At 51.1% G+C, this 115,343-nt stretch carries 88 protein-coding genes (2 of these 88 cut by a window edge); 66 read left to right on the forward strand and 22 right to left on the reverse strand.

Going from position 1 to position 115,343, the window contains the following annotated elements; all coding sequences use genetic code 11:
* From B7988_RS00215 to B7988_RS00240, 6 genes are all read right to left on the reverse strand, one after another.
* A protein-coding gene (locus B7988_RS00215) for a hypothetical protein (RefSeq protein WP_088656405.1) crosses the window boundary here: on the reverse strand, positions 1-1,057 show its 5' portion. 614 nt of this gene lie to the left of the window's left edge; the window shows 1,057 of its 1,671 coding nt (coding positions 1-1,057); it begins with the start codon at positions 1,055-1,057; its stop codon lies off the left edge, out of view.
* 82 nt (positions 1,058-1,139) lie between these two features.
* Positions 1,140-2,747, reverse strand: coding sequence for a hypothetical protein (locus tag B7988_RS00220; protein WP_141225501.1), 1,608 nt, complete (start codon positions 2,745-2,747; stop codon positions 1,140-1,142).
* 6 nt (positions 2,748-2,753) lie between these two features.
* Entirely contained in the window at positions 2,754-3,371 is a 618-nt protein-coding gene (locus tag B7988_RS00225; protein WP_088656407.1) for a hypothetical protein, read from the reverse strand.
* A complete protein-coding gene (locus tag B7988_RS00230; RefSeq protein WP_088656408.1) occupies positions 3,372-4,742 on the reverse strand; it encodes a hypothetical protein in 1,371 nt (456 codons plus the stop codon). It abuts the gene before it with no gap.
* On the reverse strand, positions 4,735-6,012 hold the full coding sequence (locus tag B7988_RS00235) for a hypothetical protein (protein ID WP_088656409.1): 1,278 nt from the start codon (positions 6,010-6,012) through the stop codon (positions 4,735-4,737). Before B7988_RS00235 ends, B7988_RS00230 begins: the two co-directional genes overlap by 8 nt.
* The gene (locus tag B7988_RS00240; RefSeq protein WP_141225502.1) at positions 6,009-6,713 is read right to left on the reverse strand and encodes a hypothetical protein; all 705 of its coding nucleotides are present in this window, start codon (positions 6,711-6,713) and stop codon (positions 6,009-6,011) included. Before B7988_RS00240 ends, B7988_RS00235 begins: the two co-directional genes overlap by 4 nt.
* A 37-nt stretch (positions 6,714-6,750) precedes the next feature.
* Between B7988_RS00240 and xseB the strand changes: the two genes are divergently transcribed.
* The 22 genes from xseB to B7988_RS00350 all read left to right on the forward strand — a co-directional run bounded on the left by xseB (position 6,751) and on the right by B7988_RS00350 (position 29,978).
* Positions 6,751-6,969 carry an exodeoxyribonuclease VII small subunit gene (xseB, locus tag B7988_RS00245; protein WP_073318946.1) on the forward strand — a complete coding sequence of 73 codons (219 nt, stop codon included), beginning with the start codon at positions 6,751-6,753 and terminating at the stop codon, positions 6,967-6,969.
* Between the two features lie 2 nt (positions 6,970-6,971).
* A complete protein-coding gene (locus tag B7988_RS00250) occupies positions 6,972-7,772 on the forward strand; it encodes an ATP-binding cassette domain-containing protein (protein WP_088656411.1) in 801 nt (266 codons plus the stop codon).
* Positions 7,773-7,803: 31 nt separating this feature from the next.
* A complete protein-coding gene (hisH, locus tag B7988_RS00255; protein ID WP_088656412.1) occupies positions 7,804-8,427 on the forward strand; it encodes an imidazole glycerol phosphate synthase subunit HisH in 624 nt (207 codons plus the stop codon).
* 34 nt (positions 8,428-8,461) lie between these two features.
* The gene (locus tag B7988_RS00260; RefSeq protein WP_088656413.1) at positions 8,462-9,598 is read left to right on the forward strand and encodes a dTDP-glucose 4,6-dehydratase; all 1,137 of its coding nucleotides are present in this window, start codon (positions 8,462-8,464) and stop codon (positions 9,596-9,598) included.
* Positions 9,599-9,683: 85 nt separating this feature from the next.
* Entirely contained in the window at positions 9,684-10,247 is a 564-nt protein-coding gene (rfbC, locus tag B7988_RS00265) for a dTDP-4-dehydrorhamnose 3,5-epimerase (protein WP_088656414.1), read from the forward strand.
* Positions 10,248-10,346: 99 nt separating this feature from the next.
* Entirely contained in the window at positions 10,347-10,796 is a 450-nt protein-coding gene (locus tag B7988_RS00270) for a low molecular weight protein-tyrosine-phosphatase (RefSeq protein WP_249268773.1), read from the forward strand.
* Between the two features lie 21 nt (positions 10,797-10,817).
* Complete coding sequence (locus B7988_RS00275) at positions 10,818-11,972, forward strand: polysaccharide biosynthesis/export family protein (protein ID WP_073318679.1); 1,155 nt, start codon at positions 10,818-10,820, stop codon at positions 11,970-11,972.
* Positions 11,973-11,985: 13 nt separating this feature from the next.
* Positions 11,986-13,362: a mannose-1-phosphate guanylyltransferase/mannose-6-phosphate isomerase gene (locus B7988_RS00280; RefSeq protein ID WP_088656415.1), complete on the forward strand. Its 1,377-nt coding sequence runs from the start codon at positions 11,986-11,988 to the stop codon at positions 13,360-13,362.
* Between the two features lie 240 nt (positions 13,363-13,602).
* Entirely contained in the window at positions 13,603-14,415 is an 813-nt protein-coding gene (locus tag B7988_RS00285) for an alpha/beta hydrolase (protein ID WP_088656416.1), read from the forward strand.
* Positions 14,416-14,423: 8 nt separating this feature from the next.
* A complete protein-coding gene (locus B7988_RS00290; protein ID WP_088656417.1) occupies positions 14,424-15,476 on the forward strand; it encodes an acyltransferase in 1,053 nt (350 codons plus the stop codon).
* Positions 15,477-15,633: 157 nt separating this feature from the next.
* Positions 15,634-16,737, forward strand: coding sequence for a VWA domain-containing protein (locus tag B7988_RS00295; protein ID WP_088656418.1), 1,104 nt, complete (start codon positions 15,634-15,636; stop codon positions 16,735-16,737).
* A gap of 12 nt (positions 16,738-16,749) precedes the next feature.
* Positions 16,750-17,778 (forward strand): VWA domain-containing protein, encoded by a 1,029-nt coding sequence (locus tag B7988_RS00300; RefSeq protein WP_088656419.1) that lies wholly within the window; start codon positions 16,750-16,752, stop codon positions 17,776-17,778.
* 262 nt (positions 17,779-18,040) lie between these two features.
* Positions 18,041-18,724 carry a DUF4956 domain-containing protein gene (locus B7988_RS00305; protein ID WP_073318661.1) on the forward strand — a complete coding sequence of 228 codons (684 nt, stop codon included), beginning with the start codon at positions 18,041-18,043 and terminating at the stop codon, positions 18,722-18,724.
* 10 nt (positions 18,725-18,734) lie between these two features.
* Complete coding sequence (locus B7988_RS00310) at positions 18,735-19,799, forward strand: HlyD family efflux transporter periplasmic adaptor subunit (protein ID WP_088656420.1); 1,065 nt, start codon at positions 18,735-18,737, stop codon at positions 19,797-19,799.
* An 8-nt stretch (positions 19,800-19,807) separates the two neighbouring features.
* Positions 19,808-21,199, forward strand: coding sequence for a hypothetical protein (locus B7988_RS00315; protein ID WP_088656421.1), 1,392 nt, complete (start codon positions 19,808-19,810; stop codon positions 21,197-21,199).
* A 1-nt stretch (position 21,200) separates the two neighbouring features.
* Positions 21,201-22,031, forward strand: coding sequence for a polyphosphate polymerase domain-containing protein (locus B7988_RS00320; protein ID WP_073318652.1), 831 nt, complete (start codon positions 21,201-21,203; stop codon positions 22,029-22,031).
* A 31-nt stretch (positions 22,032-22,062) separates the two neighbouring features.
* Complete coding sequence (locus B7988_RS00325) at positions 22,063-23,772, forward strand: lamin tail domain-containing protein (RefSeq protein WP_073318649.1); 1,710 nt, start codon at positions 22,063-22,065, stop codon at positions 23,770-23,772.
* An 80-nt stretch (positions 23,773-23,852) separates the two neighbouring features.
* Positions 23,853-25,664, forward strand: coding sequence for a TolC family protein (locus B7988_RS00330; protein ID WP_088656422.1), 1,812 nt, complete (start codon positions 23,853-23,855; stop codon positions 25,662-25,664).
* Positions 25,665-25,685: 21 nt separating this feature from the next.
* Positions 25,686-26,684: an HlyD family secretion protein gene (locus tag B7988_RS00335; protein WP_088656423.1), complete on the forward strand. Its 999-nt coding sequence runs from the start codon at positions 25,686-25,688 to the stop codon at positions 26,682-26,684.
* 11 nt (positions 26,685-26,695) lie between these two features.
* A complete protein-coding gene (locus B7988_RS00340; RefSeq protein ID WP_249268774.1) occupies positions 26,696-27,961 on the forward strand; it encodes an ABC transporter permease in 1,266 nt (421 codons plus the stop codon).
* Complete coding sequence (locus B7988_RS00345; RefSeq protein ID WP_088656424.1) at positions 27,954-29,144, forward strand: ABC transporter permease; 1,191 nt, start codon at positions 27,954-27,956, stop codon at positions 29,142-29,144. Before B7988_RS00340 ends, B7988_RS00345 begins: the two co-directional genes overlap by 8 nt.
* A gap of 120 nt (positions 29,145-29,264) precedes the next feature.
* Positions 29,265-29,978 (forward strand): zinc metallopeptidase, encoded by a 714-nt coding sequence (locus B7988_RS00350; protein WP_083532327.1) that lies wholly within the window; start codon positions 29,265-29,267, stop codon positions 29,976-29,978.
* Between the two features lie 36 nt (positions 29,979-30,014).
* On the opposite strand, the gene B7988_RS00355 is transcribed toward B7988_RS00350, so the two are convergent.
* The 4 genes from B7988_RS00355 to B7988_RS00370 form a co-directional block, all read right to left on the reverse strand.
* Positions 30,015-31,433 carry a segregation/condensation protein A gene (locus tag B7988_RS00355; RefSeq protein ID WP_088656425.1) on the reverse strand — a complete coding sequence of 473 codons (1,419 nt, stop codon included), beginning with the start codon at positions 31,431-31,433 and terminating at the stop codon, positions 30,015-30,017.
* Between the two features lie 74 nt (positions 31,434-31,507).
* On the reverse strand, positions 31,508-31,909 hold the full coding sequence (locus B7988_RS00360; RefSeq protein WP_073056783.1) for an HI0074 family nucleotidyltransferase substrate-binding subunit: 402 nt from the start codon (positions 31,907-31,909) through the stop codon (positions 31,508-31,510).
* Positions 31,896-32,180, reverse strand: a complete 285-nt coding sequence (locus tag B7988_RS00365; protein WP_073056781.1) for a nucleotidyltransferase domain-containing protein — start codon at positions 32,178-32,180, stop codon at positions 31,896-31,898. The genes B7988_RS00360 and B7988_RS00365 overlap by 14 nt, the downstream gene beginning before the upstream one ends.
* A 744-nt stretch (positions 32,181-32,924) precedes the next feature.
* Positions 32,925-34,133, reverse strand: a complete 1,209-nt coding sequence (locus B7988_RS00370) for an FISUMP domain-containing protein (protein ID WP_141225504.1) — start codon at positions 34,131-34,133, stop codon at positions 32,925-32,927.
* 206 nt (positions 34,134-34,339) lie between these two features.
* Between B7988_RS00370 and B7988_RS00375 the strand changes: the two genes are divergently transcribed.
* Both B7988_RS00375 and B7988_RS00380 read left to right on the forward strand, forming a co-directional pair.
* A complete protein-coding gene (locus tag B7988_RS00375) occupies positions 34,340-34,897 on the forward strand; it encodes a hypothetical protein (protein WP_073056774.1) in 558 nt (185 codons plus the stop codon).
* Complete coding sequence (locus tag B7988_RS00380) at positions 34,884-35,072, forward strand: hypothetical protein (protein ID WP_073318626.1); 189 nt, start codon at positions 34,884-34,886, stop codon at positions 35,070-35,072. Before B7988_RS00375 ends, B7988_RS00380 begins: the two co-directional genes overlap by 14 nt.
* A gap of 76 nt (positions 35,073-35,148) precedes the next feature.
* Here the strand turns inward: B7988_RS00380 and glmS are convergent, their stop codons facing one another.
* Complete coding sequence (glmS, locus tag B7988_RS00385) at positions 35,149-36,975, reverse strand: glutamine--fructose-6-phosphate transaminase (isomerizing) (RefSeq protein ID WP_088656428.1); 1,827 nt, start codon at positions 36,973-36,975, stop codon at positions 35,149-35,151.
* A 128-nt stretch (positions 36,976-37,103) separates the two neighbouring features.
* Between glmS and B7988_RS00390 the strand changes: the two genes are divergently transcribed.
* Positions 37,104-38,177, forward strand: a complete 1,074-nt coding sequence (locus B7988_RS00390; protein WP_088656429.1) for an FKBP-type peptidyl-prolyl cis-trans isomerase — start codon at positions 37,104-37,106, stop codon at positions 38,175-38,177.
* Between the two features lie 365 nt (positions 38,178-38,542).
* Complete coding sequence (locus tag B7988_RS00395) at positions 38,543-39,856, forward strand: M23 family metallopeptidase (RefSeq protein WP_249268775.1); 1,314 nt, start codon at positions 38,543-38,545, stop codon at positions 39,854-39,856.
* Here B7988_RS00395 and B7988_RS00400 read toward each other — a convergent pair whose 3' ends face one another.
* The 3 genes from B7988_RS00400 to B7988_RS00410 are packed head-to-tail and all read right to left on the reverse strand — an operon-like array spanning position 39,857 to position 43,405.
* Positions 39,857-41,281: a S41 family peptidase gene (locus B7988_RS00400; protein WP_088656431.1), complete on the reverse strand. Its 1,425-nt coding sequence runs from the start codon at positions 41,279-41,281 to the stop codon at positions 39,857-39,859.
* Positions 41,281-42,603, reverse strand: a complete 1,323-nt coding sequence (locus tag B7988_RS00405) for a S41 family peptidase (protein ID WP_088656432.1) — start codon at positions 42,601-42,603, stop codon at positions 41,281-41,283. The genes B7988_RS00400 and B7988_RS00405 overlap by 1 nt, the downstream gene beginning before the upstream one ends.
* A gap of 49 nt (positions 42,604-42,652) precedes the next feature.
* Positions 42,653-43,405 carry a leucine-rich repeat domain-containing protein gene (locus B7988_RS00410; RefSeq protein ID WP_088656433.1) on the reverse strand — a complete coding sequence of 251 codons (753 nt, stop codon included), beginning with the start codon at positions 43,403-43,405 and terminating at the stop codon, positions 42,653-42,655.
* Between the two features lie 265 nt (positions 43,406-43,670).
* On the opposite strand from B7988_RS00410, the gene B7988_RS00415 reads away from it, so the two are divergent.
* The 8 genes from B7988_RS00415 (at position 43,671) to B7988_RS00450 (ending at position 66,882) form a co-directional block, all read left to right on the forward strand.
* Positions 43,671-45,563 carry an AIPR family protein gene (locus tag B7988_RS00415; RefSeq protein ID WP_073318608.1) on the forward strand — a complete coding sequence of 631 codons (1,893 nt, stop codon included), beginning with the start codon at positions 43,671-43,673 and terminating at the stop codon, positions 45,561-45,563.
* A 321-nt stretch (positions 45,564-45,884) separates the two neighbouring features.
* The gene (locus B7988_RS00420; protein ID WP_141225505.1) at positions 45,885-47,696 is read left to right on the forward strand and encodes a hypothetical protein; all 1,812 of its coding nucleotides are present in this window, start codon (positions 45,885-45,887) and stop codon (positions 47,694-47,696) included.
* A 110-nt stretch (positions 47,697-47,806) separates the two neighbouring features.
* Positions 47,807-49,663 (forward strand): hypothetical protein, encoded by a 1,857-nt coding sequence (locus B7988_RS00425; protein WP_088656435.1) that lies wholly within the window; start codon positions 47,807-47,809, stop codon positions 49,661-49,663.
* Positions 49,664-49,797: 134 nt separating this feature from the next.
* Positions 49,798-51,417, forward strand: coding sequence for an acyl-CoA carboxylase subunit beta (locus B7988_RS00430; protein WP_088656436.1), 1,620 nt, complete (start codon positions 49,798-49,800; stop codon positions 51,415-51,417).
* A gap of 315 nt (positions 51,418-51,732) precedes the next feature.
* Positions 51,733-58,593 (forward strand): cell surface protein SprA, encoded by a 6,861-nt coding sequence (sprA, locus tag B7988_RS00435; protein WP_249268776.1) that lies wholly within the window; start codon positions 51,733-51,735, stop codon positions 58,591-58,593.
* Between the two features lie 98 nt (positions 58,594-58,691).
* Positions 58,692-59,789 (forward strand): tRNA 2-thiouridine(34) synthase MnmA, encoded by a 1,098-nt coding sequence (mnmA, locus tag B7988_RS00440; RefSeq protein WP_088656438.1) that lies wholly within the window; start codon positions 58,692-58,694, stop codon positions 59,787-59,789.
* Positions 59,790-59,915: 126 nt separating this feature from the next.
* Positions 59,916-61,784, forward strand: a complete 1,869-nt coding sequence (locus B7988_RS00445) for a T9SS type A sorting domain-containing protein (RefSeq protein WP_088656439.1) — start codon at positions 59,916-59,918, stop codon at positions 61,782-61,784.
* Positions 61,785-61,875: 91 nt separating this feature from the next.
* Complete coding sequence (locus B7988_RS00450) at positions 61,876-66,882, forward strand: hypothetical protein (protein WP_141225506.1); 5,007 nt, start codon at positions 61,876-61,878, stop codon at positions 66,880-66,882.
* Positions 66,883-66,887: 5 nt separating this feature from the next.
* On the opposite strand, the gene B7988_RS00455 is transcribed toward B7988_RS00450, so the two are convergent.
* Positions 66,888-67,940, reverse strand: a complete 1,053-nt coding sequence (locus B7988_RS00455; RefSeq protein ID WP_170930498.1) for a glycoside hydrolase family 16 protein — start codon at positions 67,938-67,940, stop codon at positions 66,888-66,890.
* A gap of 135 nt (positions 67,941-68,075) precedes the next feature.
* Here B7988_RS00455 and B7988_RS15145 point away from each other — a divergent pair, with 135 nt between their 5' ends.
* The 7 genes from B7988_RS15145 to B7988_RS00485 all read left to right on the forward strand — a co-directional run bounded on the left by B7988_RS15145 (position 68,076) and on the right by B7988_RS00485 (position 77,160).
* Entirely contained in the window at positions 68,076-68,396 is a 321-nt protein-coding gene (locus B7988_RS15145; RefSeq protein ID WP_283160523.1) for a response regulator, read from the forward strand.
* A 9-nt stretch (positions 68,397-68,405) separates the two neighbouring features.
* Positions 68,406-69,119 (forward strand): HD-GYP domain-containing protein, encoded by a 714-nt coding sequence (locus B7988_RS00460; protein ID WP_212668284.1) that lies wholly within the window; start codon positions 68,406-68,408, stop codon positions 69,117-69,119.
* A gap of 16 nt (positions 69,120-69,135) precedes the next feature.
* Positions 69,136-71,361 carry an ATP-binding protein gene (locus B7988_RS00465; protein WP_088656441.1) on the forward strand — a complete coding sequence of 742 codons (2,226 nt, stop codon included), beginning with the start codon at positions 69,136-69,138 and terminating at the stop codon, positions 71,359-71,361.
* 1 nt (position 71,362) lies between these two features.
* A complete protein-coding gene (locus B7988_RS00470; protein ID WP_088656442.1) occupies positions 71,363-72,463 on the forward strand; it encodes a BMP family ABC transporter substrate-binding protein in 1,101 nt (366 codons plus the stop codon).
* Entirely contained in the window at positions 72,453-73,559 is a 1,107-nt protein-coding gene (locus tag B7988_RS00475) for a BMP family ABC transporter substrate-binding protein (protein WP_088656443.1), read from the forward strand. Before B7988_RS00470 ends, B7988_RS00475 begins: the two co-directional genes overlap by 11 nt.
* 71 nt (positions 73,560-73,630) lie before the next feature.
* Positions 73,631-76,087: an ATP-binding protein gene (locus B7988_RS00480; protein ID WP_170930499.1), complete on the forward strand. Its 2,457-nt coding sequence runs from the start codon at positions 73,631-73,633 to the stop codon at positions 76,085-76,087.
* A 71-nt stretch (positions 76,088-76,158) separates the two neighbouring features.
* Positions 76,159-77,160 (forward strand): glycoside hydrolase family 11 protein, encoded by a 1,002-nt coding sequence (locus B7988_RS00485; protein ID WP_088656445.1) that lies wholly within the window; start codon positions 76,159-76,161, stop codon positions 77,158-77,160.
* A gap of 66 nt (positions 77,161-77,226) precedes the next feature.
* On the opposite strand, the gene ybaK is transcribed toward B7988_RS00485, so the two are convergent.
* On the reverse strand, positions 77,227-77,727 hold the full coding sequence (gene ybaK / locus B7988_RS00490) for a Cys-tRNA(Pro) deacylase (RefSeq protein ID WP_073318580.1): 501 nt from the start codon (positions 77,725-77,727) through the stop codon (positions 77,227-77,229).
* Between the two features lie 157 nt (positions 77,728-77,884).
* The gene (locus B7988_RS00495) at positions 77,885-80,359 is read right to left on the reverse strand and encodes a glycogen/starch/alpha-glucan phosphorylase (protein ID WP_088656446.1); all 2,475 of its coding nucleotides are present in this window, start codon (positions 80,357-80,359) and stop codon (positions 77,885-77,887) included.
* Positions 80,360-80,478: 119 nt separating this feature from the next.
* Between B7988_RS00495 and B7988_RS00500 the strand changes: the two genes are divergently transcribed.
* Positions 80,479-81,597: a histidine phosphatase family protein gene (locus tag B7988_RS00500; protein ID WP_141225507.1), complete on the forward strand. Its 1,119-nt coding sequence runs from the start codon at positions 80,479-80,481 to the stop codon at positions 81,595-81,597.
* 7 nt (positions 81,598-81,604) lie between these two features.
* Complete coding sequence (locus B7988_RS00505; protein ID WP_088656448.1) at positions 81,605-82,330, forward strand: NAD(P)H-binding protein; 726 nt, start codon at positions 81,605-81,607, stop codon at positions 82,328-82,330.
* Positions 82,331-82,383: 53 nt separating this feature from the next.
* Here B7988_RS00505 and B7988_RS00510 read toward each other — a convergent pair whose 3' ends face one another.
* From B7988_RS00510 to B7988_RS00520, 3 genes are read right to left on the reverse strand one after another with little or no spacing between them, the layout of a single operon-like run.
* On the reverse strand, positions 82,384-83,586 hold the full coding sequence (locus tag B7988_RS00510; RefSeq protein ID WP_073318571.1) for an NAD(P)/FAD-dependent oxidoreductase: 1,203 nt from the start codon (positions 83,584-83,586) through the stop codon (positions 82,384-82,386).
* Entirely contained in the window at positions 83,579-83,770 is a 192-nt protein-coding gene (locus tag B7988_RS00515) for a 4Fe-4S binding protein (RefSeq protein ID WP_073318568.1), read from the reverse strand. Before B7988_RS00515 ends, B7988_RS00510 begins: the two co-directional genes overlap by 8 nt.
* 36 nt (positions 83,771-83,806) lie before the next feature.
* Positions 83,807-85,495, reverse strand: a complete 1,689-nt coding sequence (locus tag B7988_RS00520) for a bifunctional diguanylate cyclase/phosphodiesterase (RefSeq protein ID WP_088656449.1) — start codon at positions 85,493-85,495, stop codon at positions 83,807-83,809.
* Positions 85,496-85,783: 288 nt separating this feature from the next.
* On the opposite strand from B7988_RS00520, the gene nuoB reads away from it, so the two are divergent.
* The 20 genes from nuoB to B7988_RS00620 all read left to right on the forward strand — a co-directional run bounded on the left by nuoB (position 85,784) and on the right by B7988_RS00620 (position 111,638).
* Complete coding sequence (gene nuoB, locus B7988_RS00525; protein ID WP_072800425.1) at positions 85,784-86,419, forward strand: NADH-quinone oxidoreductase subunit NuoB; 636 nt, start codon at positions 85,784-85,786, stop codon at positions 86,417-86,419.
* Positions 86,419-87,018, forward strand: coding sequence for an NADH-quinone oxidoreductase subunit C (locus tag B7988_RS00530; protein WP_088656450.1), 600 nt, complete (start codon positions 86,419-86,421; stop codon positions 87,016-87,018). The genes nuoB and B7988_RS00530 overlap by 1 nt, the downstream gene beginning before the upstream one ends.
* Positions 87,015-88,208: an NADH-quinone oxidoreductase subunit D gene (locus B7988_RS00535; RefSeq protein WP_073318559.1), complete on the forward strand. Its 1,194-nt coding sequence runs from the start codon at positions 87,015-87,017 to the stop codon at positions 88,206-88,208. The genes B7988_RS00530 and B7988_RS00535 overlap by 4 nt, the downstream gene beginning before the upstream one ends.
* A complete protein-coding gene (locus B7988_RS00540; RefSeq protein ID WP_073318556.1) occupies positions 88,205-89,266 on the forward strand; it encodes an NAD(P)H-dependent oxidoreductase subunit E in 1,062 nt (353 codons plus the stop codon). Before B7988_RS00535 ends, B7988_RS00540 begins: the two co-directional genes overlap by 4 nt.
* 2 nt (positions 89,267-89,268) lie before the next feature.
* A complete protein-coding gene (nuoF, locus tag B7988_RS00545; RefSeq protein ID WP_088656451.1) occupies positions 89,269-90,576 on the forward strand; it encodes an NADH-quinone oxidoreductase subunit NuoF in 1,308 nt (435 codons plus the stop codon).
* Between the two features lie 4 nt (positions 90,577-90,580).
* Positions 90,581-92,200 (forward strand): 2Fe-2S iron-sulfur cluster-binding protein, encoded by a 1,620-nt coding sequence (locus tag B7988_RS00550; RefSeq protein WP_088656452.1) that lies wholly within the window; start codon positions 90,581-90,583, stop codon positions 92,198-92,200.
* Positions 92,200-93,555 carry a complex I subunit 1 family protein gene (locus B7988_RS00555; RefSeq protein ID WP_073318547.1) on the forward strand — a complete coding sequence of 452 codons (1,356 nt, stop codon included), beginning with the start codon at positions 92,200-92,202 and terminating at the stop codon, positions 93,553-93,555. Before B7988_RS00550 ends, B7988_RS00555 begins: the two co-directional genes overlap by 1 nt.
* The gene (locus tag B7988_RS00560; RefSeq protein ID WP_249268777.1) at positions 93,555-94,127 is read left to right on the forward strand and encodes an NADH-quinone oxidoreductase subunit I; all 573 of its coding nucleotides are present in this window, start codon (positions 93,555-93,557) and stop codon (positions 94,125-94,127) included. Before B7988_RS00555 ends, B7988_RS00560 begins: the two co-directional genes overlap by 1 nt.
* Positions 94,127-94,672, forward strand: coding sequence for an NADH-quinone oxidoreductase subunit J (locus B7988_RS00565; RefSeq protein ID WP_088656453.1), 546 nt, complete (start codon positions 94,127-94,129; stop codon positions 94,670-94,672). The genes B7988_RS00560 and B7988_RS00565 overlap by 1 nt, the downstream gene beginning before the upstream one ends.
* Positions 94,672-94,986: an NADH-quinone oxidoreductase subunit NuoK gene (nuoK, locus tag B7988_RS00570; protein WP_088656454.1), complete on the forward strand. Its 315-nt coding sequence runs from the start codon at positions 94,672-94,674 to the stop codon at positions 94,984-94,986. Before B7988_RS00565 ends, nuoK begins: the two co-directional genes overlap by 1 nt.
* A 3-nt stretch (positions 94,987-94,989) precedes the next feature.
* Positions 94,990-96,945 carry an NADH-quinone oxidoreductase subunit L gene (gene nuoL, locus B7988_RS00575; protein WP_088656455.1) on the forward strand — a complete coding sequence of 652 codons (1,956 nt, stop codon included), beginning with the start codon at positions 94,990-94,992 and terminating at the stop codon, positions 96,943-96,945.
* Complete coding sequence (locus B7988_RS00580) at positions 96,945-98,678, forward strand: NADH-quinone oxidoreductase subunit M (RefSeq protein ID WP_088656456.1); 1,734 nt, start codon at positions 96,945-96,947, stop codon at positions 98,676-98,678. Before nuoL ends, B7988_RS00580 begins: the two co-directional genes overlap by 1 nt.
* Positions 98,671-100,143, forward strand: a complete 1,473-nt coding sequence (locus tag B7988_RS00585) for an NADH-quinone oxidoreductase subunit N (protein WP_088656457.1) — start codon at positions 98,671-98,673, stop codon at positions 100,141-100,143. Before B7988_RS00580 ends, B7988_RS00585 begins: the two co-directional genes overlap by 8 nt.
* Positions 100,144-100,235: 92 nt before the next feature.
* Positions 100,236-100,721 (forward strand): 2-C-methyl-D-erythritol 2,4-cyclodiphosphate synthase, encoded by a 486-nt coding sequence (ispF, locus tag B7988_RS00590; protein WP_088656458.1) that lies wholly within the window; start codon positions 100,236-100,238, stop codon positions 100,719-100,721.
* A gap of 36 nt (positions 100,722-100,757) precedes the next feature.
* On the forward strand, positions 100,758-104,471 hold the full coding sequence (locus tag B7988_RS00595; protein ID WP_088656459.1) for a peptidase A26: 3,714 nt from the start codon (positions 100,758-100,760) through the stop codon (positions 104,469-104,471).
* A 206-nt stretch (positions 104,472-104,677) separates the two neighbouring features.
* Positions 104,678-106,384 carry a Na/Pi cotransporter family protein gene (locus B7988_RS00600; protein WP_088656460.1) on the forward strand — a complete coding sequence of 569 codons (1,707 nt, stop codon included), beginning with the start codon at positions 104,678-104,680 and terminating at the stop codon, positions 106,382-106,384.
* 219 nt (positions 106,385-106,603) lie between these two features.
* Complete coding sequence (locus B7988_RS00605; protein ID WP_088656461.1) at positions 106,604-108,817, forward strand: FISUMP domain-containing protein; 2,214 nt, start codon at positions 106,604-106,606, stop codon at positions 108,815-108,817.
* A gap of 8 nt (positions 108,818-108,825) precedes the next feature.
* Positions 108,826-109,875 carry a fibrobacter succinogenes major paralogous domain-containing protein gene (locus B7988_RS00610; protein WP_088656462.1) on the forward strand — a complete coding sequence of 350 codons (1,050 nt, stop codon included), beginning with the start codon at positions 108,826-108,828 and terminating at the stop codon, positions 109,873-109,875.
* A gap of 88 nt (positions 109,876-109,963) precedes the next feature.
* A complete protein-coding gene (locus B7988_RS00615) occupies positions 109,964-110,521 on the forward strand; it encodes a ribonuclease domain-containing protein (protein WP_088656463.1) in 558 nt (185 codons plus the stop codon).
* Between the two features lie 4 nt (positions 110,522-110,525).
* Positions 110,526-111,638 carry an iron-containing alcohol dehydrogenase family protein gene (locus tag B7988_RS00620; RefSeq protein WP_088656464.1) on the forward strand — a complete coding sequence of 371 codons (1,113 nt, stop codon included), beginning with the start codon at positions 110,526-110,528 and terminating at the stop codon, positions 111,636-111,638.
* Positions 111,639-111,692: 54 nt separating this feature from the next.
* Here the strand turns inward: B7988_RS00620 and B7988_RS00625 are convergent, their stop codons facing one another.
* On the reverse strand, positions 111,693-112,040 hold the full coding sequence (locus tag B7988_RS00625; RefSeq protein WP_088656465.1) for a hypothetical protein: 348 nt from the start codon (positions 112,038-112,040) through the stop codon (positions 111,693-111,695).
* A gap of 84 nt (positions 112,041-112,124) precedes the next feature.
* Between B7988_RS00625 and B7988_RS15355 the strand changes: the two genes are divergently transcribed.
* On the forward strand, positions 112,125-112,430 hold the full coding sequence (locus B7988_RS15355; RefSeq protein ID WP_088656466.1) for a tyrosine-type recombinase/integrase: 306 nt from the start codon (positions 112,125-112,127) through the stop codon (positions 112,428-112,430).
* 955 nt (positions 112,431-113,385) lie between these two features.
* A complete protein-coding gene (locus B7988_RS00640; RefSeq protein ID WP_088656468.1) occupies positions 113,386-113,619 on the forward strand; it encodes a hypothetical protein in 234 nt (77 codons plus the stop codon).
* A gap of 158 nt (positions 113,620-113,777) precedes the next feature.
* On the opposite strand, the gene pgk is transcribed toward B7988_RS00640, so the two are convergent.
* Positions 113,778-115,034: a phosphoglycerate kinase gene (pgk, locus tag B7988_RS00645; protein WP_072808597.1), complete on the reverse strand. Its 1,257-nt coding sequence runs from the start codon at positions 115,032-115,034 to the stop codon at positions 113,778-113,780.
* A gap of 228 nt (positions 115,035-115,262) precedes the next feature.
* Here pgk and B7988_RS00650 point away from each other — a divergent pair, with 228 nt between their 5' ends.
* Positions 115,263-115,343, forward strand: the beginning of a protein-coding gene (locus tag B7988_RS00650; protein ID WP_141225508.1) for a hypothetical protein. 957 nt of this gene lie beyond the right edge of the window; the window shows 81 of its 1,038 coding nt (coding positions 1-81); it begins with the start codon at positions 115,263-115,265; the stop codon falls past the right edge of the window.

A 115,343-nucleotide genomic window follows, 5' to 3' on the forward strand; every position in this document is an offset into this window, starting at 1 on the left:
ATTCCTTGATCTGCACCTTGCCGCTGTCGAGCGTGGAGTAGAGTTTTTCCTTGGTGGCGAGGTCTGCCGGGTGGCAGAAGGCGAGGAAGCTTTCAAGCACGTCGGCGAACTGCGTACGGGTGTAGGCTTCGCTCATGTCGGGGAGTTCACCGTTTTCGTCGAGGTAGAAGCGGTAGTCGCGTTCAATGGCCATGCAGTCCCAATCGCTAAGCGTGTCCTTGACTTCGCTGTACTTGCGCAGCACGTCGTCGCGGTCATGCAGGTTGTAGCGCATACGGCGGTCACGGCGGCTTTCACGACCGAAGTCAAGTGAAATTTCCAAGCCTACGCGAACGGGCCACTTGTATTCGATCTTGTCGAACTTGAGGTCGGAGTACGGCGAGGGGCTCGGGTTGTTGTCCTTGTCGCGAGCCTTGACATTTTCGTACGGGAGGAATTCCTTGCGGACATTGATGCCGATCTTGAAGTCGACATCCTGGAAGAGTTCGCCAATGCGGTATTCCAAGGCGCTGGACACAAAGCCCGTCTTGAGCATTTCGGTATGGGACTTGGTGTTGCCGGCATAGTCGTCGTAGAAAGAGAAGAACTGGAAGCCGAAGCCGCCGAGCACGCGCAGGTCGAAGTCGCCACCCAGGTTAAAGGTGAAACCGGCAAGCACGGACGGAGCGTAAGCGAGGAACCAGAGTTCTTCGTCGTTGTGCGGGCTCTTCTTGTTTACTTTACCGGTTTCTTCGTCCTTGAAGGTGTACTTCGGGCTGTCTTCAATCGTTCCAAGCTGAATGGAATTGACTTCGGCACCGAGCCAAAGGGTGAACGGAATGTCCGCTTTCCAAAACGGAGTAATCAGCGGCGACCACAGGAAACCGACCGAGGCCGGAATCGTGAGAAGCTTGGTGTCGATACCATCGTCGAGCAAGGTCTTGTTTTTGTCGGCCTTGAAGTTCAGGAATGCAGGTTCACCCTGCAGGTACAGCTGGTGACGCCAGTTGATTCTTTCAAAATCGGCGGCCTGAGAAGCCGCAGCTAATAAAGTCAGTGCAAGTAACAGTTTACGCATCAGTCTAAATTTAATTTTTACTTTGGGATTGAGTGACAGAAAAAATAAATATTAAGCTTTTTTTAATGATTTTTCGCTCTTTTTAGAAGGTTAAAACGAATCCGACGCCCAATAGGACGATTCCGGTACCTAGCAAGGCGCCTCCGACAGTCATTTTCTTGTCGCCCTTGTCGACCAAATCCCTGTTCTCGGCGGCCCTGGCCTGGAAGTTTTCGCCACCGGCGGCGGGGCGGTCCAGTTCCTGCTTTATCTTGTCAGCATCTTCGTAATCGATGTTTGCAAGGTAAATAAAGAGCGTGCCCAAAAGGATCGGGGCAACGGACGAACCCATCAGCGTGCGTCCGATAAAGTCCTTCTTGCGTTCATGCTGCCATTCCTGCTGCGCCACGAGTTCCTGCTTGTCAGAAATCGGTGTGAGGTTGATTTCGACATTGGTCAGTTCGGTGGGCGGGGTGAACACGGTCAGTACGGTATCGCGGTAGCCGATTTTGCGGATCTGGAAGGTCGAAAGTCCGGGTTCGTAAATGGAGTACTTGTTCGGCGTAGAACCGATAGGTTTCGTTTTCTTGGTTACAGGTGTTGTGCCGCCAAAGATCGATGCGCCTTCGGGAATGGTGTGAATCAGAAGCTCGGGTTTTACGCGCTTGAGCTTCAGCGAAATCTTTGCGGTGTCGCCCGGAATCGGCTTGATGGCGGCCTTTGCGCCCCACATCTGGCGGTCTACACTCCAGTAGGCGTAGACTTCGGTTTTGCTGGAATCGTCAATAATGAATGTGCAGGGGCTCTTGCAAATGTCGTCGTTCCCGCGAGTCATGATGTTTGCACCTTCGGGGTTGGTTTCGACATGCAGGTAGCTCTTGTTGTTTGCCGCATGCTGCACGGGGACGTTTTGAATAGGGACCTTTTCGCCTTGGAGCTGGAGCACGAATCCGCGGAGCTTGTCTTTAGAAAGGGCATCGCTCAGGGACTTGATTGCAGACAAGCTTGTTTGGGCGACGTAGTCGGTCTTGGCTGAATCGCTAAACTGGAAATGCGACATCTGGACCATGACCGAGTCCGGGGTTCTCGCCGAGGTAATCCGTCCGATATAGGCTGACGCCGCTCCGTGCTTTTTCAAGAAATCCTTGATGCAGACAGCGTCATTGCAGAAGTCGAATTCCTGGCGGTTGACAAAGATGGCTGGCGTTCCGGATTCCTTGAGCAAGCGGATGATCAAGTTCTCCAGTTGTTCGGCAAGTGCCGATTCGGAATTGCGGCGTTCGAACGAAACAAAGATATGCTGGCCTTCGACCGGAGTCTCGATAGAATGCTCGACAGTGAGAGAATCTGCTTGCGTGGAATCTTGAAGGGTTGAATCCAGGGCGACCGTATCTTGAATGGTGGAATCCTGGATGGCGGGCTCCTGTGCGGCGGAATCTGGGGCGCTTGCCTCCGCGGGGGCGGCCTGGGGCTGATTCAAGAGGTCGTTGCCTTGGTCGTCGACAATGCTCTTGAAGCGGTCCTTGTGAATGCGGATGACAGTGAACTTGCCCTGGATGGTTCCGCCGAGGCTCACGGTGTCGTTCTTGACACCCAGGAATTGGGCGTCCTGCTTGGCGCCGGTCACGAGTTCTACGTGGCTTGGGATTCCTTCTTCGGCCCAAATGACGCTCACCCAAAAGAGTGCAAATGTCAGTAGAATCTTTTTCATAAAGCCCTAGAATGAAAAAATGAATCCAATAGAAAGTAATGAGACACCTGTGATAAACGAGGCGTAGGTAAAGCCCTTCGCGGTCCTTGCCTTGCGCTGGTAACTCCTGAATTCGTCGCGGGCGTCTTGGTTGCGGTCTGATTCGATAGAAGAGTTCTTGATAGCCTTTTTGCTGTCGTCGGCCTTGCTGATTTCGTAATAGGTAATGGCTCCAGACAAAAGGCCCAAGGCAAAGGGAACGAGCGAAAGCTTCATGAGGTCCTTGCCTAGCACTCTGCGCTTGCGCTTGGATATGTCGGACTGCTGGGCTTGCAGAAATCCTTCGTCGAGAATCGGCTGCTGCGAAACGATAATGAACGAGGTGTCCTTGGCAGAAAGTCTCACTCGAATCGTGGTGTCCGTAAATCCCGGGTTGAACAAGGATATCAGAACGTCGGAGGCGAGCGAATCGTTTACGTCGATGAATGCCGGCGACACGTAAGCCGGCTCCCTGGAATGGTCGGGGCTCACTTCGTCGATGTAAATGTCGGCGTTGCTCGGAATGGTCGAAACATGCAGGACCTTGGATTCTGCAAAGGCGTAGCCCATCAAGGAACAGAGGAGTATCATGAGTATCTTGTTCATTTAGTACTCCCTGTTCGGGAACGGTCCCGTAATCACGCGGTAGCTGGACATGTTCTCGATGTACCAGTGGACATCGGAGACCTTGTTGCGGGCGTTGTCTTCGCCCAGGAATTCAATTTTGCACCTGCCGAAACAGCGGGTGTGGAACGACAGCACCGGATTGGAATAGGTGGGCTGAATCGTGTCGAAATCCACAATGACCGAAAGCCTAGATTCGTTGATGCCGGAGCCGTCGTCAAAAAGCAGGAATTCGACATCTTCGGCGGCGCCGATGGTGTCGTGGTAAGAGGAAATTTGCGGCGCGACGTTGTCCTTGAGTACAATGGTGTCAGTCGTGAGTACGGTGTAGGCGGGCACGTCTACGATAAGGCTTTCGCTCGCGTATTCCCTGCGGTAAGTTTCTTTCACTAGAACCTTGAGCCCAAGCTGCGGCTTGACCTTGGCGACCAGCGTGTTCGAAATCCGGTCGCCCGTGAGTGTTTCGAGCGTGTCGCCGTTGTTGGCGATCAAGTAGGCGACCGTCTGCAAAATGGAATTGTCGCGGTAGCGGTCGTAAACCAGCGGAATCTTGATGGTCGAAGTCTCGTTCAGAATCTTTGTCGAGAAATGGAAAATCTCGGTGGAGTCGCGGTACTGGCGTCCGCTTACGCTGGTAACCAGCATCTTGGTGCCCCAATACAGCGTGAAGGAACTGTCGTTCAGGTCAATAGCTTTCTGGGCGACGGAGTCGAAATCTTCGACGAGAGAACCCATCAAGGTCCCTTCGGAATAGCAGTCGATGGCTCCGAGTGGAGAAATCCAAACGGAATCCGGATCATAAGACAGGTAAACTTCGCAGCGGGAAGTTTCCCACGGGTCGATTCCCGAAACCGTCCAGCGGAGCGGTAAGGACTGGTCGTCGGTAGGTTCGGCCTGGTTGTAGCCATTGTACGGGAAATCCAGGGAAATGGAGTTGGGCGTGTTCACGTAAATCTTGAAGGTGGAACGCAAGGTGTCGCCGTAGGTGTCGGTGGTTTCGAGTGAACCGTCCATGACTCCGGGCTCATTGAAGGTGTAACGGAAGGAATTCAGGTTGAAGGTGCTTTCGCCGATTTTCCAGAGGATCCCGTTGTAATAGGGTTGCAATGTTTCGTCGGTGTAAATGAGCCCGCCTATGGAATAGCCGGCGTAGAACCGGAGCGTTTGCCCCTGCTCCACGAAAACATCTTCCAGGGGGGCGAAACGGTTGGCAATTTCCGTGTTGTATCCGTCGGGGCCGGCAAAGGCGAATTGCCTGAGGACGTTGGAATCCTTGTCGACGAGGTGCTCGTCTCCGCAAGCGACCAACGCAAAGACTGCGGCCAAAAGCCAAATGTTCAAGAGCTTATTCACTGAATACCTCCGGGAATGTCGCATTGGGGCGGAGGTAGAATGTCCTTTTACTCCTGTTGTAGCTGGCGTCAAAGACGACGACTGTTATCGGCTTGTAAGACCAGCTCTGCATCGCGGCTTCCTTGGTAAACGGGACATAGAGCGTGTCGTTAGAAAGCTTGAAATCGTAGAGGTAGTCGTTTTCGTAGAAGATGTGGATTTTCGATGTCGGAATGTCGCCGCCGAGGTCTTCGATGAAGAATCGCAGCGTGTCGATAATGTTGATTGTGTCGCGGTTCCTGAAGGTTGAAATTCGCGGCGGAATATCGTCGTTCAGGACAATGGTGTCGAGTTCCAGAACCTGGTTTGCGCCCAAGTGGAACGGAATGGATTGTGCCGTAAAGTCGCTTTTCTGGTTGACCGAGACGACGATGCGGTAGTCGCCCTCCGATAAGGGTTTGATGGCAAAATCGACGTCGTGCAGCTTGGAGGTAGTCAGGGTCTTGATCGTGTCATGGGCTTGATCGAGAAGGCTAACCTTGAATTCGAAGGTCCCGAACTCGGTGCTTGTGGTGATTGTCCCAGAAATTGCGTTTTCGCCGTTAAGCCCGTTGGTGTAGAACGACGACAAAAGGACTTCGTTGGATTTTTGGTCGAATTCGTTGTAGGCGGTCACGGTCCAGGTGTATTTCTGCAAGGGCGAAAGTCCCTTGAGATACGTAAAGTAAGCCTGATTCAGAATAGTGTCTACAAGGACGTTCTTCTCGTTGTCCATCAAGATAAAATGCGAATAGATATCCCAAAGGGAATCCGGGTCGTAAAGGTTCCAGGCGAAATTGACTGCGGTGTCGGCGGCGATGTTCTGGGTCTTGTTTGCCGGAATGAAATGCTCTGTGTCTATGGACGGGGGCGAGGCGACGGTTATAGAAAGCGTGTCGCTCAAGGTGTCGCCGAAAAAGTCGACAAAGACGAAGGCTACCTTGTGTTCGCCGGGCGTTTCGATGCTTTTCTTGAAACTGTATTCGCTTGCAAAGGAATTGCCGTCGATGGTCCAGTAGTACTGCTTGTTGCGAATGGACTTAGATGGGTAAACCGTCGTCAAGAAGATGAGCGAGTCGCCCGGCTGGACCGTGTCGGATTTTGCCTTTACGGCATCGACGTCGAAAGACTTGGAAATGGTTGCGGATACTTTTATGTCCTGAACGGGCTGCCCGTTGAACAGGTAGTCGTCAGAGTCGGTACAGGCGACAAACGAGAGAATCAGTAAACCCATGGCGGCAAGACGCTTCATTTTGCCTCCGGGGTGCCAAAGACGAAAAATTCCTGCTTGTCGGTAGAATCCTTGTCGCCCAAGGAATCTGTGACCAGAATGCGGAAGGTGTGGCGGCCTTCGCTAAAACCGGACTGCATGACTTGTTGCAGTTCTCCCACCTTGTATTGGACGCCATCAATTTCCAGGACGTTTTCTAGCCCTTTACTGCCGTCGCGGTCAAAGGATTGCCAAGAAAACAGGAACGGTGTGTGGCTGTTGCCGTAAAGCGTATCGCCATTGGCCGGAATCGTTTCGGCTAGAATCTGCGGCGGGTTGTTGACGTTTACGGAGAAGGTGGTTTCGAGCGCGTTGCCCTCGTTGTCTTTAATGAGAAGCCGGTCGGGAATGAAATTACGCGACAAGAAACTGGATGCCATGTAAGTGGTGCTGATGGTGTAGGTCGCGCCGCTGTCCAGGATTTCGTCGCCGTTGTACCAGTAGTACTTGATTCTATTCTTGTACTTGCTGGGGGTGACTTCGGCAATCAGTTCGGCTTGCTCGTTGGAGTTGATTTTGATGGGCTCTTCGATTGCTTCGTCGAATTGCCTTGCGAAGACGCTCACTTTCGAAATTTTTTGGGTGTCGTTTGGAGCGTGAGGAACATCCAGGCATGCAGAAAAAAGGGCTCCAGCCGCAAGTGCAAGGCTGATGGCCAAAAGACACTGATTGTTCTTACTCAATAAACTCACCTTGTTAAAGATAACTATATTCGTAAACATGAGTACCGAAAACTTTGAATATAAAACCGCAATGGAGCGTTTGGAGAATATCCTGGAGCGAATAGACAACTCCGAGATGGAAATCGACGAATTGGCCGGAGCGGTACAGGAAGCGACGGATTTGTTGCGCAAATGCCGCCAGATTTTGCTCGCGACCGAAAAGAACGTGCAAGAAGCCCTTTCGGGGCTCGACGGCGAGACTGAAACCGGAGCGTAAGGATGGCAGATGTTCCTGCAATGGAAGTTTCGGGGCTTACAGTAAAGTTCCCGATTCGCGGCGGAGTGCTCGGCAAGGTCCAGAAGTACTTTACGGCGGTCGAAAACGTGTCGTTTTCGGTGCAGGCCGGGCAAATTCTTTCGATTGTGGGGGAGTCGGGCTGCGGAAAGTCGACTCTGGTGAAGTCGCTGGTGGGGCTTGTTCCCATGGACAGTGGCGAATTCAAGCTTTTTGGCGAAAAAGTGGTAAAGGGCCGGACTGCTTCCGGAAAACGGGTCTCGGACTTGGTACAGATGATTTTCCAGGACCCGTTCAGCAGCCTGAATCCGCGCCAGACGGTGTCTGAAATTCTGACGGCGCCGCTGGTTGCACGCGGAGTGAAGGTACTTGACGCCGAGGCGCGTGCAAGAGAACTTTTGGAGCGCGTGTCGTTACCGAAAGAGGCTCTCCAAAAGTTCCCCCACGAATTCTCGGGGGGCCAGCGGCAGCGCCTCTGCATTGCCCGCAGCCTGATGGTCAAGCCCAAGATTCTTTTGTGCGACGAAGTCACCAGCGCTCTGGATGTATCGGTGCAGGCGCAGATTCTGCATTTGCTCGACGACTTGCGGGGCGAATTCGGGCTTTCGATTGTGTTTATCAGTCACGACATGCAGGTTGTCCGCGCTCTGAGCGACGAGGTCTTGGTCATGTACTTTGGGCACGTGGTCGAGCGCGGTGCGACCGATTCTGTGCTCACTGATCCACAACATGAATACACGAAAAAACTGCTGGCGAGCGTCCCGACCATTCGCCGCGACAGGTAATTTCTATCTTTGCGTGCGAAAAAGAGGTTTTATGTCCGCGAATCCGATTATCGTAGTAGATTACAATGCCGGCAACCTGACTTCGGTGATGAATGCGCTTGCGCACATTGGTGCCGACGCAAAATCGAGCCGCGATGCCGATGAAATTGCGAAGGCGACCCGCCTGATTTTCCCGGGCGTGGGTGCCGCGGCCTCTGCCATGGAAACTCTGACCCGCACGGGTATCGGGGAGGCCATCAAGGCTGTCGTCAAGGCCGGAAATCCGGTACTCGGTATATGCATTGGCTGTCAGATTATTCTCGAAGAAAGCGAAGAAGACGGCGGCGTCAAGACTTTGGGCCTTATTCCCGGCAAGGCAGTGCGATTCAAGGACGAACCGGGCCTCAAGATTCCGCACATGGGCTGGAACCAGGTGGACTTTACGCGTGAACACCCGATTATGAAGGGTATCAAGAGCGGAAGCGATTTCTATTACGTGCATTCGTACCATCCGGTGGTGAGCGCCGAATACGCTTTCGCCGAAACGACTTACGGTTCGCAAACCTTCCAGGGAATGGTGGGCAAGGACAACTTGATTGCAACCCAGTTCCACCAGGAAAAGAGCGGAGACGTGGGCCTTGCCATGCTCAAGAATTTCTGCGATTGGAAAGTCTAGTATTACTATATTGTCCCCGTAATTGGAGAAAAATATGAAAAGATCCATCGTTATCACCGGCGGCGCAGGCTTTATCGGAAGCCACGTAGTGCGCCTTTTCGTGAACAAGTACCCGGAATACAAGATTATCAATCTTGACAAGCTGACATACGCTGGCAACCTTGCAAACCTCAAGGACGTCGAAGACAAGCCGAACTACAAGTTCGTGAAGATGGACATTTGCGACTTTGACGCTTTCTACAAGCTCATGCAAGACGAGCATGTCGACGGCATCATTCATTTGGCTGCAGAAAGCCACGTGGACCGCTCCATCAAGGATCCGTTCACTTTTGCCAAGACAAACGTGATGGGGACTCTCGCACTTCTCCAGGCTGCCAAGCTCTACTGGGAATCCTTGCCCGAAAAGTACGAAGGCAAGCGCTTCTATCATATTTCGACCGACGAAGTTTATGGCGCCCTCAAGATGAACCACCCCGAAGGCATTACGCCTCCGTTCACGACTACGGCGTCCAGTTCGGAACACCACCTGGCCTATGGCGATGACTTCTTCTACGAAACCACGAAGTACACGCCGCACAGCCCGTATTCCGCTTCGAAGGCCGGTTCCGACCACTTTGTCCGCGCGTTCCACGACACCTACGGCATGCCGACGATTGTCACGAACTGCAGCAATAACTACGGTCCGTACCAGTTCCCCGAAAAGTTGATTCCGCTCTTCATCAACAACATCCGCCACAAGAAACCGCTTCCGGTTTACGGCAAGGGCGAAAACGTTCGCGACTGGCTCTTCGTAGAAGACCACGCCCGCGCTATTGACGTGATTTTCCACAACGGGAAGATTGCCGAAACTTACAATATCGGTGGCTTCAACGAATGGAAGAACATCGACATCATCAAGGTCGTCATCAAGACCGTCGATAAGCTGCTCGGCCGCGCGGAAGGCGAGGACATGAACCTCATCACTTACGTCACAGACCGCCTGGGCCACGACGCCCGCTACGCGATCGATTCCACCAAGCTCCAGAAGGAACTCGGCTGGGAACCGTCCCTGCAGTTTGAGGAAGGCATCGAGAAGACGGTGCGCTGGTACCTCGACAACCAGGAATGGCTCGACAACATCACCAGCGGCGACTACGAAAAGTATTACGAAAGTATGTACAAGGGAAAGTAGAACTTAGAATTTAGAACTTAGAACTTAGATTTATTTGTTCGTCTAAGAGCGAAGCGGTCTAAGTTCTGCCAACTACCAACTAAATATGTCCAAATTCAACTTTATCAAAACCTCTATCGAGGGCGTGACGATTGTAGAGCCGACGGTCTTTGGCGACCATCGCGGCTACTTTATGGAAACCTACAACAAGGCGGAATTCGACGCTGCCGGCTTAAACATGGTTTTCGTACAAGATAACGAATCCAGAAGCAAGAAGGGCGTGCTTCGCGGGCTCCACTTCCAGAAAAAGAATCCGCAGGGCAAACTTGTCCGCGTGATCGAAGGCGAAGTCTTTGACGTGGCGGTGGACCTGCGCAAGGGAAGCCCCACGTTCGGCAAGTGGGAAGGTGTCGTGCTTTCTGCCGAAAACAAGAAGCAGTTCTACATTCCCGAAGGCTTTGCACACGGTTTCGTGGTTCTTAGCGAAACGGCGACGTTCGTGTACAAGTGCACCCGCCTTTACGATCCGAAGGACGAAGGTGGCCTGATGTGGAATGATCCCGAAATCGGCATCAAGTGGCCGGTAGGCAATGGTTTCGAGCCGCTGCTTTCTGAAAAGGATACCAAGAATCCGGCGCTCAAGAATCTGGGATTCGCTTTCGAATTGTAGTCCCGCTCTGCAAACGATATTTTGTGCTTAAAGAGTCGTCTTTGGACGGCTCTTTTTATTTTATTCTTGTCCCGGTTGTAATACTTTTTTAATTTTTAGATGATGAAACACATTCTCGTTGTATGTACCGGTAATATTTGCCGTAGCCCCACGGGTGAATATTGCCTAAAGAAAGAATTGGGGCCTGATTTTGAAGTGATGAGTGCTGGGCTTGGCGCCTTGGTGGACCATCCGGCGCACGAGCTCAGCCAAAAAATTGCTCTTGAACATGGTATCGATATGAGCGCACACCGCGCTCGCCAGATTAATCTGGATATTTTGAAGTGGGCCGATCTCATCCTGGTGATGGAAAACGGCCACAAGATGGATTTGTTGCACCGTTATCCGTGGCTTGAAGGCAAGGTTTTCCGTTACGGCGAACCGCAGCGGGTGGATGTCCCCGACCCGTACCGCCGTCCCGAAAACGCTTTCGTGCTGGCGTGGAATTTTATCTCTAAACTGACCCCGTACTGGGTAGAAAAAATCAAACAAAGCGAAGGCCAGGCTTAAGCTGGCCAAAAGGGTTAATTTATGAAGAAAATGAGTTTGGGTCTTGGCCTTATTGTCGCCGCCTTCTTGAGTGGTTGCGCTCTCGGACCTCAGATGCAAATGTCTGTACCAGGAGATTCTGCCGAATACAATGGCATGATGGTACATATTCACGACATTGGCGCCGGCGATTTCGGCACCGCTGTGGCTGCCTCCGGCTCTGACAGTGCCAGTGCTAGTGATTTTGGTGACTTGAAGGAATTGATGGTGGATTCCCTGCCGGAACTGGAATACCGCATTGGACCTCTGGACATGGTTCAGGTCGTGGTGTGGGAACACCCGGAACTGACTTCCCCGATGGGTCAGTACCAGCCGGCCGGCCAGAAGGTGACTACCGATGGTAAGCTTTTCTACCCCTATGCCGGTGAACTCCAGGCTGCAGGTCTTACCGCCCAGGAACTCCGCGCCGAAATTACCAAGCGCCTTTCTGACAAGATTTTGAACGATCCGCAGGTGGATGTCCGCGTGACGGGCTACCATAGCCGCAAGATGTCCGTGTCTGGCGCCGTTTCCAAGCCGGGCTATGTTTCGTTCGATGAACATCCGATGACTCTCCCCGATGCAATTGCCGGCGTTGGCGGTTTCTCCAAGGAAGCTGACCCGTCCGTGATGCAGCTCCGTCGCGGCGACAAGGTCTATACCATTAACTATCTCGATGCCTTCAAGGCCAACCTGCCGCTTGAACGCATTGTGGTGCAGCCCGATGACCAGATCTTTGTGCCGTCGCTTTCTGAAACCCAGAAAGACCAGAAGGCCTACGTGATGGGTGAAGTCGGCAGACCCGGTATCGTGAATATCTATAACGGCAAACTGACTCTGGCCGAAGCCTTGGCTACCGCCGGTGGCCTGCAGGCTCTGAACGCTACCGCCCGCGGAATTTACGTTATCCGTAATACCTCTGACAAGCAAATCGATGTGTTCCAGCTGAATGCAAAGAACGCAATGGCCTTGGCTATGGCCGATCGCTTCCAGTTGAATGCCCGCGATGTCGTCTACGTCGACGCTTCCGAACTCGCAACTTGGAACCGTCTCGTCAGCTTGATCTTCCCGTCTGTTAACATGGTTTACTATGGCGCTTTGGCTGCTCATGAAGTTCATGTGGTCAAGGATGACTATACTCCTGATAACAAGAAATAAGGTTCGATAGACTATGATTAACTTGATTCTTTGTGGTGGTTCGGGCACACGCCTTTGGCCCGTGAGCCGTTCCCTGATGCCCAAGCAGTTCGCCCCGCTTTTTGACGGACAGTCCCTGTTCCGCAAGACCGTGGTCACGAACTCCGCTGTTTGCGAATCGCAGTTTATTGTTTCTAACGCCGACCAGTTCTTCTTGGCCAAGGACCAACTTGAAACGGAAGGCATGACGGGTAGCAAGTTCCTGTTGGAACCCGTGGGCCGTAACACCGCCCCGGCAATCGCCCTTGCCTGCCTTACCATGAATCCCGAAACGGTCGTTCTCGTGTCTCCGTCTGACCACGTGATCCGCAAGAAAGACGAATACAAGAAGGTGCTTCTCCGCGCCGAAGAACTGGCGAAGGCCGGTAACTTGGTGACGTTCGGCATTACGCCCACCAGCCCCGAGACAGGCTACGGCTATATCGAAGCCGATGGAGAAGACGTAAAGCGCTTTGTGGAAAAGCCCGACCGCGCTACTGCCGAAAAGTACCTGCTGGCAGGGAATTTCTACTGGAACAGCGGTATCTTCTGCTTTACGGCAAAGACATTCCTCGCCGAACTGGGCAAATATTCCCCGGAAATGCTCACCGCTGCGAAAAAGGCCCTTGCCAATGCGACAGTCGAAGACGGTGAACCCATCCGCATTGACCGCGACGACATGATGGCTATCCCGTCGAATTCCATCGACTATGCCGTCATGGAAAAGTCTAATAAGGTGAAGGTGGTTCCCAGCGATATCGGCTGGAGCGACCTCGGCAGCTTCGACAGCCTTTATGGCGAATACCAGCACGACGCAAACGGCAACAACGTGAACCCGCGCCACATTGCCGTGGATTCCAAGAATTCCCTTGTGATGGGCTGTCAACGAACCATTGCCACTATCGACCTGGACAAAATGCTCATCGTGGATACCCCGGACGCATTGCTCGTCGCTCCGCTGTCGAGTAGCCAGAAGGTCAAGAAGGTGGTGGAAGAACTCAAGGAACGCGGTTCCGACCTCATTAACGTGCCGCAGACCGTGAGCCGCCCGTGGGGTACGTACTCCGTACTGGAATCTACCGAACGCTACAAGATGAAGCGTATCGTGGTGAAGCCGGGCAAGCGTCTCAGCCTGCAGAAACACTTGCACCGCTCGGAACACTGGGTGGTCGTAAGTGGTACCGCTACGGTGACCGTGGGCAAGAATGTCTTCTACGTGCGTCCGAACGAATCCACCTATATCCCAGTGGGTGAAGTTCACCGCCTGCAGAACGAAGGCAAGCTCCCGCTGGTTATCGTTGAAGTTCAGGTGGGCGAATACACCGGCGAAGACGATATCATCCGCGTCGAAGACGACTTCCACAGAAACTAAAACAGATTCGGAATTCAGAATTCGGATTTCGGAGTTGAGCAATAATTACATGCCGGACAAAGTTCCGGCATTTTTTTTAACCGTCACAGCCCACTGTCAACTTCTAACTTCCTGCTGTCTACTTGTACTTTCGCTTCGCTCAAGTACCAAATGCTAGCCTCGGTCATGTCCAAGCAAGCTTGATCGCGACACTCGACTTACGCATTTGTCTTACTTCCTACTACTTACTATATTTCTAGCATGAGCGAAAATCTTGTACATACGGTTCGTGCGGGAACCATTGAAATGGAATATGCCCGTATTGGTTCGGGCCCCAAACCCCTGATTGTAATCCCAGGGCTTTCGATCAAGAGCGTCATGAAATCGGCTGCCTCGTTAGAGGGACCGTACAAGATTTTTAGGGAAAAGTACACGCTCTACTTTTTTGATCGCAAAAAAGACGCCAAGCCCGGTTATTCGTTGCCCGAAATGGCCGACGACCAGGTGGCGGCCCTCAAGGCTTTAGGCATTGAAAAGGCCGATATCTACGGCGTGTCGCAGGGCGGCATGATTGCGCAGTATATGGCGGTCCGCAATCCCGAAGTCGTGAACAAGCTCGTGCTCGGGTCCTCGACATCGAAGGCGGAGCCGCGACAGATTACGACAATCCAGAATTGGGCGCGCCTTGCGCGGTCCCGCGAAACATCGACTCTTGTAAACGCCTTTATCGACGATTGCTTTAGCGAAAAGTTCACAGCCCGTTATCGCAGGGCTTTGCTTGCCTTGTACAAGGAAATCTCGGACGAAGAACTGGACCGCTTTGCCGTTTTTGCAGACGCCTGCGATTACGTGGATACTTACGATGACCTCGGCAAAATCAAGTGTCCGGTGCTTGTGCTGGGGGCCGGCAAAGACCTTGTGACTACGCCTGAAGCGTCTGTCAAATTGGCCGAAAAGCTGAAGGCCGAAGGCGTTCCTTGCGAATTCTACATGTACGAAGATTGCGGCCATGCAGTCTTCGATGAACGGCCCGATTACAAACAGCGCATTTTCGATTTCCTGGAAAAGGAATAACAGTATTTATGGAAACTGTGAACACCGCCTCCAAGCCGCGCTACGCCTTTGTCGATTTGGCCAAGGGCATTTGCATTATGCTGGTGGTGTGGCATCATGTGGTGAGCACGTGGGGGCTTGAAACATACCCGCTAAAAGAGGCCGTGTCTTCGTTCAGAATGCCATTGTACTTCTTTTTGTCGGGGCTCTTCTTTAAGGAATATGCGGGATTTTTTGATTTCTGCAAGCGCAAAATCAACAAGTTGCTGATTCCGTTTGCTTTCTTTTTTGTGACCCTGTCGTGCTTGTTGCCCTTTATACTGTATTGTTTTCACTTGCGTGCGAATCCCGGTGCCGCTGTATGGTTTTCTTTTGTGTGGAAACAGTCCTTCCCGAATATCCCGATTTGGTTTTTGCTGAGCCTATTCTGGACGAACCTGATGTTTTACGGGCTGTACTTGGCCGCTAAAAAAGTTGTAGCCAGAAACTTCCCGCAGTATGCGACGGTATCTTTAGTGGTGCTTTCGGTTGTGCTTGGCCTGATCGGTTTTTTCTTGGGCCGCTACAATATCAAGCTTCCTCTGTTCTGGGCGTCTTCGATGACGGCTATTCCGTATTTTTGCGCTGGGCATGTGGCGTTTCGTTATACCAAGATTCTTGCCCCCAATCGCATGGATCGCTGGAATATGCCCTTTGCGCTTTTGGGCTTTGGCCTGGTTGTTGCGCTTGCGTGGAATGCCCCTCCTGATTCGGTGAGTTACGTGAGCAACCGCTATTGGTTCCCGATTTGGAGTGTTTACCTGTGCGGCATTATCGGAACGCTTGCGGTGCTGTTCTTTTCGAAGGCCGTTAAGAAGATTCCACTGGTGTCTTATTTTGGACGTTACTCCATCATGGTGCTTGTGACTCATGGATGGGTGCAGTGGGGTATCATTAAGATTTTGCAGGAAAACCATGTGCATTGGCCGAGGCCCGTGGCGCTTGCCTTTGTTTTTGTGGTGACCATGCTGCTGTATTTGGGCATCATACCGCTCATGAAGCGCTTCTTGCCCCATGTAACTGCACAGAAAGACGTATTTTAATGTTTAATGTGAAATTTGCAATGTGCGATGAATTATTAATCATTCCTCATTTCACATTGCACATTCCTCATCACACATTGTTTTCTAGCCTTTTGACGCACATTTTTGTATATTCTTCTGCGAAATGATTTGATTTTTGCGATTTTTCGGAGATTTTATGGATATTGGTGCGTTACATTTTCAGAATCCCGAAGCCTTCTGGCTTTTGCTTTTAGTCCCTGTTTTAGTCGGTTGGTATATCTATCGTGAACACCGCCGCAAGAGTACCATCAAATTCCCGGCCCTTTCGATTGCCAAACGCGCGGTTCCGAGCCGTCGCGTCAAATTCCGCCATATTGTACCGATTTTGCGCTTGGCCGCCCTCGTTTGCTTTGTGGTTGCACTTGCCCGTCCGCAGAACGCCATGGAAGTGGAATACACCTCTACCGACGGCGTTGACATCATGCTCGCGCTCGATGTTTCGGGTTCTATGGGTACGCTCGATATGCTTACCCGCATGGAGCAGGCGAAGCTCGGCGTGATGAATGCAGAACGCATCCTGAAATCCGGCGACTACTGGAAATATAGCCGCTTGGGTTATGCCCAGCAAGTGATTGCAGACTTTATCCAGAAACGCCACAGCGACCGAATCGGTTTGTCCGCTTTCGGAGCCCGTTCCGTTACTCAGTGCCCGCTGACGCTCGATTACGGATCCCTCCTTGAAATCCTGAAAGCGACCGATGACTTGGCCCGCGATTCCATTATGGGGAGTCGTACGGCCATTGGAGACGGCCTTATGAATTCCCTTGCGCGCTTGCAAAAGTCCGAGGCGAAATCCAAGGTGGTGGTACTCTTGACCGATGGCCGCGATAATGCCAGCGTGGTGCCGCCCATGCGTGCTGCCGACGTCGCGCAATCTCTCGGAGTCAAGGTCTATACCGTTGGCGTGGGCAAAAGAAACGGCAAGATTCTTGCCTTTCAGCAAAATCCGTGGACTGGCGATATCTCTTGGGGTGAACGCGATATTACGCCCGAAGAAGGTATCGACGAAGGCGTGTTAAAGTCTGTGGCCCAAAAGACAGGTGGCCGATTCTACCGCGCCGAAAACAAGGAAGAACTCGAAAAGATCTATTCCGAAATCGACGAACTCGAAAAGACCGAAATCGAAACGGTTGCATACGCCCGCTATGCCGAAAAGTTCTACCCGTGGCTATTGGCGGGTGCACTCTTGATTTTACTTGAATTGTTGCTTGCGAATACGCGCTTTGTGCGCATCCCGTAATGGAGGCTTTAGATGCGATTTGCTGAACCGATGTTCTTGTGGGGCCTTTTAACGCTCCCGTTGTTTGCGCTTCTTTTTGTGTATGCATACCACCGTCGCAAAAAGCTTGCCGCACGCTTTGTTTCGCTTTCGATGTTGCCTAAGCTTTCGACTTCGGTGTCGCCCTGGCGTAGGCTTGCGAAGGTGACCATTTTGTTGTTTGCGATAGCCTTCTTGTTTGTGGCTCTTGCGCGCCCGCAGTGGGGCCGTAAAATGGAACATATCGAACGCCGCGGCCTTGATCTTGTGTTGTTGCAGGACATTTCGCTTTCGATGCTTGCCGAAGACGTCAAGCCGAATCGCTTGACCCGCAGCCGTCATGAAATTTCGGCGTTCTTGGAATCGCTTTCGGGTGACCGTGTGGGGCTTGTGGCGTTCTCGGGCGAAGCCCAGGTGATGGTGCCTCTGACTCTTGATTACGGCACCGTACAGATGATGCTCAGGGAACTGACTCCGGGCTGGCTCATGCCGGGCACGAACCTCGAAAAGGCAATCCGCAAGGGCATGGATTTGTACCGCAATTCCGGAAGTGCGGGGCAATATTCCGTGATGATTTTGATGAGCGATGGCGAAGAGCTTGAAGCCGCTGCCGTAAACGCCGCCAAGGAAGCGGCCGAAATGGGAATCCGCATTTACACGATCGGTATCGGCTCTCGCGAAGGTGTGCCTATTCCGGTGCATTCTAAAAACGGTGAAGTCGCTTACAAAAAAGACATGCAAGGAAACATTGTGACGACCCGTTTGGAAGACGGAACTCTGCAAGAAATCGCAAGCGTTACCGGTGGGCTTTATTTCTATGCGAATCCGGGCGAATTCCAGTTGCAGAAGGTGCTGACTGAAATTGCAAGCCTCGAAAAAAAGGATCAGGCTACTGACCGCATGGAAAACTATCAGGACCGCTACCAGATTTTTCTGGCTCTTGCAGCCCTCTTGTTCTTGATCGAAGCTTTGGTGTCTGAAAGGGGTCGAAAGCGTCGTGTCGGAGCAGGCCGATTCAACTGAAAATCGTAAAAAAAAATTACTGTGATTTGCACGCTATTTGCACACAAGTTTTAGAATGAAAAAATCTTTTTAGGTGTTATTTTTGCCCTTTTTTGCTATTATTCTAACTGGTGTGGTAAAATAGGGTGAATTCGTCCCGAATCGCCTCATTTTTTAGGAACGTTTGGTTTTTGTTCATCCATTTTTACACAGAAATTCGCTATTTTGCGAGTGATTAAAGTAAATTTTGGCTGAAAAATAAAAAGTAAACCACGGAGTCCTTATGCTCGACCTATTAGCCGTCCAATCCGGCACCGCCAACGCCACTCTCATTACGTTGGCGTACACCTTGATTCTCACATTTATCCTTTCTTCGGTGATTGCCTGGACCTACGAAAAAACCTTCCTTGGTTTGTCGTATTCGAGAAACTTTGTGCAGGCCATTGTGCTTAGTGCCGTGGTCGCTGCTACTGTGATGCAGGCTATCGGTGATAACGTGGGTCGCGGTCTTGGCATGATGGGCGCTCTTTCCGTGGTTCGCTTTAGAACGTCTTTTAAGGATCCGCGTGACATTATGTTTGTGTTCGCATCGCTTGGCGCCGGTATCGGTTGCGGTGTGTACGCCTGGGGTGCTGCCGTGGGTGGCACGATTGCCTTTAGCGCGGTTGCTTTCCTCCTTTCCCGTACTGGTCTTGGTACCAAGCATTTCTTTGACGGTATGCTCCGTTTTGCGCTCCCCAACGAAGCCAAGGTCCGTGGTCAGATCGAAGACATCATGAGGTCTAGCCTCAAGACGTTCATCTTGATTACGATGCGTGAAGTTGACGGCGGTGCTCGCCTTGACGTCGCTTACCAGATTCGCCTGCGTGCCACTCATCCGGCTGCAGAAATCCTGAGCGAACTCTCTAAAATCGAAGGCATCTCGGACGTACAGTTCATGATGCAGGACGCCACGACGGAAATGTAAGGGAGACGGTATGAACAAGCTTAGCGATATGCTCGAAAATTTTTGGAACACGCACAAGTCTAATGCCGGTGTCGCTTATGTCTATGGCCACAAGCTTTCTATTGCCTGGGTTCTTTGCGTAATCATTGCCATTATTCTTGGGTTCATGTATCAGGGCAAGATTGCAACCTTCCAGGGTATTGCAGAAGCTGCAGAAACAACCATTAGCGTGCCGAGCCCGACCGAAGTGGTCAAGGTGCACGTGATGCCTGGTCAGTCCATTAATGCAGGCGATACCATCGTGGAACTCAACCGTCCGGACCTCACGCTCCGTATTGCCGAAGTGACTCGCGAACTCGATGCGAGCGAAGGCCGTAGCAACCTTTCTGCCGCCGACATCGACCAGAAGGTCGCTGCAGTCAAGGCCGACCTTGCCACGAAGACCCTTACGCTCAAGTCCGAAATCAACAGACTTGAAACCGAATACAAGAAGAACAAAGAAATTGCTGCAAAGCTCAAGAGCCTCAAGGGTTCCAACGCCAACAGCGACGGTAACGACGCTATGGCTATGCAAATCAAGAGCTTGAAGAACGAACTTGCCGTTGCTAACGCCAACGCCAACGAACAGATCAAGCTCCTGCGCAGCAGCAACCGTTTGCAGAAGGATGCTGGCAAGAGCGAAGTCGAAAACCTGCAGAAGGAACTCGAAGAACTCAAGAAGCAGCAAGAAGAGTTGACCCAGATTGCCAAGGAAAGCTGGGTTGTGGGTTCCGTGAATGTTCATGACGGCGAAAAAGTATCTAGCTTCGCCCCGATCGTCACCCTCACTCACAAGTCTCCGACGTTGGTTCGTGGCTACATCCACGAAAGAATGTACCAGCGTTTGGATGTTGGTGAATCGGTCAAGGTGAAAAGCCTCAGTGGAACGGGTAAGCCTATCAAGGGTAAGGTTGTTGGTCTTTCTAGCCGCATCGTGGAATTCCCCATGCGTATGTGGAAAATGCCCGAAATGCCGATTCACGGCCGCGAAGTTATTATCACAATCCCTGCTGAAAATTCGTTCTTGCTGGGCGAAATGGTGACCATCTCCGAATAGTTTGATTTATGAAAAAATCCGCTCTTGTATCTCTGTTTGTTGCAGCACCGTTGCTTGCCGCTCCCTTGACTTGGGAAACGCTTATCCAGTCTGCAGACCAGGATGTGCGTTATCAGGCTTCTCAAAAGCGTGCAAACATTGCGACCTCCCGCAATACCAAGTTGTGGGAAAAACTTGAACTCCGTTACAAGCTTGATGGTTTTAGTTTTGCCCAGCACGATTTTGAACTTCGCATGACGCCGAAGCCTTTTGGCGAAGGCTCTGCCGACCGTGCTCATTACGAAGCTCAGATGGCCTATGCGAATGCGAATTTGGCTGAAGACCGCGCCGTTCTTTTGTACGACCGCTACGAACGCGGAATTCATTACCTGATGCGCAAGCGTATCAACGCGCTTAATCAGGAACTCTACCAGATCAACGCTGACCGTATCGAAGTGCTGCACCTCAAGTCGGGTTCTCCCAACTTCAACCCGCAAGACTTGATGTCCGCTCTTGAAAAAGAAGCTTCGATTCGCGCGGCTCTCATCAACGATTCCAACTCGCTCCAGAATTCCGAAAGAAAACTCCGCGTGTGGATTCCTGAATTCGATAGCATTGAACTGGATTCCTCTTGGCTTCCGCCTATGGAAGATATCGAAGCTCAGTTGAAAGACGGCATCGAAGTAAGCGACAAGTTCCCGCAAGTTGCCATGGCCAAGGGCAAGATGGATTCCGAAAAAGCTCGCGCCAAGCAAGATGTAGCTAGCCGCCGCGACTACATTTCGCATATCGGTATCGGCTATTCGCTCAAGATTCCGTCTTTGATGAAAAAGTACAAGGATATGGGCTACGACGATTTGTGCAATACGAATAGCGAATATTACAGCGAAGACGATTGTACCAAGTGGAAGGATAAAGCCTATAACGAAGAAACCGCTCGCTTTGACAACACGTATTCTATCCAGAGACTTGTGGATGACAAGGACAATCGTCGCACTCGTGACAAGTTCTTTGCAAACATTGGCATTAAGCTTCCGTTCTTTGACAGCAACAAGGATGACGATCTGCGTAACCAGGTGGCAGACCTTGAAGCCGAAGGCGATTATATGGAAAAGTTCCGCGACGTGAGCGTGAAGGTGAATCGCCTTGTCGAACAGATCAACGGATTCCTTGCTCAATGGAAGGTCCAGAAGGATTTCGCAGACAAGGTAAAGGCCGGTAACATCTTCGAGCAGTTTGCGAAAGACGCCGGATCTGACCCGCTTCTGTTGCTGCGCGCCCGTGAATCCGCTGTCGAAAGCGAACTGAATGCAGCCAAGCTCGAAACCGACATTTACGACCTTTATCTTGAACTGTTGCAGTATGCAGGCCAGCTTTCCAAGGAAGGCGTGCAGAACCATTTAGTCGGGGGGCTCAAGTAGTATGGCCGAAGCCCGCGGATTTAGCCTTCTCGAAAGGTTCGAACTCAAGTACCACATTCCCGTGGAATGGGCGGACCGTATCGGCGCATTCCTTGCTCCGTACTGCGAAGAAGACTATTACTCTAAAATTACGCCGGGCGGATTCTACTGGATTACGAACCTCTACTTGGATTCGCCTTCTTGGACGTTCCTCGGCTGGAAAAAGAAACAGTTGCTGGATCGCTTCAATATGCGCATTCGCACCTATGGTGAACACCCGGCTCAAGACGGAACGTTCCACTTTGAATGCAAGCGCAAGATCAAGAACATTTGCTACAAGAGCCGCGGAACCATCAAGGGCATTAACCCGGGCGAAGTCTGGAACATGAAACCCGAAGATTGGCCGTGCAAGGGCGAAAAGGACCGCATGTACATCAAGGATTTCTTGTACAAGACGGAACTCTACAATGCGCACCCGCGCCTTTTGACCCAGTACAAGCGCCGCGCCTGGTTCGGACTTCGCGAAGAATATTCCCGCGTGACGATCGATACCGGCATGCGTTTCCGCGAAGAAAACGGTTTTGATTATACGGTCGATCCGCATTACATGCATTCGACGGGTCTTCCGAGATTTTTCCAGCCGGCATGCGATGCCGTGCTCGAACTCAAGTGCCCCTGCTCCCAGGTGCCGTACTGGATGTTCGACTTGATCAAGTTCTTGAACTTAAAACACGCTGCCTTCTCCAAATTCGGCAACGCCGCCGCAGAATGGAAACGTGTATACGAAAATCCGCGTCGCTTTAAGACTCCGTACTGGACGAAGCTTGCCGTAGGCGCTGGCGAAAATTATTAAAATAGAAGAAAGTTTTTGCGAGGATACCTCTATGGATATCAAAAAGATTCTTTTGGCTGGTTCGGCAGTGACCGCAATGGTTCTTGCCACCTCTTGTTCCAGTGACTCGTCTACGGAACCGGATCCTGCTGATCCGACCGTTTCTTCGTCTTCGGAAGGTGGTACGAATCCTGCCCCGACTTCGTCTGCGGGCGATACTCCTGCGACGGGTTCTTCGAGCAGCGTTAACGGTGACGTTCCCAAATCTTCGGCTACTGAAGTGGTTGATTCTTCGTACACCCAGATGGCGATTACCGAAATCATGTATAATGCTGACGATGGTTCCGCATTGGAATGGGTCGAAGTGACAATCCAGAGTGGTCCGGATATTAGCAGCATGTTGGCTTCGGGTATGCGTTTGGATGGTGCTCTTTCCTTTACGTTCCCGAATGAAGAACTCAAGAAGGGCGAATACATTGTCGTGACCAACGACAAGGATTTGTTCATGCAGACTTATCCCGAATTCAAGGGCCGTCTCTATGGTCCGTGGGATAATGATCCGAAGACTGGTGCTGTGGCCAAGCTTTCGAACGAAGGCGACGTGATTGACGTGAAGCTGACGGGTGAAGGCGACGTGAGCTGCTCTTACAGCATGGAACCGCCTTGGCCGTCTCTTGCTAACGGCAAGGGCCGTACGCTCGTGTACAAGGGCGGGAACGCTGCCCAGGCAACCTCCTGGGGCGCAAGCAAGATTATGAACGGTAATCCTGGTGTGGGCAACGATGAATGGCTCACGACTTCGAACATTCGTTTGAACGAAATTATGCCGTCTGGTACGGGTACCGATGCCTGGGTAGAACTTTACAATGCGGGCAGCGCCGATGTCGATGTGAGCGGCTGGATTTTTGAATCCAAGATCCGTAAGGAAAAGCTCTCCATTAAGGCCGGCACCGTTCCTGCAAAGGGTTACCTTGTCTTGAATGCCGCGACAGACTTTGTTGATAGCGAAGGTGCCGCCAAGGAACTGATCGTTAGCGATATCGGTGGTTCTTATTACCTGTATGGCGCCACCGAAGGTGATGAATCCAGTTTGCTCTTGCCGTCTAGTAAACTTTCGAGCGGTGTGGTGGACTTGAGTGATGGCTCTACGGCTCAGGGGGCGCTTGTCGAAGCGACTCCGGGGGCTGCAAACTCCAAGCTTTATATTGGTGGCTTGGTCATTAGCGAAATTCACTACCATCCGAACGAAGAAGACCCGAACGACGCTGAATTCCTGGAACTCAAGAATTTGTCTGAAACCGCCATTACGCCGTTTGAAAAGCTTTCAAACGGAAATAGAGGTTGGAAGGTCGAAGGTATTAACTTTGAATTTGCCTCAACTGACGTGATTCCGGCGGGTGGCATTGTAGTGCTGTTCCCTGATTCCTTGCAGACTGCTTTGGGTGCGGATAAACTACGCAAGCGTTTCTCAATTGACGAAGGCGTGTTAATTAGCTTCTATAGCGGTAAACTTTCTAACCGCGGTGAAACGATTGCGGTCAAGAAACCCTACTTCTATCAGAAAGATGCTTCGAACCCGCTTAATGACCAGTGGTACTATGACTGGTCCGATGCAACGCTCTATAGCGATAAGTGGAGCGGCAATGGCATTGACTACAAGCGTGCGGACGGTCACGGCTACAGTTTGCAACGTAAGGACTTTAGCACCATGGGCTACGAAGCGTCCGCCTGGATTGCCGCGGAACCCACTCCCGGTAAGTAAAGTTATATAATTGCTATTATAGCGTAGAAGCCACCTTTAAAGGGTGGCTTTTTTTGTAAAAAATATATATCTTTTAAGGTATGAAAAAGAGTTTGTTTTTGGGTATTGCTGCGAGTGCTGCCGTTTTTGCAGCACCCATTTCGCTATCGGACGCCATTGCGATGGCAAAGGCGAACAATTCGCAGATTAAGGCCGAAAAGGCCAAGGTCGAAATGGCCGAAAGTGGTCAGTCCGAGGCCCGTTCCCGTTTTATGCCCCAGCTTTCGCTGACGGCCAGCGTGACAAAGATAAACGACCCGATCTATATTGATTTGGGTCAAATCCAACAGGGGCTAAGTGGACTTGCAGACGGTCTTGCGACGGTTGGCCCTGCAGGGGTGTATTCCAAGGCTTATATCGATGCCTATAACAAGGCCCAGGCCGGTTACGAGCAGGCATATGCCGGTGCAAGGGCGCAAGGTCTGAGCGAAGCCGAGGCGAATGCCTTTGCCTTGGACAAGGTAGGTGGTTCTGCACAAGAAATCGCTCAACAGACGGCAGACAAGTATGCGGCTGACAGCAAGCAACAGCTTGATGCTGCAAAAGCGAAAATCGACGATGCCGATTTCCGCATGAAGGTGCAGGACGACGTGTTCTTTAATGCGCGCTTGACTGCTATTTGGCCGATTTTTACGGGCCTCAAGATTTATTCCGCCTACGATGCCGCCAAAGAAAACGTGAATGCCAAGAAGGCGGCCTTTGACATGGCGCAAAACACAATCCTCATGGATGTGGCTACCAAGTACTTTACGCTTCGCCTGGCCGAAGAATTGACGGTGCTTCGCGAAAGCACCAAGAAGAACTTGGAAGAACACTTGGCCCGCTCCAAGAAACTGGAAGAAGGTGGCCAGATTAGCAAGGCGGAACGCCTGCGCGCCGAAGTGGCTTTAGCTGAGGCTGAAAACGCGCTTGAAGATTCTTACCGCGACCAAACTCTTGCTCGCTTGGCTCTTGCAAGTCTGTTGCATACGGACACGAACATTACGGCAATCACTCCGGTGCTTGCTCCGGAGCAGACCTTGGCCATGGAAGAATTCAAGCAGCTTGCGATGGATAGACACCCGGGTCTGCGTCAGTTGCGCACCGAGCGCAAGCGCAGTCAAGATGCGGTAAGTGCTGCCCGCGCCGATTATTTCCCGACGGTCGCACTCTTTGCCTATAAGGAACTTTATACCCGCGACCTGACGCTCTTGGAGCCCGATTGGGCGGTGGGTGCCAAGATGCAGTGGGACTTGTTCAAGGGCGGCGAGACTCGCTCCAAGGTGAGCAACGCGAAGGCTCTCGACCGTTCGCTTTCGAGCATGGAAGAGCAGACCATGGATAACATTGGCCTGCTGGTTGAAAAACGCTGGCGTGAAATGGAGCATGCCAAGAGCCGCTTGGAAAGCCTGAAGAAGACTCGCGAATTGGCCGAAGAAGCGCACCGCAGCCAGACTTTGGCTTACGAAGCGGGCCTTGCCACGGGCTTGGATGTTGTGGATGCAGAACTTGCGCTTTCGCGCTTGCAGGTGGCTGACTTGAAGGCGCATTACGACGCGGTGGTCGCCTGGCTTGGACTTTTGGAAGCAAGTGGAGAAGTGGTGAATGCGGGCGAGATGCTCAAGAACGTAAAGCCTGTGGAAGAGACGAAGGTTGAAGAATCGAAGCCCGCTGAACCTGCTCCCGCTGCTGTCGAAACGGTTCCGCCCGCTGTAGAAACCGTTGCAAGCGACTCTACAAACGCTGCCGCGAGCCCCTCAACAAACGTCATTGCGAACCCCGAAGGGGTGAAGCAATCTACAGCAGCAGATTCTGCACCGGCAGATAGCGCCAAGGCGCCAGAAACGGCAACGCCTGCTACACCCGCAAACTGATTTTAGAAACGGAGAAAAAGAATGAACGTCATGAAAGTGATTGGAAAAACTTTGGTCGTCTTGGCGTTGATTGCCCTGATTGGCCTTGGTATCGTTACCTTGCAGAAGTTCGCGACTGAACCGCGCGATGCCTATTTGCAAGGCCAGATGGAAGCTCGCCGAGTACTTGTGGCGGGCAAGGTTCCCGGACGCGTTGAACAGCTGTTCTTCCGCGAAGGTGACATGGTCGAAAAGGACGCCATTGTGGCAATCATCAGTAGCCCAGAAATCGAGGCGAAAAAGATGCAGGCCCAAGGTGCTTTAGGTGCTGCTCGCGCCCAGGCAAACAAGGCTAAAAACGGCGCCCGCTCCGAAGACATTACGGCTCTTAAGGCCATGGCCGACCGGGCGCAAGATGCCGCGAACCTCGCGAAGAACACTTACGACCGTGTGCAAAAGCTTTATAACGAAGGCGTGCTCCCGCTCCAGAAACGCGACGAAGCCGAGACCCAGATGAAGGCGTCGCAGTCTGCTGCCGACGCCGCCAAGGCCCAGTACGAACAGGCGCTCGCCGGCGCCCGCAGCGAAGACAAGGCTGCTGCAAACGCACTCGTGATGCAGGCGAAGGGCGCCAACGCCGAGGTCGACGCCTATCTCGAAGAAACCAAAATCCGCGCCCCCATCGCAGGCGAAGTCTCCGTGAAACTGGTCGAAGAGGGCGAAGTCGTGGGCTCCGGCATGCCGGTGGTTGCCATTACCGACCTCGACGATTCCTGGGCGGTATTCCACTTGCGCGAAGACTTGCTCAAGAATGTGTCCAAGGGCAAGACTTTCAGCATGTTCATTCCGGCACTCGACAAGAACGTGGAAATGGAAGTCAGCTACATTGCGTCTGTAGGCGATTACGCCACCTGGCGCAGCTCCAAGGAAAGCGGCGGCTTTGACCTCAAGAGTTTCGAAGTGCGCCTGCGCCCGAAAACCAAGATTGAAAACCTGCGCCCCGGCATGAGCGTGCTTTTCCCGATGGAACAGGTTCAGTAAGGTCGTGCGCCTTGTTTATCGATTTCATTAGAGCGATTCGCAAAATCTATATCAGTCACAATATCGTGTTGTGGCTGGTGCTCCTGATTTTGCCGGTGGTGACATCGGTCTTTATGGTGAATTTCTTTTCGGCCGAAATCATTCAGCATGTGCCAATTGGCCTTTTAAAGCAGGACCGTTCGCAGCTGGCCGATAAAGTCGAAATGGCATTGCGTGCAGACCCCGTGCTCGAAGTCGCGGTGGAATGCCACGACCGTAGCGAATGCGAACATGCGGTGATTCGCGGTGACTTGCAGGCGTTTATCGTGCTCCCGTACGACATGGAACGCCGCGCGCTCCGGCTTGAAACGCCCGTGATTCCGGTGTATTCCAGCGGCCAGAATTATCTTACGAATACGTTTGCGGTCAAGGAAATCCGCTCGGTGATTTCGACGATTGGCGCCGACCTGTTTACCAAGCAGATGGATGACCCAATTCATGTAGAACTTAAGTCCGTGAGCAATAATAGCGGTAACTACCAGGGCTTTTTAGGGCTCGGGCTTGTGACGGCGCTTTTTCATTTGGCAGGAATTTTGGCGGCGGTGTACCTGTTCAGTTTTCCGTTCCGCGATCACCGCGTCCGCGAATTTTTGCAGGCTGCGGGTGGCTCGCGCGTGGTGCTTGGTGCCGCGACGGTGCTACCGCTCGTTTTAATCCAGTGGATTTCGATGGTGGCGGTGTATGCGTATGCTCGCCGTGCGCTTACCCCGATGACGTTCGATGAATTCGTGGTGGTGTCTGCAGGGCAGCTGGCGATGTTTCTCGCTTGCTCTGGAGCGGGGGCCGCCTTTGTGGGCATTACAGGCAACATGCGTATGTCTTCGAGCGTGGCGGGCGTTATCGCCGGCCCCGCATTTGCCTTTGCGGGTCAGACATTCCCCGTGATGGCGATGCCCTTGGTGGTGCGCGGTTTTGCTTTCCTGCTTCCGCTCACGCATGTTTTAAAGGTGCAGTCTACCATGCTCTTGGGCTCGGTCGGCAAGGCGCATGCCTGGGAATCGATCGTGGTACTTTTGTTCATGGCGTTGTTCTGGCACCTACTCGCCTCAAAATTGTTGTTCTTGCGTTGGAAAGTCGCCGAAGAAAAAGAGGCGGATTGGGAAGCTCGCGAAAAGTTGCACCTGAAGGATAAACTGAAAAATATTGCCGGCGCCGTCTATTCGGATTTGAGTATTCGCAAGGCGGTCGCATCTGAAATTGCCAAAAGAAAATTGCATAAAGGAGGCAAAAATGATTGACCTCTTTAAGCGACTTTTCAAGGTGGCTTTTGCCGAATGGAAGCTTTTTTACACCGACCCTGCGGCGGTGCTGTTGCTGGTGGTGGCGGGCGTGCTTTACGCATTCTATTACCCGACGCCTTACATGAAACAGACGGCTACAGATGTACCTGTGGCGGTGGTGGATCTTGACCATACGGTCATGTCGCGCGAACTCACGCAGATGTCTGCCGCAGCCCAGCAGATTGATGTGCGCTATGTGTTTTCGGATATCCGCGAAGCGGAACAGGCCATGGCCGAAGAAAAAATCTACGGGTTCATGGTAATTCCCAAAGACATGGAAAAGACGCTCCGTAACGGTGGCAAGACGAACGTGAACGTGTTCACGCACGGCGCCTACGTGATGCTCCACGGCAACATCGGAACGGCGTTTACTACATGCGCATTGACTGTTGGGGCAACTACCAAAGTCAAGCGGATTGCTTTAGGTAAAAAGGTTCCTGCAGCCAAGGCGATTGCTATGCGCGACCCGATTCCCATCAGCGTGCAGACCATGTACAACAACACGGGTAGCTATTCGAACTATGTGGTGCCGAGCGTGTTGGTGCTGATTTTGCAGCAGACGCTGGTGATTGGCATTTGCATTCTGGGCGGAGCTCGTGCTCACCGCAAGTTCCGCAAGTTGCAACGCGACAGCTCCGTCGAAAACGAACTGATGCCTTACCGTTACTTTGGCCGTTCGCTCGCGTACTTCTTGCATTACTGCAGCTTTATCCTGTTCTACCACTTTGTAGTGTACAACGTGTTCGATTTTCCGCGCCGTGGTGAAATTTTGCCGATGGTGGCTTTTGCAATCGTGTTCCTGTTCTCGGTTATCAACTTCGGGATGGTGCTTTCGCAGGTGTTCCTGCGCCGCGAAACGAGCATGCAACTGTTCCTGTACATGAGCATCCCGATTCTGTTCCTTTCGAATTTTAGCTGGCCTACCGAACTGATTCCGGCGTGGATGAAGGGTTTCTCTTGCTTGTTGCCCTCGACGTTTGCCATTCCGGCATGGCTTGCCATTGAGCAGCGCGGCGCCGATATTTACGATGCGGCATCGCTTCTGTTGCCGCTCGCTTTGCAGGCGGTGTTCTACCTGTTGCTCGGGCTCGTGCTTACCAACCTCCGCGACGGCAGTAAGCTCAAAACCGGCGACATGTAATTAATTCGGAGTTCTGATTTCGGAATAGACATAACCGCTTCCTACTTCCTACCGTCTACTTTTGTATATTATAACAGGAAAAATAAACCCTGTTTACTAAACACCGCACCGGAGGCGCCTATGATGTTCGATCCTTTATACATGATGATTCTCCTGGTGACGCTTGCCCTTTCGGGTAGCGTTTCTTGGATGGTCAAGTCCCGTTTTAACGCTGGCCAAAAAGTCGGCATTTCGAGCGGCCTTACCGGTGCCGATGTGGCGAAGGCAATTCTCATGGATGCGGGCATTACCGACGTGAAGGTGCTGCAGCATCACGGATTCTTGTCGGACCATTACAATCCGCTGAACAAGACTCTGAACTTGTCACCTGAAGTTTATAACGGTCGCAATGCGTCTGCCGCGGGCGTTGCCGCTCACGAAGTGGGCCACGCCATTCAGCATGCGCAGGGGTATTTCCCGCTGTGGCTGCGTTCGTTTATTGTGCCTGCCGCAAACCTTGGCTCGAATCTTGGCCCGTGGCTTGTGATTCTCGGCATCATCCTGATGAGTGCGGGCCGTGCGCTCGGCTATTCGCTCGCCGTGGCGGGTGTGCTGCTGTTCGGTATCGCGACACTCTTTACGCTCGTGACTGTGCCGGTAGAATTCGACGCTTCTTCCCGCGCCAAAAAGGTGCTTGCTCGCCTCGACATCGTGGCGCAGGGCCGCGAATACAATACGGTTTCGGGAGTGCTTTTTGCCGCAGGGCTTACCTACGTGGCTGCCGCCATCGGCTCCATTATGCAGTTGCTTTATTGGGCGTACCGCGCCGGACTTATCGGCGGTCGGCGAGACTAGTCTTCTATTGTCATCCCGGGCTTGACCCGGGATCTCCTAGTCATTAGTATGAACCTCTATAGACGAGAAATCGTCATCGTCGTCAGAATTGTCTGAATTTTCATTAGCTTGGGAGTCGTAGAACGCCTGGGCTTTTTTCATGAACGCTTCGAATTCTTCGTCCGTCATGTTGTCAGCGGGCTGCGGCTCTTCAGAGGAGATTTCTTCTGCAGGCTCGATCGAGGCGTCGACAGGTTCTTCGCTCACGTCATCGCGAGCCTCTGGCGAAGCAATCTCTTCCACCGGCGTTTCTTCAGCAACCGGCGCGCTTGTTTCTTCCGCAACCGTTTCAGTTGTCGTCGCGGCTGTGTCAGCAACAGGTTCTGCAGGTGCGTTCTCTGCCGGGGCCTGAGTCCCTTCAGTCGGAGCCTGCGCACCTTCTGTAGGCGCGGCATTTTCCGTCGCCTCGTCTTCCTTCATCATTTCGGCGAACGGGTTTTCCTGCACTTCGCTCAAGTCTTCGCGACCTTCGAGCATGGCGTTCAAATCGTCTTCGCTCACGTTCCGTCCGCGTTCTGTCCACAGCACGGCTTCGCGCATCACTGCGGCCAAGTCGCCCACGGTCTGTTCCTTGGAACGTGCAATCGCCTGGTTGCGAATCGCTTCTACAAGGCCCGGCTTCACGTCTGGATCCTTGCTGAAGAATACGGTCTCGTGCGCCATTTCTTCGGCGTAGTCGGCGTTATTCTTCTTGCGGTAAATCCAAATCGGTCCAAACAGTTCGCTCTGGCGGAACACGATTTCGTCCGTCTTGATCATCTCGAGCATGGCCATGAAGGTCACCGCCGCCACAATCGGGTGAGAATCGTTGTCGAGCAAATCTTCGAACAGGGCGCGGCCATTCACCGCAAGATAATTGTTAATCGCCTGCTGACGGTCCTGAATGGTCACGTAGTCGAGTTCGATGTGGTGAATCGTTTCCGAAATCTTGGTCTTCAGGCTCTTCTGGTAAGCGCGGAAAAGCTGCCAAATGTTTGCGTCAGCCAAAGTCTCTTCGTCGGTCTGCGTCTTTTCAAGGCGTCCGCGGGAATACGTACCGAAGTTTTCGCTTTCCATTTCTTGCAGCCCGCTCGCCACCTGCTTAAAGCGCTGGTATTCCAGCATTTCCTTCATGAGCTGTTCGCGGTCTTCGTTGTATTCCGCTTCCATCTCGGGGTCGCGCTGCTCGGCCGGCAAAAGTTCCTGCACCTTTAAAGCCATCAAGCGGCTCGCCATGTACAAGAAGTCGCCCGCCTTCGACAAGTCGGTTCCCTCGTACTCGTTCACCCACTTTAAGAACTGGTCCGCAATTTCGGCAATCGAAATCTGTTCGAGCGGAACTTCCTTCTTCTGAACAAGATACACCAGCAAGTCCATCGGGCCGTTAAACGCCCCAATGCGTACTTCGTATTCTTCCTGTTCTTCGACTTCGGTCATTTACGGTAAATGTAGTTAAAATCATTCGGCTTGAACGCGTTTTCAGAGCGCGAAGGCGAATTCCACTCGGCGATTTAATCTTTCAATTCTTCAATTTTGACGAGCATCTTTTCGGAGAAGTGTTCGAAAGCGTTGATGTAGCTGTCGTAAACTCGATTTAGCACAGCCTCAAACGCTTCTTCGTCATAGACATGTGTTGCGGAGTTTCGGTCTTTTAACATCTGCAACCAGGTTTGCTCATCATCAATGAAATTATACTTGAAACCAGCCTTGAGGATTTCGCGCGGAGAACCGTTCTCGGCTTCGTTAATGGCGTGGGCTCGCATAACTTCTTGTAAAGTTTTCCATGACAACTCAAAAGCGAGACTAAATTGTCCGATAACACCAGTACGATAAATTTCATCGCTTTTTGCCATATCGCGATTGGAGTTTTTCAGCACGTCAAAACATGCAACAAAGTTGTCAAACTTTTGCATAAAGCAGGACTCCCTCGCGCTGGATGTTGTCTTTCAATTTTCTTGAAGCAACTCCGTCCATGTTAATTACATCGAACGAAAGCAAGGTGTCTGCTTTTTCTTCAAGCAGTTCCTCAAAACGGGCCAGATTGCCGCCGGACACCGCGAGGTCAATATCACTGCGTTCGCGGTTTGTACCTCGTGCCCTAGAACCAAATAGAATAACGCGGTCAAGGAAACATTCCTTGGCAAAGGTCTCTATCTGGTGTATTATGTTTATCGGCAAGTTCATTTGATGCTCCATTTACAATATACATTATTTACGGGAAGAATGGGCATGTTTATTGCAAGAAGGGGGCCGTATCCCCCTGGTTCGCACTACGTTGCTCTCCACCCCCTTGCCTAAGGGGTCTGCCCCCTAAAACCCCCAGCTTCAAAAATGCCCACGGCTCCAGAAATGTGCTCGTCTCACTCTTACACGACCGTTCGACTCGCGTCTCACTCTCGCTACAGTCCCAGCTTAACGCATGGGGCTTTAAGCTCACATGGCCTCGGCCTTCGGCCTCTAATGTTCGCTCAACGACACATTTTCTTCCGCCTTAGGGCATTCATTTCCGGTTGTCTTGCCGCACTTGATGCGGCACCTCCTTTCCCCGCCCGCGTCATGCCGATGGAAATCGGCATCAGCTTTTCATGTCCGAAAAAAACGCTCCGTCTCAGCCTGCTCCGCACGAGCCCAAAGACTGTTCGTCTTACGCCTCACTCTCGCAAATATGCTTGGTTAATACCAAGCATTTATTGCTCACGGAAATTACAGTCTTCGGCCTTTACTGTCCGCTTAGCGGCCAGTCATTCGCCGCCGCTTTCTTTAGGCATCCATCATCAGACGCGGCTCAAGAGCTTCGATTTTGTAGTTCTTGCGAGTGAAATTTTTCTTAATGTTCTTCTTAGACATAATAACCCTCAATGGCATCCCGTACGGAATGCCGATTTTTTTTGATTTTTTGTTTAAAATTTTACAGTTTGAAAGTGATGGTTATTCAACCATTACACAACGGACGGAAAAACCATGGGTTTTGTAAACATTACCGGAAGAATTTGCAGTTTCACCATTCGATTGATAGCCTGCAATCGACGCAATGCCTCCGTATTCAACACTTTCAATAGGATAATACCAATAAGCGCCTGTTTTCAAATCTTCAAATTCATGATTCCAATTATACCCAGCGCCAATCAAGCTATATCCGCTGTAGTTCAGTCCGCCAAAACTAGTGGCTCGCACGCCTTTTGCCCCGGCATCATTTCCGTCTGCATGAACAACGATGTAGAAATCGTCATAAGTCAGCAAGCGCCAGCCATCGGGGCAAATTCCCTGATGATTCGGCTTAATCGAATCAGCACAACTCTCCGTATTGCAACGACTCGGCAACTGCATCATTTCCGCCCACTGATAGAGTCCGCCATATTTATCACAGTTGGTAGTGTCATTATCGTAGCAATAGCGTTCAATTTTGGAATCGTCATCCTGTTCCTTTTTTCCATCAACCATTACGCCGATGTTCAAATTCTCAGCCATCACTGTAACAGAAGCCGGCTTATTATTCTTATCAACACCATTAATCGTCAAATAATAATAGGTCCGACCGTTACGAGTATCTGTAAACTGCTTATAGGCTCCAGTAAGAACACTATCAGAATACAAAGCTTTTCGGTGATTATACGGCACATACTCGCTACTACTCGATTCTCCCACCACACTGCTGCTAGAAGCCACAACACTCGAAGAAGACTGCTTTACGTCTTCGCTGCTGCTCGACTTGGCTTCCGAAGAAGAAGACGGCTTTACCGAGGAACTGGATTCCTTCGCCTTTTCTACTGAAGAACTGGACGTTTCGTCTTTTTTAGAAGACGAAGAGGCGACCTTACCTTCGCTAGAAGAGGACTTCGATTTTTCTACCGACGAAGAAGACTTACCCTTATCGGCACTCTTTTGCGAGCTAGAAGAATTTTTGGAAACCTCACCGCTACTAGAGCTGGTATCGTCGCAGTCATCGCTCTGTTCCTCGCACTGGCGAGGTTCTGGCGAAACAGAAGAAGAGGATTCATCGCCACATGCACCAAGCAGGGCTAGAAGAATGGACAGAGCCAATAACATGCGAAGCGAATGCCGCGGCAGGCTGCTTGCAGACTGACATGGCTGAGCTGATGCTGTTATGCGCTTGCGCAATACGTTAAAAATCTTCACAGAAGACCTCCAGTTGTAAAATCCCACCAAACTTTTTTGCGAAATATAATAAAGTAATCAACCGAATTTTTTTTTCAAACCTCTTGACAATCCGATTTCAGCAATTTATATTTAGTGCACGAGTGTGTAGTAAACTGATTTTTGCGCACGAAGCAAAATAATTAAAGCCCCGCCTTTTTTAGCTTGTAGGCGGATTGGAGTAAAAGATGAAGAGCTCGCTGGTAAGCGGTTGTGTTGACATTTGGTTGGACGAAATAGTCCCTTGCCTCAAGGATGTCGAAACCGGAGAAATCAAGGAAACGGTGGTATTCAAGATTGAAAGCCGCTCGTTTTTGAGAAAGTTCAAGGAAAAGGACGGATGGGGAATCAATTGGATTGATGTTCCCAATGATGTCGAGGTGTATGCACTTGCCTTGAAGGAAAATAATGAAATCCAAGGGTTAGTTGGTGTAAAGAATGATGAAAATGCTCAAGCGGCGTATTTGCATTGGGCTTGCACTGCTCCACACAATAATAAACACTTGTTTGGAAAACAGAAATTTAGTGGGGTTGGCGGTCATCTTTTTGCAATTGCAGCAGACCGCTCAATGTTATGGAGTTATAAAGGGTATGTTTATGGATTTGCCCTTAACAAGGATCTGCTAAATCACTATATTAAAGTTGTTGGAGCATCCTTTTTAGGTGTGTTGCATCCGTTTCATTTCATGCTTGACAAGGGCGCTGCGCAAAAACTTTTGGAGGTCTATACCTATGAATGGAATTAGAAAGCCTGCGGTAATTCTGGCGGACTCCATGGAAGAATATATGGCGACGCCGGATCCGTACAAGCCCACTCCGAAAAGTAAGTTGAATATTTTTAAGCTTGGTGAATATGCTGAGCGTGTCGGCAAGAAAATTGAGGAATTGACTGCCGAAGAAATATTGCAGTTTAAGATTTAACAAAATAGCCTCCTGTTAGGGAGGCTTGCTTATAACCTTGCGGCGTAGCCGCGATTATTCCAATAACCAGTGGGGCTTATTCCACGGTCACGCTCTTCGCTAAGTTGCGCGGCTGGTCCACGTCGTTTCCGCGGAGCACGGCGATGTGGTAGGCCAAGAGCTGGAGCGGCACGCAGGTCACAATCGGCATGAGCATCGGGATGGTCTTCGGGACTGTAATCAGGTGGTCTGCGATTTCGTCGAGCGGGTGGCAATCTGCGGTCGAGATGGCAATCACCTTGCCGCCACGGGCCTTGATTTCGCGGACGTTGCTAATCACCTTGTCGAACAGGGCGTCCTTCGGGGCAATCACCACGACCGGCATGTTTTCGTCAATCAAGGCAATGGGCCCGTGCTTCATTTCAGCGGCGGGGTAGCCTTCGGCGTGAATGTAGCTGATTTCCTTGAGCTTGAGTGCGCCTTCCATGGCCACCGGGTAGTTGAAGTGACGACCCAGGTACAAGAAGTTGTTTGCCTTCACGTACTTGTTGGCGATGCCAGCAATCTGGTCCGAAAGCTTGAGGGTCTGCTCCACGAGTTCCGGGAGTTCCTGCATAGCCTTCACGATGTCGGAGCCTGCTTCAAAGGAAAGTCTGCGCTGGCGGCCAAGCAAGAGCGCGATCATGGCAAGCACGGTCACCTGGCTGGTGAACGCCTTGGTGCTGGCTACACCGATTTCGGGGCCTGCGTGCAGGTAAACGCCGCCGTCGCTTGTGCGGGCGATGGTTGAACCCACGCCGTTACAGATGGCAAGAGCGGTGGCACCCTTCTGTTGGGCTTCTTTAAGGGCGGCGAGCGTATCGGCGGTTTCGCCGGACTGGCTAATGGCGAGCACCAGCGTGCCCGGCTTGATAATCGGGTTGCGGTAGCGGAATTCCGAGGCGTATTCCACTTCGACCGGGACGCCGGCCAAGTCTTCGATCATGTATTCGCCGACCATACCGGCGTAGTAGCTGGTACCGCAGGCGGTAATGATGATACGGTTGATGTTCCTCAGTTCCTTGATGTTGGTGTCGAGTCCTGCGAGCTTGGCGTTGCCTTCGGCGTAGAGCAGGCGTCCGCGCATGGTGTTGCGGAGCACTTCGGGCTGCTCGAAGATTTCCTTGAGCATAAAGTGCGCAAAGCCGCCCTTCGCAATGGCGTCGGCATCGAATTCCACGTCCTGCACTTCGTGCTGCACCGGCTGGCTGTTCGTATTCAACAGGTTGTAACCGTCTTCCTTGATTTCGACGATGTCATTGTCGTCGAGATAAACGACCTTCTGCGTGTGCATGATGATAGCGGAAACGTCAGAGGCCAAGTAGAATTCGTTCTGGCCGATACCCAAAATAAGCGGAGATCCGCGGCGGGCACCAATCATGGTGTCGGGTTCGTCCTTGCAAATGACGGCAAGGCCAAAAGTTCCTTCGATCTTGGAAATGGCCTTGAGGACGGCTTCCTTGAGGTTGCCCTTGTAGTAGCGGGCAATCAGGTGGGCGACGACTTCGGTGTCGGTTTCGGACTTGAATTCGATGCCTTCGGCCTGGAGTTTCTTCTTAAGAATGGCGTAGTTTTCGATAATGCCGTTGTGCACAATCGAAATCTTGCCGTCGAAGCTCTGGTGGGGGTGAGCGTTCTGTTCGGTCGGAGCACCATGGGTGGCCCAACGGGTGTGGGCAATGCCGACATGGCCGTGGAGATGCTTTGTCTTGAGCTTGTCTTCGAGGGCTGCAATCTTGCCGGAAGCACGGACCGTTTCAATATTTCCGTCTTCAATCAGGGCAACGCCCGAGCTATCGTAGCCGCGGTACTCCAACTTTTTAAGACCGCCAACCAAGATAGGTAGAGCTTCGTTCTGGCCGATATATCCGACAATTCCGCACATATACTAATAATCCTTCTTTTGTTAACGAAACGCAATATACCAATTTCTTTTGGTAAAAATGGGTTACATATGGTCTTTTGGCGTAAGATTTTGTTATTTTTCGTTTGTCAAACATAAAAGAGGATAAAATGAACAAAAAACTCATTATTGCTGCGGGTGCTCTCGCATTTGCTCTGACTGGCTGTGATCAACTTTGCCAGGGTCCCAAGACCAAGACTGCTTTGGTGACCGATAAGGATAAGTACAGCTACGCTCTCGGTGCCCATTTCGGTAACCAGGCTCGTTTCCAGTTGGTAACCCGCGATTCTATCGACCTCGACCTCGATCTCTTTATCCAGGCTTTCAAGGAACGTTACAACGAAGACTCCGCTCATTTCTTGATGAACGATTCCATCATCTTCCAGACTCTCACCGACCTTTCCCAGGCCCGTCAGGCAGAAAAGAACAAGAAGGATAGCCTCGCTGCCGAAGCCAACAAGGCTGCTGGCGAAGCATTCCTCGCCAAGAACAAGACTGCCGAAGGCGTCGTGATCACCGAATCTGGCCTCCAGTATAAGGTGATTACCGAAGGTACGGGCGCAACGCCTGCCGATGGCGACATTGTTAAGGTTCATTACACCGGTACGCTCCTCGACGGAACCAAGTTCGACAGTTCCATCGACCGTGGCGAACCGCTTGAATTCCCGATTGGCGCCGTAATTCCGGGCTGGACCGAAATGCTCAAGCTCATGAAGGTGGGTGGTAAGGTCACCGCTTGGATCCCGAGCGACCTCGCTTACGGTCCGCGTGGCCGTGGCCCGCAGATTCCGGGTAACAGCCTCCTCGTGTTCGAAATGGAATTGATCGATACTCACGCTGCCGACGCTCCGGCTGCCGCTCCTGCTGAACCGGCAAAGCCCGAAGTGAAGAAGGCTGAAGTGAAGAAGGCCGAAGCTAAGCCCGCTGCAAAGCCTGCTGCTGCCGCTCCTGCCGCCAAGCCTGCCGCTGAAGCCCCGAAGGCCGAGGCCAAGCCTGCTGCCGCTCCTGCCGCTGCAGCTCCGAAGGCCGAAGTCAAGCCCGCTGCCGCTCCTGCCGCCGCAGCCGCCAAGCCGGCTGCTGCCGCAGCCCCGAAGGCTGAAGCTAAGCCTGCTGAAGCTGCAAAGCCGGCTGCTCCTGCCGCCGCACCTGCTGCTGCCCCGGCTGCCGCACCTGCTGCAAAGTAATCGGTTCTGTCACCGTAATTTACGAAAGGTCCCCGCGATACTCGCGGGCCTTTTTGTATATGTAAAGACAAATCGGGGTGAAAAATAATGCGTGTACAGGTTAAAAAAGGGATAAATCTCTTTTTGGCCTGTACAAAAGTTCAATGTGAGCCAATATATTTTGGATTGTACAGGCTTTTTTCTCAACAATCATCGCTGTAGCCTGTACCATGGGTCAAAAAGTGCTGTTAATTTGTGTGTAATTTGCGAAATGTACAGGCTAAACAGGGTAGAAAGCCTGTTTCGGTCTGTACAGTGGCCTCTGGGATAATTCAAATTCCGCGTTTCTTATTCTATATTTGGCTCATTATCATTCTGAGGTTTTCGTGAAATTTATTCTGTCGATTGCGTTGTCTGCGTTTATGGCTTTTTCGCTACTTGGCTGTAACGAAGAAAAGAAAATTCAAGGTCTTAAGGATGAAGGCGATCGCCTACGCGCGCAAATCGATTCCCTCACGAATGAAATTGAGCAGGTGCAAATGCAACCAGGCAACTGGATTGTGCATAACGATACCGTCCGAGCTGGCGATGGCTTGTTCCAGGTGCTTGTCCGCATGCAGATTAACGAACGCGAACGCGGTAAGATTGTGCTTGCCCTCCAGGACAGTGCCGAACTTTCCAAGCTCCGCGTGGGCCAAGTCTTTTACGCCGCCATCGATTCTTCGGGTAGCGTCCAGCGATTCCGTTATGCCCCGAATCCGGCAAACATCCATATGCTTAGCCGTACCGAAAACGGTTACGTCTATAGCCTGATTCAAAAGCCGGTAAAGCGCCGTCAATCCATTTTCGAAGGCGCCCTTACCGAAGGCAGCACCTTGAACGGCACGCTTTTCAAGGTCGGCATTCCCGGCCGTATGGTAGGTATCGTGAGTGGTGTTCTCCAGTGCAAGGTGGCTTTCCCCTTGGCCCGTGCCGGCGACAAGTTCCGCATTCTGCTCGAAGAGACCTTCTACCAGGATTCTATCTGGATTGACGGCCGGGTCGTTTACGCCGAATTCGATGGCCGTATCGTGGGCCATCACGAGGCCTTCCGTTACGAAGACCCGGACCCGAAAAGTTCCTTTAATGCCCACTATACCGAAAAGGGCGAAGCTCTCGTGTTTGATGGCCTGCGTTACCCGCTTGACCGCCTGCATATTACGAGCCCCTTCGGTAGCCGCATTCACCCCATTACGGGCCAGCGCAAAATGCATGCGGGTATTGACTACGGTAGCCCCACGGGCACGCCGGTTTACGCCGTCGCCGAAGGTGTTGTGACGGTTTCGGGCTTTGATCCCTTCAGCGGCAACAAGATTGCCATTCGCCACCGCGACCGTTCCGAAAGTTGGTACATGCACCTCTCGGTCCGCGGCGTCAAGGTAGGCTCCAAGGTGGCTGCGCGCCAGTGCATCGGCCGCGTGGGCTCCACAGGCCGAAGCACCGGCCCGCACCTGCATCTAGGTTTCAAGAACGAAAAGGGCAAATGGATCAATCCGGCCTCCAAGACCATGATTGCCGCCCCCAAGCTCGAAGGGCAGCGGCTTGCTCGCCTCAAGGAACAGGTGGCCGAAATCCGCAAACAAATTGAGGCGACTCTCGCCGCCCCTGCCGTAAAAGCAAACGACACCACCGACGTGATGGTGCGTATGCGTAACTTGTAATTATTTCGCGATTTTATATCTCAGCTTCAGGTCTTTGGCGGTCGGAATTCTGCCAGAGGCTTCGTGCTCGTGTTCTTTAGAGAAGTGGTTGAGCTTCTGGGAGCCGTAGCCGGCAGAGCGGACAAACTGAGCTTCTTTGGCGAGTTCCACGGCCTTGGCCATCTGTGCGTCCGGATCGTCAATTTCAAAGTCCGGAACAATTCCCAAGTCATGGTAGCTTTCCCAGTTCTTGTCGAAACCTTGCAGGGCCGTCACCAGGGCGAGGCCTTTTCCGACGTCAGTCTGAATCACGAGCTGTCCGATTCCCTTTCCGTAGGTCAGCATGCCCACGACCGGAACTTTGCGGTTTGCCGTCAGAGCCGAGAGCATGGTTTCGGCGCAGCTTGCCGAGCCTGTGTCGGCCATAAAGACATAGTAGCGGTTCTTGCCAATGCCGTCGTGTTCTGCGGTAACGGTAAGGGTGTCGAATATCTGGAAATAATTCATGCCTCGACCATTGGAAATAGAATCGATGGTGGCTTCGATATCGATTACGACGGTGTCGCCTGCAGAAAGCAGTTCTGCGGCCATGTTGGCGCACTGCTCGGTTTCGCCACCGGGGTTTCCGCGCAAGTCGATAATCGTGGAGGTGGCGCCTTCGGTCTTTTTGAGGGCCGTCACGAATTCTCCATAGGAACCGCTGTCGCTGATTGAGGTCACGACAAATTCCTTAATCTGGATTACCGGAATGGAATCCTGGTAAGTGAGCTTGACGGAGGGTTCGTTGTATTCGTCAACAGTGACTTTTACGCTGAGTGGTTCCGAATTGCGGGTGACGACGATGTTGATTGTGTCACCCTTGTTGCCGGTGCACATGTTTTCGAAATTGATTGCCGAGGTAATGTTTAGCCCGTCCACCTGGACTACAATGTCTCCGGCCTTCAAGCCGGCTTTTTCTGCCGGAGAACCCGAATAAACATCCGTTATGAGCAAATAGCGGGATGTAGAATCTAGCTGTTCTTCGACTTCCGCTCCGATACCTACGATAGATTCGGATTCCAGAATGCTGGAATAAATCTGGTCTGCGACAAGGGGGTCGAAGTAGCGGGTGAATGGATCTGCCATCTGGTTGTACATGTAGCACACGTCGTAATAATCGACAGAGCAATAACCCTTGGTGCGGCTGTCTTGGCTTGTGCCTTTGTTCAGGTAAACCTTATAGTCGTCAGCCAGTTCGTTGCGCATGTGGGCGTAAATGTAGAACAGGTCGAGCATTTCATAATTGAAATAAAGTTCGGCTTCGTATTCATTATTGATGTCTCTCATTTCAGGAAACAAGTCTGCCATAATGTCACGTTCGTCCGCCGAGCTGCTTGCGGATTGCGTACACGCCGAAAATAAAAATGCTATGGCGCCAAAAATGGCGAGTGTCTTTATCAGTTTCATTATTCATCTCCTTCTATAATTGCGCCGCCCAAGTCTTTGTAACGGCGTAAAATCTGTGGTTCGCTAACATCGGAACCTGTGGCGCTTTTTTTAAAGGCTTGCTTCTTTGTGCCTTTTTTGCCGAATTTGCTTTCGAGCGCGTCGAAGCCGCATTGCAGCGAAGCTTCGGAACAAGGGTAGTCGGGAATGATTCCCTTTTTGTGGTAGGAATTTCCTTTGGGAGTCAGGAACTCCAAATTTGTGATGAGCGAAAGGCCTCCGGCCATTGTCTTCCAGGTGCTTTGGCCGATACCCTTTCCGTAGGTGACTGTCCCTGCGATAGGAATATTTGCGCCTTCCTGGAGGGCTACCGCAAAGATTTCGGCGCAGCTTGCGCTTCCGCCATTCACGAGAGCCACGAAGTTCTTTTTCTCGCCGGCATCACCGGGCTTGGCAACCACTGTCACCTTGTTGTAAAGGGGACTCCCGTCGCCTGCAAAGCTTCGCCAGGAGCGGGTTGAAATATTTCCCTTCTCCATGAACAAGTCTGCCATTGCGGTGCAATGGTTTACATGGCCGCCCGGATTTCCTCGCAAGTCAATGAGTCGGGGAGCCTTCGAGTTCCTGGTTGATTCCAGATAAGTCGTGAGTTCGCCCAGCGTGCCGTTTTCCTTGTCGACGGTGTTCAGCTTGAATCCGGTAATGGTAATGATTTCGATTCCGTTCAGCGTGTCGACAAATACGGTCGGGGCATAGACGTCTTCCTTGGTCAGCTCGTAGGTAGATGTGTCGCCCGAGTAGGTCACCGTGATCGAGATTTCCTTGTTGTGGGTCAGGATCGAATCGTAGATGTCGAATGCGCGGTCGCCTGTAATTTCGACTCCGTTGACATTCAGAATGTTCCCGTAGCGCTTGATACCTGCCCGGCCTGCCGGGCTTTCGGCGTATACCCGGTAAATGACAAGCGGATGTTCCATTTGGTTGAACAGCGAGTATTCCATGCCCACATCGCCCGGCACGATGCTCGTGTTGATATGCGATATGGCCGCTTCGCTTTTTGATGGCGGAATGTAGCGGGTGTAGGGGTCGGACAACTTGTTGTAGAGCTCGTTTACCGAATCCCCCTGTTCGTCTAGCAGGGGCAGTTCGTCTTCGAACAGGTATGTCTTTTGCAGTAGCCAGTAATTATAAGAGTATTCTGTGGGGGCAGGAGTGCTGTCTACCGGCTCGAAAAAATCGCTACAGGCGGTGAGGAAGACGAGAAAAATGAGATGTGGGATGAGGAATGTGAAATGAGCAATTATTGAATTCTCATTAGTTATTTCACATTTCACATTACTCATTATCCTTTCTCCAACCAATCCTAACCACAGCCGACTTTTACAGTCTACACTATTGGTCGATGCTCAGTCCCTTCTTGTCCAAAAGCACGCGCGGAATTCCGCCTTCCATCGGGTTTTCGACGACGGAAATCGTTTCGAGACTGTCGCATTCGGCGAGGCTTTCGGGGAGGGTGGCGAGCTGGTTTGCATCGAGTACCAGTTCCTTGAGCTTTTTCAGGTTCGATAATTCCGAGGGGATTGCGCCCAGGTTGTTGCCCGACACCATCAGGACTTCGAGCGATTCCAGATGGCCGAGGGAGGCCGGAATGCTGGTCAGGTCGTTGTTGTCGAGGTAGAGTTTGCGGAGCTTTTTAAGCTTTCCGAGTGTTGCCGGGACTTCGGAGAGCATGTTGTCATGGAGACTAAGCTTGGTGACGTTTTCCCACTTGCCGACTTCGAGGGTGAGGTCCAAAAGCTGGTTCTTGGCGATATTCACCGTTTCGAGCTTTTTGAGGTTGCCGACGGAATCCGGAAGTTCGGACAGGCTGTTGTAGCCCAGGTACAGGTGTTCAAGATTTGTAAGTTCGCCAATGGTTTCAGGAAGTTCCATCAGGTCGTTTTCGCTTACGGACAGTTTTTTGAGTTTTTTCAGCTTGCAAATGTCGTCGGGAAGTTCCACGAGCATGTTACGGTCGAGGATTAGCTCTTCGAGGTCTTCCAGTTCGAAAAGTTCCTGAGGAAGAATTCTCAGTTCTTTTTGGGAAAGGTCTAACGAGGTGGCTTTTTCGGCTTTAGCTTTATGAATAATGTCTAACAAGTTCATGGGAACATCTCCTATAGTGTAAATCATAGCATTTTTGTCCCGAAAAGATGAAACATTCTACAAAAAAAGTAAAAAAGTATGGTTTTTACACAAATGTTCACTATAAATAAGGGCACTTTTGAAAAAAAATGAAAAAAATGTATGTTTTTTATCCACAAAGCGGCATTTTGAAACTATTTTTAAGGTGCAAAATACGATATTAAGGGTAAGGTGCCGCAATTGCACCCGACTTTTGCTATTGTAAAATAACAGAACTGAGGAAAAAATGGAACTAACCAAATCGCAGGAACGCCGTCTAGCATTTGTGGCTAGCCTCTTGAGTCTCAATCCCAACGATCCTACTGACCGAATTAAGGCACTCCGGCATCTAAACCTTGATGAAAACGGCTGCTTCCATGGTTTCCAATACTCCCAAGGCTTTATGGAATTCTTCATCTTCCTCGATGAAGATACTCCGCTCGAAAAGGTTGTTTCTCACCTCAATTCCGACCTGAAACAGCTCCAGATTGCCGTTTTCCGCACCAGCGATCCTCCTAATCCGTTCTTCATGTCGTTGCGCGAAGAGGCCGATCCTTGGGCTGTGAACAAGATTTCCGACGACGAAGAAGAGGAAGATTCCGATTCCCCGGCAAGTCGCCCCTACATGGAAACGCTCGAAATTACGGTTCTCCGTACTCGTGCAACCCGCGATATTACCGACTCCGAACTGGAACGTACCCTCAAGGATATGCGTCGCAAGCTCGGCATCTGGAAGAACGAAGTCAAGGCAAAGCTCGAAATTATTGCCGAACATGACGATTTGACCCGCGATTTCCGCAGCGCCGACGACAAGCTTGAAATCGTGATGGATTCCGATCCGTTGCACTTGACCTCCGATCACGGCGAACTCTTCCTCGGTTTCTGCCCGATTCGCACGATTTTTGACTATCACGTGAACCTCGGTAAGCGCCTCAAGACGAAGCACAACATGGCAATCGTCTCGAGCAACATCCGTACTTACCTCGGTAACCTCACTCACACGAACGCAGCCTTGATCGACGCCTTCCAGACTATGGAACGTAACGACGACCAGAACGTGAATGTGGACGACTTCCCGTTCCTGCACAACGGTATGACCCTTACGGGCGATGACCTGCGCCTCAAGGAACGCGACGGCAAGAAGGTTCTCTATATTGAACGTCCGAAGATTATTAACGGTGCCCAGTCCCTGTTCACCTACGAACAGTACGCCAAGAAGAGCAAGAAGCCGGTGAACCCGCAGGTGCTGGTGAAGGTGGTGGTGCCGTATCCCGGTGCCGACAACTTCCTGAACCAGGTGACCATGGCCAACAACCGCCAGAACCCGGTGTTCAGCTACCACCTGCGTGCCGCTGACGACCTGCAGTTCTTCATTTGGCAGCGTTACCAGGAAGAAGGCTTTACCTACGTTTATAAGGATGGCGTGCGCCTCAAGGCACGTACCCGTAAGCTCGAAGTGCGTATGCGCCCTGAACTCGCCAAGACCCTCTTCATGATGGATGGCAAGCTCAGCGAATGCCGCTCCAGCGATTGCATTTTCGACAAGGAAACCCTGTACCAGCGTTGCTTCGGCGCGTTCGTGCGCGTGTCTCCGGACAAGGAACGCGATTTTGTGCGCAAGACCATCGCCTTCACCAAGGCCTGGCAGCTCCTTAGCCGCTTGCCCATCAAGATTCGCCGCGTGACCCCGGGTAAGGGCGTTTCTATCGAAGCGAACGACGATAACCCGCTGACCCGTATCACCTGGAACGGCCGCCTCGAAGACAAGTTTATCTTCCGCAGCGCCGTGAAGGACCTCGTGGTGGCCCTTGCCCTTAAGCATTGGCTCATTTACGGTGACCCGATTCAGGATTTCGAATGGTTGGTCGAAAACGAACTCAACTTCAACGATTCCATCCTCAAGTACGCTTCCAAGATTTACACCGAAGACTTGAAGGGAATCCTGATTTCTGAATTCAAGGACAATCCGGCCTACTACGACACCATCACCACAATCGATAAGGATAGCGGTGAATCTGTGGAACGTCGCCTGTGGAAGGGCTTTGCCAATACCGCAACTTACGACAAGATGATGGATCTTCTGTGCAAGAAGAACCGCACTTGGGAAAAGTGCCGCGGCGGCATCGAAGTATTCCTTTAACCGCTTCGAAAACAATCTTGTAAGACCCTGTGTGACGCAGGGTCTTATTTTTTATGCGACCAAAGAAATATGAGAACTCCAAAAGGAAAAGTAAGTCTTTGGTCGCCCTTCGTCTCAACAATAAGCTAATGCTTATTGCTTCGACTCGGCAAAATGTAAGATGATGTACGACATTGTTTTTGCGTGAGAATTAGGTCTAAGAAAAAGTGCAAAAAGTCGTGACTGGATTAACAGGTTTTTGAACATTTGTCTGTATATAAAACAATTTGTTTTATTTGATTTTATATTTGAGATAGTGAGACAATTAAGGAGGATATCACTATGAGTTCTAAAAAAATGAACATCAGAAAATCTCTTGCATTTGCAACTGTATCGACCTCCCTGGCGATGGTTGCGTGCGATTTCAGTGCCGATACGACAGTCAAGGCTTCGGACGACCCGGTACCCGGTCCGGTGTCAGAATTGCCGGAAGGCGCCTTCTTGCAGGTAAATGTGCTGGAAGACTTGCCGAATTGTACGGTAAGTCGCGAAGGCAAATCGGCCTACGTGAATATCAGCAATTCCGTTTATGTCTGCTCCAATGAACGTTGGACCAAGGCAAGCGTGACTGTCGATCCGATCGTTCCGCCGGAAGAAATTTCTTCGAGCAGCGGTGACATTGTTCCGGAAACATCGAGTAGCGGGCTTGAACCTCCTCCGCCACCTCCGCCGTTTGGTACGTGCTTTACCACCTGGTATGGTGGGTATGGCGAGTATTGGATCGATACGGGCTTTGATAACGATTACGGAAATGCAGGCTATTGGTTCTCTTACGCCGATGACAGCGACGGAGGCATGTCGACAATTGTTTGGCCGGTTCCGAAGGGTAATGAATATTCCGACGATGCGATGGATCCGATTATCGATTACTGCGGCGGCGTTTGCGGAACTTATATTCTGGAAGCGGGAACTCTGGAGTATGACCCGTTCGTAGCAGTTGGTTTCAATTTGGGCGGCTACGATGAAAGTGGTGCGCTCACGGTTGTCGATGCCTCTAGCATGGGTGGTATTCGCGTGACTTATACCTCCGAAGCTCCTGTTATTCTGGAACTCGGCTTGGGCGAAAAGAATGACGCCTACTTGGGTTACGACCTTCCGGTTGTATACCTTCCGAAGGCAATTGCACCGGCTACGATTGCGGTAACCTGGGCTGATTTCAAGCAGCTCGGTTGGGGCACGAACTTTATTACTGGCGAAGATGCTGCAAGAACGCTTGCTACCATCAAGTTCAAGATTCAGGGTAAGAGCGGTTCCAAGGGCTCCTTCAACATTATGGCTGTCGGTGCCTACGATGAATCCTGCTCCGGTTATTTCCCGCCGATTCCGCACTCGTCTTCGAGCTATGTGCCGCCGCAGCCGATGTCTTCGAGCAGCTACATTCCGTATTATGGAGGCTTTGAAACCTGGTACGGTAATGAAGGCGTTTACAAGATCGAGACCGGTCTTGATGCCGGCGGAGATATCTCGGGTTACTGGTATGAATTCAACGATGCTGTTGATGGCGGCGAATCGAAGATTATTTGGCCGGTTCCGAAGGGAAACGAATATTCCGATGAGGCCATGGATGGAATTATCGACTACTGCGGAGGCGTTTGCGGTACCTACCAGCTTGAACAGGGCAAAATGGACTACAACCCGTTTGTCGGTATAGCCTTCGATATTGCTGGCCCGGCAGATTACTGGGATGGCCCCGCTGTCGCGGCTGACGCCTCTGCAATGGGTGGCTTGTGCATCGCCTACACCTCTGACTTTGCTGCAAGCCTTGAATTAGGTCTCTCCGATGAAAAGGAAGCAGAAGTCGGTTACGATATTCCGTTTGCTTCGCTCCCGAAGGCAACTTCCGTCGTGGTGAAGGATATTCCGTGGAGCAGCTTCAAACAGGCAGGCTGGGGCACGGGGAAGATTACCGGTGAAGAGGCTGCTGCGATGCTGAAGAGCGTTCGCTTCAAGATCCAGGGCAAGGACGGTATGACCGGTAGCTTCAACGTGATGTCTGTGGGTGCCCTTGGTGGCGGTTGTTCTGCAGAACGCTATTTTACCGTTATTCCGACCGTAGATGTTGTTAAGCTTAATGAAAAAAAGATTGACCGTTAATTTTTAGGGATTATCCTTACAGAAGCGGCTCCCGGTTGCGTAAAGAATTTGCATCCGGGAGCTTTTTTGTTTATATTCATGGATGTCAAGTGTAAACAGGAGGAATTCAAATGCGAGGAGAAAAACTTTTAATCAAGGCTTTGCCTTTTGCCGTTCTTTCAGCATCGCTTGCCATGGTGGCTTGCGATTCCGGTTCCAATTCCAATGAATCTCGAAATGACAATCCGGTATTGCCGGAAAATCCGGTTGGCGACGGTTCTAATATCGCAGCTGTTGAAACGGCTGAGGACTTGATGAACTGCACCGAAAGCCGTGAAGGCAATATGGCTAAGGTGCTAAGCGAAAATGCCATCTACGAGTGTGTGGATGAACGTTGGAGCAAGGTAACTGTTATTGAGACGTTGCCGAGAGACACCTCGTCAAATGATATTTCATCGAGTAGCGATTCGTCAAGTGAAACTTCTCCGAGCGGAAATTCTTCGGCTGGCGAAACCCAGATGTCAAGTTCCTCGATGAATTCGGACGTTTCGTCTGTAAGATCGCCGCATTGCTTTGAACCTTGGCATGGCAATGAGATGGTTTACCAAATTCTAACCGGCTATGACAATGGTTCTGGAACGTCGGGTTATTGGTATTCCTTTGGCGATGACGCTGATGGAGGCATGTCGACGATTGTTTGGCCTGTTCCGGCTCCGGCAACCGAATCGCCCGATGTATTAGATGCGCTTATCGACTTTTGTGGTGGTGTTTGCGGAACCTTCGAACTTGCCAAGGGTTCTTTAACATACGACCCTTATGCTGGGGTGGGATTTAATATTGCAGGAGTAGATGAGAATGGCTATCCTACAACGGTAGATGCTTCGGCAATGGGCGGAATCATTGTGACTTACTCCTCGAGTATGGGGGCGACCTTGGAACTTGGCTTGGGCGAAGAAATGGATCGCAGTATAGGCTACGACAACCCGTTTGTTGTACTACCCAAAAACACAAATGGTATTGTGAAAGAGTTTAAATGGTCCGAGTTTAAACAGGCGGGCTGGGGAGACGTTGAGATTACCGGTGAAGAGGCTGCAAAAAAACTCGCGTCTATTCGCTTTAGAGTACAAGGCAAAGATGGCTCTAAAGGTGAATTCAATATTAAGGCGATCAAAGCGTATAATCCTAGTGATTGTGCTGCATTTGTGCCTCCCGTCTTTTCGTCAAGTTCCAAGAACGTGAATTCTAGCAGCAGTAAACCTGTCTCTAGTTCCAGCATTGTTCGTTCTAGCAGTAGTGGCGAAAACGCTGTTGGCATCAAGCCGATAGACTCTTTTGAAACCTGGAGCGGAGCCGACGGCATGGAACGAATCAGCACGGGCTTTTTTGCGGAAAAGGAAGATGGAGGCTACTGGTATGAATACAACGATTCCGAAGATGGCGGCAAGTCATCCATTATATGGCCAGAGCCTTTGGGCAATGAATACGATGCGAAGTCCTTTCTGCCTGTAATTGATATTTACGGGGGCGTTTATGGAACCTATCAGTTGAATGCGGGAGACCTGCCGTATAATCCGTACGTGGGTGTAGGATTTGACTTGGCCGGTCACGACGCAAACGGGAACCTTGTTCTTGCTGATGCCTCTAGTATGGAGGGAATATGCGTTGGGTATTATTCGGATGCTCCTATTACAGTTGAAATGGGCTTTGGCGAAACAAAAGACCGGGAACTTGAATATGATGTCCCGCTTGCAAGGCTTCCGAAGAGTACTGCCGGAACTTACAAAGAATTCAAGTGGTCTGATTTTAAACAGGCCGGCTGGGGAAGAGGCGAGAAAGTTTCGGGTGAACAGGCTGCCAAGACGCTCGGCTCGCTCAAGTTCAAAATTCAGGAAAAGGACGGCTCTATGGGAAAATTCAATATCATGGCGGTTGGCCCCTATCGTAATGGCAACTGTAGCGTGTTGTCAATGGCGCCGGTGCTTCCCTAACGGTAGGGGAACTTCCTACAAACAACTTCCATCTTACTTATTTAAACAAAATTATACAAAAGTCGTTGACTAGCTCAACGGCTTTTTCTAATTTTGGCTACGAAAATCTTACAAGTACAGGAGTTCTTTACAAAATGTGGAACGAAAAGTATATCGCCAAGCTGGATAACTACCTGGCTCAGGCCCAGGCAGCTGGTGGCGCTGCCCGTGTCGATAAGCAGCACCAGTCCGGAAAGTGCACCGCCCGCGAACGCATGGAAATGCTGTTCGACGAAGGTACGTTTGTAGAAGTCGGTGCGCTCCGCAAGTCGAGCAACCGCGTGCTCAAGGAAAGCAAGGTCGTCCTGGGTGACGGCGTCGTGACCGGTTACGGCAAGGTGAATGGCCGTCTGGTGTTCGCCTCTTCTCAGGACTTTACGGTGGGTGGCGGCTCCTTGGGCCAGTGCCATGCCGAAAAGATTTGCCGCGTGATGGATATGGCTGTCGAAGCCGGTGCTCCGTTTGTCGCCATGAACGATAGCGGTGGAGCCCGTATCGACGAAGGCGTGTTCTCTCTCGCTGGCTATAGCGCCATCATGGCCCGCAACGTTTGGGCTTCGGGCGTGATTCCGCAGATTGCCGTGATCATGGGCCCCTGCGCTGGTGGCGCCTGCTATTCTCCGGCTCTTAGTGACTTCATTTTCATGACCCAGAACACGAGCCAGATGTTCCTCACGGGCCCGGCTGTGGTGAAGCAGGTGATGGGCGAAAACATTACCGCTGCTGACCTCGGTGGCGCTCCGGTGCATACCTCCAAGTCCGGTGTGGCTCACTTCATGTACGAAGACGACAAGAAGTGCCTCGAAGGTGTCCGCAAGCTCCTCAGCTACTTGCCGCAGAGCAACCGCAAGGAATCTGCCGAATGCAACTGCAAGATTGCCGAAGCCGCCAAGAACGACGAAGGCTTCTTCAAGAAGCTGTTCTCCAAGTCCGAATCGAACGAAGTGGCCGCTTCCTTCGACAACAGCGCCTCTATCCAGGACATCGTTCCGGATAACTACAAGCAGGCCTACGACGTGAAGTCCGTGATTGCCGCCTTTGCCGATGCAGACAGCTTCTTTGAAGTGCAGAGCGACTGGGGTAAGAACGTGGTAATCGGCTTTGCCCGCTTGAACGGTGAAGCCATCGGTATCGTGGCTAACCAGCCGAAGGTGCTCGCCGGTTCCTTGGACGTAGACGGTTCCGACAAGGCTGGCCGCTTTGTGCGCTTCTGCGACGCGTTCAACATTCCGCTCCTCGCCCTCGCTGACGTTCCGGGTTACATGCCGGGTTCCAAGCAGGAATACTCGGGCATTATCCGCCATGGTGCAAAGCTCCTTTACGCATTCGCCGAAGCGACCGTGCCGAAGGTGACGCTCATTCTGCGTAAGGCTTTCGGTGGCGCCTACATCGCCATGAACAGCAAGGACGTGGGTGCCGACTACGTGTTCGCCCTCCCGATTGCCCAGGTGGCCGTGATGGGTGCCGAAGGTGCCGTGGAAATCATCAACAAGAAGGAAATCGCTGCGGCTCCGGATCCGGCTGCTGCTCGCGCCCAGTGCATCGCCAAGTACGAAGAAGAACTGATGAACCCCTACGTTGCCGCCTCCATGGGCGTGGTCGACGAAGTGATTCACCCGGCCGATGTTCGCAAGCGCCTGATTGCCGCCTTTGATGCCTTGAAGACCAAGGAACAAAAGCGTCACTGGAAGAAGCACGCCAACATCCCGCTTTAATGAGACCGCTCGGCTCTATTGCATAAATGGAAATGTGATATCGCCTCGCTCTCGCGAACACGCCTGGTTAAGACCAGGCGTTTTTTCGCTCACGGAGACCGCTCGCGCCCAATCGTAACCACTCGGTTTAAACAAATTAATTTCAAAAAACGGCTCGCTCTGCGGGCCGTTTTTTGCTTATGTAGCGCAAGGAAAACCGTCCAAATCGTTGAAAAATTGCTAATTTCGCACAAATTGCAGGAAAAACCCATATTATAGGTGGTTTTGCGGTGCGCAAATTCAGTATTTTATGGGGCACCTGTATAGAAGATAATTGTGTTTTTTGAAGGTTTAAAACGCTTGTGGCCGGTGGCGACTGTCGCCCTTGCCGTAGGAATCGCCTGGTCCCAGAGCGACTCTGTTTCGGTTGTGTCTGCAAGCGATGCTGAATCTGCTCCTGATCCGGCAGAGACCGAATGGCAGCCGACTTACCAGTACATTTCGCTTCCGCCTTCTGTAACGCCTTTGAACGGCTTGTTGCCGTTTGGAGGCATAGGGTCTTCGCCTACGCTCATGAGTACGAGCAAGGGGCAGGTCTTTAGTCACGATATCGATGTGTCGACCCGTGAAATGGACGTGAGCGAAAAGCGCGTGAACTCCGTTTCGCGCGATACGACGACTTTGTGGACGGCGCATTATCCCGAACTGGCGGACTACGTGTCGGACATGTACAGCATTGGCCAAAAGAGCCTGTGGCTGAACGATTTGGTCGGTAAGGCAAACGACGGATATGAGACTCCCGAGACCGGTTCGGTGTTCGATATTACGATTCCGGTGACGATGCCTGCTTGGATGCGCGACTTTGGCCTCGATAAGCCGAAGCTGATGCTCCAGGGTACCATGGACATTCGCTTGAAGGGCTACGGTGAAAAGGACGATGCCGAAGGTAGCACGAATACGAGCCTGTGGCCGAGCCCGACTTTGAACTACACGCCGAACTTCATGGTGAAGGGTAAAATCGGTCCTTATATCACGGTTGAAATCAACAACGTGGAAGAAGGCCTCGGTGCCCGCAACCAGGTGCGCGTGGTTTACGAAGAATCTTACAAGGACGAATTTGAAGATTACATTCTGCAGCGCGTAGAAGCCGGTACCACGAACCTTGCTTTGACCGGTACGGAACTCACGGGTTACTCCGAGAACCACCAGGGCCTGTTCGGTATCAAGGCCGACTGGAAGCTTGGTGACTGGCGCCTTACGACGATTGCCTCGCAAGACGGTGGCGATCAGGAAGAATATAGCCTGAAAGCGAGCGAATCGACGACGGAATTCCAGATTCTTGATAAAGGCTTTGTCGCTTACCGTTATTACTTCTTGAACCAAGAGGCTAGGAATACTTACATCAAGGAATATTCGGTTTCAGGTAGAAAGACTTCGACCTATAAGGCGACCAGCCTGAAACTTTACAAGCGCAGTGCGACGAATTCCAAGGAAGTCATTGATAACGTCTATGTCAGGTATGTGACGCCGAGCGGAAAGACGATTGTCAAGAAGGTGGAACGCTTGGCCGAAATCAAGAACACCAACAACGATGTGTTCTCTTACGATGAAAAAACGGGCGTACTCAAGATTAACGGAGTGAACCGCAATACCTTGCTTGCCGCTAGCTGGGCTGAAGACCGCGATGGCAAGACTGCCGTGAAAGAAGGCGATACGATTGCGCTTGTCCAGTGGGACGCCACCCTTTCGGAACTCGTGGACATCGACAAGTTGATGTTGCGTAACGTGTATTCCATCGGTATTTCGGATGCAAGTTCTTCGAGCTTTGTGCTGCGCATGAAAAACAAGGCGGGCATTTCTGGAGACTTCCTCAAGAAACTCGGCCTGGTGGATACCACGACGGGAACGCCTTTGGTAAACGACGCTACGATCTTTAAGAAAGACGCTGCCGGTAATTACACGGGCGAAATGTGGCTGCCTTGTAAATCGAGAGACGACCCGATCTATGCGGGTAAGCCGAACAAGGATGATCTGGCTCGCCAGAACTGCTTGGAACCGCTGCGTAACCTGGACTCGTCTGCGGCCATGGCTCAGCTCTATACACTCCCGGTCTACAATCTTTCTCGCTATACGAATCGCTTCTACTTTGAATCGGTGGGTAAGCGCCGCAGTTCTACTTTGAGCGTCCGCGATCCCAGTTCCAGCTATTCCGTGAGCGGCAGTTCCTGTATGGATATTTCGCCGGGAACCGAAAAGGTGACGGCGGGCTCTACGACCCTTATTCGCGGTACCGACTACGAAGTCAACTATGAACTCGGCCAGATTGAACTTTTGAGCGAACGCGCCCTTGACCCGAACAAGGAAATCAAGGTCAGCTACGAATGCGAACCCCTGTTCGAAATCGACAACAAGCTGTTACTTGGTGCCCGCGCGGAACTCCCGCTGGACTTGTACGGCATGGGCGCAGGTTCCGTATTCGGCATTACTGCTTTGTACAAGAGCCAGAGTACGACAGCCCAGACTCCGACGCTTGGAAACGAACCGTATTCCAGTGTGCTGTGGGGCATGAACCTCCGCCTGCAGGATACCGTGCCTGCTCTCACGGAACTGGTGAACTTGATTCCGGGCATTAACACGACTGCCCAGTCCAGCTGGCGCTATGAAGCGGAATTTGCCGCTAGTCGCCACAATGCGAACACGAGCGATGACCAGGCCGCGTTGGTCGAAGATTTCGAAGCGACTGCATCGGGACTTACGTATCCGCTGTCTAGACTTTCTTGGTACCATGCGTCGCCTCCTGGTGGCGTTGAATCGAATGCTTCTACCTATATCAAGAGTCAGGACTACCGTCACCAGGGTGAATTCATTTGGCACAGCAACAATACGGAACTGTACAAGAATATTTATCCGGCGGTGGGTAATTCCGATGTTGACAACCAGCACTTGACTGTGCTCAAGATGACCCTCAGGGCGAATGATAACCTGTCAGGTAATTCCTGGGGCGGTATCATGCGCCCGAATAGCAGCTATTACCAAGACCTGAGCGACATGAAATACATTGAAGTCGTGGCTCGCGGTAATGTGGGCTCCATTTACCTTGATCTTGGTTTGATCAGCGAAGACCTTTCGATTAGCGGTGATGCGCCGAACGGATTCTACGACGGCGAAAACGACTTGGGTACAACGACCGCCTTGCATGACAGAGGCTTAGATAACAAGACCGGCTCTGAAGAAGAACGAATAGAATGGATTTGCCAAGGCGATGAATGTAAGATTAAGCAGAGGCACAATACGACGAATACGGATGCCTCTACAACCGATATCTCCCGCGATAACTATGACGATGATTTGGACGATGAAAGCGATCCGCCGGTAAATATTAACGGTACCGAAAAGAACTCGGGCGAACGCACCTACGATACCGAAGATATCAACAAGAACGGTTCTTTGGACAGGGACATTAGCTTTGTCCGTTACCGCATCGACTTGTCCGACACGACGGCTCAACTTGAAAAGCTGAAAAACGGCTGGCGCAAGTGGCGCATTTACCTGGACCAGTACGATACCATTGTTTCGCAGACGGGTAGCGATTACCGGACGATTCTTTCGGAAGCCCAGTACAGCAGGCTTTGGCTCGGCAAGTTGAATAATGGCGTTGCCGAAGCCAAGGTGCAGATTGTGCAACTTGCCGTGGTCGGTAATGCCTGGGAAGAACGCACGGTTGCCGACTTCTACAAGACGACCTCGTCGGAACATTCTCAGATTGCCGAAGTGAACGGCCTTGAAATGAAGGTGACTGAAAATGTCGCCTCTAGGGACAACACCTACATCAGCGTTTCTACAATCAACAACCGCGAAGATTCGAACAAATATCACAAGTCGCCCAATACGCGCACCGAACGCGATTCCGATTCTAACGCTCCGCTCAAGGAAACGGCCCTCGTGCTGGATTACCACGACATGAGCCCGGGCCAGGAAGTGGGCGTGACCCGTATTTTTGAAACGGACGTGAAGGACCTTTCCAGCTACCGTTCTCTCAAAATGGAAATCCATTATGCGGATAGTTCGGGATCTGAAAAAGTGCCGATTCGCTTTGCCATCCAGTTCGGTGAAGGCTCGCTGGAAGGCTCGAACGATTACTATGAATGGAGTTTCCGCCCGGTCAACTATAACTGCAACAAGGGCAAGGAACGCGAACAGGATTGCCATGAACGCAACTGGCTTGACAACGCCTTTGCCATGGACTTGGTTGACTTTACGAACTTGAAGCGCGGCCGCCGTCCGCCTTACATGAATGCGGTCGAAAAAGATCTGGGTGGTGAACGCGAAGAAAAGTTGCGCTTGGTGGGTAACCCCTCGATTACCAGCGTCGACTGGATGCGCTTTGTGATTATTGCCGATTCTAACGCCTCGGCAGAAGACATTAAGGGGACGTTCTGGATTGATGACCTGCGCCTTTCGGATATGGATACCGAATGGGGCTATGCCGCCCGTACGAGCGGTCAGGTCAATTTTGCCGACTTTATTTCGCTTTCTGGTGCTATCCGTTACCAGGACGGTAACTTTGCAACGCTATCGACTTCGAACGGTTCTCCCAAGCCGAAGGCTTCTGTCGCGGCCTCCCAGCTTGACGTAGCGGGTGACTTCACCATGAACTTGAACAAGTTCCTGAATGACAGTTCCGGCTTCCACATTCCGCTTTCTTTGGGCTACCACAGCTCTACCAAGCGCCCCTACATGAAGCCGACAGACGACATGATTCTTGAACGCAGCAGCTTTGTGGACTTGACGGGTGACATGTTCCAGAACAAGCTGGAAGTCGGCTCGAACAAGGAAGAACAGAAACTGCGTGACGAAGCGGAATCGAAGGGCTACCAGTCTTATGTTCGCGAAAAGTCGTTTGGCATTAGCTACCGCAAGGATTACCACGCTCACGATACCAAGCTTGGCGAAGTGATGTCGCAGATCTTCTTGGATCGTCCGGCAATCAGCTATTCCTACAACGAATCCGAAGGCAAGTCGACGACCTCGGCGGACTCCAGCTATTCTTACCACACGGTGCTTGAATATAAGCTGGGAACGTTCAGCATGTTCAAGTTCAGACCGCTCGAAGGCTTGTCGAAGTATGAATGGCTGAAGCCGTTGTCTAAGGCCGAATTTGAACCGTGGCCGCAGACGTTTGACCTTACCGTGTTTGACTTGAGCTACATCCGCTATGTGAACCAGAGTCGCGATCCGGACTTCGTGGAACCGCAAGTCGACAAGATTGTGACTTACACGACGGAACTGAACCACAAGTTGAACATGCGCTGGAACATTTTCTCGTTCCTTACCACAAGCTATTCCTTGAACATCAAGCGTGACATGTACGGTGGCGGTGACCGCGAAGCATTCGTGAAGAAGAACTTCTTTACATCGCGCGACGGTGGCCTGTTTGCTAACGAATACATCTTTGATTACGACCATACCGATAAGCGCGTGTATATTTCGGGCGATAGCGTGGTCGCTATTCCTTACGACACGATTCCGAAAGTTTCTGAAAATGGCGATACGCTCGCTATTGACATGCAGAATCCGAATTCTTACGAAATCCGCTACGATTCGACCACCTTCTACAAGGTCGATAGCGTGGGCAGCAAGACTTATGGCAAGTCTTACGGTATTCTGCGTAACGAACGTTCTCGTTCTCAGCAGTTCAAGATTGGCTTTAACCCGAGGCTGATTCCGTTCTTGCCGTTCAGCACGAACTTCAGTTCTGACTTTAACCAGCAAAAGACGATTCCTGACGATTTTGACTTTATGGACGAAACGTCGGTCGAGAAAAACTACTGGACGATTTCTCAGACGAACCGCTTTGAATTTGCTCCGTCTTTGAAGGTGCTTGAATTAGCGCGTGCTTTCGGTAAAGAAAACCCGGTGGCAACCGCCTTCGACAAGATCAAGTGGCGTGAAGTGCGCTTTAACTGGACGGCAAGCACTAACACGGTGGGTGAAAACTTTACCTTGGCCCAGTTGTACGAAGACCAGGGTGTGACTCCACTGCAGTATTACCTGTATGGACTCGGTCTCGGAAACGGTTATCGCAACCGCGGATTCTATAACATTGTCACGGGTGATATGGGTCTTGACCACCGCGACGATTTCCAGCGTTTCGCCCAGTACAGAAACCGCCATGTCGATACGTTGGTGTATCAGGGTAACTTTAGACATTCCGTGTCCCGCCAGTTCCAGATTGGTACCGGCGTGACGCTCCCGATTTGGGATATCGGCGTGACGGGCGATTTGCAATGGAAGGAAGACTTCTCGCAGGCCCGCGAATACCCGATGTATATTGACACTACGACGGTGTGGCCGAAGATCGGTATCGGTATTACGGTTCCGAACTTTGCTCAGCGAGTTTCGTTCTTGAACAGCTTCCGCAGCGTGTCTACGTTCCACCGCTTCGATTACTCTTATACGACTACGGTACACCCGTTCCAGAGTGCCGAAGATTCCTGGTCGCATAGTATTAACTTCAACCCGCTTATTCGTATTACGTTCTTGCTGCAGAACAACATGCGAATTGAAAACAGCGTGCGCATGAAGATCGAAGATACGGATAGACGTCCGAAGGAAGAAGTCATTGGCATTACCAGCTGGCCGGATTCTTCGGCGCATGGCCGCGATACCAGTGATTACTTCTGGGATATTCCGTGGATTCACACGTCGCTGTATAACGACTTCATGTTCAACATTGGCGATGACTTCACGATTACTTACCCGCTCAAGCTCGACAAGGCCGTGAAGTTCTTCAAGTGGTTCTTCAAGTTCAAGAATTCCATTGATCTGAAGTTCACTGCCGGTTACGACTACAAGAAGACTATCCGTAAGGAATACGATCCGGTGGATGGTTACGACAAATGGAACAAGGAAAGTGGCACGGACGGAGTGTTCAAACAGTGGCACTTTGAAAACCCCTTGTATGAAGATCAGCCCGATAGGGTTTATAGCCCGAAACTGGAACTGACTGACAGAACCGTGCCGTCGCGTACACATGAATGGTTTATTCGCCCGAGTGCTGGCTACCAGTTCAACAAGATAGCCTCGATGAGCAGCTACATTGAATACCGCCAGATTCATGAAAAACTGGATGACGAAACGCCGCACTTGCGCCAAATTCTGCAATTTGAAATTGCACTCATGCTGAGGTTTGACTAACTCGGAATTCGGATTTCGGAATGATGAATGAAAGTAATCGCGGCGAAGGCGCCTGACAAAAAAAATCCGAACTCTGAATTCTGAAATCTGAATTTATTATGACTAAGAAACGTGTAGCAGTCGGCATGAGCGGGGGAGTGGATTCGTCGGTGGCGGCACTCCTGCTCTTGGAGCAGGGTTACGACGTTTTCGGCGTGACGCTTCGCGTATTGCCGCCTCTGGCGAATGCCGGACAAGTTTATGATCCCGAAAAAGACGAAAGCGTCTTGCGCGCCCGCGCGGTCGCGAAGCGCTTGGGTATAGAGCATTATGTGGCCGTGTGTGACGACGCATTCACGGAGCGGGTGCTTAAACGCTGTCACGGGGATTTTGCGGGGGCGCGTACCCCGAATCCTTGCTGCTACTGCAATCGCTACATCAAGTTCGGCTGGATGCTCGACTTTGCGCTTGAGCACGGCGCAGACTTCCTTTCTACAGGGCACTATGTGAACGTGAAGGAGGTCGGTGGCGTGCGAAGGCTCTTCAAGGGGCGCGATATAGCCAAGGACCAGAGCTATTTTTTGTTCGGTGTGCCCGATTCCGCCATGGCGCATGTGATGACGCCGCTCGGGGGCATGGAAAAGCCCGAAGTTCGCGCGATGGCGGCAAAGCATGGCTTTGAAAACGCCAGTGCCAGCGATAGCCAGGATATTTGTTTTGACATTTACGGCGATGATTATACGAATTTTTTGCAGGAACGTTTCGGTGCGATGACACGCCCAGGAAACTTCGTGACCGCCGACGGCAAGATTTGGAATAGTCACGAAGGTTACCACCGTTACACGGTGGGGCAACGCAAGGGACTTGGCGTTGCGCTGGGTGTCCCCGCATTCGTGCAGAGCGTGAATCCGGAAACGGGCGATATTCTGGTGACCGCCGACAAGTCGGCCGTCTCTGCAAGTGATGTTCGCATCCAAAATTGCGAATGGCATGGCGTAAACCCGGCTACAGGCGTGGCCTACGCCGCTGGCGACACTTTCGAGTGCGAAGGCATGGTGCGTTACCGCCAGCGTCCGACTCGTTGCATGGTCAAGATTCTAGAAGACGGCTGCGCACTCGCCAGCTTTGAACAGCCCCAGTTTGCAGTCACTCCTGGCCAGTGCGCCGTATTCTACGACGGCGATATGGTGATTGGCGGCGGCTGGATTGTACGTTAGTTTTTTTTAGGTGTGGACATTTTTTGTGACGAATGTCAACGCCTTGAAATAAAAAATGTTCATTTAGCCCCTCGTTAGTATATCTTTAGGAAGAGCGCCCCTTAAAAAGGGTGTTTGAGGAGTATTATGAAAAAAACTGGTTTTAAGGCTTTAAGCGGAGCTTTATTGCTCGGCGGAGCTGTTTCTGCTTTCGCTGCCCCGGGACTTACCGTGAGCGGCACCGATCTCATGTACAACGGCAAGAAGATTTTCTTCTCGGGCACGAACCTCGCCTGGAGTGACTACAATTCCGATGTGGGCGATTCCCCACTGAACGAAAACGCTTGGCGCAAGGCTGTGGAAGGTACCCGTGCCGCAGGCGGTAACGCCATTCGCTGGTGGCTCTTCAACAACATGAGCCAAAGTCCCGAAATCGATCAGAGCACGCATCTGGTTTCGGGCCTCAAGGCAAATACCATCGCCAACATGAAAAAGGCCTTGGACATTGCCGAAGAATACGGCGTGATGGTTTCGATGTGCCTTTTCAGCCACAACCTGATGGAACCGAATCAGTGGGGCCTATACGACGAAAAGCTGGACATTACCGCAAACACGCAGCTTTTTGAAGACGCGGGCACCAAAGCCTTTATCGACAATGCGCTTGTTCCGGTAGTAAAAGCAATCGGTAACCACAACGCACTCATGACCTGGGAAGTCTTTAACGAACCCGAAGGCATGACAAGTGTAGGCTGGACCACCAAGAAACTCGACAAGGCTGTGCTGCAGAAGTTCACGAACAAGATTGCGGCGGCAATCCATACCACAAACCCGGAACTGCTCGTTTCTACGGGTAGCGTGAATATCCAGTATCAGAGCTGGTGGAACGATTCCGAACTCATCGCAGCCGGTGGCGAAGCGAACGGTACGCTCGACTTTTTCCAGACGCATTACTATCCATACTACCAGAACGATGCCGTGTCTCCGTTCGTGAATACGGCGGCCCAGATGGCAACAACGTACAAGTACGACAGCAAGCCCATGATTATCGGTGAATTCCCGGCGAGTGGCTGGAAGGGCGATACTTATACTACAAGCATGGCTGCCAAGACCCAGATTTCTACCGAAGAATGCTACCGCAAGGCCTTTGACGGCGGTTACGCAGGCGCACTTGCCTGGCAGTACATTGGCGACAAGACCGAATCGAACTTCGGCGGTTACACCTATACCATTGATCCCGCTCTCGATGCCATGAAGGCTCTCGCCGCAACGGAAGAAGCAAGCATCAAGATTAAGGATGTCGCCATCAGCCAGGAAGGCGGTGACGGCAAGATGGCGGTGACTTACGGCGGCGACAATGCCCAGATTGAATACCAGAAGACTTGGGACTTGAGCAAGGCCAATACGTTTACGTTCGAGGTTACTAATAAGAGCGAAAGCGATGCGCAACTGAACTTGATTTTCAAGCTGACGGATGCGTGGACATGGACCGAAGTGGAAGGCCCCTGCGAAGTAGCCGCGGGCCAGTCCAAGACTTGTTCGTTCGATATTTCCAGCTACGCCGACCGTAACAAGACTTTGAGCGTCGTTATTGCAAACTACGCTGCTGGCTACACCGGTACAATCCTTTACGACAACTTCAAAGCGGGCGACCAGGTTCTCTGGGACTTTAACGAAGACAAGTACGACGCCTTCAGCCGCGGTTTCGAGAATACCGAAGAGATGATTCCCGAAATCAAAATCGTGTTTGAGGATCCTTCGGGAATCTGCATGCGTCCGCACGTTGCAGGTGCCAAGGCTCTGCGAGTAAGTGGTAACATGCTTAGCCTTTCGATGGGCCGCACACAAGGCGTGACAGCGGAACTCTTCGATGTCACGGGCCACAAGGTTGTAACGCTTCACAAGGGTACACTTTCTGCAGGCACGCACCAGTTCAAGGTGAATGCGGCTGCGGGTACATACTTTGTGAAGGTCGCAGGCCAGGGAATCAACCTGACTCAGAAAGTGATGGTGAAATAAGAATTATAAACTTTAAGTAGCTCGCTTTAAGGCTTTATCCTTTGAGATAAGGCCTTTTTTAATTACATTTACCTTGTATAATATAAGGAGGATGAATATGCTCAAAAGGGCGTGTTTGCTTTTTATTGCACTTTCTTGTGCCGTTTTCGCAGCAGATTTGGGGACTGCCGAAAAACCGTTAACCATCGATAATGAGAACGACCTGGTGCTGCTACGTAATGCGGTGAATGCCGGTAGTGGAACATTCAAGGGTGTCGACGTTTCTGATGGTGCGACGGATCTGTATTTTAAACTTGTCCGCGATTTGGACTTGAGTACCGTTTGTGGAAATAATGTCGGAAACTGGACTCCGATTGGCTCCATGGAACATCCGTTCAAGGGAAACTTTGATGGTAATGGAAAAACGATTGACTATCTCTATATCAATGAACCTCTGCCGGAACGCGGTGATACGGCAATGGGTTTTTATGGATTGTTTGGAGTCGCATCGACGGAATACGAATCCAAGACCGTCATTTCTAACTTGACTATTGGTGAAAATTCAAGAATTGTTTCGGAGCGTGATGGCGATGTGGGCGCCATTGTCGGGCTTGCTCGGAATAACGTGGTGATTTCTGATTGCAAGAATAAAGCCTATGTGTCAGGAAGGTCTGCAGTGGGTGGAATTGTTGGTTTTGCCGCAAATGCACCCCTTCCTGCTGGAGTGAATATAAAGAACTGCATAAATGAAGGCTTTGTTGACGGCGCGCGCAAGGCCGGTGGAATTGTCGGTGCCGTAAATGGATTCGGAGTGCATATCGACAGCTGTACGAATTTGGGCGGAGTGTCTTCTGCCGATACGGCTGCAGGAATTGTCGCAGTAGATTACAGTTCGGTAATGACAGCAGCCAAGTTGAATTACTTGATTAACAAGGGAGACGTGAGCTCGGGTAAAATTTCGGGTGGAATTATTGCTGTTACTGCAGACGGCGGGGCTTCCATTGCGAATAGTTTTAATTCTGGTCACGTGCAGGCATCGACTTCGGCTGCAGGCATTGTGGGCCATTGGAAATCGATAACGAACGCGCCGACCATTTTAACATGCGTAAATTCGGGCAGTGTTTTTGCGGGGACTAATGCGGGTGGCATTGCTGGAATTATTGAGGAATCGTCTCCTAGCTATGTAACGGTTTCTCAGTCGCTTAACTTGGGTGTGATTAATGCGGGCGCCTATGCCGGTGGAATTGTCGGAAACATCAATAAAGGCGCGTTTTATGCAGACCATAACATGAATGCTGGTGCAGTCGGTTTTGGGTATGCGGGTGGAATCGCGGGCCGAGTGAAAGCAGGTGCTTCTGAAAATATCGCAGCAAACTTAAGCATTGCCGCTCCCGATACGTTTGCAATCTATGATAGCGTCATGTCGCATTTTGAAGAGGATTGCCAGTATCCAATTGATGCAGCGCACGCCTATGTGACAGACAGCTTGATTTCGGGAAAAACGATTGATGCCTTGGGCGATTCCCTTTGGGTGTACAAGGAAGGCTATTATCCGCAAATCAAGACCCTTGTCGAAAATCCGATGAAAGAAATTCGCGACGCTCAGCTGGTGGCCTCGACTCCGGTGCGCTTGGGCCTTGGCGATGACATCGCACACATCTCGAAAAACATAAGCTATACGACTAAGGATGCCGCAGGGAATGCAGTCGATGTCTATAGTGCTCGTGGAAATATCTCTTTTGTGAACGATTCTGTTGCAATGCCTTATTCCTTGGGTGCAGATACCCTTTATGTGCTTAATGAAAATGCAACGAAAAAAATCATCGTGAATGTTACTGCGACAAGTAATTTGGGAACGGTTGAAAATCCGCTCACGATTTCTTCAGTGGAAGAACTGTTGCAGTTCAGAAAGGCTCTTGCCGATACGACTAAATACAAGGGCGTTCTAATGGATGATGCGGGTGCGCGTCTCGCGTTCAAGATTACCAAAGATCTGGACTTGAGTTCTGTCTGTGGCCCCAGCAAAGGCAACTGGACTCCTATCAAGAATTTCTTGGGTAAACTCAATGGCGCAAATCACAAGATTTCGAATCTCTATATTGATATCGAAGATTCCCTTTCTCAAGTGAATGGAGGTCTATTCGAAACGATTATCGCTGCCGATACGGCCATTGTTGAAAATCTGGTGCTTGAAAATGTCCATATTCGGCTTGCGGGAGGTCGTTCTGCAGGTGCGATTGCCGGTTATATGGGCGGTAATGTGGGCATTATTCGCAACAATACGTCGGACGGAATCGTTTACAGCGATGGAACGGCTGGTGGCCTTGTTGCTTCAACAGGATTAAACGATTTCTTCTTGCAGAACAATTTGGTAGAGGGCTCTGTCGAAGTCGTTCGTGCGGACAGTACCAAGTCTCAAGGGGCCGTCGGTGGAATGATTGGGTTTACGAACGGTTTAAAAGCATCTGTTACAGGTAATGTGAACCGGGCTGATATCAAGGGAACATATGTTGATGCGATGAGCGGTATTCTGGGTGTTGTGTATGCGCAGTCCACTATTGAAAATAATATAAACGAGGGCAATCTAACGGGTGCCGCAGGGTCGCATCTTGGTGGCATCGCTGGCGAAATCACTTCGTCTGTCAGATTCGTAGATAACCATAATAAGGGCGATATCAAGGTCGATAGTTACGCAGAGTATGTTTGTATGGGTGGTACAGTTGGTTTCTTGGCTGAAATCTATTCAAATGATGGTGTGGTAGAAAATAATTCCAATACCGGTAATATTGATGTTAGCTTGTATGCGTACTTGTATGACAAATATGTAGGAGGTGTGTTCGGCAGATATATACATACGAAAGCATCTGACCTTGTGAATAAAGGTCATGTCTCTGCACTGGTTTTAACTGCAAGTACAGTCAAAGTGGGAGGCGTCATCGGAAGCGCAGACTATACGGATTCCGTTTCGCTCGCGTCGATTGTGAATGAAGGCGCCGTCGAAGTGAATATCGATACGTCTGAGGTTGGCGCCTATGCAGGTGGCGTTCTTGGTTATTCCGATTCCAAGTATGTAGAAATTCGGGATGCCTTAAACAAGGGTAGTGTTACTGTCGAAAGGAAAAGCTCTTCTTTAACAATTGTCGGCGGTGTTGCGGGTCTTTTGGCTCACAAGAAAGCTCGTGTCGAAACCAGCTTTAATTACGGAGATGTAGATGTCCGTGGCGGCAACAATTTGAAAGTGGGTGGCATTGCGGGCTATTATGCCTCTTCGGATACCATTGCGGTGATGCAGAAATGCGGTAACGAGGGTAATCTTCATGCTGTCAAGACTGCCAAAAATACAAGTGAAATGAATGTGGGAGGCCTTATTGGAGAAGGCTGGTCCTTGCATATAAGCGATTCCTATAATTCGGGTAATGTCAGTGCTGGGTATAGGATGGATTCTTTGGTGACACCAAATAAGAATTCGACTTCAGATTTCATTGGCGGACTTGTTGGTGATGCGTATGATGGCGTCCCGAAAGGAATGAATTCTTTCTTTGAAATTGAAAGAACGATAAATATTGGTGATGTGTATTACGAATCGAGTGCTGATGTTGTATTCGCTGCCGGAATTGGCGGCATTGTGGGAAGCTCTCAACCTCAGGAGATGACTATAAAAAACGTGGCAAACTATGGCTCTGTTTCTTCGAATAAGTCGGAGACATTGCTTTGGATGGGCGGCGTTGTCGGTTATTCGCTTTATACCTTGACGATGAAAAATATCGTGAATGGAGGCGCCCTTTCTTTTGATGCCGATGTAAAGAATTCTTCTAGCGGAAGCCTTGTTGGATGGAACGCCAGCTCGACTCCTTATTCGGTAAGTTCTGCATTCCTCCATGGTTACGAGCATCTTGAAAATCCGGAGCGCTACCATGCCGAAAATTGGGATAGTACCGTTGTCGATTTGCAGTGGGCTCGCCTTGATACCAATGAAGCGTATACAAGGCGCTTGACTGCAGAACTTACTGCAGATTCTTTACCCTCGGTGTTGAATGCCGAAAACTGGATTCAGGTGGAAGGTTATTATCCGCAGCTGAAGGCACTTGCAGAGTCTCCGGTAGAAGCGATTCGCAAGATTAGCGCACTCGGTGCAACGCCTGCTTATTTAAAAACCGGAAAAGAAGACTACGAACATGCCGATTTAGTCTGGAGTCCGTTTGCAGTTGCTACGAAGAACGCCCTTGGCGAAACGGCAGTTTGGACATCGAACGTGTCGCAGGTAGTGTTGAAAGCCGATACGGTTTCTTTCAAGGCCCTGGATCGTGACACGGTTACGGTGTTGACCGTTACTGCAGATGGCTACAAAAAGTCGGTTTGGGTTTCTTTGATGTCCCTCTTCAAAAAGAACCTGGATTTCTCGAAGGTGAAATGGGACTATACGGCGCCCTTCACTTACGATGGAAAGGCTAAGGCAGTTTCTTTGAGTGGCCTTCCGGAACAGGTAAAGGCAACTTACAGCAATGACAGTGCAACGGTTCCTGGAACGTATGTTGCCCGCGTGACATTGCAATACGATACTGCCCTGTACAATGCGCCGGTCTTCACGGATAGCCTAAAGTGGACCATCAACAAGGATACGCTGGATCTTTCGAAGATCGTGTGGAGTAAGACTGTAGAATTTGAATTTGATTCTACGGAACATTCCGTAAAGCTTGAAAACGTTCCGGAACAAGTCGCGGTCGACTATGCGTCTGCCTCGCAGACGAAGCCGGGTGAATACCATGCAATGGCGGTGCTCCGTTACGATACCACATTGTATGTGGGCAAGGGCTACAAGGATTCCGTGCTCGTTTGGAAGATTCTTGCCGGCCCCACGAAGACTATTGCATCTGTTCCTGTGCTGAATCAGGTGTCGCTTGTTTATCGCGGCGCAAAGACTTGGGCGCTTGAATTTACGCAGAATGTTCCTGCAAATGCCCGCGTCTCTGTAGTTGGTGTTGACGGCAAGAAAATTTCGACAAAGATAGTGCGTGGCGCCCAAAGTATTGCCTTGCAGGGTATGCCCGCAAACGGCATCGCCATTGTCCGGGTTGCCTACCCGGGAATGTCGAAGACGTTCAAGATAAATCTTCGCTAAGAGATTTATTGCGTCACTCGGATGTAGTCGACGAGCATTTCGTTCGGGAATTGTGAGTCGTCTACTTCGAATCCGGGCCAGTTGCCTGCAACGGCGACATTCAAAATAAAGAAGAATGGCTTGTGGAATTCTTCGGTGTCGCCGGTGCTATTTTCGATTAAAATCTCGTGGTACATGAAGTCGTCCACAAACATGCGGATGTACTTTTCGTCCCATGTGAATTTGTAATTGTGGAATTGCGTGACATCGAGTTCAAATTTTTGGTCGCGGTAGCTGCCGGTGTTGTTGCCGTAGGTGGCGTACTCGCTGCCGTTAGCCCAATGGTTGGTGCCGTAGACGATGTTTTCGCTGTTCACTGTTTCGATGATGTCGATTTCGCCGCAGGCTGGCCAGCTTACGGCGTCGATGTTTTGGCCGAGTAGCCAGAAGGCGGGCCAAATGCCCTTGCCCACGGGGAGCGCGATTCTCGCTTCAACGGTGCCGTAGGTAAAGCTGAACTTGCCCTTGGTAATCATGCGGGCCGAGGTGTACTTGGAACCTTCGTAGTCTTCCTTGGTTGCGCGAATGTGCAGAATGCCGTCTTGTACGTAGGCGTTTTCTTTGCGGTCGGTGTAGTATTCCCACTCGTTGTTGCCCCAGCCGCTGGCACCGGTGCCGATTTCAAAAGTCCATTTTTCGGAGTCTATGTTGTCGCCGTCAAATTCGTCGTGCCAGAGATACGGAGATTCGCCGGGATTGCTTTCACTCGAAATGTTTCCGCTTGAAGTGATTCCGCTCGAGCTGCTGGCAATGTCATTTGCATTGCTCTCGGCATCGCGAGAACCGCTCATGTCGGTAGCGGAAGAATTTGCTGTGGATGGATTTTCAGCCTCGCTGGAGATTGCCGGGACATCTGCGGAAGATGAGGTCGGTTCAGCAACCGGGGATTCTCCGGAGGGGGTGGTCTGCTCGCTTATTTCGGCGTTTTCGGCATTGGAAGAGGAATCCGAGGAGCAGGCTGCCGTGAAAAGGGCGACTCCTGCGCAGAGGGAAAAAAGGCTGAAAAAGGGGAATTTCATGTCTTAATTATATAAAAAATCGCCATTTTGCACCAAAACGTGAGTATTTCGTCATATTTGTGGAATATTTTTTTAAGAAATCGTCAAAAGGGCCGTATTCTAATATATATTTACAAAGTGTAAAGAGGATTTAACATGTTGGTTTCGCAAAACAAGACGGTCTTGATCGTAGATGATGACCGTATGAATTTAAAGTTCGCCGAGCACATGCTCAGTTCGACGTATGACGTCGTGATGGCGAACTCTTACGAGGATGCGTTGGACTACCTGTCAAAGGAGTTGCCTGCGCTTGCCCTTTTGGATGTTCACATGCCGGGCAAGAACGGTTTCGAATTGCTGGCCGAGATTCGTAAGATCAAGCATTGCAACGAGTTACCGGTGGTGTTCTTGACCGCGGACAGCGACCGGGAGACCGAGGTCCGGGTGTTTCAGGAAGGTGGCCTCGACTATATCTAAAAGCCCCTGGTGCCCGAAGTGGTGCTTGAGCGAATCAAGCGAATTCTCTCGCTTCGCGAATTGCAGGTCAACCTTGAAAGCGAAGTGGAACGCCGTACCGAAGAACTCGAAGAAAGCCGTCGCAAACTTCAAGTTCTTTCTTTGCAGGTGGTCAAGACGCTTGCTTCGGCGATTGATGCCAAGGACCGCTACACGAACGGTCATTCGAGCCGCGTGGCTAAGTACAGCAAGGAAATTGCTCGCCGCGCGGGCAAGCCCGTGGAATTCCAGGACGAAATCTATTTCATTGCTCTGCTGCACGATATCGGGAAAATTGGTATTCCGGACAATATCTTGAACAAGAATTCCAAGCTCACGGACGAAGAATACGAAACGATTAAACAGCACCCGAGTATCGGGGTTGAAATTCTGAAGAATATCACCGAGATGCCCAAAATCGAGATCGGTGCGCATTACCACCATGAACGTTTCGACGGCAAGGGTTACCCGGAAGGGCTTGCCGGTTATGGCATTCCTGAAATAGGCCGCATTATCGCCGTGGCCGACGCTTACGATGCCATGACGAGCCGCCGTAGTTACCGTTCGGGCTTGCCGCAAGAAACGGTACGCAGTGAAATTGTGCGCGGTCGCGGTCAGCAGTTCGATCCGGATTTCGCCGATATAATGCTCCAGATGATTGACGATGATGTGAATTACACCATGCGCGACGATAGACTTGTCTGATGAGCGGGGTGGACCGATGCGGACTATTGTGCCTAACGACATCTTTGATGAAAATGATCGTCGCGTTTTGCAAACCCTGACACGCGTGATGCGCTGGCTATGGGCGATGTTTCCGTTAATCTATTTCGGAAATATTATTCATTTGTTTAAAATCGACTATTGCGAACTGACGATTTTGACTGCAATCGCTTTTGTGATTCTCTGGCTCCCGACTTTTATTGAACGCATGGGAGCTCCGCTCGTGGTGCGTCGGTATTTTTGTGTGTTGGGTATGGGGAGCATCATCGCGACGCTTGCGACTAATGAAAACATCGGCATTTACATGACTTATTCTCTTGCCATGGTCACAAGCCTTTTATTTTTCAATGCGGCCTTTACCCTTAAAATTTCGATATTCAGTTACATCTTGATTGTGGTATCCCTTTACTTTAGGGCTCCCGGTGCCAACCATGGCGAATTTTCTTCGGATACGTTCTGGTGGATTTCTCGTTCGGCAGGCTTTTTGATTGAAGCGATTACCATGACGCTTTTGTGCATAACCATTGCAAAACTCACGCACCGTTTGCTTGAAAACTTGGATAATGCCCGCAAAGAAGCCCAACATTCCGATGAACTTCGAAAGGCTTGGGCTGAAGCCGAAGAAGCCCGCAAGAATGCGGAATCGGCGAACATGGCCAAGAGCTTTTTCCTTGCCAATATGAGCCACGAAATCCGCACGCCGATCAACGGCATTTTAGGGATGAATGCCATGCTCCTGAAGGAATGCAAGGACAACTCGCTGCTGGAATATGCCCAGAACATTCAGAATGCGGGCCACACGCTTTTGTCGTTGGTGAATGATGTCCTGGATATTACGAAGATTGAATCGGGTAAAATGGAACTGTTCGTCGAAGAGTACGACTTGTTCGCGGTGTTGAATGATTGCTACTGCGTTGCCAACCCGCGTGCGCAAAGTAAGGGCCTGGAATTCAATATCAACGTGAATCCGAAAACACCGGCGCTCTTGGAAGGCGACGATGTGCGCCTCCGCCAGATTGTAAATAACTTGCTTTCGAACGCAATCAAGTACACGCCGAAGGGAACTGTGGACTTGCTGGTGGATTTCAAGACGCTGCCAGAGGAGAATGCTGCTAAACGTATTGAACTTGTGATTATCGTGGCCGATACGGGTATTGGCATTCGCTCGGATGATCGCGATAAACTGTTCCAGAGCTTTGAACGAATCGATTTGGAACGCAACAGGAGTATCGAGGGCACGGGCCTTGGGCTGAACCTTACTAAAAAGTTGGTCGAGATGATGAAGGGCCGCGTGCTGGTGAAAAGCGTCTACGGTTCCGGCTCGGTATTCGAAGTCCATATTCCGCAGCCCGTCAAGAGTGATGAAGCTATTGGTAACTTTATTGAGCGTCATAAGGAATTTATTTCGTTTGACTCTGCAGATAAAAAGTTCAAGGCGAGAAACGCTAGGTTGCTTGTGGTTGATGATGTCGTCATGAACCTGAAGGTGGTTTGCGGACTTCTCAAGGAAACGGAAATAAAGATTGATACAGCGACAAATGGGGAAGATGCGCTTTCGCTTGTAGAAAAAAATCATTATGACTTGGTCCTTTTGGACCACATGATGCCTGTCATGGATGGAATCGAAACCTTGCAATGCATGAAAGACATTAAGGGCTTTGATATCCAGAAAACGCCTGTCGTCATGCTTACGGCAAATGCGGTGGTGGGAGCGAAAGATGCTTACATGCAGGCGGGCTTTACCGACTACATTACCAAACCGATTCGTGAAAAAACATTGCTTTCGGTGGTGAAAAAACTTTTGTCGCCTGAGCTTATCGAAGATGTTCTCACTGTCGAAAAGAACCTGGCGAAACAGGCCTCGTCTTCGATGGGTGCGCTATCGGAATTCCTGAATACGGAAACGGGGCTTGGTTACTGCATGAACGACGAATCCTTTTATCGCGAAATGCTTGCCGAATACGTGAAGAACGATCGTCGCGATGAATTGGAAAAATCCTTGGCAAGTAATGACCTTGAATGTTACCGGATTACAATCCATTCCCTGAAAAGTACATCGTTGACAATCGGGGCGGTCGCCTTGTCGGAATCGGCCAAGGCGCTAGAAACGGCTTGTAAAGAAGGCAACGTGGATTATGTGCGCGCACAGCACGAAAAGTGCATGACTGATTATAAGTTGATTCTAGAAAAGTTGTCCAGTTATCTTGCTGCAGGGGAGTCGTAACATGAAACTGGTTTATATTGTTCCCTCGCTAATCCTTGCTGTGATTATAGCAGGATTGCTCACGTTCAATGTTAAAAAGAAAAATACCGACATTACTCGCGAAAAGACAAAGGTTGCGATGATTATGAACGGCTCTATCGAAGACCATAGCTGGGGACAGTCGCATTATGAGGGAATGCGAAAGACCGCTAAGGAGTTGAATCTGGACGTCATGTTCCGCGAAAGGATTCCGGCAGATAGAACTTCTGAAGAAGTGATGGAAGGCTTGATTGCTGCGGGTGCAAAGATTGTCATTGCGAATTCCTTCCAGCTCGGGCCTTATGTCCAGAATGTGGCTGTCAAGCACCCAGACGTAAAATTCTTCCATGCATCTGGCTTGGGCTATTCCAAGAACATGTCGACGTATTTTGGCCGGATTTACCAAATGCGCTATCTTTCGGGCATTGTCGCCGGCATGCAGACGAAATCCGGCAACATCGGTTATGTGGCGGCCTTCGATATTCCCGAGGTGATTCGAGGAATAAACGCTTTTACCTTGGGCGTGAAAAAGGTAAACCCGAATGCGAATGTGATTGTTCGCTGGACAAAATCCTGGAACGAAGACAAAGCGTGCGCGAGGGCGACGCGCGCCCTTTGGGCTCACCATGATTCGATTGACGTGCTCACTTTGCATACGGATAGCCAGGAACCCTTGCGCATTGCGGATTCTCTTGGACTTTGGCTTGTGGGTTACAACTTGGACAATGCAGAAATGTATCCGGAACATTTCTTGACGGCACCTATTTGGCGCTGGGAAAATTTCTATACGCCGCACATCCTCAACGTACTCAAGAAAAAATTTGTGGGTAGGAATTATTGGAGTGGTGCTAATTCGGGAGTTGTTGATCTGGCTCCGCTAACGAACCATGTGGCGCCGGAAACGATTGATCTTGTAAACAGTGAACGCAAAAAAATTCAGAACGGTTCTTTTGATGTTTTTTACGGACCCATCGAAGATGATACCGGAACAATTCGCATTAATGAAGGGGAAAGCATGTCTGACAGCGATATGCTGAATAATTTCAACTGGTTCGTAAAGGGGGTAATCATCGATGAAGAGTAGAGTGACCATTGGAACGTTGACGGCGGTAGTCATCTTTTTTGTGTTGTTATATGTGGTTTTTGCAAAAGTCGACAATGTGGAATCGGTCAAGAAGACCAAATCGCAAAAACTCCGTGTCGGATTTGTCCTTTTAAGCGATACGGCTGACAATGGCTGGAATGAAACCATTTATAAGGGAATCAGGAATGCTTGCGATTCCCTTGGCGTGCAAAGGAACTTGGTGATTGATATTCCCGAGGAACGTATTCCCCTTGCGAATGCGGTGACCGGAATGATTGCCGATAGCTTGAAAGTCATTGTGCTTACGAGCTACAATTATCCGATTTTAATCAAGGATATTATTGAATCGCACCCGGAAGTGACATTCTATGGAATCAACTGGGAATACGATGCTCCCAACTATAAAGCCTATTTTGCCCGTATTTACCAGGCTCGATATCTTGCAGGAATTGTTGCGGGGGCCATGACCAAGACGAACCACGTGGGCTTTGTCGCTGCGATGAAGAATATCCAGGTTTATAGGGGCTTGAATGCGTTCATCTTGGGCGTGCAAAGTGTTAATCCGCGTGCTAAGGTGTTTGTACGTTGGACGAATTCCTGGAACGAAGGCAATATGGAAACCGAAAACGCAAACAAGTTGATTGATAGTTCGGGTATCGATGTTATCGCGTTCCATCAAGACAGGGCCTTTATTATTGAAGTGGCCGAAAAGCGTGGGCTATATTGCATTGGAAACCATGTGGAAAATAACCGGTTCTCACCTAGAATGCTTACCTCCATCGCTATCAACTGGGGCATTATTTACAAGGACTTTATTCAGGACTATATCCAGAAAAAGGATAACGAAAATATGGATTACTGGGTCGGACTAGAAAAAGATGCCGTAGGGCTTGCATTCTATTCTAGCGAAGTTCCTGATAGCGTGAAGATTCTGGTAAATGCGGCTGCCGAAAAAATCAAGGCAGGCTACAATGTTTTCTCGGGAAGGATTGAGGATGTCGAAGGAAAGATCCGTTCCGAAGAGGGCGAAACGATTAGTGACGAAGTTCTGCACAATGAAATGAATTGGCTTATAAAGGGTGCGATAGAACCATGATAAAAAAGATTGGGGTGCGTCCCTTGGTTGGTATTCTGTTTTTTGTTTTGATACTCCTTTTGGTAGGAGTTTTGCTGCGTGTCAAGTTTTCGAACCTGTTTGATAACTATGTCGAAAAGCAAGTGGCTTACCAAGCCGAAAGCTATGCCGCCGCGGCAGGTGAAAGGCTTGATCTTGAATTGAAATCTCTGGCAGGAATTTCTTCGGGGATTTCTGCGAATATGAGTCATTTTGAGCCGATGCTTGCAACGCTTGAAGACCCGAATGGCAATTATTACTATGGCGTGATAGCCTTGAACGGTAAAATTGTCTATAGTGGCGATACGACTCATATCGATGCTTCGCATTTTAAGGGTATTTCGGAATCGTTCCATGGAGTAAAATCCATAAGCTATTCCAAGGGAATTGGCCTTATGTTTTCGGCTCCTGTGTACAGTGGAAAAAACATCAAGTATGTGCTGTTCCGCATGTACAAAGAAGATGCGGTTGTTAGAATTTTTGGCGTGCAAAGCTATGGTGGCCGAGGCTACGCAACTTTAAGAGATGCGAGAGATTCTATTATCATCAAGTCTTCGAATGATTCGCTTGGAACAGATTTGCTGTGGGGAGAAGAAGGGTTCTTGGCGGTTCGCGATAAGCTGAGAGCTGGCTTGAATGTCTCCATTTCTGCAGCGACGCATTTGGATGTTCGTGGTGTGGAATACTATTACTTTATCGCTGAACTCAAGTTGCCGGGAGTTGCCTTGACGGGCGTAGTGCCCGAAAGAGAGGTGGCATCTGAAAAAGATGATATTTCATTCTTGATTATCTGGGTCTTTGGGCTTTTGATATTCATGTTTACAATTGCCATGCTCTATGTGGTGCTTTCTGAAAAGAAAGCCCGCGAAAACAAGGAGCTGCTTCGCGAAAAAGAAAATGCCGAAAGCGCAAGCAAGGCGAAGAGTGCTTTTCTTGCCAACATGAGCCATGAAATCCGTACGCCGATTAATGGAATCTTGGGCATGGATTCAATGCTCCTGAAAGAATGCAAAGATGAAAGCTTACGGGATTATGCGCTGAATATTCAAAGTGCTGGCCAAACGCTGCTTTCGCTCATTAACGATATTTTGGATATTTCTAAAATTGAATCGGGCAAAATGGAAATTCTGCCTGTTACGTATAGCGTGTTTACCGTGCTGAACGACTGCTACAACATGGTAGCCATTCGCGCTCACGACAAGAATTTGGAATTGGTGATGGATATTTCGCCGGACATTCCAAGATCGCTATTCGGTGACGAAGTTCGTATTAGACAGGTGGTGAACAACTTGCTTTCGAATGCGGTCAAGTATACGAACGAAGGTTCAATTACCTTATCGGTGCGCTCCGAAAAACTAAGTGTCGACCCGATTCAGGGGGGTAATTCGAAACAGGTAAAGCTCTTTATTCAAGTGAAGGACACGGGTATCGGTATCCGCGAAAAAGATCGCGAAAAATTATTTGCCGACTTTGTGCGGCTCGATGAAAAACGCAATAGGAACATCGAAGGTACGGGCCTTGGCTTGAATTTGACCAAGCAGCTGCTGGATATGATGGGCGGCTCCATCGAGGTTGAAAGTACGTACGGCGAGGGGTCTGTCTTTACAGTATGCCTGTTGCAGCAAGTCAGCGATGAAAAACCTCTGGGTGATTTTGAAAAGCTCTATAAGCAACACGTGAATGTGGTGGATGCCGCGCACGAAAGGTTTGAAGCGCCCGAGGCGAAAATCCTGGTGGTTGACGATGTGCAAATGAACCTGAAGGTGTTCGCAGGCCTGTTAAAAGACACCAAGATCCAAATCGATACGGCAATGAATGGCGCCGAGGCTTTGGAACTCATTCAAGGCAAACATTACGATGTCATCTTCCTGGATCACATGATGCCGGTCATGGATGGCGTGGAAGCGTTCCGCCGCATGAAACTGTTGGAGAAAAATCCAAACGCCATTACTCCGGTGGTGATGCTTACTGCTAATGCCGTTTCGGATGCACGAAATGGTTACATGGATGAAGGTTTCTCGGATTACATGGCAAAACCGATTCGCGAAGAAGTCTTGCTGTCGACACTAAAAAAATTCTTGTCGAAAGACCTGGTCAAGGTTGTGCACGAAAGAGAAGAGAAAACTTGTAACCCTGCAGAAACCGTTTCAGCAATGCCACAGGTAGCGTTGACCGATATGTTGGATATGGCTACAGGCCTTGCCTATTGTATGAATGACAAGAAGTTCTATAAAGAAATGCTTGACGAATATGTAAAAAGTGAAAAGACTGCAGAACTAAAGGAATACTTTGAAAATGGCGACTTGGAGTATTACCGCATTACGGTTCACGCCGTAAAAAGTACCTCTCTTACAATCGGTGCGATTAAAGTTTATGAAGATGCCAAGGCGCTGGAAATGGCCTGCAAAGAAGGCAACCTGGATTTCGTAAAACAGAATCATGAAGCGTTCATGGAAGAATATAAGTCGCTTGTTCGTGGATTTCAGTCGGGCAGCCTCAATTTGGATTAACGAATACGGTTTGCGAACTTGCAAAGACGACTTTGTTGAATTAAATTTCGTCTTACAACAGGAAGGTGTATATGAGAACTATTCTTAAATTCGGCTTGATTGCCACTTGTGTCCTGACTGCAAATGCATTTGCTCAGGATTTCTGTAATACGACAACCCATAGCGGTGAATCCGTGGAAGTGTCTTCGAACAAGGTCGGTACTATCGGCGACGTTGGTTACGAACTTTGGAACGAAGGCGGCAACGGTGGTTCTGCGACGTTCTACGACGACGGTTCCTTCAACTGCAAGATGACAGGTGCCAAGGACTACCTGTGCCGTACGGGTCTTGCATTCAATAGCGACAAGACTCACGAAGAAATCGGACACATGAAGGCGGACTTCAAGCTGGTCAAGAGCGGGCTCTCTGGAATCGATTATTCCTATATCGGCATTTACGGCTGGACCCGTGAACCTCTGGTGGAATGGTACATTGTGGATAACACCGGTAGCCAGTACATGCCGGGCGACTGGGTTGCCCAGGGAGCTTCTGCAAAGAATCATGGCGTGTTTGAAATCGATGGTGCTCAGTATACGGTTTATGAAGGTGACCGCACCTCTTATTCCATCGATGGCGACAATAAATACTTTAAGCAGTATTTTAGCGTCCGTAAGTCAAAGCGCGATTGCGGTACTATCGACATTACCGCTCACTTCAAGAAGTGGGAAGAACTTGGCATGAAAATGGGCAAGATGCACGAAGCCAAGATTCTCGGCGAAGCTGGAAGCAATAGCGGAGCAAATGCCAAGGGTGAATATGACTTCCCCTATGCCAAGGTTTATATCGAAGGTGCGGAACAGTCCAGCTCTTCTGCTGAACCTGAATCCAGCAGCTCGACGGAGGCTATCAAGGGTATTCGTTCTATGACTGTCGGTAACAATACGTCGCTCGTGTTTGACGCTCAGGGCAAGTACCTCGGCTCCTTTGAAACGGCTGACGCAGAAACCTTGAATGCGGCAATCAAGGCCAAGTACAATTCCGGCGTTTACATGGTGAAACAGGGCCGCGCTGTCCGTAGCATCTCGGTGAAGTAATCCTTTACTGCGAATTTGAAAAAGCCTCTCCCTCGGGAGAGGCTTTTTTATGCTTGAAATGCTCGCTTAATCTTGCGGGGCTTCGGGCGGAACTCGCGCGATCACGCCCACGGTGGCGCGTGTCGCCTTCACGAGGTCGGCGGGTGCAACTTTCAGTTGCAGGCCGCGTTCTCCTGCACTCACGTAAATGTACGGGAAGTTCATTGCGGTTTCGTGAATGAAAATCGGGAAGTTCTTCTTGAGGCCGAGCGGGCTGCAACCGCCGCGGATGTAGCCGGTCAGCGGCGTCAAGTCCTTGAGCGGGACAGTGTCAATTTTCTTGTTACCGCTCACCTTGGCGGCACCCTTCAAGTCGACTTCGAGGTTGCCTGGTACCACACAAATTAAGTAGCCGATCTTGTCACCGTGAACAAGAATGGTCTTGAAAACTTGGTTGATGTCTTCGCCGAGGCTGTCGGCCACGTGTTGCGCGCCGAGGTCGTTTTCGTCGACCTTGTAGGGGATGAGTTCGTAAGAAATTTTCTGGCGGTCCAGGATTCTCGCCGCATTCGTCTTCTTGATTTCCATAAAAATGTCCTTTGACTCAAATATAAAAAGCCCGCGACCGTTAAGGTCGCGAACTTTTCAATATTCAAGCTTGGATCCTTCGACTTCGAACCTTGCGGTTCTTCGCTCAGGATGACAGTAGAAAACTTCCTACTGTCTACTTCCTACTGCTTACTAACTACAGCTTGATGCTGCAGCTCTTGGCGTTCCAGATTTCTTCGGCGTACTGCTTGATGGTACGGTCGGAGCTGAACTTGCCCATGCGAGCGACATTGAGGATTGCCTTTTCGGCCCAGGTCTTCTTGTCCTGGTATTCCTCGGCGACTCTCTTCTGCATGTCCACGTAGCTGCGGAAGTCTGCGCAGAGCAGGTAGTTGTCGTTGGTGAGGAGCTTGTCTGCAATGTGCTTGAACAGGTCCGGACGGTCGGGGCTGAAGAAGCCGGAAGCGATCAGGTCGATCACGCGGCGCAGATCGTCGTCGTGTTCGTAGAAGTCGCGCGGACGGTAGCCCTTGGCGAGCAGGTCGGTGACTTCTTCCACGGTGAGGCCGAAAATGAAGATATTTTCGTCGCCGACTTCTTCCTTCATTTCGACGTTGGCGCCATCGAGCGTGCCGATGGTGAGTGCGCCGTTCAAGGCGAACTTCATGTTACCGGTACCGGAAGCTTCGGTACCTGCGGTGGAAATCTGTTCGGAGAGGTCTGCGGCCGGAATGATCTTTTCGGCGAAAGACACGCGGTAGTTTTCGAGGAACACCATCTTGAGCTTGCCCTTGCAAACCGGGTCGGCATCGATGATGGCGGCAACGGCGTTGGCAAGACGGATGATCTGCTTGGCCATCCAGTAACCCGGAGCGGCCTTACCACCGATCATGATGGTACGCGGCATGATTTCCTTGCCGTCCTTCAGCTGGATGTACAGGTGAATGGCATGCAGAATGTTCAGGAGCTGGCGCTTGTATTCGTGGATACGCTTGACCTGCACGTCGAAGAACGTGTTCACGTCGACATCGACGCCCTGTGTTGCCTTGAGGTACTTGGCGAGGCGTTCCTTGTTCTGCTTCTTGACGGCCATGAATTCCTTCTGGAACTTGGCGTCCTTTGCAAACTTTTCGAGCTTCTTGAGTTCATCGAGGTCCTTGACCCAGCCTTCGCCGATCTTGGAAGAAATGAGTTCGGACATAGCCGGGTTAGCCTTGCGGACCCAGCGACGCGGCGTCACGCCGTTCGTCTTGTTGTTGAACTTTTCAGGCCACAGTTCGTAGAAGTCCTTGAAGAGCGTGGTCTTCAAGAGGTCGGAGTGGAGTGCTGCCACACCATTCACGGCGAACGAACCCACGATGGAGAGGTAAGCCATGCGGACCATCTTGCAGCCGCCTTCTTCGATGAGGCTCATGCGGGCAAGGCGAGCGTTGTCGCCGGGCCACTTGAGGGACACCTGACGGAGGAAGCGGGCGTTGATTTCGTAAATGATCTGGAGGTGACGCGGCAACAGCTTTTCGAAGAGGCTGACCGGCCACTTTTCGAGAGCTTCGGGCATCAAGGTGTGGTTCGTGTAGGCAAACGTGTGCGTCACGATTTCCCAAGCTTCGTCCCATTCCAGGTTTTCTTCGTCGAGCAAGATGCGCATCATTTCGGCGATAGAGATTGCCGGGTGCGTGTCGTTCAGCTGGATAGCGACCTTTTCGGGGAACACCTTCCATTCGCCTTCGTGCAGTTTCTTGAAGCGGCGGATGATGTCCTGCAGCGATGCAGAGCAGAGGAAGTACTGCTGCTTGAGGCGCAGTTCCTTTCCGTTCATGGAAGCGTCGTTCGGGTAGAGCACCTTGGAAATGGTTTCGGAAAGTTCCATGTCCTGCACGGCGGCGATGTAGTCACCGTTGTTGAAGTAGCTGAGGCCGAAGTCGTCGGTGGACTTCGCGCTCCAGAGGCGCAGGTTGTTCACGGTGTTGTTCTTGTAACCCGGAATCGGAGTGTCGTAGGGGAGTGCGAGCACGTAGTCCTTGGTTTCCCAACGGTTACGGAGCTTGCCCTTTTCGTCCATCCAGCTCACGACGTAGCCGTACATGGGCACCTTGACTTCGTTCGACGGACGTGCAATTTCCCACGGGTTGGTAAGGCGCAGCCAGTTATCCGGCTGTTCTTCCTGTTCGCCGTTCACGATCTTCTGGCTGAACATACCATATTCATAGCGGATGCCCATACCGGTGGCCGGGAGTTCGAGCGTAGCCATGGAGTCGAGGAAGCAGGCGGCGAGGCGGCCGAGACCACCATTGCCGAGGCCGGCGTCCACTTCCTGTTCACGGAGTTCTTCGAGAGTCATGCCGAGTTCGTCAAGAGCTTCGGTCACGGCGCTTTCGACGTCAAGGTTCAGAATGGAGTTGCCGAGGGTACGGCCAATCAAAAATTCGAGGGACAGATAGTAGACGCGCTTCACGTCTTTCTGGTAGTAGGTTTCCTGGGTCTTGATCCAGCGGTCAACCAAGCGGTCGCGTACAGCGTATGCAACGGCGAGGAACTTTTCGTGGTCGGTCACGGTCGCGCTGTTACGGGCGAGCGTGTGGTGGATGTGGTCGGTAAAGGCCTTACGGAAGGATTCCGCGTCGTTGCCGAGCACGGTCACTTCTTCTGCTTTTTTGAATGTTTTTGCCATAAGACGGTCCTATGGGTTAGGGTTAAAATTTTACACCATTAAGTTTAGAAATATTTACGGGTTTTGTGTGGAGCAAATAGTTAAATTAGGGGAATAGATAATAAACTAGAGGAAAAACGATGAATATGAAAAAATTTATTGCCGGCAAAGCTTTTCCTATGATTTGTGCCGCATTTATTACGGTAATTATTGCTGGCTGTGGAGATGATTCTTCTAACTCTTCGCCGACATCTACCACTGTTCCGGAACAAGTAACCCCGACAGATCCTTCGACTCCGACTGATTCTACAACTAATCCTACGACGGATCCGGCAACAAACCCGACTACTGACCCGGCTACCAATCCGACCGATCCGGTAACGAATCCGGAAACTCCGACGGATACGGCGACGACTCCGACTGATCCTGTTACGAACCCTCCGGCAGATACCACTACGACTAATCCGTCTACCCCGACGGACCCCACCATGACGGCCGCCGGTTTCTATCGTAACCCCGCCGCTATCGGACTGGCTGTTTCTCCCGATACCAATGGTTTTTACGATGTGGGTGAAATCTACAAGGCGGCCCCTGCCGACGCAAAGATTGTCTTTGTGTTGCGTCATGCCGAACGTGAATCGGGTTTGGGCAAAGAATCTCCTCTGACCGAAGTCGGCCTTCAGCAGGCACTTGATGTGGGCGCAAAGCTCAAGAGCGATGAATCGTTCTATTACGGCGCTACCGATTTCTTGCGCACCCAAACGACCGCTGCAAAGATTGCAGAGGGCCGTGGCGAAACCACTGAAGTGGTGACGATGGAAGAAATTAATGGTGGGTATTTCTTGACGGTGCCTTCGGATTCCTTGGATGCCATGGTGTCCAAGCGCGGTGGCTCTTTCAAGTATGTGGCCATGTGGGCTTACGAACAGCCGTTCCCGACTCTTCTGGTGAACTTGGGCCTTCCGGGTTATTTCTATGACCTCATGGAACGTGGCGACCAGTTCGTGAACGAAGTGGTTCTTGCCAACCTGCCTTACTGGAAGCGCGTGAACGTGTTGATTACCCACGACTTGCTCACGGAACCGTTGGCTGTCTATGCTTCTAACCGTACGGTTGACCTCAAGACGTATGAATCTTATCGCTGGATTAACTACATCGCCGGCGTCACGGTGATTGTCACTGCAGACAACAAGGTTGTGGTGTTGCCTACGCGCGGTGTGGAACGCGGCTTCTTGAATACCAGAGATATGGTTAAGTAACGGTTCTATGAAGGTTGCTGTTCTCGGTTCAACCGGACTTATCGGCAAAAACGTTTTGAAATTACTCGCACGCCTTCCGCAGGTTGTGCGGGTTTTTTGCCCTGTACGGAATATCCCGGATTTAAAGGATCTTGGAATTCTGGAAGGGGCGTTCAAGCTTGACTTCAAACAAGTGGATTTTGAACAAGATAATGAAGCCTTGCGCCTGTTTTTCTATGCGGGTTTTACCGGTTGCGATGCGGTGGTGTGTTGCTTGGGGACGACCCGAAAGCAGGCAGGGAGTAAGGCCGCTCAAGAAAAGGTCGATCTGAGGCTTCCGCTCATGCTTGCGGCGATTGCCAAAAAGGCGGGCGTAAAGAACTTCTTGTGCGTAAGCGCGATGGGCGCCGACAGCCAGTCGCCGTATTTTTACAATCGCCTAAAGGGCCAGCTCGAAGAAGGCCTCGATATGATTGGCTTTGAAACGCTGACGCTAGTGCGTCCGTCTCTTTTACTCGGAAAGCATAAGGACAGGCGCTTTGGCGAAGAACTTTTGCAAAAGACAATCGGCGCGCATCCGGAATGGATTCCTGCGTTCATACGCCCGGTGCATGCAGAAACGGTTGCCGCCCATTTGGTGACATCTATTTTGAAACCGCCTACGGATCACGTATGCGCGACAGACGGAAAAATAGGCAAGCGGATTATTTATAACCGCGTGCTTGCGCAAACGAAAGTAGACGACTTTTTTTGAGCAAAGCTCAAAACAGTGTGAAATACGGCCAACCGCGTTCTGCGAACTGCTAACTATTTAAACTTCCAGAACTTGTACAGGAACTTCGTGGTCTGAAGCGGCGTTTTGAGGAAGGCGCTCTTCTTGTATCCGCTGAGTGCGAATCCTTGCAGTACCTTGTAAAGCCCGATTTGGTCTTCGCGGTTGATCGCGAGCAGGAACCTGCGGAACTTGTATTCGAAGTCGTGCATCTTGCCGAAGTAATCGTAGCAGCGTTTTTCGTATTGCTTCAAGAATTCCTTCGAGAGGTTGCCGGCTTTAAGGCCTTGGTCTACGTATTCGGCGCAGAATCTTCCCGCCCTCATCGCGGCAGCGATACCACCACCCGTGAGCGGGTTGGTGTGGTGGGCGGCATCGCCCACGAGGGCGAATCGGTCGAGCGTGTAGTCCTTGAGCGTGCTCGAAACTGGAATCACGCCTCCGACGGTATGATTGATCTTTGCTCCCGGGAAAAGCTTTTCGAGCCATTCCATCGTGACTTCCAGAATATTCGGCCTGCTCTTGTTGCTAATCAAGAATCCTGCGCCGAAATTCGTGACGTTCGATTTCTGCTTCGGGAAACTCCAGATGTAACCGTCGTTAATGTAATCGTGGCCTTGCCAGAAGGTCAGGTAGTCGGGCTTGGTCAAGAGCCCTTGCACCTCGATGTCGACACCGGTGCAGGTCTGCATCATTTTCTGTCCGCAGTCGAGCCCAACCATGCGACCAATACGGCTTTCGACGCCGTCGGCTGCAATCACCATCTTTGCAAAAATTTCCTGGGAGCCCGTTTCGGAGACAGATCCGTTTCCATCGCCTTTTCCGAGTACGACTCGAACCATGCGCTCGTCGCCTTCGACACCGCCCACGAATTCTGCACGGGCGCAAGTCTCTACCTGGGCGCCATCGTCGGCAGCAAGCTTTGCAAGCCAGGGGTCAAAGATTTCGCGGTTGAGCATGATGCCGGTGGCGGGCTTGGGAACTTCGATGTTCACGCCGGCGGGGCCATAAATGTAGAGCCCGTTGATAATGCTTTCGATACAGCTCTCGTCAATCGGACCGTAAGTCTGCAGGTCGGCCAGGTTGGTGCTAGCTTCGCCACAACGTACGGGGTAACCGATTTTTTCTCGTTTCTCGAGCAACAGAACCTTGCGGCCGGCGCGAGCCAAGTTGCGGGCAGCGACAGAGCCGCCCGGACCGGCGCCAATGACAACGACATCGTAATGGGAATCAAGCATCGTCCGCCTCCACGATTTTCAATGCACCAACAGGGCATGTCTTGGAGCAAATGCCGCACTTGATGCATTTTTCGTAATCAATCTGCAAATCGAGGCCGAACATGTCGAGCGCCATCTTGGGGCATGTTCCCACGCAGCCTGCACAGGCAAGGCAAACTTTTCTGTCGTGAACGAGAGTCTTCATTATATGAGAATATAGCAAAAGAAGGCTTTCTCGGAATTAATACATACGGTCGTTTGTCAGTCGCTTCAGGAAATCGTCGCGGACAAGGGGCTTGTCGAACAGGAATCCTTGGGCGTTTTTGCAGTTGATGCCCTTGAGATAGTCTGCCTGCTCCTGGGTTTCCACACCTTCGGCAATCACGTCCTTGTTGAGTTCCTGGGCCATCTTGACCACATTCCTCAGAACGATTTCGTCGTTGGAGTTGGCCTTTCCGATATTGTTCAATAGGGACTTGTCAATTTTCACGACGTTTATGTTGTAATCTTTGAGCACGTTCAGGGTCGAATAGCCGGTGCCGAAGTCATCAATGGCAACACCGATGCCGTTCTTGCGCATGATGTTGATGAATTTCTGCATGGCGATCGTATCGTCGAAATCGGAAACTTCGGTCAGTTCGATTTCTATGTACTTGCCGTCGATTTCGTACTTGTTCAGGGTGTTGAGAATGCGGTCGGCAAAGTCTTCGTTGCGCAGATGCAGCTTCGAGAAGTTTGAAGAAATACGCACAGGGGTAATACCGGCCTTGAGCCAATCACTGATGTCGCTACAGGCGGTCTCGAAAACGTAGAAGTCCAGTTCGCAGATGGTGCCTTCGCGTTCCAGAATGGGAATGAAGTCCATGGGCGGGACAATAGTCTTGTGGCGGACCCAGCGTGCCAGTGCTTCGGCGCCGTTGATCTGCTTGTCGTCAAGGCTGACCTTGGGCTGGTAGAATACGACCAGTTCGCGGTTGCGCATGGCGTTGTGAAATTCAGTCGAGATTTCCCTCTGGTGGATTGACTGGATTTGCATTTCCTTTGTAAAGTACACCACGTCGCGAGTCCTGATGAATCTTGCGGCCTGCATGGCAGTCGCGCAGTTGTTCAGGGCGTCACCTACAATGACGTTTTCTTCGATGGGGTAGATACCTATGCGCGCCTGCAGGCGAATATTCATGGGCTTTGGCCCCTGGCTTGCGGTCAGTTCGCAAACGGTAAACTTGTCAATGAATTCTTTGTGATGTTTTTTTTTGGTCAGAACAAAGAAGTTGTCACCGCCGAGGCGAGCGATCAGTTCTGTGTTGTCGAGGAACTGGAGAATCTGTTTGACGTACATCTTGAGGGCGAGGTCGCCTACATTGTTGCCCATGGCCTTATTGATGTACTTGAAATTCTTGAGGTTGATAAAGTGGGCGGTGTAGTCCTTGAGGTTGTCGCCAATGAACTGCTGGGTAAACGCGAAGATGCCTGCCAGGTTGTAAGCCCCGGTCATGGGGTCCGAAATGGCCGCCTTGCGAGTGTTGCCCATGAGTCGTGCGCGGCCCGAAAGGATAAAGAAGTCCCAGCTCAGGAGTTGGATGATTTGCCTTTCCTCGTCGGTAAAGGAGTGGCCCTGGATGGGGTGGGCCTGGAAGGTGAACGACCCCTGTTCGCCGGTGGTCATGGTTTCGGAAAAATCCGGGGAGGTGGGTTTTTCGGGCAGTGCCTTCTTGTCGTGGTAGGCGGTAAATTCTCCAGAAAGACCGTTGGGGGCAAACTGGCTAACCGGTGCGTAAAAAAGGCAATTTACAAAGCCGATATTTGTGATTTTGGCGAGAGGGGGCAGGTTCCGGGCTAAAATGGCGAGAATTTCCTCTGTACTAAAGACGGGGCCCAAGAGCTTGGACCTAAAATCAAGATACATACTATTGTACAGCGGAATATCCATTAAATCCTCAACATACCAAAACCGCGCCAAAACTATAAAAAAAATACAATGGCTGCAAGTTTATTCTGGCGGAGAACCGCCAAATTCTGTTGTTTGCTATTCAATATATCTTTTTTTCCAAAGAAAAGTGTTCTATATCACTTGCAAAAATGCAAAAATATGTTAGACTAATCTAACTACTGACCGATGGGGCGGTAATGAATAAAAAACATTTCAAAATGGCCCATTTGGATATTCATCTCTCTCACTTTTCTATCTTTACGCACGCATTTAAAGAGGTAACCTCCTATGAGTAATGAGGCAGAAAAGCCGAATTTCATTACGACTTCTCTTGACTTTCTGGTCAACTGGGGCCGTACGAACTCCCTGTGGCCGTTCCCTTACGGAACTGCCTGCTGTGCAATCGAATTCATGAGTACCGAAGTGGGCCGTTACGACTTGTCCCGTATCGGGTCTGAATACGTGCGTTTTACGCCGCGTCAGTCCGATGTGCTGCTTGTGGCCGGAACCATTTCCTATAAGCAAGCGCCAATACTCAAGCGCATGTACGAACAGATGGCCGAACCCCGTTGGGTGATCGCCATGGGTGCATGTGCAAGTTCCGGCGGTTTCTATGACTGCTACTGCACTGTGCCGGGCATTGACCATATCATTCCGGTAGACGTGTACATCGGTGGTTGCCCCTCCCGTCCGGAAGCGTTCTTCGAGGCGATGTTTGACCTCCAGAAGAAGATCAAGGATGAGTCCTACATGAAGCAGCGTGCCGAACGCGTCAAAGACCAGCTCGAAATGATCAAGGCGAAGACCGAACAGGCGAAGGCGGAAGCCCGTGAATTTGCCCGCGAAAAGACTGCTGAGCTCAAGGAATTCGTGACTGAAAAAGAGCAGGAACTTGTCAAGAAAGCCCAGTTCTGGAAGGAGTAATGATGGAATCCGTGATAGACATTCTAGAATCCAAGTTTGGCGCCAAGCGTGATGCGAGTGCCAAGTGGGATGCCTGCGTGGTGGTCCCGAAGGAATACCTGCACAATGCGGTCGAATTTTTGAAGAACGATCCGTCGATGCAGTTCGACATGCTCCTCGACCTCGCCGGTATCGACTACCTGACTTACCCGAACCATGAAGGTCCGCGTTTTGCCGTGAGCTACGTTTTTAAGAGCATGAAGAATCCGGGCCGCCGCGTTCGTCTTAAGGTGCTGGTCAGCGAAGCCGACCTGAAGGTGCCGACCCTTACAGATTTGTACGCAAGTGCCAACTGGCTCGAACGTGAAGTCTACGACCAGTTCGGTATCGTGTTCGAAGGCCACCCGGACCTGCGCCGCATTTTGAACCATGTTGAATTTGTGGGCCATCCGCTCCGCAAGGATTACCCTGCCCAGAAGCGCCAGTGGCTCTCGACGACCGACTTCCTGATTCCGGAACTGGAAAAGCGCCTGGAAGACAAGGGCTACAAGGTGATCCAGCGCTCCAAGGAAATCATGCCTGTCGAAGAAGAATATCTTGAAGGGAGTATCAGAGAATGATCGTACTTGACCCGAATGGCGAAAAGATGAACCTGATGGCCCTGAACGTGGGCCCGACGCATCCGGCGACTCACCACTGCGTGCGCCTGCTGGCTGCCCTCGATGGCGAAACCATCGTGGCCGGTGTCCATGAAATCGGCTTTATGCACCGCGGCTTCGAAAAGATGGTCGAACGCGGCACCTGGCAGCAAGTGATTCCGTACACCGACCGCTTGAACTACTGCTCTGCAATGATGAACAACATTGCATTCTGCCGCGCTGTTGAAAACATGTACGGTATCGAAATCCCGGAACGCACCAAGGTGCTCCGCGTGATTGTGAACGAACTCTCCCGTATCAACGACCACTTTATTTGTGTGGCTGCAGCATTCCAGGACTTGGGCGGTACCACACCGTTCATGTACGCCTTCAACCCGCGTGAAGAGATCATGCTGATTTGGGAAAAGCTCACGGGCGCGCGCCTCACGAACAGCTTTGCCCGCATTGGCGGCCTCTACCGCGACAGCTACGACGGTTTCGAAGACGATGTGCTCGCTGCTTGCAAGTCGGTGGAAAAGGCCCTCAAGGACCTGCACGCCTGCTTGGACCGTAACCGTATCTTCCTTGACCGTACCGTGGGCGTCGGCAAGATTTCTGCCGAACGCGCCATCAGCTACGGCTGGACTGGTCCGTGTCTCCGTGCGACGGGTGTCGAAAGCGACCTCCGCAAGGACGAACCTTACTACGATTACGAAACCTACGACTGGGAAGTCGTGGTGGGAACCCAGGGTGACGCCAACGACCGCCTGCAGGTGCGCCTTGCCGAAATCGAAGAATCTGTGAAGATTGTGCGCCAGGCCCTGAAGCGCCTCGCTCCGGGCCCGGTCGACATTGTCGACCCACGCATCCGCGTGCCCGCGCACAAGCTTGCCTACCAGGACATGGAAGCCCTTATCGGCCGCTTCAAGAGCGTGTACGAAGGTGTGCGCGTGCCCGAAGGCGAATACTACTGCGCAAGCGAATGCGCGAACGGCGAACTTGGCTTCACCATCGTGAGCGATGGCAGCGGCCACCCGTACCGCATCAAGGTGCGTTCCCCGTCGTTTGCCCATGTGTCTGCATTTAACGAACTGGTCGAAGGCCTGACTCTTGCCGACTCCATGGCAACGCTGCCTGGCCTCAACATGATTGCTGGAGAACTTGACCGATGACACAACATATTCAAGGTGCAGTTCAGTTTGTATCGAATAACCATTTGAAGTTCAATGGTCCGAGTGAAGCCATTCCGGCTCTTCCGGATCCGGGTCAGACTTTTGGCTACGTGAACAAGCCTGTTCCGCAGCCCGCTCCGAAGGAAGTGCTCGCCAAGCTCGACACTCCCGAAATCAAGGAACGTTGCGCCGACTTGCTCAGCCGTTACCCGGTGGGCCAGGGCGCTCTGCTTGAAGTCCTTTGGCTGGTGCAGGGCGTGTTCGGCTGGGTGCCGACTGAAGGTATCCGCTGGGCGGCAAACGTTTGCGGTTGCGCTCCGGCTCACGCTCTCGGCGTTGCAACCTTCTATACCATGTACAACCACGCTCCCAAGGGCAAGTTCCTGTTGCAGTTCTGCCGCAACATCAGCTGCGCCATCAAGGGTGCCCAGCCGCTGATCAAGTATGTGGAAAACAAGCTTGGCGTTAAGTCCGGCGAAACCACTCCCGATGGCATGTTTACCGTGCTCCAGGTGGAATGCTTGGGTAGCTGCGGCAACGGCCCGATGATGTTGGTGAACGATGACTTCGCCACCGACGTGGTCGACGGTCAGCTCAAGATGAAGCGTGGTACGACTCTGACCGAAGCAAGCATCGATCGCATTATCGACTGGTGCAAGGCCCATGCGAACAATGTGCCGAAGCACGACGTGCTCGGCGGAATCGTGAAGGGCCATGGTGGCCACCCCGGTGCTCCGGGTGCTACGGCCAAGCCGCAGGTCGCTGACTACGCTCCGCCTTCTCCGGTGCTTAACGTGAAGGCCGAAGCCGACGAAAACGGCGCCACTCTCACCTGGAAGGGCGCTCCCGAATTCACGAAGATTGTCGTCGAAAAGAAGAACGGCAATGACTGGGTCGCCGTGGGTGAGCCCGGCGTGAAGGACAAGGCTTTTGTGGATGCTGCCGGCAAGGCGGGCGATGTGTACCGCATGATTGCAACTTCCGGTGAACGTACGGCAAAACCTTCCAAGGAAGCGGTGACTACCCAGAAGCCCGCGCCCGTAGAGGAGGCTAAGTAATTATGGCTGAAGTAGTAAAAGTTTGTACAGGAAATTTTGGCAAGGGCGCCCAGGACATTGAAGTTTATAAGAAGCTGGGCGGCTACGCGAACATTTCGGACCGCTTGTTCAACATGAGCCAGTTCGAAGTGATCGACTACGTGCAGCGTTCCGGCCTGCGTGGCCGTGGCGGTGCAGGCTTCCCGACCGGCATGAAGTGGAGCTTTGTTCCGCGCAATTCCGGCAAGCCTGTGTACATTGTAGTCAACGCTGACGAAGGCGAAGGCGGTACCTTTAAGGATCACTTCCTGATGATGGAAGATCCGCACCGCTTGATCGAAGGCTTGATTATTGCAGCCTGGGCTCTCGGTAGCCGCGCTGCCTACATCTACTGCCGTGGCGAATTCCTGCCCTGCATCGAAAGCCTAAACAAGGCTTTGAACCAGGCATACGCCGCCGGTTACCTCGGCGAAAACATTTGCGGGACCAAGTTCAGTTTCGATATCTTTGTTCACCGTGGCGCAGGCGCCTACATTTGCGGTGAAGAAACTGCTCTTATTAACTCGCTCGAAGGCCAGAAGGGTCAACCCCGCCTCAAACCGCCTTTCCCGGCGGTGAGCGGCGCATGGAAGAGCCCGACTTGCGTGAACAACGTCGAGACCATTATGTCTCTCCCGTGGATTTTCCAGCATGAACCCGAAGAATACGCCAAGATGGGCACTCCCCGTGCAGGCGGTACCAAGGTGTTCTGCATCTCGGGCGACGTGAAAAATCCGGGCGTGTACGAAGCTCCGCTCGGCACTCCGATGATGACGATGATTAACGAATACGCCGGTGGCGTCGTGGGCGGAAACCTGAAGGCGGTACTTCCGGGTGGTTCCTCTTGCGCTCCGCTGAACGCAGGCGAATGCGCCGTTGCCACTATGGACTACGAATGTCTCGCCTCCATGAAGACGATGTTCGGTTCGGGCGCCATGATCGTGATCAACGATACGCACAACATGGCTGAACTCCTGAACGTGCTCGGCAACTTCTACAGCCACGAATCTTGCGGCCAGTGCACTCCGTGCCGTGAAGGAACGGGTCTTTTGCATCGCATTCTGAACCAGATTGTGGAAGGCAAGGGTCACGATGGCGACGTGGAACTCATGCAGAGTCTTTCTGGCGGCTTTGGCGGCGTGACGATTTGTCCGCTGTCTATTTCGCTCGGCGGCCCGGTAGGCTCCTACACGGCGAAGTTCCGCGCAGACTTCGATGAATTAATCGCAAAGAACCCCGAACATGCCAAGCCGCGTGTTCAGGAAAACTATCGTCCTGGAATTTTCTGGTAATAATATGAGTAACTACTACAACATGCCGAAACTCCCGACTGAGAACAGCCCGAAGGTGGAAATCTTCGTGGACGACAAGCCGGTGATGGTTCCGGGCGACACGAACCTCCTCGAAGCCTTGAAGGCTGTCGGGATTGAAACTCCTCACGTATGTTACCACCCGTATTTGCCGGTGTCCGGTAACTGCCGCCAGTGCCTGGTGGAGCAAGAAGGCCCCCGCGGTCGCATGCTCGTGATTGCCTGCTACACGCCGGTCGCTCCGGGCATGAAGATTTACACGCCCGCATCTAGTGCCCGTGTGAAGAACGCCCGCAAGGCAACGCAGGAATTTATGCTGGTAAACCACCCGCTCGATTGCCCGATTTGCGACAAGGCCGGTGAATGCACCCTGCAGGAAAACTACATGGAAGCGGGCCAGAACGAATCCCGCATGCGCCCTGAATACGGCAAGAACTACCACGGCAATCCCGCGCACCAGTTCATTGATGCGAAGGGTCAGCTCCGTGGCGGTAAGCATGTGGATTTAGGCCCCCGCGTTTTGCTTGACGAAGAACGCTGCGTGCAGTGCGACCGTTGCGTGCGCTTTATGCGTACCATTGCCGGTTCCGAACAGTTGCAGCTCGCCGGCCGCGCCGACCACACTTACATTACGACCTTCCCGGGCGAAAAGCTTGACCACGAATACGACTTGTGCGTCACTGATGTTTGCCCGGTGGGCGCCATGACCGCGAAGTACTTCCGCTTCCAGAAGCGCGTATGGCTCCTGAGTCACACGCCGACGGTTTCGATGGATGACTCTCTCGGTGCAAACATTTGGCTGGATCACGCCGACGGTCACATTTACCGCGTGATGCCGCGTTGCAACCCCGAAGTGAACCGCAGCTGGCTTTCTAACACGAGCCGCCTCGCGTTCCAGAACTTCGACAAGAACCGCTTGCCGGCGATGGGCTTCCACGTGATTCAGGAAGCGCTTGCCGAAGTCAAGAAGGTCGGGGGCAAGGTCGCCCTCGTTGCCGGTGGCTCTTGCACCATCGAAGATCTCGCCGCATTCCGCATGCTCAAGGAATCCTTGGGCGACTCCGCCGAACTTTTCGGCGGCACCTTCAAGAAGGTGGGTGCCCCCGACGGAATTGCCATGAGTGGCGATCCGCTCGCTAACCGCGCTGGCTTCAAGCTGCTCGGCATTCCTGACAGCAACCTCGAAGACCTTACGAAGCGCGCTTCTGAATTCAAGGTGCTCTTGACGGTGAATGCAGATCTCTTTGGCGAAGGTGGCTCTGCCGTTTCTTCTCTCGAAAAGATTGCGACCCGTATCGTCTTGTCTGCTTTCAACGACGCTACCGCCAACAAGGCGACGCTTGCTTTCGGTATTCGTCACTGGAGCGAAGTTCAGGGCACTATGGTGAACAGCCTGAATATTCTTCAGAAGCTTTCTGCCTGCCCGGTTTGCCCCGATGAAAAACTTCGCCCGGCTTACGACGTTCTCTCTGAACTCGCCGGCTGCAAGTTCGAAAGCGCATTCGACGCCTTCAAGAAGGCTGGCGAATACGCAAGCGTCTTGGCAGGACTCTCTTACGATACCATCAAGAGCACTGGTAAGTTGCTCGAAGGAGGTAACGCCTAATGGATATTATTGAATCCAAAACTTGGGTGGAATGGATCATTACCATTGCGAAGTTCGGCTTCTGCTTTGTTCCTGTCCTTTACATCCTGTTGTTGATTCCTATGGAACGCCGTGGTGCGGGCTTTATGCAGGACCGTCAGGGCCCGAACCGCTCCTATATCAAGGTTCCGTTCTTCGGTAAGGTTCGCCTGTTTGGCTATGTGCAGAACATGTGCGACGGTACCAAGCTTTTCTTCAAGGAAATGTTTGCTCCGACCGGTTCCAAAAAGTTCCTCTATTACGTGGCTCCTGCCATTCCGTTTGCTATCGTGTTCCTTAGCCCGTGTGTGATTCCGTGGTTTGGCCCGATGGTCTTTGAATGGGGTGGCAAGGTGGTCCGCATTGCGGGGCCGATCGTGGATTCCGAAGTGGGCATCCTGTTGCTTTTCGGTTTCAGTTCGCTTTCTGCTTACGGTGCCGTTCTCGCAGGCCTTAGCTCCCGTTCCAAGTACAGCTACCTCGGTTCTCTGCGTACGACTGCAATGACGATCAGCTACGAAGTCTGCCAGGGCCTTTCCATGATGGGTCTCCTGGTGCTCGCAGGTTCCTTCAGCCTTACCGATATCGTGACTTGGCAAGAAAACCATGTGTGGGGCATTGTCGCCCAGCCGGTGGCTTTCTTCTGCTTCTTGATTGCGACGATTGCCGAAACGGGTCGCGCCCCGTTCGACGTTGCCGAAGGTGAACCGGAACTCGTTGCCGGTTACCACACCGAATATGGCGCCATGCAGTTCGGCCTGTTCTACATGGGCGAATACTCCCACATCTGCATTAGCAGCCTTTTGGTGGCAACCCTCTTCTTGGGTGGCTACTCGGTTCCGTTTGTATCGACTGCAACCATTCAAACCCACATGGGTGGCTCCTTGGCCATTCTCTGCTGGGTGCTTGCATTCCTCGGTCTTGCATTCCTCCACATGATTTACCGCTACTCCCGTAAGCTTGCCGCTTCCAAGCAGAGCAACAAGATGGAAATCCTGCAGGAATACAAGCTCTACAAGACGATTGCATGGGTTGTTACCGCAGCCTTCATTGCCGCCGGCGTTTGCTCCTGGCTCTACTACAACCCGGAATACTCCATGGTTAACGGCGTTGTCGTGAATAGCCTGGGTGCCGCTCTCGGTACTGCTGCAATTCACCTGCTGGTGCTCCTCGCCAAGAGCGTGTTCTTCTGCTGGGTGTGGATTTGGGTCCGCTGGACGCTGCCGCGCTTCCGCTACGACCACGTGATGCATCTTGGCTGGAAGATTATCTTGAACATCGCTATTTTGAACCTCGTCGTGACCGCCGTAGTCGCGAAGTTGGTGGGAGGTAACTAATGGCCCGCGTTATTAGACAGAGACCCATGAACTGGGTGGAACGCCTTTACATCTTCGAGGCGATTCGCGGCTTGTGGACAACGCTCAAACATGCAGCTCGCGGTCTGTTCCGCTACGAAGAACTTCCGACGATTTCTTACCCGGAAGGTCAGCCCGAAGTTCGTAGAACCTACCGCGCCAAGCATCGTCTGATGCTCCGTGCCGACGGCACTCCCCGCTGTGTTGCCTGTGGCATGTGCGCTGCGGCCTGCCCTGCCCATTGTATTTATATCGAAGCGACCGCCAGTGACGATCCGCGCATCGAAAAGAAGGTCAAGCGCTTCGATATCGACCATTTGACTTGCGTGTTCTGCGGCCTTTGCGTTGAAGCCTGTCCGGTCGATGCGCTCCGTATGGATACCAAGGAAATCATCTTTGAACACCGCACCCGTGACGAATTCGTGGCAACCCTCGAAACTCTTACGAGTTGGAATCCGAAGGATTACCCCGATGACGCTCAGAGCCAAGTGGCTCCGGGTGGTACCAAGAATGCCGAGGCCCGCAAGGTCTGGGGAATGGAGGTTAAAAACTGATGCTAGCCTTGATTTACTTTATCATTCTTGCCGTGGTTGCCGTGGGAGCCGCCCTCTGCGTGTTCCTTTCGAAGCATCCGCTTTACGGTGGTCTTTCTCTCGTTTTGACCATGCTTTCGCTCGCGGGCATTTACGGCCTGCTGGGTAGCCCTTTCATTGGGGTGGTGCAGATCATGGTCTATGCGGGTGCCATTATGATGCTCCTCGTGTTCGTGATTTCGGTCTTGAATGCGGCGAAGGATAACAAAACTCCCATGTTTGACGGTGTTTCGATATTTGTGATTCTCGGCGTGCTCGCGCTTGCCGGTCTCGTCGGCTTTGCCCTGGTGCTTTCGCCCATGGGTTTCGATGTCACCACACTCCGCGGCTCTGTCGAAATGACTTCTTCGAACCTGTTCAATACGGCCCAGGACGGCCCCGGTTACTTCGTCTTGTTCGAAGTGCTCGGTCTGTTGCTGCTTTCTTCGATGGGCGCTGCGGTGCTTATGGCCAAGAAGCGCCTGGGTACTGACGAAACTGTCGCCGAAGATAAGGAGGAAAAGTAATGGAACTCCAACCGATTTACATTCAGATTCTCGCCTTGGTGCTCTTTACCATTGGCCTCATTACGACTCTTGCTCGCCGTAACGTGTTCTTCGTGCTCATGGGTGTCGAACTTGCCCTGAACGCGGTGAATCTTTCTTTCGTGGGCTTTGCAAAGACGCTTCCTGCCGAATTGAGCGTGGCCGGCCAGATTGTGCCGCTGTTCTCGATTGCGGTTGCCGCTGCCGAAGCTTGCGTGGGCCTTGCACTCGTGATCCTCATTTTCCGCAACAGCGAAAGTGTCGATTCCGACAACTATTCTAACATGAAGGGGTAAGCAATGACAAATTTACCGCTTTGGTTTATACCTCTTTTCCCGCTCCTGGGAACAATCCTGCTTGCAACGATTGCCGTTGTCTCTTCGGGTAGCAAGAAAGGCCCTTCCGAAGGCTTCGTGGGCGCCCTCTCGGTGCTGTTCCCGGTGCTTTCGTTCTTGAGCGTTGTCTTGCTCGCTTTCGGCATGCCTGAGGAAGGTGTCCGTCAGACGCTTTGCAACTGGATCGACATCCCGATGCTCAAGGTCGATATCGGATTCCTGTTCGACGGCCTTTCCCGCGTGATGCTTCTGTTTGTGACAGGAATCGGTTCGCTCATCGCTCTCTACTCGATCGGTTACATGCACGGCGACCGCGGCTTTACCCGCTTCTTTGCCTACATCAACCTGTTCCTGTTCAGCATGGTCGTGCTCGTGCTTTCCGACAGCTTGCTCCTGACCTTCCTCGGTTGGGAAGGCGTGGGTCTCTGCTCTTACTTGCTTATCGGTTTCTGGAACCACGACTTGAACAACTGCAAGGCAGCAAACAAGGCCTTCATTGTGAACCGCGTGGGCGATATCGGATTCCTGCTCGGAATGCTTTGCCTTGCCACTTTGGGCGGCTCCGCTATCCTCAATTACGATGCATTGAACAAGTTCATCGAAATGCTGATTGCCGGTGGCCATGTGGATCTTGCCGCTCCGATCTTGATGATTGCGGGCCTCTTGTTCTTCGTGGGTTGCACGGGTAAGTCTGCCCAGATTCCGCTCCTCACCTGGTTGCCCGATGCCATGGCCGGTCCGACTCCTGTGTCGGCCCTTATCCATGCTGCTACCATGGTGACCTCGGGCGTTTACCTGCTTGCACGCCTCAGTCGCATGTTCTCGGTGATTCCCGAAGCTCTCGTGATTATCTTGATTGTGGGTATGCTGACAGCCTTCTGGGCTGCTGTCGCAGGACTTTTCCAGAACGACATCAAGAAGGTGCTTGCCTACTCGACGATTTCTCAGCTCGGTTACATGTTCATGGCCGCAGGCGCTTTCGCTTTCGACGCTTCTATCTTCCACGTGTTCACCCACGCCTTCTTCAAGGCCGCCCTCTTCCTGGGGGCCGGTGCCGTGATTCACTCCCTTGCGGGTGAACAGGATATGCGTCGCATGGGTGGCCTTATCAAGAAGACTCCGATTACCGCTTGCGTGATGATCTTCTCGTTCCTCGCCATTATCGGTTTCCCGGGCTTTGCAGGTTTCTGGTCCAAGGACCTGATTCTTGAACGCATTTACACGAACGCCCCGTATGGCGAATTCTTCTATGGTGCGGGTCTCCTCACGGCCGTGATTACGGCTGTCTACATGGGACGCCTGATCATCATGACGTTCTTTGGCGAATACCGCGGTTCCAAGGAAAGCGAAGAACACATTCACGAAGCTCCGGCCAGTATGCTTATCCCGATGGTGGTGCTTGCTTTCGGTGCCGTGTTTGCCGGTTACCTGTGGGCCGACTCCATGGGAATCAAGTTCTTTGAACATACGCTTGCGCCGGTGGTGGGCGATGCCCAGAATTACCTGCTCGGCAAGCTTGATGTTGTCCACGTGAACCCGATGACCTTTGCCTGCTTCGGTACGGCTGCTGCAGTGCTCGGTATGATTATCGCTTACGTCGTTTACGGTCTTAAGCGCCAGCCGCGCTTGCATGCCAAGTGGGGGAGCGCTCCCGAAGGTTTCAAGGCCGATTGGACTTTCTTCTTTGACTATATCCACGAAATTTTCATTATCATGACGAAGGTTGCCGCTTTTGTCGTTGACATGATCGTCGATAAGATTCTGCAGGGAATCCAATGGACCGTCGGTTCCATTGTCGAAATTGTGGGCGACGGAGTAAGTTCCTTCCAGGTGCGCAAGGTGCGTGTGCAGCTTACGCTTAGCTTGGTAGGTGTCGTCGCACTGGTCGCTGTTGTTCTTTTGACCGGAGGTTTGTTCTAATGCTTTTACATCTCCTCGTCTTAGCTCCTTTTGCCGCTGCCATTCTGATGATGGCAACCTCTAAGGAAGATTCCAAGTCTTCTTCTAGACTGGCCTTCTTGTTCGGCTTTACCTTCGTCGCTTTGTCGATTTCCCTGATTGCCGCGGGCAACCAGGCGACCGAAGCCGTCGAATGGTTCCGTATTCCGGGTGCGAAGGGCCCCGTTTACTACTACCTGTATAGCCATGGTCTTGGCGCCTGGATGGTGTTCCTTTCTACGGGACTTTCCTTGGTCGCCTTGATTACGGGCCGCAACACCTTCGAACACAACTACCGCAACTTTGCAATAGCCATCTTTGCGTTGATGGGTGCCATGAACGGAACCTTCCTCGCTGCCGATGCGGTGCTGTTCTTCTTCTTCTTTGAAGCGATGGTGTTCCCCGCAGCCGTGCTTATCGCGGGCTTCGGTGGCGCTGACCGTAAGAAGGCTGCCATGACGTTTGCGATTTATACTCTGGTGGGTTCTGCCCCGATGATGGTTGCCCTTTGGTACTTGCTCACGGTAGCGGACAACTCCTTGGTGCTTTCTTTGGCGGTGGCAATCCAGAATCTGGAACCCTCGATGCAGGTGACGCTCCTGGTTTGCTTCTTGCTCGCCTTCTTGGTGAAGACTCCGTTGTTCCCGTTCCACGGCTGGCAGGCGATTACTTACGCCGAAGCTCCGGCTCCGCTTTCGGCTATCCTTACGGGTGCCATGAGTAAGGCTGGCGTGTTCGGATTCATCGCCTGGATTCTTCCGATTTTCCCGCTTTCGATGGAAATTGTCGATAGCATGTTGTGGCTCGGCCTGTTCACGGCGATTTACGGATCGCTCATGGCTCTCCGCGCTACCGACGGCAAGAAACTTTTGGCTTACAGTTCCATGGGCCACTTGGGCCTTGCCGTGGCGGGCGTGTTCAGCTTGTCTGAATCGATGCTTCCGGCTGTGCTCGTGCTCTTGGTCGCTCACGGTCTTAGCGCTGGCGCCCAGTTCTACCTGATGGGTATTGCAGAACGCTTTGCCGGTACCCGCAATATTGAACAGCTCGGCGGTCTTTCTGCCCGCAATCCGGTGTTCAGTTCCCTGTTCGGTTTTGTGGCTGTGCTTTCGCTTGCAGTGCCTGGTACTGCCGGATTCGTGGGTGAATTCACGGTGCTCATGTCCCTATGGGATATGGGTCCGCTTCCGGCCCTTGCCGCAGGTCTTTGCCTGATTCTCTCGGCCGCCTACGTGCTCCGCTTTGTGCAGAAGGTTATCTTCGGTAAGCCGGCCCGCGACTACGAAGATGGCAAGCGTATGACCGCTCTCGAAGGCTCTTCGATCGGTATCATGGGCGTTCTCCTGTTGGTGTTCGGTATGCATCCGGCATTTATCACCAACGCTCTGCAGCTCTTCGATGAAACTGCCGTGCAAGAAATGAACAAGGTGACGCACCAGTCCGATGTTGCCACCGATGCAACCGTCGAAGCTTCTGCCGATTCTCTTGGGGATGCCGTGGTCGACGAAAACATCGCTGCCGTGGCTCAGCCCATGACCGAAGACGATTTGCGTCAGCTGGATTCCAACTTGAAGGCAAACGGCTTTACCGACGAAGAACGCGCTTCGCTGATCGCTCAGCTCAAGTCCATGAGCGAATCCGAAGTCGCCGATGCGGAAAACGCAACTGAATCTAACGAGGCCACAGTAAACGAGGAGGCTTCTAAACATGAGTAATATCGTTAATCTTTTGCCCGTGATTTTGGTTGCCGCAGGCGCCCTGGTGTCGCTTGCCGCTGAACCGTTCATCAAAGACGAAAACAAGCACAAGGTGCTGCCTTGGGTGGCAAGCTTCTTTATCGCTCTCGCAGCCGGGGCATACTACCTGACGACGAACGACACGTTCATGGACTTGTATGCCATGGACCCGATTCGCCGCGTGCTCGGTGTATCTGTTATCCTGTGCGCGTTCCTTGGCATTTCGAGTCTTCAGTGGACTCTCGGCCATGAAAAGTTCAAGGGTGGTGAAGCTTACGGTCTGTTGATGCTTGCCACTGCCGGTGCGCTTCTAATGACCCAGTCCATCGACTTCTTGGCTCTCTACCTGGGTATGGAACTTTCCAGTTTCCCGATTTATGCCCTGGTGGGACTCCGCCGCAAAGACGTGAATGCGAACGAGGGCGCCTTCAAGTACTTTGTTTCCGGAGCCATCTTTAGCGTCATCTTCCTTTACGGTGTCGCTCTCATTTACGGTGCCACGGGTACTACGCATATCTTTGCCTCCGTTATCGCGGGTCGCGGCCTGCTTTACGGCTTGGGCGTTCTGTTGGCCTTGTTTGCCCTCCTGTTCAAGGCGGGTGCCGCTCCGGTTCACTTCTGGGTGGCCGACGTCTATACGGGCGCCTCTGTGGCAGTGACCGGCTTTATGGCCGCCGTCGTCAAAGTCGGTGCGCTTGCCGCTCTCGGTACGCTTTGGCTGGGCTCGCTGGTGACCCGCATCGGTTCTGCTCCGGCTTGGAACCTTGCCGAACAGGTGACCATCCATAGCGAAAACAAGAGCTTGTTCTACGTGATCGTGGTGGTATCGCTGCTTTCTATGGCTATCGGTGCGTTTGGCGGTCTCGCTCAAAAGTCTATCCGCCGCATTATGGCATACTCTGCCGTGATGAACGCGGGCTTTATCGTGATTGGCCTCTTGCTGCCGGACTATGCAACCGAAGGTACGGTGCAGATGGGCGCCATGTTCTACTTCTTGATTACTTACGCTGTCGGTAGTGCGGGTGCCCTCGCCGGTATCGCTTACCTTGCTGGTAAGGACGACAAGAACGAAACTCTGGAAGACATCCAGGGTCGTGGCCGCAAGCGCCCCTATGTGGCAGTCGCTACGACGGTCTGCTTGGCAAGCCTTGCTGGTATGCCGCCTGTAGCAGGGTTCCTCGCCAAGTTCACGCTCTTTACCGATGCCCTTTCGGGTGGACTCGGCGTAATCGCCGCGATTGCCTTTGGCCTTTCGCTGGTGGCCGCAGTGTTCTACCTGCGCATTGCCTTCGTGCTGTTCATGCCCCTTAAGGCCGAGTGCGAATGCAAGTGCTGCTGTGGCAAGAACACCGTGTACGCCTACCTGCTGCGCTTTGCCGTGACCCTTGCCGCAATCGCGCTTATCTTTATCGGAATTTTCCCGAAGTATGCGCTGATTGCATAAGCTTCGGCGAATTTTCGCTATGGCTATTTGAATTGCTCGGCTTAACAGCTGGGCATTTTTTTTATCTTTCCTGTTGAAAAAAGGAACAAATTATGGACAAGATTTATCGTTCGGGCATCGGTTTTGATGTTCACAAGTTGGTAGAAGGTCGCAAGTGCATTATCGGTGGCGTGGATATTCCTTACGAAAAGGGGCTCCTCGGTCACAGCGATGCCGACGTTTTGCTGCATGCGATTAGCGATGCACTGCTGGGTGCCGCGGGTCTCGGCGATATCGGCACGTACTTTCCGGATACGGACCCGGCATTCAAGGGAGCCGACAGTCTGGAACTTCTGCGCAAGGTGGGCGAAGAGGTGCGTAAGGCCGGTTACGAAATTATCAACATCGACAGCATCGTGATGTGCGAACGCCCGAAGGTGAACCCGCACAAGGATGCCATGAAGGCAAACATCGCCCGCGTGCTTGGAATCGACGTAAAACAGGTCGGCATCAAGGGAACCACCACCGAAAAGCTCGGCTTCACGGGCCGCGGCGAGGGTATTGCGAGCCAGGCTGTTGCTATGGTGCGTAGCCTTTAATATTTTTTAGATAAATACATAGTTAGGAGAACAAAGATGCTTAAACGAATCTATGCAGTTGTATTGCTGCTTGTATTCGCCCAGGTCTCATATGCAGCCTGGGACGGTTCCGTTAAAATCCCTAAAACAGTCAAGACCGACGGTGTAGAATACTACGAGATTACCTCTCCCGAGGAATTGATCGGTTTCCTGGATTCCGTGACGACGAAGAATGTGGGCGACGCAAGCCTCAGGGCTTATTTGAAGAACGATATCGTTTTCGGATCCGACACCTCTAAGCTTTGTTCCAAGCGTTGGGTGCGTAGCGAACGTAACGAGTTCTTCGAAGGCGATTTTGATGGCAGGGGCCACACGATTTACGGCTTGAATGCGGAACGGTCGTTGTTCCAGATTGTTGGCCAGGGGGGAGGTCTCGTTCACGACTTTAACGTGGCGAACGGTTCCTTTGGCAGCGATACGGTTTACACCTCGGCTGCGGTCGTGAGCGAGTTGCAGGCGGGGCTTGCGAACGTGAATGTTATCAATACCGATGTTCGTGGTGGATTTATTGCGGGTGGTGTTGCAGCCCGAATGCTGAGTTCTGCGGATAATCGCTTGGCTTATATATTGAATTGCAACATGATTGGCGGCTCTGTTAAAGGCGGCACCTATGTGGGCGGTGTCGTAGGTACGGCTTATGGGCGCGTTGCCGGTTGTAGCAATTCGGCAAAGGTCACTTTTGTAAAGAATGAAAAAGTTGGGCCAGAATACAATATTTTTGTTGGCGGCATTGCCGGTGATGCCGAAGCTCGAGATGGTATCGCCATTGAAAGCTGCGTGAATCGCGGTGATGTTGAAATGGTATCGGGTGCGTCGCTGTCTTATGCGGGGGGCATTGTCGGTTATGTACTTGGCTCTGTAACGAACCTTCAGAACTACGGAAAGGTCTCTGCTAAAACGGCCTTTACATGCGATACGGTGAGTTCGGACTGGAAAATTTCGCTTTATGTTGGTGGTATTGCCGGCAGCAAACATTATCGTAATTATGAAGAAAGCGAAACCCGTGATTTCGTGAACGAGGGCGATGTAACGGCTGTTGTCGAAACAGCCCTTGACGAAGGTATCTTGGCGGTAGGGGGAATTTTCGGCGAAAATAAGAATAACGCCTTCCGCAATGCTTTGAATAAGGGCTCTGTCAAAGGCAATGGTGCTGGTAAATACAGAAAGGTTTACGCCGGTGGTGTTGTCGGTTATACTTCGATTTATTCGAATGTTCGTGGCTATGAAAAGTTGGGAAACCGCGGCAGCGTCTATGCCGAAGGCCCGTACCGCGTCTGGACGGGCGGCGTTGTCGGTTATATGGAACGCAGTAATTCTCAGTTCCCTGCGTTGTCCTTGTCCTACAATTACGGTGATGTCACCGGATCTGTCGCAGAAGACCCGAGTGAGTACGGCGTTCTGAATGTGGGCGGTATTCTTGGTTATGCCTATGGGCTCTCCGTTTCCGATGTCTACAATCGTGGTAAAGTAATTGCAAAGGGAAAACTGAATAAGGGTAGCAGCGAGGTGGGCGGCCTTGTCGGCTTTTTCGATTATTCCGATCGCCCGATTTCGAATTCCTATAGCGCCGCTCCCGTTGTCAAAGGCGATACTGTTGGTGGCATTTATGGATATTCGGGCTTGAGTTATTCGCCGATTAACACATATTATGACGGCTCTCTTGTGGATATTGCTACAGCGGGCAGATTCTACTATGACGCTACCAATAGCGCAGAATGCAAAAAGACGACTGCAGAACTCCAGAGCGAAAAAATGCTTGTATTGCTGAATACGACTGGTGGAACCGTACCTAACCGAAATTTGTGGACGCGTCGTCCTGACGGTTATCCGGTTCTCAAGTTCGATAGCCTGTATAAGAATGATTCTGCTTATTTCGATATGCAACAGTATGCGATGCCGCCTTCTCAAGCAGATGGCGATACCTTGGTCTATACCATTTCTAAGGCCGAAGAATTGGCGGCCTTCTTGGAAATGCCTCGTTATTTCGAAAAGTATGTCTACAAGAAAATTAGGGTGAATCTTGCAAACGATATCGTGATGGGTCGCGACACCACGCTTTTGGCGGCTCGTCAGATGTCTGCGGACACGGGCTATACCAGCTGCCTAAAGGCCGATTTTGACGGGAAAAATCATACTATTTATGGCCTCAACATGTCGAGAGCGATGTTCTTCTGCATGGATTCTGGCGTGGTCGTGCAAAACCTTACCATTGCAAATAGCCGCTTCGAAAATGATTGGGGTTGGTCTGCTGCCGCCGTGGTTGTTAACAATGGTGGCGTCGTTAGAAACGTGACGGTGCGCAATAGTTTGGTGCGCGGTGGGTATTCTGCGGGCGGCATTGTCGCTAGCAACTACTATTCAAAATCGGGACTGGTGCTGGATTCCAAGAATGAAAATACGACTGTGATTTCGTCGAATATTGCGGGCGGTATCGCTGGAGAATCCGAGGGCGTGTTGAAGAATGTACGTAACTCTGGCAGGGTGTATGGACGTCTTGCCGGCGGCATTGTGGGTAAAGCGGCTCCCTATTACACGTTCTCCAGTGGTTTGGTCTCTGACGCCTACAATTCGGGAACGGTTGTTGCTAGTGGCGAAGGTTCTGTTGCCGGCGGCGGCATTGTGGGTTATTGCCAGTTGTCAACGATAAGCAGCGTGTTCAATACGGGCTTGGTTGAAGGCTCCGCTAATTCGGCGACACTTATGGTTGGCGGCGTTGTCGGCGTAATCGATTCAAATACGACTGTGTCGGAAACGGGTAACTGGGGACGTGTGCATGCTTTGAATGGCAAGAAGGTTTATGCCGGCGGTGTCGTGGGGCGCGCTTCGGGTTACATTTACACCATGCCAGGGCAGCAGATTTTCGCTGTGATTACTCCGGTAGCCTATAGCTTTAATTATGGTCCCGTGACGGTGAAAAACTCCCTTGAAGAATCTTATGCCGGAGGCATTATCGGTTGGGGCAAGGGTGTTATCATGACGACGGATTATAATAGAGGCAACGTGAAAAATGAAGCCAAGTCTGCTACGGCAGCGGCGGGCGGTATTGTTGCCGTGATGGATACTTTGACGATGTCTTCTGTGTATACTTATAATGATTCCCTGGTGGGCAAGAATGTGGGCGTCGTGGCTTACGAGGCAAAGGGTCGCTACATTTTTGATGGAGTCATTTATGGTTCAAATCTGGATGGAATCCCGGATCGCGCCGTCTTGTCGCCGGATTCAGGTTCGAGGGATACGGCTGTGGAGTCTTACACCTTCGAAGAATTGAAGTATTCGTCCATTACGGAATTGACGAATACGTTTAGAGCGGATAACTGGGTCGATAAAGGATGCCTGCCGGTATTCCGTTATGACACGACCTCGGTCTGTGCCGTGAATGTGGTCAAGGATTTCTTTGGCGATGCCGACGAGCCGTATAAGGTCGGCTATATTGTAGACGTCTTCTATGCGGATTCTACTTCGAATCCGGGGGGTGGATTGACTCCTGTGTTGCCGAAGCCGGTGGTTTCGTTGTTGCAGGTGGAAGTCTCTGGTCGTAACGTTACTGTGATGGGCTTGCTTGAAAACCATCCGGTCATGGTGTTCGATTTGCGCGGTCGCATGGTGGCGTCGGCTAGACCTGTAGGGGCTGTCGCTACTCTCGCTGTTCTGAAGGCTGGGGTTTACATTGTGCGTAATGGAAATGAATCCCGCAGAGTGACAATCCGTTAAAGTTGAAACGGATTGTTCCGCCATACTGCGGTCATTTTGGCTGTAATAAATTTTTTCTGTTTTCGTAGCCTTGCGCCACTCGTAAGGCTTTTGACTTATTTCTATATTTACGGCAACAAATCAGATAAACAATTCACCGCCATGAGCCCGAACTAGCTGAAAGGCAGCGACGATGATCCGGTAGTGGCGTTCCGTAGGAATGTCCTATGACACTTATGATTCTTAAAATGATCGGTTGCCTTGCGCTCCTCATGTTCGGCATGAAGACCATGAGCGAAGGCTTGCAGAAACTCACGGGCGGTCACCTGCGTGCTGTCCTTGGCACTATGACCAAGCACCGCATTGGAGGCCTTCTCACAGGTACCTTTGTGACGGCCTCGGTGCAGTCTTCTACCGCTACGACCGTACTTACCGTAAGCTTCGTTAACGCTGGCCTGCTCACATTGAGTCAGGCCATTCCTGTTATCATGGGCGCAAACATCGGTACAACGGCCACGGCCTGGATCATGTCCATATTCGGGTTCCAGTTCAACATGAGCTCGGTGGTGTGGCCCTTCTTCGCCCTCGGTATCATCCTTTCTTACACCAAGAAGAACTCGACCAAGAGCCTGGGCGAATTTGTCTTCGGTTTCGCGTTCATGTTCCTCGGCCTTACCACGCTTCGCGAAAATGCGGTGGCGATGGACCTGGCCCATAACCAGACGGTCATCAACTTCTTTGCGACGACCGGCGGTTGGGGCATCTTCAGCACGCTCCTCTTCTTGCTGCTGGGGAGCATCCTTACGATGTGCGTGCAGTCGTCTGCCGCCATCATGGCGATTACGCTCTTGCTCTGCAGTAGCGGCGTGCTCCCGATTTACCAGGGCATTGCGCTCGTGATGGGCGAAAACATCGGTACCACGGTGACATCGAACCTCGCCGCTCTTTCGGCAAGTACGCAGGCAAGGCGCGCGGCTTTGGCCCACATGTTGTTCAACGTGTTCGGCGTGGTGTGGGTATTGATAGTGTTCCGCCCGTTCGTGAACATGGTGTGCTGCATCGTAGGGTTCGACCCGACGTTCGTACCGCATACTGAAGAAGAAGTTGCCCAGGCGAGCGTCCGTGTGACCTATGCGCTATCTGCCTTCCATACTGCATTCAACCTCTGCAACGTGCTTATCCTCATCTGGTTCATCAAGCCGATGGAAAAAATCATCTGCAAGATTATCCGCGAGAAGGAAGACGGCGAGGATTTCAAGGTCAAGTTTATCAGCGCGGGCCTCATGAGCACTGCAGAACTTTCGCTTTTCGAAGCCCGCAAGGAAATTAACTTGTTTGCAGCGCGCACGCAGAAAATGTTCCGCATGGTGCCTGAACTGCTCGAGATGAAGGACGAAAACGACTTCGTGAAGCTCTTTGCCCGCATCGAGAAGTACGAAGGCATTAGTGATAACATGGAAATTGAAATTGCCAAATACTTGAACCAGGTGTCCGAAGGTCGCTTGAGCCCCGAAAGTAAGACGAATATCCAGTCGATGCTCCGCGAAATTTCTGAAATTGAAAGTATCGGCGACTCCTGCTACAATATGGCGCGTGCCATTAACCGCAAGTTTAGGAGCACCGACGACTTTACCGAAGAGCAGTACAACCGCATCAAGCACATGATGCAGCTTTGCGACAAGGCGTTAACGAACATGATCGATGTCATTAGCGATGCAGTGACGGCCGACGCGAACCGTACGTTGAATCTCGAAAACGAAATCAACGATTACCGCAAGCTCCTCAAGGAGAAAAATATTACCGACATCGAATCGCAGAAGTACAGCTACCAGATGGGTGTTCACTACATGGATGTGGTGAACGACTGCGAAAAGCTCGGCGACTACGTGGTGAACGTGGTAGAAGCTCATCGCAACAAGAAACTGTCCGGCTAAAATTCACCTATAAACTTCGCCATACGGCGTCATGCGAACTTTCTCGCCGTACTTTTGTACGGCTTCGGTTCGCTTTTTTTGCGTTTTTAAGGCAGTTTGGGCCTTTTTTGTGACCGATTTCACATAGGTTCTCAAGGGTTATCCTTCTATTTGAAATATTATCGTGATAAAATTATATTTACATTGAATAGTCCCATCAATCTCTCAAACGAGGTCCGAATGAAAATGAAGTTCTCTCTACAGGCAATGGTTGCCTCAAGCGCACTCTTGATCGCTTGCGGCGGAGATTCCACTTCTACCAAGCCCGAAGCAAAAGATACTCTAGCGGACGGATCTAGCGTAGAGACGATTTACGACTTGGGCAAATGTACATCTGATCGTATTGGCGACGTCATTTTTGTCGAAGAGAAAGGCGTCAATTACGAATGCACCAAGAAAGATTGGAAGGATATCGGAGAACCGGAATCCTCTGCATCGAAAGAGGATAAATCTTCCTCTTCAAAGGTAAAGTCTTCAGAATCTAAAGATGATGATTCCTCTTCTTCAAAAGATAAATCATCCGATTCCAAGGATGATGAATCTTCGTCTTCTAAGGACAAGTCGTCCGATTCCAAGGACAGTTCTTCTGAATCTAAAAAGGATGACTCTAGTTCTTCAACGGCGCCAAGCTCGAGCAGTGTTTTCGAATCGAGTTCCAGCGTACAGGGTGCAAATGAGACTGTAGAAAATGTTGCTATATCAAAGAAAACCTTTACGGGTGTTGCCGAAAAAGGTCCCTTTGCAAGCGGAACAGCGATTAAACTTTCTGAATTAGACGATGTTCTGGACCCGACTGGAACCACTTTTGAATGGGAAGTTACAAGTGAATTGGGCGAATACACATCGGCTAAGGTGACGCTCAAGAGCCAATATGCATTGATGCAAGCAAATGGCTATTATTACAATGAAAACACCTATAAAAAGAGCGCAGGCCAGTTGACCCTTAAGTCTCTTGTTGATTTGAGTGATCGTAATTCTGTAAATATCAACGTTTTGGGACACCTGGCTCACAAGCGAATCATTAACCTGTTTGCAGAAAGTGGCAAATACAAAAATGTGCCTGCGGCAAAGGCTGCTGCCGAAAAAGAAGTTCTCGCTGCTTTCGGTTGGTCTGGCAACAACCATGCTTTTGAAGACTTGAGCATCTTTGGAAGCTACGAAGATGATGCGAAGCTTCTTGCTGCATCCATTCTTTTGCAGGGGGGCTTGAGCGACGCTGACCTTACCAGCCGATTGACGACTCTTGCAACCGATTTCGAAGATGACGGCCGTTGGAGTGATTCTGCGGCAAAGGTTGCCATGGCTGACTGGGCTATGAAAAATGATTCCAACCTTACTGTTATTCGTACAAAACTGACTGCGATGAATAGCTCTGTTCCGAATTTCGAAAAATATATCAGCATGTTTGTTGGCGAAATTTATGGAATTGGAGTGTGCGATACAAAACAAGACGGCATGATGATTAAGATGACAAACGCTTACAGCGATAACTTGGGCAAAACTTATGTTTGCGATGGTGACCGTTGGCGTTTGCCCAAGTCTATTGAAAATAGTTTCAAAACCGCTTGCACCAAGGGTAATAACAAGAAGACTTTCACCGATATGAATTCTAGCAGTTCTCCTATTACCTATGTATGCGATGGTGGTAATGGAAATTGGCGCAAGATGGGTGTTTACGATTTTAGTAAGAGCGCTTACTTGAACAGTGAAATGGAATATGGAGAAATCAAGGACAGTCGTGATGGAAAGACCTATAAGACGATAACCATTGGACTTCAGACTTGGATGGCAGAAAACTTGAACTATTACGATGAAGATAATGCAAACCTTGTTGAAAACGCCTGGTGCTACAAAAATGTCAAGGACAATTGTGAGGTTGGTGGAAGACTTTATAGTTGGACTGCCGCTATGAATCTTGATTCGAAATACTTGAAGACTTCGGCTGCTGCACTTATTGAAAGTCCGCATAGAGGCCTTTGCCCTGAAAAGTGGCATGTGCCTGACACTGCGGAATGGAGACAGCTTAAGACTTACGTTGCGAAAATGGAAACGGCTTCAACTATGACAAATGATCATACTGGAAAGTTGAAATCTTCTAGAGGTTGGGTGGGCTACAGTACAATCAGCCAGTCTACCAATGAATATGGTTTCTCTGCCATTCCGACAGGAGCTTATTATGGTATTCATGCTGACCCGACGGACAACTATAGCCGTTACCTTTTTGACGATGCGGGCTACTTTGCCAATTTCTGGAGCGCAAATGAGGCCTCCAAAAGCACTGGTGCTATTTACTGGTTCCTTGACTATCGATACAACTATATCAGCTATTATTATAGCAGCTATAACGAGAAGGATCGCGGATTCTCTCTGCGCTGTGTGAAGGATAAGGAATAAATTACCCGATGCGTTTCCCTCTTGTCGCGTTTTGCCCGTTGGTACTATTACTCGCTTGTGGCGATGAATCAAATACTATTGATTCAAGTGGCCTCTCAACTTCAGATACAAAAGAGGTTGAATCTATTTATGACTTGGGGGCTTGTACCAACAAGCGCAAAGGCGAAGTCGTATTCGTAACCGATGACGATAAGGAATACATTTGTTACTCGAACAAGTGGATTCCTTCTGATGAGATTGACAAATCGGATGAAATTTCATCGTCAAGCGAAGATGCAATCGTTGACGACGAAAAATCTTCTAGTAGCAAAAAAGAGGAATCCTCGTCTAGTGAGAACAGTATCTCTGAAAACGAAAAGTCCTCTTCGAGCGAAACCTTGTTAGAGGAATCATCTTCAAGTGGAATAGAATCTTCCTCTAGCAAAGAGGAACCTGATGAATCTTCGAGCAGCTCGTCTATACAAGAGGAAAAATCGTCTTCTAGTGCAGAGAGTTTGTCGGAATTGACGGATTCTACATTCACGGATTCGCGCGATGGTCAGACATACCGAATTCTCAAGTTGGGAAAGCAAGTCTGGTTTGGCGAAAATTTGAATTATTCCGGTGAAGATGCGGTTGGCTATTGCCATGAGAACGATCCTGAAAAATGTGAAATATACGGCAAGCTATATCGTTGGAACGATGCGATGAAAGCGTGCCCCGAAGGTTGGCATTTGCCGGGTCTTTTGGAATGGATTGACTTGATTAATTATGTCGGTGGACAAGAAATGGCTGGTGTCAAGTTAAAGTCAAAGGCTTACTGGTATATTCAAGAAGAGTTTGCTCAGTATGCAGGTACCGATGATTACGGATTCTCAATTCTTCCGGGAAGCTTTATGTCTGAACAAGGTTCTTTCGGTTCCACGGCCAGGCTTGCAGCCCATTTATGGACTTCGACGGAAGAAACCGATACGAGATCGAATGATGTGTTCCTGATGCATAGTATGGGAAAAGTGGTGCTGGAAGGATCTCCGAGGGATGTCGGGATGTCTGTTCGTTGCCTGAAGGACTCTGACTAGAATCCATTACGTGGATTTTGATTGACGACTTCAAAATTTAATTCCGGTCAGTATTCCTAAATAGGGTTTTATTTGATATATTTAAGATATGCTGAAAAAATATTTTTTCAAAATTAGCTTTGCCTGCGCAGTGACCGCTTTCTTTGCGGCCTGCTCGACTCCGACCGTTTCCAGCGACGACGATGAAGACCTTTATAGAAGGTCTTCGGCATCGAAGAAAGGAAAATCATCTTCTAGCGAAGAAGCGACATCATCTTCTAGCGAAACGAAGCAGTCTGTATATGATGCCGTGGTGAAGTCTGGCGTGTATACCACCAAGGATTCCGTGGCCGCGTACTTGTGCAAGTTCGACAAGTTGCCGAGCAATTATATTACCAAGGACGAAGCGATTGCCCTTGTCGAAGAAGAAACGGGTAGAGAATTTACGAAGTGGAATTTTAATCCGTGGACCGCCTTTGACTTTATGGTGGGTGGTGACGTCTACAGCAACAGCGAAGGCCTTTTGCCCAAGGGCTCTTACCACGAAGCCGACGTGGATTACCATGACGACAGCCGCGGAACCAAACGCTTGGTCTATGCGTCGGATTGCGTGATTTACTATACCGCTGACCATTACAAAACTTTCAACAAGCTGGACATTCGGTAATTATATGCGTTTCTTTGTTCCGACAGATATTTATGTTGAAAAGGACTGCGTGAAAAAGCACGCGAATCAATTGCTTTCTGTCGGAACGCGCGCGCTCATTATGACGGGTCGCCATTCTGCAGTAGCGAATGGCTCCTTGAACGATGTTGAAAGCGTCTTGAATTCCGGCAATATCCCGTTCCAGGTTTTTGACGAAGTCGAAGAGAATCCGTCGACGGATACGGTGCGCAAGGCCGTACAGATGGCGCGGAATTTCAAGGCTGATTTTGTCATTGGTATTGGGGGAGGCTCCGCTATCGATGCTGCCAAGGCGGTGTCGTTGCTCCTGTTGAATCCTGCCGTCGATGCCGATGACCTTCACAAAGCGTCAAGCAGCCCTCTGGATCATGCGCCTGTCGTGGCTGTCCCGACAACGTGTGGAACAGGTTCCGAGGCGACGCCTGTTTCGATCATCACGAATCACGGGATTCAACTCAAGAAAAGCATTCCGCATGTGATTTTCCCGGCGCTTGCGCTTGTTGATGGAAAGTATCTTGCCTCGGCAAAGAAACAGTTGATTGTCAATACCGCCGTCGATGCGCTTTCTCACATGGTCGAAAGCATTCTTAATATCAAGTCGAATGCGTTCAACCGCATGTTCCCGGAATACGGCCTCAAGCTTTGGGGCGAATGCAAAAGCGCGTTGCTCTCCGATGCTGCTATCGATTCGGACCTCTATGAAAAGCTCATGCTCACCTCGACTATTGCAGGCATGTCCATTGCCCATACAAGTACTTCGGTGCCGCATGGCATGAGCTATGATCTTACGCTCCATGCGGGCGTTCCTCACGGACCCGCGGTCGGCTACTTCCTTGCCGCTTACACTGAGATCTGCGCAAAATTTGTGCCCGAGGACGTTCAGAAAATACTTTCTCTTTTAGGGCTTAAGAATATTGAGGAATTTGCGGCGATGCTTCGCAAACTAATCGGAACTTGTACCATCCCGAGAGCTCTGCGCGACCAGTTTGCCGCGGCCATGAAGAAGAACCGCTCTAAACTGGATCTCGTTCCCGGAGCAATCACAGCTGCCGATATCGACTTCATATACGAAAAGTCCTTGGTCGTGGAATCGAACTAAACCGTTTTCGGATTTTTTTTGTTTGCGCCCTTTAGGGGTGGGCGGTTCTAGTTTCTATTTTTCTAAAAAATCCAGTGCTTCGCCGGCGAGTTCCACGCAGCGATTGCAGGGAATAATCTTGTTCGGACGGATTTCGCTGCACTTGGTAAAATTCTGCGCGCCGCGCTTGAAAAAGTCCTCGATGGCATCGGCGTGATCGGGCTGCATCATCTTCGCCGCATAAAGCGCTCCGCAGGCACCGTTAGGAGCCTTGCCGCCACCGAAATTACGGAACATCTGCGCTGTGGCTGTTGCATCCATCTCGGACTTGCCTGTGGCTCGGGCATAACCATATGCAACCGACATCGCGCAATTACCACGTTTATCCGCATGGAATTTTTTAGAAATTTCTGCAATCGACATAAGATGTTCCTTTGTTAAAGATTTCTAAAATTCAATATACAAAACTCAAAAACAAAGCGTGCAAACGGTTGATTTAACTACCACTTGCCACGCATAAACAAGTACGTATTTCCTTATCTAGGCCGTACACAGTCAGTAAGATACGCTGTAATAGCCAAGGCTGTCAAGAAGGCTGGTATACCCCATGGAGGACTCCATACTTTGCGACATTCGGCTTCCATGTATCTATACCCTAAAATACAGGACATCAAGCTGGTCAGCCAGATCCTTGGCCACAGCGAGACAACCGCCCTGAAATACTACCAGAAGACTCGCGAAGCCGAAAACGTGGTGGACGCGGTTGACGAGGCTTACAGCTACAACCAAGACATCCCAAGTACGCTCGACTGAATGATCGAGCACGACCTACTTTAGTCCTAACGCCGACGATAATACTATAGCTGTAAGAGTCAACACGGCTATTATGAAGCCCGCCGACACAATGAATCCTATGCTCGAAAGTATAAACCCTATTAAAGGCTCTACCTTGCGGTATAGCTTACTAGTGTAAAAGTACTCGTTTAAGAACAAGTACGTGGTTAAAAGCAACATTATAGGACATGCAATCAACGTCCACCACTCGAAATTGTAGTAGAACATAATCCAGACGGACGACGCACCGAACCATACTGCCAGTATAGTCGTAAGTACACGATTTGCCTTTCCTAATGTAGGTTTTTCCCATCGCATGTCTTAAATATAAGAAAGGTTCGCACTATGGCGACTTGTCGAAACTAGTTAGGGACAAAAATCTCCCGGCACGTAGTTGCCGGGCCGGTTCAAAATTCCCTATAATAATCTTTATTATATAAAAGAAAGGGTCTGTCAGGTGTGTACGTAATGGCGCGAGCCCAGTATTTATGCGGCTTCCAGGCGTACAGACCTACGTACAGACCCCGTACACACCTCTGAAGGCCGAAATGGCCAATTGGCGATTTTGAGCGAATTTCGCCACTTCTTGTTTTTTACTTACATTTACGATTTCAAGTCATTTTTGCTTGAATTACAAATTGTTTTGAACTAATTTTGATAGTAACTCAACAAGAGAGACCGCTCAGAAGACAGTTACTAGATAATCATTACGCCGTTTCAATGTAGGTTTTTGGCCCTTCGGAAATAAAAATTTGGCCACCTACTAAACTTCAAACAAATAGCTCGTATGGTCAAGATGCGAGAGGCGATTATCATCAGCATGGGCGGATTGTAGACTTTTATTTCCCTCATAGCGGTGCCAGCTTCGAGATGCTTGACCCATCGAGAAAACAGCTGGCACCGCTTGTTATTAGGTGCCGAGGGAAATGTCACTATGACGAAACAAGAAATTATCGACGCTCTGGCTCCGTCTCTCAAACCAGAAATCCTGACCTCCATCAAGGAGATATTCGACAACGAGGAACGCCTCATGAACAAGGTGTTCAACGAGGTCGCCAACCGCTCACCGGAAACCAAGACCTTCAGCCAGGTGATGGCCGAGAGCGAGAACCGCATCGACGCAATGCGCGGTCGCGAGAAGTACATCTGGGGAGGCAACGATGCTTAACGAAAAGATTGCAAAAAGAAAAACTCCGCAAAAAAGCGGAGTCTTTTAAATAACAGGAATTTGGTTAGTTGCGAGCGAGACCAGGAACGAAGCCCGAAGCCGTACAAAGCGTACGGCGAGCGGATTCGTGACGCCGTATCGCGACGCAAATAAACAAATTACTTATCCGTGAGGAAAGCAACGCCCGGCAAAACCTTGCCTTCCAGGAGTTCCAAAGAAGCGCCACCACCCGTAGAGGTGTGGGTCACCTTCTTGTCTGCGCCGTACTTCTTGGCAGCCGTAGCGGTATCGCCACCACCGATCACGGTGATTGCGCCAGCAGCGGTAGCTTCGACGATAGCATCGGCCATTGCCTTGGTGGCCTTTTCGAAAGCTTCGAATTCGAACACGCCTGCAGGACCGTTCCAGACGATGGTCTTTGCAGACTTGATAGCGTTCACGAAGAGCTTGGTGGATTCAGCTCCCACATCGAGGCCCATCCAGCCAGCCGGAATGCCTTCGGCGTCAGTGACAGCCTTCGTGGCAGCGTCGGCAGCGAACTTGTCGGCAGCGATGTAGTCGACCGGGAGGATGATTTCCTTGCCGGCAGCCTTGGCCTTGGCCATCAGATCCGGAACGAGCTTGGCGCCTTCTTCGTCAAACAGAGAAGAACCGATTTCGATGTTGTTCAGAACCTTCTTGAAGGTGAAAGCCATGCCACCGCCGATGATGATCTTGTCGGCCTTGTCGAGGAGGTTGTTGATGAGCTGGATCTTGTCAGCGACCTTTGCACCGCCGAGGATGGCGAGGAACGGACGCGGAGGATTGTTGAGCACCTGGTCGAATGCCTTGAGTTCCTTGTTCATGAGGAAACCAGCGGCACGCTGCGGGAGTTCAACACCAGTCATGGAAGAGTGGTCGCGGTGAGCGGTACCGAAAGCGTCGTTCACGTAGACGTCAGCGAGCTTGGTGAGGCTTGCGCGGAAGGCCTTCACGGCTTCCTTGTCGGCCTTTTCCTTAGTTTCGGTGCCATCGGCGTTCTTGATCTTGCGCTTGCCTTCTTCTTCGATGTGGAAGCGGAGGTTTTCGAGGAGGATGATTTCACCCGGCTTGATAGCGGCGCAGGCAGCTTCGACTTCGGGACCCACGCAGTCGGAGAGGAACTTCACCGGCTTCTTGATGAGTTCTTCGAGCTTCTTTGCAACCGGAGCGAGCGTGTACTTCATGTTCTTTTCGCCATTCGGACGACCCAGGTGAGAGGCGAGCACGACGGCTGCACCGTGATCGAGAGCGTACTGGATGGTCGGGAGAGCGGCTTCGATACGCTTGGTGTTGGTGATTTCGCCAGTCACCTTGTCCTGCGGAACGTTGAAGTCAACACGGATGAACACGCGCTTGCCGGCGAGTTCGAGATCTTCGATAGAAAGCTTTGCCATTGTAGCAATCCTCTGTTAGGGTTAAAATTTTACGGGCTTAAATATAGTAAAAAAGAAACCCCTTTGAATTGGTGCCGCTTTGTTGCACGGACTATGTAAACATTGTTAAACATTGGGCTGGAGAGAACATTATGTGCACGGCTGTATATTACAAAACAATTATTTTCAGTACCATTATACGCATTTTTTTATATATTTCCATCAAAAATTAGACATTTTGGAGTACAAATGAAACGTTCACTTTTGATGGTCCTTTGCCTGTCTGTCGTATCCGCTTTCGCAAGCATTTACGATATCGATGAATTTACC

The organism is Fibrobacter sp. UWB1, from assembly GCF_002210325.1.
Taxonomy (GTDB): domain Bacteria; phylum Fibrobacterota; class Fibrobacteria; order Fibrobacterales; family Fibrobacteraceae; genus Fibrobacter.

Bases quoted from the DNA above. Each gene is read 5' to 3' on its own strand.
- B7988_RS00220 (WP_141225501.1), bottom strand. From the start codon at position 2,747: ATGAAAAAGATTCTACTGACATTTGCACTCTTTTGGGTGAGCGTCATT.
- B7988_RS00225 (WP_088656407.1), bottom strand. From the start codon at position 3,371: ATGAACAAGATACTCATGATACTCCTCTGTTCCTTGATGGGCTACGCC.
- B7988_RS00235 (WP_088656409.1), bottom strand. From the start codon at position 6,012: ATGAAGCGTCTTGCCGCCATGGGTTTACTGATTCTCTCGTTTGTCGCC.
- xseB (WP_073318946.1), top strand. From the start codon at position 6,751: ATGAGTACCGAAAACTTTGAATATAAAACCGCAATGGAGCGTTTGGAG.
- B7988_RS00250 (WP_088656411.1), top strand. From the start codon at position 6,972: ATGGCAGATGTTCCTGCAATGGAAGTTTCGGGGCTTACAGTAAAGTTC.
- hisH (WP_088656412.1), top strand. From the start codon at position 7,804: ATGTCCGCGAATCCGATTATCGTAGTAGATTACAATGCCGGCAACCTG.
- B7988_RS00260 (WP_088656413.1), top strand. From the start codon at position 8,462: ATGAAAAGATCCATCGTTATCACCGGCGGCGCAGGCTTTATCGGAAGC.
- rfbC (WP_088656414.1), top strand. From the start codon at position 9,684: ATGTCCAAATTCAACTTTATCAAAACCTCTATCGAGGGCGTGACGATT.
- B7988_RS00270 (WP_249268773.1), top strand. From the start codon at position 10,347: ATGATGAAACACATTCTCGTTGTATGTACCGGTAATATTTGCCGTAGC.
- B7988_RS00275 (WP_073318679.1), top strand. From the start codon at position 10,818: ATGAAGAAAATGAGTTTGGGTCTTGGCCTTATTGTCGCCGCCTTCTTG.
- B7988_RS00280 (WP_088656415.1), top strand. From the start codon at position 11,986: ATGATTAACTTGATTCTTTGTGGTGGTTCGGGCACACGCCTTTGGCCC.
- B7988_RS00285 (WP_088656416.1), top strand. From the start codon at position 13,603: ATGAGCGAAAATCTTGTACATACGGTTCGTGCGGGAACCATTGAAATG.
- B7988_RS00290 (WP_088656417.1), top strand. From the start codon at position 14,424: ATGGAAACTGTGAACACCGCCTCCAAGCCGCGCTACGCCTTTGTCGAT.
- B7988_RS00295 (WP_088656418.1), top strand. From the start codon at position 15,634: ATGGATATTGGTGCGTTACATTTTCAGAATCCCGAAGCCTTCTGGCTT.
- B7988_RS00300 (WP_088656419.1), top strand. From the start codon at position 16,750: ATGCGATTTGCTGAACCGATGTTCTTGTGGGGCCTTTTAACGCTCCCG.
- B7988_RS00305 (WP_073318661.1), top strand. From the start codon at position 18,041: ATGCTCGACCTATTAGCCGTCCAATCCGGCACCGCCAACGCCACTCTC.
- B7988_RS00310 (WP_088656420.1), top strand. From the start codon at position 18,735: ATGAACAAGCTTAGCGATATGCTCGAAAATTTTTGGAACACGCACAAG.
- B7988_RS00315 (WP_088656421.1), top strand. From the start codon at position 19,808: ATGAAAAAATCCGCTCTTGTATCTCTGTTTGTTGCAGCACCGTTGCTT.
- B7988_RS00320 (WP_073318652.1), top strand. From the start codon at position 21,201: ATGGCCGAAGCCCGCGGATTTAGCCTTCTCGAAAGGTTCGAACTCAAG.
- B7988_RS00325 (WP_073318649.1), top strand. From the start codon at position 22,063: ATGGATATCAAAAAGATTCTTTTGGCTGGTTCGGCAGTGACCGCAATG.
- B7988_RS00330 (WP_088656422.1), top strand. From the start codon at position 23,853: ATGAAAAAGAGTTTGTTTTTGGGTATTGCTGCGAGTGCTGCCGTTTTT.
- B7988_RS00335 (WP_088656423.1), top strand. From the start codon at position 25,686: ATGAACGTCATGAAAGTGATTGGAAAAACTTTGGTCGTCTTGGCGTTG.
- B7988_RS00345 (WP_088656424.1), top strand. From the start codon at position 27,954: ATGATTGACCTCTTTAAGCGACTTTTCAAGGTGGCTTTTGCCGAATGG.
- B7988_RS00350 (WP_083532327.1), top strand. From the start codon at position 29,265: ATGATGTTCGATCCTTTATACATGATGATTCTCCTGGTGACGCTTGCC.
- B7988_RS00355 (WP_088656425.1), bottom strand. From the start codon at position 31,433: ATGACCGAAGTCGAAGAACAGGAAGAATACGAAGTACGCATTGGGGCG.
- B7988_RS00360 (WP_073056783.1), bottom strand. From the start codon at position 31,909: ATGCAAAAGTTTGACAACTTTGTTGCATGTTTTGACGTGCTGAAAAAC.
- B7988_RS00365 (WP_073056781.1), bottom strand. From the start codon at position 32,180: ATGAACTTGCCGATAAACATAATACACCAGATAGAGACCTTTGCCAAG.
- B7988_RS00375 (WP_073056774.1), top strand. From the start codon at position 34,340: ATGAAGAGCTCGCTGGTAAGCGGTTGTGTTGACATTTGGTTGGACGAA.
- B7988_RS00380 (WP_073318626.1), top strand. From the start codon at position 34,884: ATGAATGGAATTAGAAAGCCTGCGGTAATTCTGGCGGACTCCATGGAA.
- glmS (WP_088656428.1), bottom strand. From the start codon at position 36,975: ATGTGCGGAATTGTCGGATATATCGGCCAGAACGAAGCTCTACCTATC.
- B7988_RS00390 (WP_088656429.1), top strand. From the start codon at position 37,104: ATGAACAAAAAACTCATTATTGCTGCGGGTGCTCTCGCATTTGCTCTG.
- B7988_RS00400 (WP_088656431.1), bottom strand. From the start codon at position 41,281: ATGAAACTGATAAAGACACTCGCCATTTTTGGCGCCATAGCATTTTTA.
- B7988_RS00405 (WP_088656432.1), bottom strand. From the start codon at position 42,603: ATGAGTAATGTGAAATGTGAAATAACTAATGAGAATTCAATAATTGCT.
- B7988_RS00410 (WP_088656433.1), bottom strand. From the start codon at position 43,405: ATGAACTTGTTAGACATTATTCATAAAGCTAAAGCCGAAAAAGCCACC.
- B7988_RS00415 (WP_073318608.1), top strand. From the start codon at position 43,671: ATGGAACTAACCAAATCGCAGGAACGCCGTCTAGCATTTGTGGCTAGC.
- B7988_RS00420 (WP_141225505.1), top strand. From the start codon at position 45,885: ATGAGTTCTAAAAAAATGAACATCAGAAAATCTCTTGCATTTGCAACT.
- B7988_RS00425 (WP_088656435.1), top strand. From the start codon at position 47,807: ATGCGAGGAGAAAAACTTTTAATCAAGGCTTTGCCTTTTGCCGTTCTT.
- B7988_RS00430 (WP_088656436.1), top strand. From the start codon at position 49,798: ATGTGGAACGAAAAGTATATCGCCAAGCTGGATAACTACCTGGCTCAG.
- mnmA (WP_088656438.1), top strand. From the start codon at position 58,692: ATGACTAAGAAACGTGTAGCAGTCGGCATGAGCGGGGGAGTGGATTCG.
- B7988_RS00445 (WP_088656439.1), top strand. From the start codon at position 59,916: ATGAAAAAAACTGGTTTTAAGGCTTTAAGCGGAGCTTTATTGCTCGGC.
- B7988_RS00450 (WP_141225506.1), top strand. From the start codon at position 61,876: ATGAATATGCTCAAAAGGGCGTGTTTGCTTTTTATTGCACTTTCTTGT.
- B7988_RS00455 (WP_170930498.1), bottom strand. From the start codon at position 67,940: ATGAAATTCCCCTTTTTCAGCCTTTTTTCCCTCTGCGCAGGAGTCGCC.
- B7988_RS15145 (WP_283160523.1), top strand. From the start codon at position 68,076: ATGTTGGTTTCGCAAAACAAGACGGTCTTGATCGTAGATGATGACCGT.
- B7988_RS00465 (WP_088656441.1), top strand. From the start codon at position 69,136: ATGCGGACTATTGTGCCTAACGACATCTTTGATGAAAATGATCGTCGC.
- B7988_RS00470 (WP_088656442.1), top strand. From the start codon at position 71,363: ATGAAACTGGTTTATATTGTTCCCTCGCTAATCCTTGCTGTGATTATA.
- B7988_RS00475 (WP_088656443.1), top strand. From the start codon at position 72,453: ATGAAGAGTAGAGTGACCATTGGAACGTTGACGGCGGTAGTCATCTTT.
- B7988_RS00485 (WP_088656445.1), top strand. From the start codon at position 76,159: ATGAGAACTATTCTTAAATTCGGCTTGATTGCCACTTGTGTCCTGACT.
- ybaK (WP_073318580.1), bottom strand. From the start codon at position 77,727: ATGGAAATCAAGAAGACGAATGCGGCGAGAATCCTGGACCGCCAGAAA.
- B7988_RS00495 (WP_088656446.1), bottom strand. From the start codon at position 80,359: ATGGCAAAAACATTCAAAAAAGCAGAAGAAGTGACCGTGCTCGGCAAC.
- B7988_RS00500 (WP_141225507.1), top strand. From the start codon at position 80,479: ATGAATATGAAAAAATTTATTGCCGGCAAAGCTTTTCCTATGATTTGT.
- B7988_RS00505 (WP_088656448.1), top strand. From the start codon at position 81,605: ATGAAGGTTGCTGTTCTCGGTTCAACCGGACTTATCGGCAAAAACGTT.
- B7988_RS00510 (WP_073318571.1), bottom strand. From the start codon at position 83,586: ATGCTTGATTCCCATTACGATGTCGTTGTCATTGGCGCCGGTCCGGGC.
- B7988_RS00515 (WP_073318568.1), bottom strand. From the start codon at position 83,770: ATGAAGACTCTCGTTCACGACAGAAAAGTTTGCCTTGCCTGTGCAGGC.
- B7988_RS00520 (WP_088656449.1), bottom strand. From the start codon at position 85,495: ATGGATATTCCGCTGTACAATAGTATGTATCTTGATTTTAGGTCCAAG.
- nuoB (WP_072800425.1), top strand. From the start codon at position 85,784: ATGAGTAATGAGGCAGAAAAGCCGAATTTCATTACGACTTCTCTTGAC.
- B7988_RS00530 (WP_088656450.1), top strand. From the start codon at position 86,419: ATGATGGAATCCGTGATAGACATTCTAGAATCCAAGTTTGGCGCCAAG.
- B7988_RS00535 (WP_073318559.1), top strand. From the start codon at position 87,015: ATGATCGTACTTGACCCGAATGGCGAAAAGATGAACCTGATGGCCCTG.
- B7988_RS00540 (WP_073318556.1), top strand. From the start codon at position 88,205: ATGACACAACATATTCAAGGTGCAGTTCAGTTTGTATCGAATAACCAT.
- nuoF (WP_088656451.1), top strand. From the start codon at position 89,269: ATGGCTGAAGTAGTAAAAGTTTGTACAGGAAATTTTGGCAAGGGCGCC.
- B7988_RS00550 (WP_088656452.1), top strand. From the start codon at position 90,581: ATGAGTAACTACTACAACATGCCGAAACTCCCGACTGAGAACAGCCCG.
- B7988_RS00555 (WP_073318547.1), top strand. From the start codon at position 92,200: ATGGATATTATTGAATCCAAAACTTGGGTGGAATGGATCATTACCATT.
- B7988_RS00560 (WP_249268777.1), top strand. From the start codon at position 93,555: ATGGCCCGCGTTATTAGACAGAGACCCATGAACTGGGTGGAACGCCTT.
- B7988_RS00565 (WP_088656453.1), top strand. From the start codon at position 94,127: ATGCTAGCCTTGATTTACTTTATCATTCTTGCCGTGGTTGCCGTGGGA.
- nuoK (WP_088656454.1), top strand. From the start codon at position 94,672: ATGGAACTCCAACCGATTTACATTCAGATTCTCGCCTTGGTGCTCTTT.
- nuoL (WP_088656455.1), top strand. From the start codon at position 94,990: ATGACAAATTTACCGCTTTGGTTTATACCTCTTTTCCCGCTCCTGGGA.
- B7988_RS00580 (WP_088656456.1), top strand. From the start codon at position 96,945: ATGCTTTTACATCTCCTCGTCTTAGCTCCTTTTGCCGCTGCCATTCTG.
- B7988_RS00585 (WP_088656457.1), top strand. From the start codon at position 98,671: ATGAGTAATATCGTTAATCTTTTGCCCGTGATTTTGGTTGCCGCAGGC.
- ispF (WP_088656458.1), top strand. From the start codon at position 100,236: ATGGACAAGATTTATCGTTCGGGCATCGGTTTTGATGTTCACAAGTTG.
- B7988_RS00595 (WP_088656459.1), top strand. From the start codon at position 100,758: ATGCTTAAACGAATCTATGCAGTTGTATTGCTGCTTGTATTCGCCCAG.
- B7988_RS00600 (WP_088656460.1), top strand. From the start codon at position 104,678: ATGACACTTATGATTCTTAAAATGATCGGTTGCCTTGCGCTCCTCATG.
- B7988_RS00605 (WP_088656461.1), top strand. From the start codon at position 106,604: ATGAAAATGAAGTTCTCTCTACAGGCAATGGTTGCCTCAAGCGCACTC.
- B7988_RS00610 (WP_088656462.1), top strand. From the start codon at position 108,826: ATGCGTTTCCCTCTTGTCGCGTTTTGCCCGTTGGTACTATTACTCGCT.
- B7988_RS00615 (WP_088656463.1), top strand. From the start codon at position 109,964: ATGCTGAAAAAATATTTTTTCAAAATTAGCTTTGCCTGCGCAGTGACC.
- B7988_RS00620 (WP_088656464.1), top strand. From the start codon at position 110,526: ATGCGTTTCTTTGTTCCGACAGATATTTATGTTGAAAAGGACTGCGTG.
- B7988_RS00625 (WP_088656465.1), bottom strand. From the start codon at position 112,040: ATGTCGATTGCAGAAATTTCTAAAAAATTCCATGCGGATAAACGTGGT.
- B7988_RS00640 (WP_088656468.1), top strand. From the start codon at position 113,386: ATGACGAAACAAGAAATTATCGACGCTCTGGCTCCGTCTCTCAAACCA.
- pgk (WP_072808597.1), bottom strand. From the start codon at position 115,034: ATGGCAAAGCTTTCTATCGAAGATCTCGAACTCGCCGGCAAGCGCGTG.